The following is a 115,343-nucleotide window of genomic DNA, read 5'->3' as shown; positions in this document are numbered from 1 at the left end:
GGTCATGCCTTTCCAGATCACCGAGATCAGCACCACCGGCCCGAACGCGGCGCCAAAGCCGGCCCAGGCGTAGCTGACCAGACCCAGCACGCGGTTTTCGGGATTCGCCGCCAAGGCGATCGCGATCAGCGCAACCAGCAGCACCATGGCCCGGCCTACCCACACCAGCTCTGTCTGGGACGCGCTTTTGCGCAGAAAGGCTTTGTAGAAGTCTTCGGTCAGCGCACTTGAACAGACCAGCAACTGACAGCTCAGCGTGCTCATGACCGCCGCAAGAATCGCCGACAGCAGCACACCGGCGATCCACGGATTGAACAGGATCTTGGCCAGCTCGATGAAGACGCGCTCGTGGTTTTCAGTCACGGGCCCTGCCACCTCCGGATGCGCCGAAAAGTACGCGATGCCGAAGAAACCCACGGCAACGGTGCCACCCAGACAGAGGATCATCCAGGTCATGGAAATACGGCGGGCCTTGGCAATCGACCTGACCGAGTCAGCGGCCATGAAACGCGCCAGGATGTGCGGCTGACCGAAGTAGCCCAGGCCCCAGCCCATCAGCGAAATGACGCCGATGAAAGTGGTGTTCTTGAGCATGTCGAAGTTGCTCGGGTCCTGCGCTTCGATGGCCATGAACGTGGTGTCGACGCCACCGGTCGCCAGCAGCACGATGATCGGCGTAAGGATCAGCGCGAAGATCATCAGGGTGGCTTGCACGGTGTCTGTCCAGCTGACGGCCAGGAAGCCGCCGATGAAGGTGTAGGCGATCGTCGCCGCAGCGCCGGCCCACAAGGCGGTTTCGTAGGACATCCCGAACGTGCTTTCGAACAGCCGCGCGCCAGCGACGATGCCGGAGGCGCAGTAGATCGTGAAGAACACCAGAATCACGATGGCGGAAATCACCCGCAGCAGGCCGCTGTTGTCTTCAAAGCGGCTGGAGAAGTAATCCGGGAGGGTCAGCGCATCGCCGTTGTGCTCGGTCTGTACCCGCAGGCGACCGGCGACGAACAGCCAGTTCAGGTAGGCCCCGATGATGAGCCCGATGGCGATCCAGCTTTCCGACAGACCGGACATGTAGATCGCGCCCGGCAAGCCCATGAGCAGCCAGCCGCTCATGTCAGATGCACCGGCTGAAAGCGCCGTGACCACACTGCCGAGGCTGCGCCCGCCGAGAATGTAGTCCGAGAGATTATTGGTGGAGCGGTAGGCCATGAGTCCTATGAGGACCATCGCGGCGATGTAGATCACGAAGGTGATCAAGGTAGGGTTGCTGACACTCATCGGTTAGGTTCCGGCGTTGTTTTTATAGGCGCGAGCAGAGCGACGTTCTCCTGAGGCATCAGGTTCGCAGCAAGGCTGCTCGCGTATGTTGCGGGCTGGCAAAAAGTTCGCCGCTGCACACCGCTTGAATGCACCAAAGCGGCGCATCCTAGAGGACATCCCGGAGCAGGTGCAACCCGAAAAAAGACTTCACTGAGCTTTTTTACAAATTAGATCAAAGTGCCACATATGCCGTGTTTACGGGGAGCCGCCAAATAGAGCCCTGCCCTGCGGGGCACCTCAACGGAGCTGAATCAGGGCGGTTCGGCTCAATACGGGGCACCCGTGAAACACTTTGAAAAAAGCGGTTGCACCCGGTTGCACCCTTGCAGTCGCACAGCTAATCTTGCCGCAGCTAAGCCACATGACCGTGGCTGTCATGAGGATAAGAAATGGCCACCACCACCCTCGGTGTCAAACTCGACGACCCCACCCGTGAGCGATTGAAAGCGGCGGCGCAGTCCATCGACCGGACGCCCCACTGGCTGATCAAGCAGGCGATCTTCAATTATCTGGAGAAGCTCGAGGGCGGTGCGACGCTGAATGAACTCAGTGGACAAGGTGGCAAAGACGCCGACGATCAGGGTGACCTGCCCGCCGAAAATGGCCATCAGGCATTTCTTGAATTCGCCGAAAGCATTCTTCCCCAGTCGGTGTTGCGCGCTGCGATCACCTCGGCCTACCGCCGCCCCGAGCCTGAAGTGGTGCCGATGCTCATCGAGCAGGCGCGCCTCCCTGCGCCGATGGCCGATGCAACGCACAAGCTCGCCGCGTCGATTGCCGAAAAGCTGCGTAACCAGAAGAGCGCCGGCGGGCGCGCCGGCATCGTCCAGGGCCTGCTGCAGGAATTCTCGCTGTCATCCCAGGAGGGCGTGGCACTGATGTGTCTGGCTGAAGCCTTGTTGCGCATCCCCGACAAAGGCACCCGCGACGCGTTGATCCGCGACAAGATCAGCACCGGCAACTGGCACCCGCATCTGGGCAACAGTCCGTCGCTGTTCGTCAACGCCGCCACGTGGGGCCTGCTGCTGACCGGCAAACTGGTCAGCACCCACAACGAGGCCGGCCTGACCTCCTCGCTCAGCCGCATCATCGGCAAGTCCGGCGAACCGATGATTCGCAAGGGCGTGGACATGGCCATGCGCCTGATGGGCGAGCAGTTCGTCACCGGCGAAACCATCGCCGAAGCCCTGGCCAACGCCAGCAAGTTCGAGGCGAAAGGTTTCCGTTATTCCTACGACATGCTCGGCGAAGCAGCGCTGACCGAGCACGACGCGCAGAAATACCTGGCGTCCTACGAGCAGGCCATCCACTCGATCGGCAAAGCTTCCCACGGCCGTGGCATCTATGAAGGGCCGGGCATCTCCATCAAATTGTCCGCCCTGCACCCGCGTTACAGCCGGGCGCAATACGAGCGCGTGATGGACGAGTTGTACCCGCGCCTGCTTTCGCTGACCTTGCTGGCCAAGCAATACGACATCGGCCTGAACATCGATGCCGAAGAAGCCGACCGCCTGGAGCTGTCGCTGGATTTGCTCGAACGCCTGTGCTTCGAACCGCAACTGACCGGCTGGAACGGCATCGGTTTTGTCATTCAGGCGTATCAGAAGCGCTGCCCTTACGTGATCGATTACGTCATCGACCTGGCACGCCGCAGCCGTCATCGCCTGATGATCCGTCTGGTGAAAGGCGCGTACTGGGACAGCGAAATCAAGCGCGCCCAGGTCGAGGGCCTGGAAGGCTACCCGGTCTACACGCGGAAGGTTTACACCGACGTTTCCTACATCGCCTGCGCGCGCAAACTGCTGTCGGTGCCGGAAGTCATCTACCCGCAGTTCGCGACCCACAATGCCCACACGTTGTCGGCGATTTACCACATTGCCGGTCAGAACTATTACCCCGGTCAGTACGAGTTCCAGTGCCTGCACGGCATGGGCGAGCCCTTGTATGAGCAGGTCGTAGGCAAAGTCTCCGACGGCAAGCTGAACCGGCCGTGCCGGGTGTATGCACCGGTCGGCACCCACGAAACGCTGTTGGCGTATCTGGTGCGTCGACTGCTGGAAAACGGCGCCAACACTTCCTTCGTCAACCGCATCGCCGACCAGTCCATATCGATACAGGAACTGGTGGCCGACCCAGTGTCCAGCATCGAGCGCATGGCGACTCAGGAAGGTGGTTTCGGCCTGCCGCACCCGCGCATTCCGTTGCCGCGCGACCTGTACGGCAGCGAACGCGCCAACTCGGCCGGCATCGACATGGCCAACGAACACCGTCTGGCGTCGCTGTCTTCGGCCCTGCTCGCCACGGCGCACAACGACTGGAAGGCCGGCCCGATGCTGGGCAGCCCGGTCAGCGCCGGCACTGAAGCGCCAGTCCTGAACCCGTCCGATCTGCGTGACGTGGTTGGCCACGTGCAGGAAGCGAGTCTGGAAGACGTCGATAACGCCCTGCTCAGCGCCCTCAGCGCCGGCCCGATCTGGCAAGCGACGCCGCCTGCCGAACGAGCCGCGATCCTTGAGCGCGCCGCCGACCTGATGGAAGCCGAGATTCAGCCGTTGATGGGCCTGCTGGCTCGCGAAGCCGGCAAGACCTTCGCCAACGCTATCGCCGAAGTGCGCGAAGCCGTGGATTTCCTGCGCTACTACGCGGTGCAGGCGCGCAATGATTTCAGCAACGACGCTCACCGCCCGTTGGGCCCCGTGGTATGCATCAGCCCGTGGAACTTCCCGCTGGCGATTTTCAGCGGTCAGGTCGCCGCAGCCCTGGCGGCGGGCAATCCGGTACTCGCCAAACCCGCTGAACAGACACCGCTGATTGCCGCGCAGGCCGTCCGCATTCTGCTCGAAGCCGGTATTCCCGAAGGCGTGGTGCAACTGCTGCCAGGCCGGGGTGAAACCGTCGGCGCGCGACTGGTCGGCGATGATCGCGTCAAGGGCGTCATGTTCACCGGCTCTACCGAAGTTGCCCGCTTGCTGCAGCGCAACGTCGCCGGCCGTCTCGATGCCCAGGGCCGGCCGATTCCGCTGATCGCTGAAACCGGTGGCCAGAACGCGATGATCGTCGATTCCTCGGCGCTGACTGAGCAAGTGGTCATCGACGTGGTGTCCTCGGCGTTCGACAGCGCCGGTCAACGCTGCTCAGCGCTGCGCGTGCTGTGCCTGCAGGAAGACTCCGCCGATCGTGTCATCGAGATGCTCAAAGGTGCGATGGCTGAGAGCCGCCTCGGCAACCCGGAACGCCTGTCGGTGGACATCGGTCCGGTGATCGATCAAGAAGCCAAGGCCGGTATCGAGAAACATATTCAGGCCATGCGCGACAAAGGCCGCACTGTGTATCAGGTCGCCATTGCCGACAGCGACGAGATCAAGCGCGGCACCTACGTGATGCCGACGCTGATCGAGCTGGACAGCTTCGACGAGTTGCAACGGGAAATCTTTGGCCCGGTACTGCACGTCGTGCGCTACAAGCGCCGTGAGCTGGACACGTTGATCGCGCAGATCAACGCCTCCGGTTATGGCCTGACACTGGGCGTGCACACGCGCATCGACGAGACCATCGCCAAGGTCATCGACAACGTCAACGCCGGCAACATGTACGTCAACCGCAACATCGTTGGCGCCGTGGTGGGTGTGCAGCCGTTCGGTGGCGAAGGTCTGTCGGGGACCGGTCCGAAAGCCGGTGGACCGCTGTATCTGTACCGTTTGCTGTCGACGCGCCCCGCCGACGCCGTGCAGAAATCCTTCGCCGCCCGCGATGCACAACAGGCGCCGGACACCCGCATGCAAGAGGCGATGCTCAAACCGCTGAATGCGCTCAAAGCCTGGGCAGGCACTCAGCAACTCAGCGGCCTGGAAGCGCTGTGCAGCCAGTTCGCCGAGCAATCCCAAAGCGGCGTGACCCGCACGCTCATGGGCCCCACCGGCGAGCGCAATAGTTACAGCATCCTGCCCCGTGAACACGTGTTGTGCCTGGCCGAGGATGAGACGGATCTGCTGGCGCAACTGGCCGCCGTGATGGCAGTGGGCAGCACGGCGATCGTGCCGGACGTTGAGCCGGCCAAGTCGCTGCGCAACCGTCTGCCGAAGGACGTTCAGTCGCGCATCAAGCTGGTCGCCGACTGGCACAAGGACGAGGTCGCCATTGACGCGGTATTGCACCACGGTGATTCCGATCAGTTGCGCGCCATCTGCGAACAGGTCGCTCAACGCAGCGGCGCTATTGTCGGCGTTCACGGCTTGTCCAAAGGCGAAACCAACATTGCATTGGAGCGCCTGGTGATCGAGCGTGCGCTGAGCGTGAATACCGCAGCAGCGGGCGGTAACGCGAGTTTAATGACGATTGGTTGATGGTTTGATTGGCAATAAAAAAGAGTGCCTAGGCACTCTTTTTTATTTACACCTTGACAGTCACCCATGCACGCGCAGAGCAACATATTTAGACCGGAAAAGTCACCAAAACAATACCCACTCCCGGAGACTCATAACCCTGCCCAGACAGAGGGTCACCTATCCAGTAGCTAAGCTGGACTAAAAGCCCTGCATTCTGCGTTATCACATGATTCGGTATGGTCCATTTAAGAGGGAAAGACAGAGGCGGCGTCAAAATCTCGGAACTCGCATTGGCTTTGGGCCCCTGCGCCTGGAATCGGATACCTTCAGAAGGTAGCAACTCGATGGAATCCAACACCATGGCGGCGCCGGAAGGGTCAGTAAAATCCAACTTCGGGGGGGCTAGATCGGCTCGAACTTGATCATTCCTTACGTCACTCATAATTAATACTCCTGTAAGAATCATAAAAATTCTGCCGCACCAGACAAAAAACTGGTACTTGATTTAGCTTAGCCGACAGCATTTCTTTCGCACATATAAAAAAACACCCAGCCATTTTCAAAATCGCTGAAACTTATGAAAAACAAAGTATTGACCGCCACTATAAGATGCTTGGCTATAAGGTTAATCGCCAATTAATCTAATAAGTTATGCTTCGAGCAGGACCAGACCATGAAATGTCTCTCGACAAACAATGTATTTCAGACGTGGTCTATTGAGCAGATGTTAGGAAAACCTGGATCTGATTATTTCAGGGGGGTCGGCAGGACCGGCTTTGGCCTTTGAAAGGGCTCCGCCGATTCACAACATTGCCATGCGTAGGTAAGGAGATCTTCCGGGCTAGAGCCGGTCCCACGTTGAACTGCCCCTAACTCACCGTTCTGCCCGAGCATCACCCAAATCAATCTTGCTATTCACTTCATATAACCCCTCTTAGACTCGACGGCATTCCCAAGAAAGGTACGCCGCCATGTCCGAGACGCTGCTCAGTTCCCGCAATCTGGCTTTCGAGCTGTATGAAGTGCTGGACGCCGAGGCGCTGACCCAACGCGAGCGTTTCGCAGAGCACAGTCGGGAAACCTTCGATGCGGCGATCAGCACGGCACGCAACGTCGCGGAGAAATACTTCGCGCCCCACAACCGTAAAAACGACGAGAACGAGCCGCGCTATGAGAACGGCGCAGCGGTGCTGATCCCGGAAGTAAAACCCGCCGTGGACGCTTTCCTCGAGGCTGGTTTTCTCAATGCCGCCCGGGACTTCGAAGCCGGTGGCATGCAGCTGCCGACCCTGCTTTCTCAGGCCTGCTTTGCCCACTTCCAGTCCGCCAATGCCTCGACGGCGTCCTACCCCTTCCTGACCATGGGCGCGGCAAATCTGATCGAAAACTTCGGCACCGATGAGCAAAAGCGGCGCTTTTTGCAACCGATGATCGAGGGTCGCTTCTCCGGCACTATGGCTTTGACCGAGCCCCACGCGGGCTCGTCGCTGTCAGACATCCGCACCCGCGCCCAGCCCGCCGCAGACGGCAGCTATCGCCTGCGCGGCAACAAGATCTTTATCTCGGGCGGCGATCATCCGCTCTCCGAAAACATCGTCCACCTGGTCCTCGCCAAACTGCCCGACGCACCAGCGGGCGTTAAAGGCATTTCCCTGTTCATCGTCCCCAAGTTTCTGGTTAACGATGACGGCAGCCTCGGTGAGCGCAACGACGTCCTCCTGGCCGGCCTGTTTCACAAGATGGGCTGGCGCGGCACCACGTCTACCGCGCTGAACTTCGGCGACAACGGCAACTGCGTCGGCTACCTGGTTGGTAAGCCCCATCAAGGCCTCAGCTGCATGTTCCAGATGATGAACGAGGCGCGCATCGGCGTCGGCATGGGCGCAGTCATGCTGGGTTATGCCGGTTATCTGTATTCACTGGAATACGCCCGCGAACGCCCCCAAGGCCGACTGCCTGACAGCAAGTCACCGGACGGCGCGCCGGTGTCGATCATTCAGCACGCCGACGTGAAACGTATGCTGTTGATGCAAAAAGCCTACGTCGAAGGCTCGTTTGACCTGGGTCTGTACGCCGCTCGCCTGTTCGACGACACGCAAACGGGCGAGAGCGAGGAGGTGCGTAAACACGCCCACGAGCTGCTCGACCTGCTGACGCCCATCGTCAAGTCCTGGCCCTCGGAGTTTTGCCTGAAGGCCAACGAACTGGCGATCCAGATTCTCGGCGGCCATGGTTACACCCGGGAGTACCCGGTGGAGCAGTACTACCGCGACAACCGCCTGAACCCGATTCATGAAGGCACCCACGGCATTCAGTCGCTGGACCTGCTGGGCCGGAAACTGGCGCAAAACGGAGGCGCCGGGCTCAAGCAACTGATTCGTTTGATCGCTGATACCTGCGAGCGCGCGCAGGCCCATGAATCGCTGACGGTATTGCGACAACCCTTGGAGCAACTGGTCACCCGCCTGCAAGGGGTCACCCTTGGATTGCTCACCGATCTGGGCCAGGGCAAGGTCAACGCGACACTGGCCAACTCGGCGCTGTACATGAAGGCGTTCGGGCACGCAGTGATTGGCTGGCGCTGGCTGGCGCAGGCGATTCGCGCCCAGGAAGGGTTGGAGAAGAACGACGAAGCCGATAGCGACTTCTACAAGGGCAAGTTGCAGGCCGCCCGGTACTTCCTGACATGGGAAGTACCGGGCTGCCATCATGAACTGGCGATCCTCGAGCGCCGGGATGATGCGTGCCTGACGATGCACGACGCGTGGTTCTGAGTGCCGCGCTCACCTGCTACCAGTCGTGTCCATTTCCGATTTCGACAGGCGCTTTGCGTTTGAACGGGAAGAAGTGATCCTGCAATGCTTCCAGCTGCCGCTGAAACGCGGCGGAGCGAACGGGCAGGTGACTGGGCGGATCGATGCCCAGGTGATAGTAGTCCGGCCGCTGCTCTCGCAACACATCGTTGAACAGCGCCGGGCCCGTCAGCTCGAACACGGTTTTGCGGTACCCCTTCATCGCCTGCGAGGTCAGCAACTCGGTGACCGGCGTGGAACGATCAACCGTGGGAGGGGGCGTCTCGAAAAACCCGGGCTGCGCCTGGTTTCGCAAGGCCAGCTCTTCGCTGAGACGAGCAAGCACAGGGTTTCCCGCATGACTGGCGAACAGGCTATTGCCATAGCCGCGAAAATCCAGCGAGGGCACAGCAACCGCTTTGCCGAGCAGCAAGTCGCCATGGGCCGCCTCAAGATGAACACCGTTGATGGAAGCGGTCAGCACATCATCGGAGTCCATGTAGATGCCTCCGTAGGCGTCGATCAGGGGATAACGGAGGATGTCGGAGGCGGCAGCATAGTTTTTACCTGCACCGCCTCGTGCCTCGCGATACAGCGCCTGATGCCTGCCGCGAAGGAACGCGGCGAAGAAATTCTCATCCTGCAGGTTCGACACCGCCAGCGACGGCGCACGACTTTTCACGCTTGCGCGAATGCGATTCAGCGTTTCCTGACTGTCCACATCCACATGCAAAACAGACTGAAAATCCGGGCTGCGATTTGCGTTTCTGATGAGGTTTTCCATGCGGGCTTCCTCCAGCGGCTGATCGCCCACCCAGATGTAGTGAATCTTTCTCGGTATCGGCTTGAGGTGAGTGGGCATCGTGGGCAGCCGTGGCAGTTCGACCACCTCGACGTTGGCGTGCGGGTTGATAGGCTGGGGTTCATCCAGCACGCTTCGCGACTGCCAGTCTCCATTCTGGTCCAGCCTCAGCCCTCTTGAGTCGGTGCCCGGAAGCTTCCAGGTTTTCGCGTCGTCATCGTAAATGACCCCGCGCTGTCTGCCATCGATCATGATCGAATAACGCCCGCCAGACGTGCTGACGCCGTCGATGGGAATCGCCACCTTGATCGCGGGGGCATCCGGCTGCAGGAAACCACTCTGGGTCGGTGGCAGGACCTCGGGCAGATCAACGATCGAGACGCCCTCAGTGGGGCCCGCCGCCTCTCCCCGGAGGTTTTCGCCACCCGGCTCGATTTTCAGTCGGTTGGCGAAGGGCAGATAAAACCGCTCCACTTCCTCCAGACGTTCCGAATACGCGACGGAGAGTATGTTGCTGGTCGCCCGATAGTTTCCGGTCAGCAGCCCCGCATAATCGGGCCGGGACGACTTAATGACGTCCAGGAACAAACCGGGTCCCGTGATACGGGACACTTCGGCGAGATACCTCTTGGCGTCCGAGGACGAATGTTTGAGGGCCCTCAACGCCTCTTCCCCCAGCTTGAATCTCTGGTGCAACGCTGTCTCCATCGCTCTGAGCACCGGATTATCCCGATGGCTGGCAAAGTGACTGTTTGCAGGGCCGACGTGCATGAGCGTTTCGGAGCTGACTGACCTGCCCACCAGCACATCGGAAGGGCCTGCGGCAAGTGCCTGGCCCTTGAACGACTGGGCCAGGACATCATCGCAATCTATGTAGATGCCCCCGTACTCCCTGATCAGGCGGTACCTGAGCACATCCGCAGCGGCCGCAAGGTTCTGGTTCTGGCCATGACGGAAGTAGGCGTACGGCTCGGCACTTTCCTGTTCGTACAGGGAAAAGCCATCGAAGAACTGCTCGTCCTGGAGGCTCGAAATGGTCATCTGGGGAAAGCTGGAAAATTCAGCCTGCAACTGCTGCTCGGCGGTCAAGCCGTCCACTGTTGCGGAGTAATCGATATCGACATGAAGTGCGAACTTGAGATCCGGACTGGTCCTGATGTTCTGTTTGATCGTTTCGATCAGGTCTGGTCCGGGCAATCCATCGCCTAGCCAGATCTGATGAATCGTACGATCGATGGGCAAAGACTTCGCAGACACGCCTGGCAGCCGCGGAAATGTGTAAACCGTGTCATTCACACCGGCGCGAAGGCGGCCTTTGACGCTCAGATAACGACGCTCGTCCCCCACGCTCCACTTGCCGTTGTTATCCAGCCAAAGCAGCTCCTCAGTGACTTTATGTCTCCAGCACGCGACGTCAGCATCGTAATACACGCCCGTACCTTCCGGCGTATTCATGGCGTAAAACCGATGGACCTGATGACCGGCACTGTCAGTCAGCGTCCTCTGCTCAATGCCGTCCATCGGCACATCGATCTGAACCCGGGGCTGTGCCCGAACGCGCTCGACAGGTGCAGTCACGCCCTGGTCTTTCGTGGAAGCCGCTGTGACGGCATCGCCATAGCTTTCCCCTCCCCGCAGTCCAGGCCTCAGGTCCAGGTCTGAATAGAACCCATTAAGGCGCTTGATATAAGGACCTTTGATGGCCGCATCTTCGGGAGAGAAAATCCGGTACTGCTTGACCGAATCGACCCGCTCGACCCGGTAGATCTTCGAATGAATCCTGGCGAAATAAACGGCCTCGCCTGACGCCGGATCGACGGATTTGTACACGGCGCCGACGTCATCGCGTGTCCAGCTGCCCGAAAGATCAAGGGGCTCGCTGTACTCGAACCGGGTCAGCTCCGCTCGTAAACGTGGGGGCAACGATCGAAGGCCCTCTGGCTCAACACCAAACGCCTTCGCGCTGTCATAACCTGCTTCGTGCTGGGTTTTGCGCAGCAGGCGACTGTGCTCTTCCTGCGCCAGTCGGGCCTCTCGTGCGCTTGCATCTTCGTTGGCTCGCTCGTGCGCCTGCTGCGCAATCTCCTCATCGATCTCCTGCTGTTGTGCAGACGCTGCCGCTTTCTGCTCGGCGCTCCGACTGTCGATCACCTGCCCCACTTCATCTGCCGCACCCGGAACGACTTCGCCTGCACGCTGCGCCGCAGCGGCTGCGTCAATAATCTCCACGGCGCCCTGGGCAATGGCCGGCACCGCATTCAAAACACCGAAGACAAGGCGGCCAACACCGTTTTTTCGTTCTTCATAGGTCTTGCCCTCGATCACCTCGTCTGCCCCTAGCCCCAGAAGCGCGACCGACATCGCCGCCAATGGCAGCCACAGCTCGGGCACGACCATTGCGATGGCTCCCGTGACGCTGATGGCGGTGGACAACCGCTGCGCGAGCACCTCTTTGCGGTAGTCGCTTTGCGTGCGAATACTCAGCGCCGCATCAGAGCGCTGACGATCCTGCAGGCTTTGGCGAAAGTGGGAAAACGGCCAAGGGGAAAGTGCGGCCCCGAGCGCGATCTCCCGATAAGGGGGCCAACTGCCTGTCGCACCGTTCAGCAGGTGCGGAAAGACCGCAAGACCGGCCAGCGTCGTATGGAGACCGCTCAGAAAAAGACCGTCGCTGTCGTCTTCAAGTTTGAAGTGACGCTCCAGGGCCTGCCGTTTGCGGGGGTCTTTACACTGCAGCGCGATCCAGTTCTGTAGCGCTGTGAGATCGTTGAAGCCATGAAAAGGCGACGAGTTGCCGGGGATATAAACCACTAGCCGGCCTGTCTGTTCATCCCTGATCACAATGATGTCGGTCGCTGCATAGCGATACAGAATGAGTTCGCGGAACGTGAACGCATGGGAAAGAGGTGCATCGCGGAATGATTCGAATGTCAGTTGCTCCCAGGCTTGTGACGGATCGAGGCCCAGGGACTTGAGCACCAGCGCTTTGTCCTCCTGGCTCATCGAGCCTTCGGAATGCTGGATGTAGGCTGACTTGAGCAAGGCAGCCTTGAGAAGCAGGTTGTAGTCACCGCCATGCTGTTCCCAGAACGTGTCGAGCGTCCTCTCGTAGTGATCGAGCAATGCGTTATCCCAGACGAAGGCCTTGAACGCCTTGGGGTCGATGGACGTGTGGGTGGAGGCATCAAATCGCTGCGGGGAGGTTCTGCGATAAACGGCCTCATAGGCGAAACAATCCGGAAGGTTCAGAGGCGTGGGCGAGACACGTGCGGGATACCCTCCCTCGCGATACGACTGCACGTGACCCAGATGATCAAACCAGTCGCCGTTACCTGCCTGCTGCCAGTTATGCATCAGCGCGTCGGTCAGCGTGAAGGCGTGAGCGATGTTGGCTCGCTGGGGCGCAGCATCCTGACCATTGAGGTACAGCGTGGTGATCAGCAATTCATCAGGGTCAGTTTCTTCCGGGAAGTGCTGGAGCAGGTAGGCTTGCGCCTGCGTGCGTGCGTAGTCATGGGGCGATTCGTACCGCACGTGCTGCTGACCGAGCCAGTCGCTCAGCAGCGTGGCGTGAGCGTCGACTTCTTTCCCGGGGGCAGGCTCGACGGGCCACCCGTCTTCGTCGCGCGGCACGGGTGGCTTATTCCAGCCACTGTCTTCCCAGTCTTCGCCTCGCTGGCCACCCCAGCCCGAAGGTCGCGAGCTGTCGCGGCTGCGCTCAGGCGCGTCAGCTCTGCGCTGCAGAGCGGTCGTATCCTTTCTGTCTTTCATAACCCGACATCCTGTCAGTGAGTGAGCCCTTAGAGTCCACCGACAGGCACGGCGGGCCGCCATAGATAATTATTGCTTACGAAATGAGCAGGCAGTTCAGGGTTGTTGAGACGGGAAAAAACAATCGACCAACACCCGCCCGGCGCTTCCCAGTCGGGCCGCGTAACCCTGGCGACTGAAAGGCTCTGCGGTTCGCATGTCGAGCAATTTTCGGCCCGGGACCGGACCGGTGACTTCGCGCAGCTGTACTTTCATGAACCGGTAAAACGTCCCGATCACTTGCTCGATGCTGTCGATCTGAAAATAGTGCCCGGGCAAAAAGATAGCCTCGGCCTCGTCCGGACTCGCGGAGAACGGCGCGATGGGTGCCGCGCTCAAGTACTGTTTTTCCGGCAGCACAAACACCACGCTGGTGTCGTCGAAACGGACCGGGGTATTCGTGGCACTGGCATGGGCGCCTGCCTGACTGCTGGCAAAAGTGCGCGCCTGATAGGGATTTTCGCTGAACGAGGTGATGTCGGTATTGACCAGCACATCGCCCACGGTCACCTCGCCAGTGCGAAAAAAGGCCCCCGACGTACCACGCGCCCCACTGCCGCCGCGATACAGTGCGACGTCATTGTTGTACCCCAGCGTGCTGACATCCTCGACGAGCTTTTGTACCAGCGCGACTTGATCGGAATAGATCGCCACGCCGGTTCGCAAAAACTGGTTATACGCATCGTCTTCGTGGGTGTAGTGCTTGATGGAAGAGCCGACGTATTCACCGTCTGCGGTCTTGAACACGCGATGCCTGGCGCCCCACTGATCAAAATGCACGTCTTCACCCTCGGAGTCGGTCGAGACTATTTCCTGTGGCTCCATGCAGAACACTTCCACCACGGCCTTTTGCCGGGCCAGAGCGGCCTCGGAATACAGCTGCTCATCAAACAGGTTGAGCTGCATGAAGCGATCCCAGAATGCCGATTGCACGCTGGAAAAGGGCGTCGCAGGCGGCGAAGTGACCGCCAGGGCGCCGGCGTCCATGGGTGCACCGCCAGCAAGGCCCGGGATCGGAAGCCGTTCCCACCGGCCTTGCCCATCGAACCGAACCGGGCATCTGCCACTGAACGCAAACGGGTTCTGGGGATCGACGATGACCCAGCTGCCCAGGCTTTCATCGAGGCTCAACCGATACGCCTGCCCGTCGATGAACGCCCATGTCTCGCCATTGCCCAGCCGATATGTCCCTTGATAGAGCCCTTGCTCCGAGACCGGCGTCAGCGATTCAAGGGCAACGTTGTTGCTCATGCCGGACAAAGGATCGGTGGCCACGGGAGTCGGCAGGGCATCGGCACCTGCGCTCAGCCCCGTTGGGCTTCGGGGCCTCATGGGTTCCCTGACATCAGCCCCCAGGCGCGACAGCAGCGGCAGGTTCACGAACAGATAAATAGCGCTGGCGATGGCGCCCAAGATACCCCGCCTGCGTTGTTCGGCGTTTTTAGCGTTGACCGCCTGATCGATGCTCAATCCGGTGCTGATCAGGCTCGCGCCCACCACAGCCAATGCCAGCGGCCAACCCAGCGGCGCCAGATTGCCGAACACGGAGAGAAAGGCGTTCAGATACCCCAGCCAGATCTGCTTGCGAAGATCGCTGTTATCGGTCAGCAGGGTGGTGGCGTCAGCGGTCATGTCGTGACGGGCGACATCACGAAGATAGGCGAACGGATCACCCGGAATCGGTGCCGCCCCGCGATTGACGAGTCGATCGACCCCCGCGTTATCGTGGTCGCTCATCAGCAGTTGAGTCACATCGCGCTGAAACGCACCGCGGTGCGTGTCCCAATCGCTCGCCGAATGCAGAAAGCGAGCGCAAATAGCCTCTCGAGTGCCAAGGGAAAGGAACTGCGCCTTCAACCATTCGTACACCTGTTGATGGGTATCGAAGCAGTAGAAAGGGGTTTGCGCACCGCAGACATAGACGATCTGACGGCCACCCTCATCGACAACACGCAAAATGTCCCGAGCCTTGAACGCGCCCAGTTCCAGATGGAACACCGATACCGCTGACGTCGCAGGCGCGGGCTCACGCAGCTGCTCAAGCGTCACAGAGTCACCCCCGGCAGTCAGGACGCTGCGCAGTACGTCGAAATCCGTCGCCGACAACAGACCTCTGCTCAGGCTTTCTCCCGCAGACGCCAAGTAGCGCACCTTGGCAAGTACGCAGAAGTTGTCGCTGTGCTGTGCCCAGAACCGGTCCATCTGGCGCCGGTAGCCCGCACTGAAATCGAGGGCCCAGAAATCGTTGAGCACCTCTGCCGGAAGCATGCGCACTTCATTCTGTTCATTGAAAACGCCATGTTCGGGGCCGTCGGTGTAGAAACCGCCATACACCGCCAGCTCGTCCGGGGCTTGCTGCTCGCTAACGTCGAAACGGCGAATCACCAACTCGGTCATCGTCATCGACTTCACCGCCTTACCAGCATGCTGCCATCCGGTAAAAGACCGTGAACTGCTGCTGGCGGTTGAGAAACGATGCCAATACACCTGATCAGGATCCAGATGCTTACCGGTGTGCCTGAAAATGATGTTCTGCGCAGCGGACCTCGCCAGCGCGTTGAGATCGGGGTAATCGGCGACATAACGGCTCGCCATTTTTTTGAGCTGACGCTCATCCGATTCGGGTAATGGGTGGGCTTGTACGTTCATGGTGATCACTTCTTCTGGATAGAAACAGAAGGTGACCAGAGTCCACGCCAGTGACTGGCATAAATAGGTATTACCGCCGTCATCTGGGAAACGTGTATGCACAGCGGCATGCGAGTGGCAGGCGGGCCCTGCGGCAACATTAGCCCACCCATCTGGAATTACGCTTTGACAGCCATGCAATTCAACAGGTTAAATCCCTTGGCACGCGGACTGCATGGTCAGTTCGCGCCCTCGTTTGTTCGAATTCGTTTCTGGAGTACCGCCCTTGGATGCCACGACCATCAACAGCCTGTTCCTGATCGGCGCGTTGCTGGTGGGTGCAAGTATTCTGGTCAGCTCGCTGTCCTCCCGCCTCGGCATTCCCATTCTGGTGATCATCCTCGCCGTCGGCATGGTGGCGGGCGTCGATGGCGGCGGCATCATCTTCGATAATTACCCAACGGCCTATCTGGTCGGCAACCTGGCGCTGGCGGTCATCCTGCTCGACGGCGGCTTGCGCACGCGGGTGGCGAGCTTCCGGGTTGCACTTTGGCCCGCCTTGTCGCTGGCGACGGTCGGGGTGCTGATCACCACGGGGCTGACCGGCATGGTTGCCGCCTGGCTGTTTGACCTGAACATCATCCAGGGCCTGTTGATCGGCGCCATCGTCGGTTCCACAGACGCCGCCGCCGTGTTCTCGCTGCTGGGCGGCAAAGGCCTCAACGAGCGGGTGACCGCCAGCCTTGAAATCGAATCCGGCAGCAACGACCCGATGGCGGTGTTCCTCACGGTCACGTTGATCGACATGTTGTCCAGCGGACAGACCGGCCTGCACTGGAGCCTGCTGGGCCACCTGATTCAGGAATTCGGCATCGGCGGCATCATCGGGCTGGGCGGCGGCTGGATCATGCTGCAGCTGGTCAACCGGATTAATCTGGCCAACGGCCTGTACCCAATCCTGGTGGTCGCCGGTGGTCTCGTCGTCTTCGCACTGACCAACGCCATCCACGGCAGCGGCTTCCTCGCGGTTTACCTGTGCGGTCTGGTACTGGGCAACAAGCCGATTCGCAGCCGCCACGGCATTCTGCACATGCTCGACGGCATGGCCTGGCTGGCACAGATCGGCATGTTCCTGGTGCTCGGCCTGCTGGTCACGCCCCATGATTTGCTGCCGATCGCGCTGCCGGCGCTGGGCCTAGCGTTGTGGATGATTCTGGTGGCGCGGCCGCTGTCGGTGCTGGCGGGGCTGCTGCCCTTCCGGGTGTTCCACGGTCGCGAAAAAGCCTTTATCGCCTGGGTAGGCTTGCGCGGCGCGGTACCGATCATTCTGGCGGTGTTCCCGCTGATGGCCGGCCTGCCCCATGCGCAGCTGTACTTCAACCTCGCGTTCTTCATCGTGCTGGTGTCGCTGCTGGTTCAGGGCACGAGCCTGCCGTGGGTGGCGAAATGGCTGAAAGTGACGGTGCCGCCTGATCCGGCGCCGATCTCCCGCGCGGCGCTGGAAGTCCATGTCACCAGCGAGTGGGAGCTGTTCGTGTATCGCCTTGGCGCCGAAAAGTGGTGCATCGGCGCCGCATTGCGCGAGCTGAAAATGCCCGAAGGCACGCGGATCGCAGCGCTGTTCCGTGGTCAGCAACTGCTCCACCCGTCGGGTAGTACGGTGCTGGAAGTCGGCGATCTGCTGTGCGTCATCGGCCACGAACACGACCTTCCTGCACTCGGCAAGCTGTTCAGTCAGGCGCCGCAGCGGGGTCTGGATCTGCGCTTCTTCGGCGACTTCGTTCTCGAGGGAGACGCTGAGCTGGGGGCTGTCGCGGCACTCTATGGCCTGAAACTCGACGGGCTGGATCCGGGGATGCCGCTGAGTCAGTTCATCATTCAGAAGAATCGCGGCGCGCCGATCGTGGGCGACCAGATCGAATGGAATGGAACTATTTGGACGGTTGCGGTTATGGACGGGAACAAGATCCTCAAAGTGGGCGTCAGATTCCCCGAAGGAAGCCGCCCGGGCCCCGGGCTGTTCCTTTAAACTGCCCCCCATTTCTGCTCGCTCGACCCGGTGTCTATGTTCACGCTGCGAAACCTTTTTGCCTCGGCCCTGCTTGGGCTTTGCCTGTCGTCCGTACCGGCGCATGCCGCCGATACGCCTCCCCTGTCCAGCGAGGCCGTCCAGCGCAGTCTGGACAAGATCGCCGACCGCAAGCTGACCGCTGACGACCAGAAAGCGCTGCAGCAGGTGTTGGAACAGACGCTGACGTTTCTGTCCAGCCAGAAGGACAACCAGCAGAAGCTGGAAGACCTGAAAAAGCAGCTTGCCGATGCACCCCGACAGACCACCGAGAACCAGCGCGAGCTGACCAAGCTCAAAGCCAGCAAAGTCATACCGGTCGCGCAGCGTTACGCCAATCTGGACGTGCCGCAGCTTGAGCAAGTACTGAGTCAGCGCAGCGCCCAGCAGGCTGATCTGCAGAAAGCCCTCAATGATGCCAACAGCCTGACCATCACTGCGCAAACCAGACCAGAGCGCGCCCAGGCCGAGATCAGCAGCAGCCAGACGCGCATTCAGGCCATCAACGGCATCCTCAAGTCCGGCAAGGACGGTGGCAAGACCATCAACGCCGACCAGCGCAACGCCTTGAACGCTGAACAGGCCTCGTTGAATGCATTGATTGCCCTGCGTCGTCAGGAGCTCGCCGGCAACAGCCAGTTGCAGGACCTCGGCGGCAGCCAGCGCGACTTGCTCACGGAGAAGGTCAATCGCCAGGATCAGGAAATCCAGGACCTGCAAACGCTGATCAACGAGAAGCGTCGCGCCCAGTCCCAGGAAACCGTGGCGCAGTTGTCCCTCGAAGCGCAGAAAGCAGGCGGCAGCAGCCTGCTGGCGACCGAAAGCGCCGCCAACCTCAAGCTCTCCGACTACCTGCTGCGCGGCACAGACCGCCTCAACGAGCTGACCCAGCAGAACCTGAAAACCAAGACCCAGCTGGATGCCATCACGCAAACCGATCAGGCGCTGGACGAGCAGATCAACGTGTTGAGCGGCAGCCTGCTGCTGTCGAAAATCCTCTACAAACAGAAGCAGTCGCTGCCCAAGCTCAAACTCGACAGCGGCCTGGCTGACGAAATCGCCGACATTCGCCTGTACCAATTCGAGGTCAATCAGCAGCGCGAGCAGATGAGCAGCCCAAGCGCTTACGTCGACACGCTGCTGGCGACGCAGAAGCCGGAAGACGTCACGCCTGCGCTGCGCAAGACGCTGCTTGATCTGGCGACCACGCGCAGCGACCTGCTGGAGCGGCTGAACCGCGAGCTCAGTGCGCTGCTCAACGAATCCATCACCCTGCAGCTCAATCAGAAACAGCTGGTCAGCACGGCCAACAGCCTGCGAGCCACCCTTGATGAGCAGATGTTCTGGATTCCGAGCAACAAGCCGCTGGACCTGGAGTGGTTCGAGCGTATTCAGCCGCGACTCGTCAAACAGGTCACCACCCTGCCCTGGACGTCCAGCGTCAGCGAGCTGTATGACGGGCTGACCCAGCGTCCGCTGATCTTCCTGCCGCTGTTTCTGGTGATCGGCGCGCTGATGTGGAAACGCAAGGCGCTGTACGACAAGCTCAATCGACTGCACGCCGACATCGGCCACTTCAAACGAGACCGGCAGTGGCAGACGCCGCTGGCCATTTTCATCAACGTGCTGCTGGCGATGCCGTTGTCGCTGACCCTGGCGGTGTGTGCGTTCGCGCTGCAGATCGACGCCCGCGGGCAGAACATCAATCTGGGTTCGGCACTGCTGCAAGTGGCGCTGGCCTGGCTGGTGTTCTACACCGCCTACCGGATTCTCGCGCCGGGCGGCGTGGCGCAATTGCACTTCCGCTGGGAAAAACCGCAAGTGGAATTCCTGCGCGGCTGGATCCGTCGTCTGGGTCTTGTGGTGCTGGCGCTGGTGACAGTGGTGGCGGTGGCCGAGCACGAACCTTCAGCGCTGGCCGACGACGTGATCGGCATCGCCGTGGTGCTGACGTGCTACGCCCTGATGACTTGGCTGCTCGCGCGCCTGCTGCTCACCAGCCCGACCCACCACAGCGCTTCACTGTTTCGCCGCGCAGTGGGTCTGGCCTTCACCGCCCTGCCCGTCGCGCTGTTCGTCGCCGTATGCTTTGGCTATTACTACACCGCGCTGAAGCTCAGTGATCGCCTGATCGACACGCTGTACCTGCTGATGCTGTGGCTGGTCATCGAAGCCGCCTTCGTGCGCGGGCTGAGCGTCGCCGCTCGCCGTCTGGCGTACCAGCGCGCGCTGAGCAAACGTCAGGCCGCGAAAGAAGCCGGCGAAGGCGAAACTCTGATCGAAGAGCCGACGCTGGACATCGAGCAGGTCAACCAGCAGTCGCTGCGACTGATTCGTCTGGCACTCATCGCAGGCTTCATCGGCGCGCTCTACTTCGTCTGGGCCGACCTGATTTCGGTGTTCTCGTACCTCGATAACATCACGCTGTACGAATACACCAGCGGTACCGGCGCCAACATCAGCATGGTGCCGATCAGCCTGGGCGACTTGATCGGCGCGCTGGTGATCATCGGCATTACCTTCGTGCTCGCCGGCAACTTGCCGGGCCTACTGGAAGTGTTGGTGCTGTCGAAGCTCAACCTCAAGCAGGGCAGTTCGTACGCGACCACCACATTGCTGTCGTACACCATCGTCGGCGTGGGGTTTGTCTCCACGCTGTCGGCCCTCGGCGTGAGCTGGGACAAGCTGCAATGGCTGGTGGCGGCGCTGTCACTGGGCCTGGGTTTCGGCATGCAGGAGATCTTCGCCAACTTCATCTCCGGGATCATGATCCTGTTCGAACGCCCGGTGCGGATCGGCGACACGATCACCATTGGCGCCCTGTCGGGTACGGTGAGCAAGATCCGCATCCGCGCGACCACGATTACTGACTTCGACCGCAAGGACATCATTGTCCCGAACAAGACGTTCATCACCGGACAACTGATCAACTGGTCGCTGACCGACACCATCACCCGCGTGACGCTGAAGCTGGGCGTGGATTACGGCTCGGATCTGGACCTGGTGCGCAGCCTGCTGCTCAAGGCCGCCCGTGATAATCCGCGGGTCTTGAAAGAGCCCGAACCGATCGTTTACTTCCTCAATTTCGGTGAAAGCACCCTCGACCACGAGCTGCGCATGCATGTGCGTGACTTGGGCGACCGCAATCCAGTGCTCGACGAGATCAACCGGTTCATCAACAAGGAATTCAAGAAGCAGCACATCAATATCTCGTTCCGGCAGATGGAGGTTTACCTCAAGAATATGCAGGGACAGGAGTACAAGATGGTGCCGGTCGAGCCCGAGCAGAAAACCATCACGCCGACCACTGTTGTGTCTCCAGCGCCAAAAGATGCTCCGGAGCCGCCCGAAGTCAGGCTCGACTGACCATGGAAAACCCAGCAGAATGGTCGGACATTCTGCTGGAGGCATCCCTTGAAAGCCCTCGACGAGCTGACTTTCGATAATCGTTTTGCCCGTCTGGGTGATGCGTTTTCCACCACCGTGCTGCCCGAGCCCATCGCCGAACCGCGGCTGGTGGTTGCCAGCGAAGCGGCCCTCGCGTTGCTCGATCTGGACCTCGCTCAGGCAGAACAACCTCTGTTTGCTGAAATTTTCAGCGGTCACAAACTGTGGGCCGAGGCCGATCCGCGGGCGATGGTTTATTCGGGTCATCAATTCGGTTCGTACAACCCGCGCCTGGGTGATGGCCGCGGTTTGCTGCTCGGCGAGGTATATAACGACGCCGGCGAACACTGGGACCTGCACCTGAAGGGCGCCGGACAGACACCGTACTCGCGCATGGGCGATGGTCGTGCTGTATTGCGCTCGTCGATCCGCGAGTTTCTGGCCTCAGAAGCTCTGCATGCCTTGGGCATCCCGACCAGCCGCGCGGGCTGTGTGATCGGCTCCAGCACCCCGGTGTGGCGCGAAACCCAGGAGCGTGCGGCGATGGTGCTGCGATTGGCGCAAAGCCACGTGCGCTTCGGCAGCCTTGAGTACTTCTTCTACACCAAACAGCCGGAACAGCTGAAGCAACTGGCCGATCACGTGCTGTCCCTGCACTACCCCGAGTGCCTGGAACAGCCCGAACCGCACCTGGCGATGTTTCGCGTGATCGTCGAGCGTCAGGCCGAGCTGATTGCCAAATGGCAGGCCTATGGCTTCTGTCATGGCGTGATGAACACCGACAACATGTCGATTCTCGGCATCACCTTCGACTTCGGCCCGTTCGCGTTTCTGGATGACTTCGACCAGCATTTCGTCTGCAACCATTCCGATCACGAAGGGCGCTACTCCTTCAGCAATCAGGTCCCCATCGGCCAGTGGAACCTCAGCGCATTGGCGCAGGCGCTGACGCCCTTCGTCAGCGTCGAGGATTTGCGCGGGGCGCTGGACCTGTTTCTGCCGCTGTATCAGGCGCATTACCTGGACCTGATGCGCCGACGTCTGGGCCTCACAACGGCGGAAGAGGATGACGCTGAGCTGATCGCGCGCTTACTCCAACTGATGCAGAACAGCGGCGTCGACTACACCCTGTTTTTCCGCCAATTGGGGGAGGAGTCAGCCGACGTCGCGGCAGGCACGTTGCGCGACGACTTCGTCGACATGCTCGGCTTCGACGCCTGGGCCGACGCCTACAAAGCCCGCATCGCCCGCGAACCCGAGTCCAGCCAACAGGATCGCCGCACGCGCATGCACGCGGTCAATCCGCTGTACATCCTGCGTAACTACCTGGCCCAACGCGCCATCGAAGCGGCCGAACAAGGCGATGACAGCGAAGTCCGCCGCCTGCATCAGGTGCTGTGCACACCGTTCGATGAGCAGCCTGGAATGGAGGGTTATGCACAGCGTCCTCCGGATTGGGGCAAGCATCTGGAGATCAGTTGCTCGTCGTGAGTGGGGGTGAGTTGAGGTCAGATAAAGACCTCTGCCGGCACGCCGAAACGTTCCGAAATCTTGCGGATCTGCTTGAGGGACAACTGGCGCTCGCCCGAGAGTATTTCGGAAATGACGGACTGATTCCCCACTTCAGGCATGTCGCCTTGGCCAAGGTTGTGCTCGTGCATCAGGTAACGCAGCGTCTCGGAGCCTGAGGCCATAGGCATGGGCCGATGCTCATGGTCATAGGCTTCAATCATTTCGCTGACCAATATGGCGAGACGATTCAGAGGGTGCTGCTCATCCTCTCCGATGATCTCCAACAGTTCGTCGAGCCCGCTGACAAGCAGGTCATATTCAGCTTCCGTTTCAGGCCGAGTCAGCAATGGCGCCAAGTGATGCCAGTGCTCCGCAGCCTGTTTAATGAGCGCGCTCATTGCTCATCCCTCCATTTACCTTTGTCGTATTCACGATGGTCGAACACATGCTTTATGTACAGCCGCTGCGCTGAGTAGTTAACCGACGCAATCAGCCGGATCTTGTTCCCGCCAATATCAAAAACATGAAATCTTCCCACTTTATCTGTAGAGGGCAACACCGCTCTCATCGCACTAAAATCGTTCAGCCTGGATGCTTTGATTAAGCGGTACCAAGCGTCCAGAGCCGTTGCCGATTGTGGCCATCTCTTTTTTGCCTCCCAGATTCGCTTTTCAGTGATGACGTGCATTTCCCTACCGTTGTGCGTGCAATATCCAGCTTAGCGACCCATCCGACCATTACCAACTGCAATGGCCGGAGCATTTTTTATCCTGCTGCCTTCTCATTCCTGGTCGTGGTACCCACTTGCTCAACTTGCGTACCGGAATTCGCAGCCGCTGGCTTTTCAAGCCCGTGCGCCGCCGTAGCTGGCTCAGGTGAACTACGAGGCGCGAACTTCTTCGTGTATGCGATGTTGTTTGGGTCGGCTTTCTTGTCTTTGCTGGTGTCGACGATGCCGGCCAGAATGTCATAGAGGGTCAATTTGCGGTCCGCCGCCTGACGTCCAAAAGCGCCCGGCAGGCTGGGCAGCGTCAGGTCACTCTTGATTCGCGCCTCCAGAATGGCTTGCGCTCCCTTGGGATAACTCACCGCCCTTTCAATCGCGGGCAGCGACTTGAGGTAGCTCAGAGCGTCGTTATAGAACCGGGATGCCTGGCCCGTCCGGGCTTGCTCGATCACTCCCCCGTTTATCGCAACCTTGCGCCAGTCCTCGTCCATCTTCTGCACGCCCTGCCAGGCCGCACGCCGTTCGTTGAGCGTGAAGCTTGCGCTGTCGTCAAAGGCAATCAGGTTCAGTTGTTCGCGGGAGAGATTCTCGAACGGGCTCTTGGCGTTCTTGTCGCCCGCCAGCGTCCGGGTCACGAACGCACTGGCCTCGCGCGCGCGGTCCAGCAATTCAGGGGCGTTTGTCTGGGGCACTTCCATGGCCCGCGTGCCGCTGTTGACTGTGCGGCCTTCGATCAAGAACTCATTGATGCGATTACGCCCGTATTGCCCCAATTCGGCATGGGTCATCCCTGCGTCTCTCTTCTCGGCTCGCGCTGCGCTCTCGTTCAACTGACCCGCCAGTGTCGAAAACGTCGCTTTGTCGGCAGTCGCCGGTGCGGCCTTGTCGACAGCTTTTGGATCGCTGGTCGCGACAGTGCCGAGGGCTTGTGTTTTGTTCGCGACAACCGCTGCAACGGCGGCCTGGATCTGGCTGATCATGGGCGACTTCCTGGCTATGAGATGACAGGAGCCAACACGCATCATCGCCAGTCAGCCCCTCGCGTCGACACTAACGACGGGCAGGCAGGGCGAACAGTTGGGCGAACGGGGGATGCTTTCGGATAATTAGCGCTTGGGGATTCGGCTTAACGCGCGCAGTCAGGGGCTGGGACCAAGGATGAAAGGGGAGTTTGTTGCTTCTTCAGGTTTGAGATTTTGTGAGCGAGGGGTACCCCAGCGAGCGATGAAAAGGTGAGCCAGCTCACACCTCGGATTTGAGGTAGCCAAAGAAGCCAGCCATTTACGACGACCCGGCGATAACGGTGAAAACGTAAAGCTTGATAACCCACCCCGCCGACTCCACCTAATAGTCATCAATCCTACCCAGGTCTCTGTCATGTCCGATTCTCTGCTGATCCCCTGCCCGCATTGCAACGGGCTCAATCGCATCCCTGCCGCGCGGGTGTCCGACCAGCCGAAATGCGGGCGTTGCAAGCAGCCGGTTTTGCTGAGCAAGCCGTTCAACCTGACGCAGGGCGATTACGCCAGTCAGATAAAGGGCGATCTGCCGCTGTTGGTGGACGTCTGGGCCGAGTGGTGCGGGCCGTGCAAATCCTTCGCGCCGACGTTTGAGCAAGCGGCAACTCAGCTAAGCGGTAGGGTTCGCCTGGCGAAGCTGGACAGTGAAGCCAATCAGCAGCTTTCCGCGCAGCTGGGCATTCGCTCGATCCCGAGTTTGATCCTGTTTAAGGACGGTCGTGAAGTTGCCCGGCAGAGCGGCGCGATGCCGTTGCAACAGCTGATGGCCTGGCTGACCAGTCAGGGAATATGAAAGGCGTTTCCTCGGCGATCGAAGTGCGTGACAGCCAGCGCTGTAGGGATGTTCTGAAAGCGCTTCTTTGCCCCGAGTCCGTCGAATTCTGCGTCTAGGCTTCGCCATTCCTATCGGCACCCTGGAGTGGTTAGCAATGACATACGTGGTCAGAGAGGGCGATTCAACGACAACCGGCGGCGTGGTGTTGAGCGCTTCAGGCTCGCACACATGGGAGGAGCGGCGCCTGGCGCGGATGGGCGATCCGGTCTGGTGCGAGGGGTGTGCACAGATCGGCTTCATTGCCCAAGGCAATCCGACCTTCATCGACGAACTCGTCGCCGTGGCGACGCACGGCCAGACGGTGCGCTGCGGCTGCGCGGAAGGCACCCATCGCCTGATCGCCAGCCAGGATCAGCTTCAGGCCGACATGGACGCGACCATCGACATTCCCAAGGACATGGCCGAAAAGGCGCGCAAGCGAGCCAAGCACATGACCCGAGCCCGTCGGGAAAGCCACGCGCCGCTGACCTGAGCCTTCATCTTGCTTCGCATCTCGTCAGTCAGCGATTCCCGGCACCCGTTTCCAGCAAATGATGCAGCTCAATAAACTGCTGAGTCAGCTTATGCCGCGGTTCCAGATGGATCAGCGGCATGTTGGCCTGGTGGGATTCACGCATCTTGATCGAGCTGGTGAGGTAGACCGGCAGCACCGGCAGCCCTTCCGCGATGAGTTCATCAAGGATCTGCTGGGGCAGGCTCGCCCGCGCCTGGAACTGGTTGACGATAATGCCCTCCACCTCCAGATCCTCGTTGTGATCTTCCTTGAGCTCTTCGATTTCTTTCAGCAGCCCGTAAAGCGCCTGACGGGAGAAACTGTCGCAGTCGAACGGAATCAGCACCCGATCCGCCGCGATCAACGCCGACACCGCGTAAAAATTCAGCGCCGGGGGCGTGTCCAGGTAGATACGTTCGTAATCTTCGCTCAGCTCATCCAGCAGTTTGCGGAGCTTGTTGATCTTGTGCTTGGCTTCCAGCTTGGGCTGCAGATCAGCCAGCTCCGCCGTAGCGGTCACCACATGAAGGTTGTCGAAGGGCGTCTCGTAGATGTCGACCTGGTTCTTTTTAGCCCCAGGCCCGGATGACAAGGTCTGCTTGAAGAAATCGGCGATGCCCATGGGAATCTCGTCGCCAGTCAGCCCGGTCAGGTACTGCGTCGAGTTGGCCTGGGCATCAAGATCGATCAACAGCGTCCGATAACCTTCATGAGCACTGACAGCCGCCAGATTGCAGGCGATGCTGGACTTGCCAACACCGCCCTTCTGATTGAACACCACACGCCGCATGTAAGACTCCCTGTTGCTGTCTAGCTGTGAAGGATCGCCTATGACCCGATGAATGGTCCCGAGTCTAGGCAATCGCGATGAGTAGGGCGAGTCTCTCGGAAAAATCTGACGGCAAGCACCCAGCCTGGAACATCAGAAGTCTGGTTGCACCTACAAAATAATGTCAGACGCCACTGCTCTGCCCCTAAGAGTAGTCCTCAGTAAACTCACTATTTGTTTCAACGTTTGCCTCAGTGCGCTGGCATCGAGATAATGCCCGTCACTCGGTGATGGCGCCGCGCCATAGCCGGTGTCATTTCGGCGACTCGAAGCCCGGGAATACAAATTGTCGGCACACCTGGAAGGTAAAGCTTCATGATTCGCGCTTTGTTGCTGTTATGCGTGCTGTTAGTCAGTGGCTGCGCCAGCCATGCGCCGCTGCCTGCGCAAATACCTCACATCAAATTCCCCGTGCAGCTGCAGGTCCAGCGTGAGCAAGCCAGTCAGCGCGAAGAGTGGCTGATGACGATTCAGAAGGAGCGCCACGGCCTGCGCTTCTCGTTGCTGGACACCCTCGGTACTCCCGTGGCGCGTCAGCAGCTTCGCGAAGAGCGCTGGAAGGCAGACAGCCAACTGCCCCCCAACCACGAGGCAAGGGAGCTGTTCGCCGCCGTGCTTTTCGCCCTGACGTCCCTCGAGGAAGTGCGCTTTGACTACCCTGGCGTGCAGCTGCGTCCCTATGGTCGCAGCCTGGACGATCGCTGGTTTGTCGATTACGCCTCCGCGGGTGTGTTCCGGATCAGCATGGAGAGCGGCGAACTGAAATACGTGGTCACTCCACTCCAGGGCAAGGTGAGCAAATGACGGCGTTGCCCTGCACTCTGGACCATCTGCAATAACGCCTTCGGCTTCTACACCGTGCCTCGGTTCAGCCCGCCTTGCGCGTCACCAGCTCGACAAACGCCTTGGCCATGGGCGACTTCTGGTCCTTGCGTTGCACCAGCCACACCGCTGACGTCGCCTGGGCATCCAGCAGCGTCCGGTACACCACCCCCTCGATGCGCATGCGTTGATAGGACGCCGGCAGCACCGTCACGCCCAGTCCGGCTGCCACCAGACCAATGATGGTCATCGCCTCGCCCGCCTCCTGGGTGAACAACGGGCTGAAACCCGCCTCCCGCGCCAGATCCAGCAACTGCGCGTAGAGCCCGCTGCCGTAGCTGCGCGGGAAGAACACAAACGGCTCACTGGCCAGTTCCCGCAAATGCATGCCGCGCTCCGAACCTTCTGCCAGCGGATGGTCCGAGCGCAGGACGGCCACCAACGGTTCGTGCAGCAGCTCCACGGCGACCAACGACTCTGGCAACGGCAGTGGTCGCATGATGCCCACTTGCATCGACTCGTTCTCGAGCCGCTCAGCGACTTCCCGACTGCTCATTTCCTGAAGTGCCAGGTGCACCGCCGGATAGCGCTGGCGAAACGCGAAAATGGCCTGCGGGATGCTTGAGGTGAACGGCGCGGATGCCGTGAAGCCGATTTTCAGTTCGCCCAGCTCTCCCAACTGCGCGCGCCGAGCGACGTCCGAGGCCTTCTCGACCTGCGCCAGCACCAGACGGGCTTCATCGAGGAACAACCGGCCCGCCTCGCTCAGTTCCACCCGGCGATTGGTCCGCTCAAACAGACGCGCGCCGAGCTCTTGCTCCAGGGCCTGAATCTGCTGGCTCAACGGCGGTTGAGAGATGCCAAGCGCCTGAGCAGCGCGGCCAAAATGCAGCTCTTCAGCGACAGCGATGAAGTAACGCAGGTGTCGTAATTCCATGGTTATTCCATTAGGTCGTTAAACCTATCAAACAGGTCGAACAATATATTGGAAGCGATCGTTAGCCGGCTATATTCTTTTGCCACTGCTCCCCGCTCTCCCGCCTGAGGTCACCCGTGAATACTGCTGCATCCCCCGCCGCGCCTGCCGAGTTCGCCACTGCGGCCATTCCGTTGGGCGATACCTACGTCGAAAAGGACACGCCCGCTTTCATTCGCACGGTGCTGGCGCTGTTCTCTGGCGGTTTCGCGACGTTTGCACTGTTGTACTGCGTGCAACCGATGATGCCGGTGCTGTCGCGGGACTTCTCCATCAACGCCGCCCAGAGCAGCATGATTCTGTCGGTGTCCACGGCGATGCTGGCGATCGGATTGCTCATCACCGGCCCCATTTCCGACCGCCTCGGGCGCAAGTCGGTCATGGTGTTCTCGCTGTTCTCGGCTGCCCTTTTCACTATTGCCAGCGCACTGATGCCCACTTGGGAGGGCGTGCTGATCACGCGGGCGTTCGTGGGTTTGTCGTTGAGCGGCCTTGCCGCCGTTGCCATGACCTATCTCAGCGAAGAGATCCACCCGCAGCACATCGGCCTGGCGATGGGTCTGTACATCGGTGGCAACGCCATCGGCGGCATGAGTGGCCGGGTGATCACCGGGGTGTTGAGCGATTACGTCAGCTGGCACACGGCACTGTTGATCATGGGCATCATCGCGCTGGGCGCAGCCGGTGTGTTCTGGAAAATCCTGCCACCGTCGCGCAATTTCCGCGCACGACCGCTCAATGGCCGCAGCCTGCTGGAAGGCTTCGTCCTGCAGTTCCGTGATGCCGGGCTGCCGTGGCTGTTTCTAGAAGGCTTCCTGCTGATGGGCGCGTTCGTGACGCTGTTCAACTACATCGGCTACCGCTTGCTGGCAGACCCATACAACCTGAGCCAGGCCGTGGTCGGGCTGTTTTCGGTGGTGTACCTGTCCGGCATCTACAGCTCGGCGAAGATCGGCGCACTGGCCGATCAACTGGGCCGGCGCAACGTCTTGTGGGCCGTGATCGTGCTGATGCTCGTCGGCGTGGCGCTGACCCTGTTCACCCCGCTGCTGGTGGTGATCGTCGGCGTGCTGATGTTCACCTTCGGCTTCTTCGGCGCCCACTCCGTCGCCAGCAGCTGGATCGGCCGCCGCGCCATCAAAGCCAAAGGCCAGGCATCCTCGTTGTACCTGTTCAGCTACTACGTAGGCTCCAGCGTTGCCGGCACCGGCGGCGGCGTGTTCTGGCACTACGCCGGCTGGAACGGCATCGGCGCCTTCATCGGCACGCTCCTGCTGATCGCCCTCGCCGTGGCGCTGAAACTGGCGAAAGTGAAACCGCTCGCGGTGAATGTGCAGGTTTGAAGGGTGTATGCGTTTTCGCAAATCGCGGCATCGTTTCACATCTTTCGCGTCTACCTCGCCTGACAGCAAAGCGTGAATAGTTGATTCACGCTTTGCTGCTATGATTAGATCTTTCAAACATAAGGGCCTTAGGGCTTTTTTCCAGACTGGAACCACAAAGGGAATTCGCCCCGATCATGCGAGACGGCTTAGCCAGATCCTTGGTGTTATGGCCTTTGCACGAAACGCTAATGACTTAGATATACCCGGTTTCAGGTTGCATCCTCTGAGGGGTGACCTGACCGGATTTTGGTCTGTATCAGTGAGCGGAAACTGGCGAATTATTTTTAGATTTATCGAGAACGACATCGAATTGGTCGACTATCTCGACTACCACTGACAGGAGTCACTGGCATGAGAATGCATAATCCTCCGCACCCTGGTGAAATCATCCAAGAGATGCTTCCGGAGATGAATATTAAAATTGCCGAAATGGCAAGGCGGCTTCACTACTCTCGCGAGATGTTGTCACGGGTCATCAATTGCCGTGCGCCGGTCAGCCCGGATCTGGCCGTCCGACTGGAACGCGCCGGTCTGAGCACTGCACGAATGTGGCTGGCATTACAGATGAGCCACGACCTCTGGCAGGCCGAGCACCGGGAGCAGCCGCCCATAACGCCGTTGTATATCGCACCGACGATCACTGCAGCCTGAACCCCACACAAAAACGCCCGGCATGTGCCGGGCGTTTTCATAGCTGCAAAGCGCTTACTGGTGATACTTCGCCGACATTTCGTGCACCGCTTCGATGAAGGCGCCGGCATTGGCCGGGTTGACTTCGGGGGTGATGCCGTGGCCAAGGTTGAAGACGTGGCCGGTGCCGCTGCCGTAGCTGGCGAGGATGTTCGAGACTTCCTGGCGGATGGCGTTCGGGTTGGCGTAGAGCACAGTCGGGTCCATGTTGCCTTGCAGCGCGACCTTGCTGCCGACGCGGCGGCGGGCTTCGCCGATGTCGCAGGTCCAGTCCAGGCCCAGCGCATCGGCGCCGGCGTCGGCGATGCTTTCCAGCCACATGCCGCCGCCTTTGGTGAACAGGATGACCGGCACTTTGCGCCCGTCGTGCTCACGGATCAGGCCGTTGACGATCTTGCGCATGTAAGCCAGTGAGAATTCCTGATACGCCGCGGCCGAAAGGCTCCCGCCCCAGCTGTCGAAGATCTGCACCGCCTGGGCGCCTGCCAGAATCTGGCCGTTCAGGTACGCCGTCACCGACTGCGCGAGCTTGTCGAGCAGCAAGTGCATGGCGTGGGGGTTGTCGTAGAGCATGGCCTTGGATTTGCGGAAGTCCTTGGACGAGCCGCCTTCGACCATATACGTCGCCAGGGTCCACGGGCTGCCGGCGAACCCGATCAGCGGCACACGGCCGTTGAGCTCGCGGCGAATGGTGCTGACCGCGTCCATGACGTAGCCGAGGTCTTTCTGCGCGTCAGGGATCGGCAACGCTTCGATGTCAGCCAGGGTGGTGACGGTTTTGCGGAAGCGCGGACCTTCGCCGGTTTCGAAGTACAGGCCCAGGCCCATGGCATCGGGAACGGTGAGAATGTCGGAGAACAGAATGGCGGCGTCGAGCGGATAGCGCTCAAGGGGCTGCAGGGTAACTTCACAGGCGAACGCCGGGTTCATGCACAAGCTCATGAAGTCTCCGGCCTTGGCGCGACTGGCGCGGTACTCCGGGAGGTAGCGGCCGGCCTGGCGCATCATCCATACAGGCGTGACGTCAACAGGCTGCTTGAGCAGGGCGCGAAGGAAACGGTCGTTCTTCAGGGCAGTCATGTCGGCATCCGGAAAAAAAGTGCGGGCATTTTCTCAGACACCAACATAAAAGGCACGGTCGGTGCCGTGCCTTTTATTTATCGGGGCGATTTGTCGCATCAATGCAGCGGCGAGCTTCAAGCGGCAAGCTTCAAGTAAAAGCAGATCAGCGTCTGCCATTAGCTTGTGGCTTGGCGCTTACCGCTTACCGCTTGTAGCTTGTAGCTTGTAGCTTGTAGCTTGCGTCAATCAGACGCCCAGATAATCCAGAATCCCTTCAGCCGCGTTGCGGCCTTCAAAGATCGCCGTCACCACCAGATCAGACCCGCGCACCATGTCGCCGCCGGCGAAGATCTTCGGGTTGCTGGTCTGGTGCTTGAACTGGCCCTGCTCCGGCGCCACAACACGGCCCTGGCTGTCGACCTGGATACCCTGCGGATCGAACCACAATGCCGGGCTTGGCCGGAAGCCGAAGGCAATGACCACGGCATCCGCCGGGATGATCTCTTCGGAACCCGGAATCGGCTCCGGGCTGCGACGACCTCGCGCATCCGGCTCGCCCAGGCGCGTTTCGACGACTTTCACGCCTTCGACCCGATCCTCGCCCACGATGGCGATGGGCTGACGGTTGTACAGGAACCTTACGCCCTCTTCCTTGGCGTTCTTCACTTCCTTGCGCGAGCCCGGCATGTTTTCTTCGTCGCGACGATAGGCGCAGGTCACTGACTTGGCGCCCTGGCGGATCGACGTGCGGTTGCAGTCCATCGCCGTGTCACCGCCGCCCAGTACCACGACTTTCTTGCCCTTCATGTCGACGAAATCTTCCGGCGACTTTTCAAAGCCCATGTTGCGGTTGACGTTGGCGATCAGGAAATCCAGCGCGTCGTGCACGCCCGGCAAGTCTTCACCGGGGAAGCCACCCTTCATGTACGTGTACGTGCCCATGCCCATGAACACCGCGTCGTACTCTTCCAGCAACTGCTCGACGGTGATGTCCTTGCCGATCTCAGTGTTGAGGCGGAACTCGATGCCCATGCCGGTGAACACTTCGCGGCGATTGCTCAGCACGCTCTTCTCGAGCTTGAACTCGGGAATACCGAAGGTCAGCAGACCGCCGATTTCCGGGTTCTTGTCGAACACCACCGGCTTCACGCCGCCACGCACCAGAACGTCAGCGCAACCAAGACCCGCAGGCCCTGCGCCAATGATTGCCACGCGCTTGCCGTTGGGCACAACGCGGGACATGTCCGGGCGCCAGCCCATGGCGAAGGCCGTATCGGTGATGTACTTCTCGACCGAACCAATGGTCACCGCGCCGAAGCCGTCGTTGAGGGTGCACGCGCCCTCGCACAGACGATCCTGCGGGCACACACGGCCGCAAACTTCCGGCAGGGTGTTGGTCTGGTGCGACAGCTCGGCGGCCGCGAGGATGTTGCCCTCGGAGACCAGCTTCAGCCAGTTGGGAATGAAGTTATGCACAGGGCATTTCCATTCACAGTACGGGTTGCCGCAACCCAGGCAACGGTGCGCCTGATCGGCGGACTGCTGAGGCTTGAAAGGTTCGTAGATCTCCACGAACTCTTTCTTGCGCTGACGCAGCAGTTTCTTCTTCGGATCTTTACGCCCGACTTCGATGAACTGGAAGTCGTTACTGAGACGTTCAGCCATGGTGTTAGAACTCCTGACTACAGCCCCAAGCGCCACGCTTGGAGCTGCAAGAAAATCATGTTCGCAGGCACTCGCGCGCTGCCGTTAACTTGCGGCTTGAAGCTTGCCGCTCGCAGCTGCTGTTATTGCGGATTCGCGCGGGTGCTGGACAACAGCGACTTCAAGTTGGCGGCCTTCGGCTTCACCAGCCAGAAGCGGCGCAGGTAGTCGTCCAGGTTTTCCCAGAGATTGCGGCCCCATTCACTGTCGGTTTCGGTCACGTATTCGGCCAGCACGCGCTCCAGATGGCTGCGATAGGCTTCCATCGCTTCGCCGCTGATGCGCTGGATCTCGACCAGTTCGTGGTTGACCCGGTCAACGAAGGTGTTGTCCTGGTCGAGCACGTAGGCGAAGCCGCCGGTCATGCCTGAGCCGAAGTTGTAGCCGGTCTTGCCCAGCACGCAGACGAAACCGCCGGTCATGTATTCGCAGCAGTGATCGCCCGTGCCTTCCACAACGGTGTGAGCGCCGGAGTTACGCACCGCGAAACGCTCACCTGCCGTGCCCGCCGCGAACAGCTTGCCGCCGGTAGCGCCGTACAGGCAGGTGTTACCGATGATGGCGCTGTCCTGGGTCTTGAACGGGCTGCCTTTCGGCGGCACGATCACCAGCTTGCCAGCGGTCATGCCTTTGCCGACGTAGTCGTTGGCGTCGCCTTCCAGGTACATGTTCAGACCGCCTGCGTTCCACACGCCAAAGCTCTGACCGGCCGTGCCCTTGAAGCGGAAAGTCACCGGCGCGTCGTTCATGCCCTGGTTGCAGTGGAGCTTGGCGATTTCGCCGGAAATCCGCGCACCGATGGAGCGGTCGCAGTTGCAGATATCCAGTTCGTAGTCGCCGCCGCTCTTGGCCTGAATGGCAGAGATCGCCAGTTCCACCATCTTCTCGGCCAGCAGGCCTTTGTCGAACGGCGGGTTGCGATCAACCTGGCTGAACTGCGGTTTGTCGGCCGGAATGTGGTCGCTGCCCAGCAGGGGCGTCAGGTCCAGATGCTGCTGCTTGGCGGTTTCACCCGGCAGGATGTCCAGCAGGTCGGTACGCCCGATCAGCTCTTCCAGCGAACGAACGCCCAGCTTCGCCAGCCACTCGCGGGTTTCTTCAGCCACGTAGGTGAAGAAGTTGATCACCATGTCGACGGTGCCGATGTAGTGGTCCTTGCGCAGCTTGTCGTTCTGGGTCGCGACGCCGGTGGCGCAGTTGTTCAGGTGGCAGATGCGCAGGTATTTGCAGCCCAGCGCGATCATTGGCGCCGTACCAAAGCCGAAGCTTTCGGCGCCAAGGATGGCTGCCTTGATCACATCCAGGCCGGTTTTCAGGCCGCCGTCCGTCTGTACCCGGACCTTGCCGCGCAGGTCGTTGCCGCGCAGGGTCTGGTGGGTCTCGGCCAGGCCGATTTCCCATGGCGAGCCCGCGTATTTGATCGACGACAGCGGCGACGCACCAGTGCCGCCGTCATAGCCGGAAATGGTGATCAGGTCGGCGTAGGCCTTGGCCACACCGGCCGCAATCGTGCCCACGCCTGCTTCAGCCACCAGCTTGACCGAGACCAGCGCGGCCGGATTGACCTGCTTGAGGTCAAAGATCAGCTGCGACAAGTCTTCGATGGAGTAGATGTCGTGGTGCGGCGGCGGCGAAATCAGCGTCACGCCCGGCACTGCGTAACGCAGCTTGGCGATCAGGCCGTTGACCTTGCCGCCCGGCAATTGACCACCCTCGCCCGGCTTGGCGCCCTGGGCGACTTTGATCTGCAGCACGTCGGCGTTGACCAGGTACTCAGGCGTTACGCCAAAACGGCCGGTCGCGATCTGTTTGATCTTGGAGCTGCGGATGGTGCCATAGCGCGCCGGATCTTCGCCGCCCTCACCGGAGTTGGAGCGCGCGCCCAGACGGTTCATCGCCTCGGCCAGCGCTTCGTGGGCTTCCGGCGACAGCGCGCCCAGCGAGATACCCGCCGAGTCGAAGCGCTTCAAAATGGCTTCAAGCGGTTCGATTTCATCGATGCCCAGCGGCGTGTCGAGCTCTCTGACCTTGAGCAGGTCACGGATCATCGACACCGGACGGTTGTCCACCAGCGCTGTGTATTCCTTGAATTTAGCGTAATCACCCTGCTGAACGGCGGCTTGCAGCGTCGCCACCACATCAGGGTTATAGGCGTGGTATTCGCCACCGTAGACAAACTTCAGCAGCCCGCCCTGCTGGATCGGCTTGCGCGCGCTCCAGGCTTCGAAGGCCAGAGCTTTCTGCTCGGCTTCGATATCGACGAAACGCGCGCCCTTGATGCGGCTCGGCACGCCACGGAAGCTCAGGTCACAGACTTCTTCCGAGAGGCCAATGGCTTCGAAAAGCTGCGCGCCACGGTACGAAGCGACGGTCGAGATGCCCATCTTCGACAGAATCTTCAGCAGGCCTTTGGTAATGCCTTTGCGGTAGTTCTTGAAGACTTCGTACAGATCGCCCAGCACTTCGCCGGTACGGATCAGGTCGCCCAGCACTTCGTACGCCAGGAACGGATAGACCGCCGAGGCGCCGAAGCCGATCAGCACGGCGAAATGGTGCGGGTCGCGTGCTGTTGCGGTCTCGACCAGGATGTTGCTGTCGCAGCGCAGGCCTTTTTCGGTCAAACGGTGATGCACCGCACCGGTGGCCAGCGACGCGTGAATCGGCAGTTTGCCCGGCGCGATATGGCGGTCGCTCAAGACGATCTGGGTCTTGCCCGAACGCACGGCCTCTTCAGCCTGATCGGCGATGTTGCGCACGGCCGCTTCCAGGCCCATGGCTTCGTCGTAGTTCAGGTCGATGATCTGACGATCAAAGCCCGGACGATCCAGGGTCATCAGCGAGCGCCACTTGGCCGGGGAAATGACCGGCGAGCTGAGGATCACGCGAGACGCGTGCTCCGGCGACTCCTGGAAAATGTTGCGCTCGGCACCGAGGCAGACTTCCAGCGACATGACGATGGCTTCGCGCAGCGGGTCGATCGGCGGGTTGGTGACCTGCGCGAACTGCTGACGGAAATAGTCGTACGGCGTACGGACACGACGCGACAAGACCGCCATCGGCGTGTCATCGCCCATGGAGCCGACCGCTTCCTGACCCTGCTCACCCAGTGGGCGCAGGATCTGATCACGCTCTTCGAACGTGACCTGGAACATCTTCATGTACTGCTTGAGCTGATCCGGGTTGTAGAACGCCGAACCGTGGTCGTGGTCTTCCAGCGTCGCCTGAATACGCAGGGCGTTTTTGCGCAGCCACTGCTTGTACGGATGGCGCGACTTCAGACGGCTGTCGATGGCATCGGTATCGAGGATCTGCCCGGTTTCGGTGTCCACGGCGAAGATCTGGCCCGGACCGACACGGCCCTTGGCGATAACGTCTTCCGGCTTGTAGTTCCACACGCCGATTTCCGACGCGAGGGTGATGTAGCCGTTCTTGGTGGTGACCCAGCGCGCAGGGCGCAGGCCGTTACGGTCCAGCAGGCAGACCGCGTGGCGACCTTCGGTCATGACGATGCCGGCCGGGCCGTCCCACGGTTCCATGTGCATGGAGTTGAATTCGTAGAACGCGCGCAGATCCGGGTCCATGGTTTCGACGTTCTGCCACGCCGGCGGCACGAGCATGCGCACACCACGGAACAGGTCGATGCCACCGGTCACCATCAGCTCGAGCATGTTGTCCATGCTCGAAGAGTCCGAGCCCACGCGGTTGACCAGCGGGCCCAGCTCGTCGAGGTCCATCAGGTCGTTGGTGAACTTGGTGCGACGGGCCTGGGCCCAGTTGCGGTTACCGGTGATGGTGTTGATCTCGCCATTGTGCGCGAGGAAGCGGAACGGCTGTGCCAGCGGCCATTTCGGCAGGGTGTTGGTCGAGAAGCGCTGGTGGAACACGCAGATCGCGGTTTGCAGGCGTTCGTCGTTGAGGTCCGGGAAGAATGCCGTGAGGTCACGCGGCATCATCAGACCTTTGTAGATGATGGTCTTGTGGGAAAAGCTGCAGATGTAGTGGTCAGTGTCGGCGGCGTTGGCCACCGAGGAGCGACGACGTGCGCAGAACAGCTTGATTGCGAATTCCTGATCGCTCAGGCCTTCGCCGCCGATGAACACCTGCTCGATCTTCGGCAGACGCTCAAGGGCCAGACGACCCAGGACGCTGGTGTCGATCGGCACCTGGCGCCAGCCGATCAGGGTCAGGCCGGCCGCCAGGATTTCACGGTTCATGTTTTCGCGGGCCGCTTCGGCCCTGGCGTCGTCCTGATTGAGGAAGACCATGCCAGCGCAATACTGACGCGGCAGGTCAACGCCGAAATGCTCGGTGGCCACTGCACGCAGGAAGGTGTCAGGTTTTTGCATCAACAGCCCGCAACCGTCACCGGTCTTGCCGTCGGCGTTGATACCACCACGGTGGGTCATGCAGGTCAGGGCTTCGATAGCCGTCTGCAACAGGTGATGACTGGGCTCGCCTTGCATATGGGCGATCAGGCCGAAACCACAGTTATCCTTGAATTCTTCTGGATGGTACAGACCTGCTTTCATAGACACATTCTCACCAGGCTGCCCCTTAACGAGGCAAATTTCTTTTCAATTCAACCATTTACCATCCACGCCGAACGTATGCCGGCTTTGCGGGAGCAAAAGGGAGGTCATTGTACACAGCGACACAAGTCCTCACAAATTTGACGACGAAGTGTCGCAAATTTATGTCGCATTCATGAAAGGTTTTATATCGATTCTCGTGCTAGCCAGAGCTTCTTTTGCGAGTCTGACCAATGAGAGCCCGAAGATCAATGCGCGTCTGAGACGCAGACACCGCAAGGCGCGCTGCTCGTTGGCAGCACGCTCATGCGTGATATCGGGAGGGCCAAGCGAGGGACCTGGATAAGGTCCCTGCGTCATCAGCGGGCGGCGGCGAGTTCCTGTTGGATACTGCCGACAGTACGAGGCCAAGGTTTACCAGCCTGAACCTTCTCTGGCAAGGCCTTGATAGCGGTCAGTGCCGCATTGCGGTCTGCGAAGCTGCCGTACGTCACCACGAACAGAGGCTTGCCCTGCAGGGTTTTCTTGAAGTAACGGTACTCGGCGCCCTGCTCCTTCACGTAGCTCTGAGCGGTGGCTTCGGAGCTGGTGCCGAGGATCTGCACCACGTAATGCGTCGGTGCCTGACCCGCATACCAGCCGCTGCCCGCCGCGCCAGACGCTGCAGCTGCCGGCTTGGCCGCCGGTGCCGGGGCAGGTTTGGCGGTGGCCACCTGGGTCGGCGCCGGCGCAGGTTTCGCGGCAGGGGCCGGAGCGGGCGTCGGCTTGGCGGCCGGGGCCGGACGCGTTGCCGGGACCGGCTGCTGCGCCACGGTCGGCGCAGGACTTGCCGTCGCGCCCACCGGTGGCGCAGTAGTGGTCACGGTCGGCGGCTGCAGCGATTGATTAGCCGCAGGACCGCCATCTTCGCCATCACCCTCGCCCGAGCCCGCAGCTTCAGCCAGCGGCGCGCGGGTCGCAGGCTGCGAGCCATTCATGGGCAGCGGCATCGGTTGCGAATTACCGGCGAACTCGATGGCCGGGCCACCGTTGTTCGATTGTTGCGCAGGCGCCTGGCCCTGACCCAGAGGCAGTTGAGCCTGAGAGTTGGCTGGCGCCGTGGCAGGAGCGTTGCTGCGGCCTGGAATCAGCCACGCCGCGAGAACGGCCGCGACAACAACCCCACCCAAAGCCAACACGTGTTTCTTAGGCATTTTGAACCCCATACTTGGACGCTTGACCGCAGAGCGGCTGGCAATCATGGCTTCGATCATCGAATCGCGCGCGACCTGGTTGATCGCGCCTGGCCATCCACCGGACTGCTCGTGGATATCAGTGATCTGCGCGGCGCTGAACAACTCAACACCCTGCCCTGCGCCTTCGAGACGCTGAGCCAGATACTCACGGGTTTCTTCTTCGGTATACGGCGCCAGCTCGATAACGTGGAAGCGTTCTTCCTCGGTACCGCTCTCGGCGCACAGCTGATCCAGGCGATCAATGATCGAAGCCTCGCCGAACAGGAAGACATGCGGACGCCCTTCCGGGGTGCCTGCTGCCAATCCCAACAACGCTTCGAGTGCGGATTCGCCCAGTTGTTCGGCATCGTCCACCAGGATGTAGACTTCCTGGCCGGTCAGCGCCAACTGCACGACTTGCGCCAGGATCGGACGCATTTCCGCTTGAGCAACGTTCAGCGCCTGAGCAACCTGGCGCAACACGCCCGTCGCATCACCGGCGCCGCGCGCCGACACCACAACGCTCTGCACCGACTGCTTGTTGGTGCTCGCCACCAGGGCCTGACGCAACAGCGTTTTGCCGCTGCCCTGAGGCCCGGTCACGACCAGCAGCAGCTGGCTGTAGCGCGCGAGGTGATGCAGTTGGCCCAGCACGGGCTTGCGCTGTGCGGGGAAGAACTTGAAGCCGGGAACCCGCGTTGCAAAGGGGTCATGACTCAACTGGTAATGACCGAGGAAGGCCTCATCGGCGTGCAAACTAGTCATGGATTTCTCATTAACCTCTAAGCTGATCCACCAAGGCGCGGTAGTCCGCGACCAGTGTGGCCTGTAGTACTTCTTGTGGATATTCGTCAGTTACCACTGCTTCACCGATGCGACGCAACAGCACCAGGCGCAGACGACCGTCAATGACCTTTTTGTCCACCGCCATGTGCTCGAGGAAGTGCTCGGGCGTCATGTCTTGCGGCGGAACCACCGGCAAGCCGGCGCGCTGAAAAATACGGATGCCGCGGTCACGTTCCTGCGCGCTGATCCAGCCCAGACGCGCCGACATTTCCAGCGCCATCACCGTGCCTGCCGCCACCGCCTCGCCGTGCAGCCACACGCCGTAACCCATGTGGGTTTCGATGGCATGGCCGAAGGTGTGGCCGAGGTTCAGCGTGGCGCGCACGCCGGACTCGCGCTCATCGGCGCCAACGACAGCCGCCTTGGCAGCGCACGAGCGCTCGATTGCCCTCGTCAGTGTGACCTGATCCAGCCCGCGCAGCTTGTCCATGTTCTCTTCGAGCCACGTCAGGAACGGTTCGTCACAGATCAAACCGTATTTGATGACCTCGGCAAGACCGGCGGACAGTTCGCGTTCAGGCAGGGTGTTCAGCGACAACGTGTCGATCAGCACCGCATTGGGCTGATAGAAAGCACCCACCATGTTTTTGCCCAGCGGGTGATTGATGCCGGTTTTGCCGCCGACCGAAGAATCGACCTGGGAGAGCAGTGTGGTCGGCACTTGAATGAATTCGACGCCGCGCTGGTAACAGGCAGCCGCAAAGCCGGCCATATCACCGATAACGCCTCCGCCCAGCGCAATCACCGTGGTGCGGCGGTCGTGGCGTGCGGTGAGCAACGCGTCGAAGATGGTTTGCAGGGTTTCCCAGTTCTTGAAGGCTTCACCGTCGGGAAGCACGATCGGCAAGACGCTGTAACCGGCGAGGGATCGGGTGAGGCGTTCCATGTAGAGCGGCGCAACGGTGGCGTTGGAGACGATCGCCACCTGTTTACCGGCAATGTACGGCTTGAGCAACTCGGGCTGATCCAGCAAGCCTTCGCCGATATGGATCGGGTAGCTGCGTTCGCCAAGCTCGACCTTGAGTGTCTGCATGTGTCCCCACGCTGTTAACAATTGGTTGCCTGTGCACGTCTTGAAAAACGCCAACACCGGCTATGGCGCAAGGCCATGTAGCGACCCCACTTTTTATGGTCGCCGAGGATAGCGCATTTCCGTCTGCGCTTTAACGGGGAGGAAGCTCGGCCAGCAGAGCGAGGATGTCGATAACCACCATTCGCGGGGGCCGCTCATCGGTTTCGATGATGACATCGGCGATCTCGCGGTACAGCGGATCGCGGATGGCCAGCAGTTCGCGCAGCACCCGGGCCGGGTCAGCCGTGCGCAACAATGGGCGATTGCGATCCCGCGAGGTCCGGCCCACCTGCTGCTCAACGGAAGCGTGCAAATACACCACGCGACCACCGGCATGCAGGGCGCGGCGATTTTCTTCGCGCATGACTGCGCCTCCGCCGGTGGCCACGACTACGCCATCCAGTGCGGAGAGCTCGGCGATCATCGCCTGTTCACGATCACGAAAACCCGCCTCGCCTTCCTTGTCGAAGATCCAGGGAATATTGGCGCCCGTTCGCAGCTCGATTTCCTTGTCGGAATCCTTGAACGGCAGTCGAAGCTCTTTGGCCAGCAAGCGGCCGATGGTGCTTTTACCAGCCCCCATCGGCCCCACAAGAATTAAATTTCGCACAGAATCAACGACTCACAGCAATCGCCTGGTTGTTCATGATACGCGGAGTGAGAAACACCAACAGCTCGGATTTTGACTCCGAAACCACATCGCGCCGGAAAAGGCGGCCAACATACGGCACATCGCCTAAAAATGGCACCTTGTCGACGACTTTACTCTGCGTATTCGAGAACACGCCACCAATTACGATGGTCTCGCCATCGGCCACCAGCACCTTGGCGTTGACTTCGTTTTTCTTGATCGGTGGCACACCCAGCACCGTGTTCACGTAGTCAGGCTCATCTTTCGTGACCTTGACCTCCATGATGATGCGGTTGTCAGGCGTGATCTGCGGGGTCACTTCCAGGGACAGCGACGCCTCTTTGAACGACACCGACGTCGCGCCGCTGGAACTGGCCTCCTGATACGGCACTTCCGTACCTTTCAGGATTTTCGCGGTTTCCTTGTCCGAGGTAACGACCTTGGGCTGCGAGACCACTTCGCCGTTGCCGCTCTTCTCCATCGCCGTCAGTTCGAGATCGAGAATCGTGTTGTTAGTCAGGAAGCCCAGGCCGATCGACGAAGTGGCGTCGGTTACGCCCATGTCGACGTAAGGGCCATTGGTTGCCGAGGCGCCTGTCACCGTGCCACTGCCGCCGGTGGTGAAATTGCCCTTGCTGCTCGAACCACCCCAGCGCACGCCCAGAGACTTGTCGTAATCGACGTTGGCCTCGACGATGCGCGCCTCGATCATCACTTGGCGCACCGGAATGTCCAGTTGCGAAACGATGCGGCGCAGCTCGTCCAGACGGTCCTGGGTCTGGTAGGCAATGATGTTGTTGGTGCGCTCATCGACCGTAATCGAACCGCGCTCATCGGTCTTCGATTCAGCGCTGGTGACCGACTGGAACAGCTTGGCGATATCGGCGGCCTTGGCGTAGTTCACCTGCAGCAACTCGCGACGCAGTGGGGCCAACTCGGAAATCTGCTTCAGGGACTCCAGCTCTTGACGCTCCCGCGCGGCGATCTCGTCGGCCGGACCGACCAGCAATACGTTGCCGATCTTGCGCTTGTCCAGGCCTTTGGTCTTGAGCACCAGATCCAGCGCCTGATCCCACGGTACGTTTTGCAGGCGAAGGGTGATGCCGCCCTGAACGGTGTCGCTGGCCACCAGATTGAGGTTGGTGAAATCAGCGATCAGTTGCAGCACCGAACGCACGTCGATGTCCTGGAAATTCAGCGACAGCTTCTCGCCGGTGTAGACCAGTTTTTCCGAATTGCGGCGCTCCTGATCTTCGTTGGTCAGGGGACGCACGCTGATGGTCAGCTTGTTATCGGTCTGGTAGGCGGAGTAGTCGAACGCGCCGGACGGCTCGATGGAAATACTGGCCTTGTCACCCGTGGCGCTGGAATTGACGAACTGCACCGGGGTCGCGAAATCCTTGACGTCCAGACGTACGCGCAGGGGTTCAGGCAACTGGGTTTTGGCGAAGTCGACGCGGATCTTGCCGCCCTGCTCCTGAATGTCCGGGGCAATGCCGGTGTCGCTCAGCTCGATGATGACGTTGCCTTCACCCAACTCGCCGCGCTGGAAGTCGACGTTTTTCACCGACCGTGGGCCTGGCGCGTACGAGCGGGCAACAGGTTTTGCCGATTGCGCGGCCGGCACACTCACTCGCGCCGCGCCCATGGCAGTACTTGGCTGCGAGCCCTGGGCCGCAGCAGCGCCCTGGCCCACGACGACGAACAGGTTGTTACCGTCGACACGCGAGCTATAGGGCGCGAGCGTGGTGAGGTTGATGATCACCCGCGTGCGGTCCTTGGCTTCGACGACCACAACGCTGTGGGCGTTGCCTGAACCCAGGTCACGGCTTTTGATCGCCAGTTGGCTGGTCACCCCAGGCAGGTCCAGCGCGATTCGTGCCGGCTGCTCGGTGGTGTAGCCGCGCGGCGCCGCCACCGGACCGTCGAAGGACAGTTTCAGTTCGACTCGATCCCCCGGCAATGCGGCGACATCCAGCGTCTTGAGGTTAGCCGCCTGGACAACCGGTGAAAGCATCGCCATCCCTAGCGACAGGCCGATAATCGAAAGAATCCTGTTCATGTTCACATTCCACCACTGTGCAGATCCGAAGGTGCTTCGCTTGCTTGCCGTCTTCATGAGCGTTCCTTGAGGGAAATACTGAGCGGTCGCTCAAGCCACGCGCCCTCTCCATCCGGAACGATTTCCATCACTTGCACCGCCGAGTCGGTGATCGCCGTGATCCGGCCATCGTTACGCCCCAGGTAATCGCCCACTTTCACCCGATGCACGCCCCCCGCTCCGCGAAGCAGCGCGAACGTGCCGGTTTCATTGCTCAACGTGCCGACCATTTCGAAGGAGTCGATGTTGAAGCCTTCGAGGAACTGCTTCACCCGCGTCGGATCAGGCTGCACCAGGTGCGAGCCCTTCGGACGGTTAACCAGATCGATCTTGATCGGCGGCTGAAACGGACTGCGCAAACTCGCCGCCGCATAGGTAAAGGCCTCATACGGCCGGAACTTGGGCATCGGCTCGATGGTGCCCACCGGCCGTGCGCGCACCTCGGCCATGAACTGCTTGAGATCGTCAAATTCGTTCGAGCTGTCGCAACCCGCCAGCCCCATCAGCGTGACGCCGACGCACAACCAACGCACCGCGCTCATTTCGCTGGCCCTTTCGTGTCAACGTTCTGAAGACCTTTGTCGTTATACCGGTAGGTCTTGGCAAGGATGCTCATGCGCAGCTTTCCGGGGGTCTTGGCGTCCAGCGGTTTGATCTCGAAGTCATGCAGCGTCACGATTCGTGGCAGGCTGGCGACGCCACTGGCGAAGGTCGCGAGATCGTGATAACTGCCTGTCACGGTAATCTGGATCGGCAATTCAATATAAAACTGCTGAGCCTCTTCAGGGAGCAGCTTGATCTCCTCGAACTCCAGGCCGCTGCCCAGACCGGTGCGGGTGATGTCTTCAAGCAGGCCGGGGACTTCAGTGTCGCTGGGCAACTGCCGCAGCAAGGCGCCGAAGGTGTTTTCCATCTCCACCATCTGGCTCTTGTAGGCCGCGAGGTTGGCAGCCTGGTAGGCCTTGGTCGCGAACTGCTCTTTCAGCGCCGTCTCTTCGCCACGGGCCTGATCGAGCTGAGTCTGCATGTCCTGGATATAGAAGAAGTACCCACCGGCCAGCACCAGCGCCAGCAACAGCGCGCCGGCAATGGTCTTGACCGCAGCAGGCCATGAACCCAGGTTATTGATGTCCAGGTCGTTAAGGTCGATCTTTTTGAGGCTATCGAGCCAATCATTCATGCTCATGGCTTGACCCCCTCAACGGCTGGCTGCGTCTGGCGCACCGTCAACTGAAAGGTGTTGGTCTGATCCACGCCACCCGCCGCAGTGTTCGCCTTGACCTCGGTCAGACTCGGCGACTCCAGCCAGTCAGAGGCATCCAGATTCCGCAGCAGGTCCGACACCCGGTTATTGGATTCGGCAGCGCCGGAAATGCTGATCATCTGGCCGGTCATCTTCACGTCGTTGAAATAGACGCCATCGGGGAGGGTACGAGCCATCTGATCGAAGATGCGCCCGATGATCGGCCGGTTGCCCTGCAGGTCCTGAATAATCTTCATCCGCTCCAGCAATTGTTTGCGACGCGCCTTGAGCTCACTGATCTCTTTGATGCGCGCGTCGAGCTGGACGATTTCGGTCCTGACGAATTGATTGCGGGCGTTCTGATGGGCGATGGCACTGCTCAAATATTGATCAGCCAAAAGAATGGCGCCGATGCCCAGCACCAGCACACCGGCCAGCGCCAGAATGAAGCGCTTCTTGCGCTCCTCGCGCTGCTGCTCACGCCAGGGAAGTAAGTTGATCCGTGCCATCAGTCGAAGCTCCTCAGGGCCAGACCGCACGCGATCATCAGTGCAGGCGCATCGCTGGCGAGCGCGCCGGCGTTGACCTTGACGCTCAGCGCCATGTCAGCAAAGGGGTTTGCCACCAGCGTTGGCGTGCCCAGGCGTTCCTGGATCAGCCGATCAAGACCGGAAATAGAGGCGGTGCCGCCGGCCAGCATGATGTAATCAACGCGGTTGTACTGGCCGGCTGCGAAGAAAAACTGCAGCGAACGGGACACCTGCTGCACCACGGCGTCTTTGAACGGCTGCAGGACTTCCATGACGTAGTCGTCGGGGAGCCCGCCCTGCTTTTTCGCAAGCCCGGCCTCGCTGACGGACAAACCATAACGGCGCTGGATTTCTTCGGTGAGCTGGCGACCGCCAAATAATTGTTCGCGGGTATAAATGATGCGGCCGTTGTGCAGCACGCTGAGGGTGGTCATGGTCGCGCCGATGTCGATGACGGCGACCGTCAACTGCTCGTGGTCCTGGCCCAGTTGCGCAGACAACAGACCGAACGAGCGCTCCAAGGCATAGGCTTCGACATCAACGACGCGAGCGGTCAGCCCGGCCAGTGCCAGCGCGGCTTCGCGCACTTCTACGTTTTCCTTGCGGCAAGCGGCCAGCAATACTTCGACGCGTTCGGGATTACGCGTCGAGTAGCCTTGGACTTCGAAATCGATGGCGACTTCTTCCAGCGGATAGGGAATGTACTGGTCGGCCTCGATCTTGAGCTGGTTTTCCATCTCGTCGTCGGAAAGGCCTGCGTCCATCTCGATGGTCTTGGTAATAACAGCCGAACCTGCAACGGCAACCGCCGCGATTTTGACGTTACTCTTGGCTTTTACCAGCAGGCGCGTCAAAGCACTGCCGACACCTTCGAGCTCCGCGATGTTCTTTTCGACCACTGCGTTGGCCGGCAGCGGTTCGACCGCATAAGACTCGACCTTGTAACGGTTGCCGGACCGACTTAGCTCCAAGAGCTTGACCGAGGTGGAGCTAATATCGATCCCTAGAAGGGTGTTGGCCTTCTTACTGAAGAGTTCGAACACAACCGATTCCCTATGCGTTTCCGTCACTTACGGATGATTTCTAGTCCAGTGCCACTGTCGGCTGACTTGACAGTAGCGCAAATAACGCTCGACGACGAAAAATGCTTATAATGCCCAGCGTTTTTTTCGTGTAGCGAAGCTTCAAGGCGTGTTCATTTGTAAATGCCTGCGTCTAACTCATTCTTTTTTCTGGAAATCCAAAAGCCTTGATACGCCTGCTGAAGTTTGTCTGGTGGTCCATCGTCGCGGTCGTCTGCGGGCTGGTGCTCGGCCTGAGCGGCGCCTTCCTCTACTTGGCCCCGAACCTGCCCTCGGTCGATGCGCTGCGCAATATCCAGCTGCAGATCCCCCTGCGAGTGTTCAGCAGCGACGGCAAGCTGATTGCAGAGTTCGGCGAAATGCGCCGCTCTCCCATCCGTTTCGCCGACATTCCCCCCAATTTCATTCACGCCTTGCTGTCTGCCGAAGACGATAACTTCGAGAACCACTACGGCGTGGACCCGAGCAGCCTGATGCGCGCGGCCAGCCAATTGGTCAAGAGCGGTCACATTCAGTCCGGCGGCTCGACCATCACCATGCAGGTCGCGAAAAACTATTTCCTGACCAGCGAGCGCAGTTTTTCGCGCAAAACCACCGAGATTCTCTTGGCCTTGCAAATCGAGCGCCAACTTACCAAGGACGAGATTCTCGAGCTGTACGTCAACAAGATCTATCTGGGTAACCGGGCTTACGGCATCGAGGCCGCAGCGCAGGTTTACTACGGCAAATCCATCCGCGATCTGAGCGTTGCGCAGATGGCAATGATTGCCGGTCTGCCCAAGGCGCCGTCACGATTCAACCCACTGGCCAACCCGGTGCGCGCCAAAGAGCGCCGCGACTGGATTCTGGGCCGCATGTTCAAGCTGGGGAAAATCGACCAGAACACCTACCAGACCGCCCTTGTCGAGCCGATCAACGCCAGCTACCACGTTCAGAGCCCTGAAGTGAACGCGCCGTATATCGCTGAAATGGCGCGCGCCGAAATGGTGGGTCGTTATGGCAGCGCAGCCTACACAGAAGGCTTCCGGGTCACCACTACCGTGCCGAGCGGCTTGCAGGAAGACGCCAACAAGGCGGTGCAGGACGGCCTGATCGAATACGACCAGCGCCATGGCTATCGCGGGCCTGAGAGCCGATTCCCCGGCCTGACCCGCGAGGGCTGGGTGCAGGAACTGAGCAAACAGCGTCCGATCAGCGGTCTGGAGCCGGCCATCGTCACCCAGGTCGACAAGACCGGCATTCGCGTACTGACCCGCAGCGGCGAGAACGAAGAAACTGTCGCCTGGGACAGCATGAAGTGGGCCAAGGCGTTCCTGAACACCAACAGCGTTGGTGCCAATCCCAAGCAGCCTGGCGATGTGGCCCATGTCGGCGATCTGGTGCGTTTGCAGCGTCAGCCGGACTACTCGCTCAAGTTCAGCCAGCTTCCGGTGGCGCAGAGCGCGCTGGTTTCGCTGGATCCGCAGAACGGCGCGATTCGCGCGCTGGTCGGCGGTTTCGCGTTCGAGCAGAGCAACTACAACCGGGCAATGCAGGCCAAGCGTCAGCCGGGCTCCAGCTTCAAACCGTTCCTGTACTCGGCAGCGCTGGATAACGGCTACACCGCCGCCAGCCTGGTCAACGACGCGCCGATCGTGTTCGTCGACGAAACCATCGACAAGGTCTGGCGCCCGAAGAACGACACGGGCACCTTCCTCGGTCCGATTCGGCTGCGCGAGGCGTTGTACAAGTCGCGTAACCTCGTGTCGATCCGCCTGCTGCAAAGCCTGGGCGTGAACACGGCCATCAACTACATCACGCGCTTTGGCTTCAACAAACAGGACTTGCCGCCCAACCTTTCCCTGGCCCTGGGCACAGCCACCCTGACGCCGATGGAAATCGTCGGCGGCTGGAGTGCGTTTGCCAACGGCGGCTACAAGATCAGCCCGTACCTCATCCAGAAGATTGAGGACCGTGAAGGCAAAACCCTGTTCGTCGCCAACCCGCCGACGGTGCCCGCCAATGACCCGAATCCGAAAGCGGTCAGCGAAGCGGCCATCAGCAGCGCATCGACCTACGCAGCGCCAGACACGCCACCGCTGACTGCCAACGTTGTGCCGAACGCACTGGATACTTCGGGCGCAGCGCCGGCCCCTGTGGTCGCGGAGCGGATTGTTGACGGTCGTACGGTTTACATCCTCAACAGCATGCTGCAGGACGTGATCAAGCGCGGCACCGGTCGCCGCGCCCTGGCCATGAACCGTCCGGACATCGCAGGCAAAACCGGTACCACCAACGAATCGAAAGATGCGTGGTTCACGGGATACAACGCTGACTACGTGACCACGGTCTGGACCGGTTTCGATCAGCCTGAAAGCCTCGGTCGTCATGAGTTCGGCGGCACGGTCGCGCTGCCGATCTGGATGAAGTACATGAGCGCCGCGCTGAAGGACAAGCCGCCACACGTTCAGGCAGAACCGGACGGCATCCTTAGCCTGCGCATCGATCCGGTCAGTGGCCGCTCTGCGACGCCGAGCACGCCGGGTGCGTTCTTCGAGCTGTTCAAGAGCGAAGACACGCCGCCTAGCGTGAACGAACTCGGCGGCAGCCCACCCCCAGGCAGCCCGCTGCCAGCGGACGAATCGGCGCCGATCGATCTGTTCTAGGGGAGCAGCCGCAAGCCTCAAGCGGCAAGCTCCAAGTAAAAGCAGCGGCGATCAGTTGCACTGCTGGTAGCCTCCAGCCATAAAAAAAACCCAGCACATGGCTGGGTTTTTTTATGGGCGCTGCTATCAGCCGTTGAACACTTCGTCCACGCTCTTCAGCGGGTAGTGCTTTGGATACGGCAGGGTCGCGACACCGCTCTCGATGGCTGCCTTGGCAACTGCATCGGAGATCAAGCCCAACAGGCGTGCGTCCATTGGTTTCGGGATGATGTACTCACGACCGAATTCCAGGGCGATGCCGCCGTAGGCGTCGCAGACTTCCTGAGGCACCGGCAGCTTGGCCAGTTCGCGCAGGGCGTTGGCCGCTGCGATCTTCATCTCTTCGTTGATACGCTTGGCGCGAACGTCCAGTGCGCCACGGAAGATGAACGGGAAGCCCAGCACGTTGTTGACCTGGTTCGGGTAGTCCGAACGGCCGGTCGCCATGATCACGTCGTTGCGGGTGGCGTGAGCCAGTTCCGGCGAGATTTCCGGATCCGGGTTCGAGCAGGCGAACACGATCGGATTGGCCGCCATCGACTTCAGGCCTTCAGCGCTCAGCAGGTTCGGACCGGACAGACCGACGAACACGTCAGCGCCTTCCAGAGCATCGGCCAAGGTGCGCTTGTCGGTGGTGTGAGCGAACTGGGCCTTGTACTGGTTCAGATCGGTACGTCCGTCGTGAACCACGCCGCTACGGTCGATCATGAAAATGTTTTCGATCTTCGCGCCCATGCTCACCAGCAACTTCATGCAGGAGATGGCCGCAGCGCCAGCGCCCAGGCAGACGATCTTCGCCGTTTCCAGGGTTTTGCCAGCGATTTCCAGCGCGTTGATCATGCCGGCGGCGGTAACGATCGCGGTGCCGTGCTGGTCATCGTGGAAAACCGGAATGTCGCATTGCTCGATCAGCGCCTTTTCGATTTCGAAGCACTCAGGTGCCTTGATGTCTTCCAGGTTGATGCCGCCGAAGGTGATGGAGATGCGTCGCACGGTGTCGATGAAGGCCTGCGGGCTTTCCGAATCGACTTCGATATCGAACACGTCGATACCGGCAAAGCGCTTGAACAGCACACCCTTGCCTTCCATGACCGGCTTGGAGGCGAGAGGCCCGAGGTTACCCAGACCCAGAATCGCGGTGCCATCAGAGATCACCGCTACCAGGTTGCCTTTGCCGGTGTACTTGTAGGCAAGTTCCGGATCGCGACCGATTTCGCGGACCGGCTCAGCCACACCCGGGCTGTAGGCCAGCGACAGATCGCGAGCGGTTGCAGTGGCTTTGGTGAGCTCGACGCTGAGTTTCCCGGGACGGGGATGAGCGTGATATTCGAGAGCGGCAGTTTTCAAATCTGACATGGGGGCATTCCGCTTTTTTGCTGTTGGACAGACGGACCGCCGAGCATACGCAAGTCATAAAGTCCTAACAAGACTGGCGGGTCACCTGTGTCAAGAGGCCGCATCTACGACTTTCAGCGTAGAGACGCAGAACACAAGGCCTCCAGCGACGACAATCCTGTAAAAAACTGTCTACAATTTACTTGCTTACTGTATCCAACATTGCAGGATGAGTGATCGGCATCATCCAGCGAGGCTGACCTGATTTAAGCCCGCCCCTGCGCGAACGATCGACCACCCAGCCACGGGCTTCGATTCGCTGACCTTTCGACCGCTGCAGCGCGGCAGTGTCGAACTGGCCGAGCAGCCTGGGCGCAATGCGCAGCACCAGCGCATCGCCGAATTCGATCCACAGACCGCCGCCGTTGCGCTGCACGCTGGTCACGCGCCCAGTGACCAGCGCAAACCCGCCCGTGCTGATCTGCTCGACCGGCTGAACCGGCGAGTTGCGCCACAGGCCCCGTCCGGCCTGGCGTGCTGACTTCTCTGCGGCCTGCTGGCAGCTCACCAGTGCAACGTTAGGGGAGACTGCGACGAGATAGCCTAGGCCTTCCGCCAGCAGTTGCGCCTCGAGATTGGCGCCATCGCGGCCATAGACGTTGGCAAGGGTGCGTCCGTAGTGATCGGTCGGCTCTTCACCGACGCGCAGCCTGACCTGCCCGTCACTGGCATCCACCAATGCCTGCAAACGACGCTTGGCCGCTTCGGCAAACGGTTGGGCGGACTGGCCCTTTTTGCCGGTTTCTGGTGTATTCAGGCCAATCATGCGAACGCTGCGACCATCGCTCAGGCGCACCGTGTCGCCATCGACCACTCGCTGCACCTGAAGCACAGGCAGAGACGGCGGCGCAGGGCACAAGGCCTGGGCCGACGAAAACCAAATCGCAGACATAAAAAAGGCGCCCGCGAGGGACGCCTTTTTAAGCAGCCTGGAGAAACGCATCGGCGACTCCAGAACGGCCAACCTTACTCTGCAGCAGCAGGAGCTTTGGTAGGACCGAACGCACCGAAACGCGACTTGAACTTGTCGACACGACCGCCGACGTCCAGAGTTTTTTGCTTGCCGGTGTAGAACGGGTGGCACTCGTTGCACACGTCCAGGCTCAGAGGCTTGGCCAGTGTGGAACGGGTTTTGATGACATTGCCGCAGCTGCAGGTTGCGTCAATGGCTTCGTAAACTGGATGGATATCAGCTTTCATGGGTATTTCCTCAGGCTATCGTGCCGCCACCCAACACTATTGTTGAATACCGCACGGAATTAGGCCGCGCATATTAACAGACAACGCCAATCACGCAAGGGAACGTTCACGCCGGTCGTCTGCTAAGATCGCGCCCTTCGTCATACTCCGTAACAGGATATCCCCCGCGTGCCCGACGCCATCTTGCGCCTCGCCCTGCCCTCGCCGCTGCGTCGCCTGTTCGACTACCTTGCCCCCGCAGGTGTGGCGCGCAGTACCTTGCAGCCAGGGATGCGCCTGCGCGTGCCGTTCGGCCGTCGGGAAATGATCGGCGTGCTGGTGGAAGTCGTCGATTACAGCGACGTGCCGGCCGACAAGCTCAAGCCGGCCATTGCCGTGCTGGATGCCGAAGCGCCGCTGCCGCCTGCATTATTCAAGCTGTGCCTGTGGACGGCCCAGTATTACCAGCACAGCCTGGGCGACACGTTCAGCTGGGCGTTGCCGGTGTTGCTGCGCCAGGGGGAACCTGCGGAAGCGCGGCAGGAGCGGTTCTGGCACGCAGCCCCGGACGCCAGTGTCGATGACCCGCGCATCGCCCGGGCGCCGAAACAAAAGGAAGCGCTGCGCACCCTGGCCCAGCATCCCCACGGCGTGGCTCATCAGTTGCTGAGCAAGTTGATGCTCAACCGGGACAGCCTGAACTTGCTGCTCGCCAAAGGACTGGTGACCGTCGAGGTGCGCGGTCATGGCCCGGTCGAGCGGCACGAGCACTGGCTGGCGCAGCCGGAACTGCCGCTCAACACCGAGCAACGGGCGGCCTATGAGGCCATCCGTTCGGGGTTCGGCATCTTTCACGCCTCACTGCTGGCGGGGGTCACCGGCAGTGGCAAGACCGAGGTTTATCTGCAGCTCATCCGCGAGACGCTGGAAGCGGGCAAGCAGGCGCTGGTGCTGATTCCGGAGATCAACCTTGGCCCGCAGACCCTCGCGCGCTTCGAGCAGCGTTTCAACGCGCGCATCGCGCTGCTGCATTCGGCGGTCAACGATCGCGATCGGCTGGACGCCTGGCTGGCAGCACGCGATGGCGAAGCCGACATCATCATCGGCACCCGTTCGGCGCTGTTCACCCCCATGAAAAACCCCGGGCTGATCATCATCGACGAGGAGCACGACGGCTCCTATAAACAGCAGGAAGGCCTGCGCTATCACGCCCGGGACCTGGCGCTGGTGAGGGCGCATCAGGAGGACATCCCGATTGTGCTCGGCTCGGCGACGCCTTCGCTCGAAAGCCTGCACAACGCCCACACCGGTCGGTACGCGCTCCTGCGCCTGAATCAGCGCGCAGGCGGTGCGCAGCAACCTCGCTTCCTGCGGCTGGATGTGAAAAGTCGTCCCCTCGACAGCGGCATCTCGGGCCCCATGCAGCAAGCCATCGCCCAGACCCTGGCGGCGGGCCAGCAAGTGCTGGTGTTCCTCAATCGCCGCGGGTTTGCCCCTACTCTGCTGTGTCACGACTGCGGCTGGTTGTCGGAATGCCCCCGTTGCGACGCGCGCATGACTGTTCACCAGCGCTCGGGTGAGCTGCGGTGTCACCACTGCGGCCATGTCGAGCGCGTCCCACGCAATTGCCCGGCATGCGGCAAGGTTGATCTGCGCCCGGTGGGTGCAGGGACCGAACGTGCCGAGGAGCGGCTGGCGATTCTGTTCCCCGACTATCCGGTCCTGCGCGTCGATCGCGACAGCACTTCGCGCAAGGACGCGATGAATCAGCTGTTCGCGACCATCCAGAAAGGCCAGCCGTGCATTCTGGTGGGCACCCAGATGCTCGCCAAAGGGCATCACTTCCCGCGTGTGACGCTGGTGTCGATTCTCGACGCCGATGGCGGGCTGTTCTCCGGTGACTTCCGCGCCAGCGAGCGCATGGCGCAATTGATTGTGCAGGTCGCAGGCAGGGCCGGGCGCGCCGAAGAGCCGGGCAAGGTGATCATCCAGACTCACCTGGCCGACCATCCTTTATTGATTCAACTCACCGAGCAGGGTTATTTCGCCTTTGCCGAGCAGGCGCTGAGCGAACGTCGCGCCGCCGGGCTGCCGCCGTTTTCACACCTGGCGCTGTTGCGCGCAGAAGCGCACAAGCCGGGTCAGGCCGAAGGGTTTCTTGACGAAGCCTGCACCGAAGCCGAGCGGTTATTGAAGGACATGGCGCTGGGCGGCATCGAGCTGCTGGGTCCGGTTCCGGCACCGATGGAACGACGCGCCGGACGCTATCGCGCTCAGTTGCTGGTCCAGGCCAACGCCCGCGCGCCACTGCACAAGCTGCTCGCGACCTGGCTGCTGACGCTGGAAAACATGCCGAGCGGGCGCCAGGTCAGATGGTCGCTGGACGTGGACCCGGTGGACCTTTATTGATTCGCATCGATTGACCGCGCATCCAGCGCGGTTGGCAAGGCGGCTCCGGCCACGGATAATGCCCAGTTTTTCCACCCGCGCATCCAGGCGCGGCCGCGCTTGCGGTCGAAAGAGAGCACCATGAAAGACACCATCCGCCAGCTGATTCAACAAGCTCTGAGCCAACTCGTCACCGATGGCGTCTTGCCGGAAGGGCTGACGCCGGCGATTCAGGTGGAGAACGCCAAGGACAAGAAAAACGGCGACTTCGCCAGCAATATCGCCATGATGCTGGCCAAGCCTGCCGGCTTGAAACCTCGCGATCTGGCCGAGAAAATCGTCGCCGCGCTGCCCGCCGACGAGCAGATCACCCAGGTCGACATCGCCGGCCCCGGCTTCCTCAATTTTTTCCAGAACACCCAGGCCTTGGCCTCGCGCCTCGACGAAGCGCTGGCCGACGCGACCCTGTCCGTGCGCAAGAACGGCCCTGCTCAACGCGTTGTGGTCGACCTGTCCGCGCCGAACCTGGCCAAAGAGATGCACGTCGGCCACTTGCGCTCGACCATCATTGGCGACGGCGTGGCCAGCGTCCTTGAGTTCCTTGGCGACACCGTGATCCGTCAGAACCACGTGGGCGACTGGGGCACCCAGTTCGGCATGCTGCTGGCCTATCTCCAGGAAACCCCGGCGACCAGCGACGAGCTGGCTGACCTCGAAAACTTCTACCGCGCTGCAAAGGGCCGTTTTGACGAGTCGGAAGAATTCGCCGAGCGCGCTCGGGGGCTGGTGGTCAAGCTCCAAGCAGGCGACGCCGAGTGCCTGAGCCTGTGGACGCGCTTCAAAGACATCTCCCTGTCTCACTGCCAGGAAGTGTACGAACGTCTGAACGTCAAACTCACGCCGAAGGACGTCATGGGCGAAAGCGCCTATAACGACGACCTCGCCAATGTCGTCGCCGACCTGAAGAAAGCCGGCCTGCTGGTTGAGAGCAACGGCGCGCAGTGCGTGTTTCTTGAAGAATTCAAAACCGCTGAAGGCACGCCGCTGCCGGTGATCGTGCAAAAGGCCGGTGGCGGTTATCTGTATGCCACCACCGACCTCGCCGCCATTCGCTACCGCAGCAACGTGCTGAAAGCCGATCGCGCGCTGTATTTCGTCGATCAGCGTCAGGCCCTGCACTTCCAGCAGGTCTTCGAAGTGGCGCGCCGCGCAGGCTTCGTCACCAACGGCATGCAGATGGAGCACATGGGCTTCGGCACCATGAACGGCGCCGATGGCCGTCCGTTCAAGACCCGCGACGGCGGCACGGTCAAGCTGGTCGACCTGCTCGACGAAGCCGAAGAACGCGCCTACACGCTGGTGAAAGAGAAAAACCCGGACGTCGCCGAAGACGAGTTGCGCTCGATCGCCAAGGCCGTGGGCATCAGCGCGGTGAAATACGCGGACTTGTCCAAGCATCGCGCCAGCGACTACAGCTTCAACTTCGACCAGATGCTCAGCTTCGAAGGCAACACCGCGCCTTACCTGCTGTACGCCTACACCCGTGTGGCCGGCGTATTCCGCAAGCTCGAAGAAAAGGGCGAAACCTTCGACGCGAGCCAAGGCCAAATCATCCTGGACGCACCTCAGGAGCAAGACCTGGCCGCGCGTCTGGCGCAGTTCGGCGAGACCGTCAACACTGTCGCCGACAAGGGCACGCCCCATGTGCTCTGCGCCTATGTGTACGACCTCGCCGGTCTGTTCTCCAGTTTCTACGAGAACTGCCCGATCCTGGCGGCAGAAAGCCCTGAGCAACAGCAAAGCCGTCTGCGCCTCGCCGCCCTGACCGGTCGCACCCTCAAGCAAGGCCTGCAGTTGCTGGGTCTGGACACTCTGGAGCGTATGTAAGTTGGCCGTTAAAAAGAAACCTGCTCCCAAGCGCGGCGCCAGCCGGTATCAGGCACCCGCAAAGACGCCGATTCCGGGTTGGGTGTGGATGGCGATCGGCCTGACCGTCGGCGCTTTCGTTGTTTTTCTGATGAAGCTCGAACCCGGCAGTGGCGACGATATCAAGCGCGTCAAGGCTGAAGCCAAGGCCGCGAAGATCGCCGAAGCGAACAAGACGCCGCCCAGCCCGACCGCGCCCGTGAAGCCGAAGTACGACTTCTACACGCTGTTGCCTGAGTCGGAAGTCATCGTGCCGAATGAAGCGGTGCCAGAGAAGACGCCACCGGTCGTTGCGCCAAGCACGCCGGTTACGCCTGAAGTGGCCGCGAAGATCGACACGGCTCGTGCCCAGGCGGCACTCAGCGGTCTGACGCCACCGCCAGCGCCTCCGGTGGCCAAGCCGGCGGCCGTGACGACGTTCTTCCTGCAAGCGGGCTCGTTCCGCAAACAGGCCGACGCCGAAAAAGTGCGCGCGCAGATTATTCTGCTGGGGCAAACCTCGACCGTGGAGTCGGGGACGGTGAAGGATGAAACCTGGTACCGCGTGCTGGTCGGCCCGTTCAGCAACCGCGAACAGCTGACCATCGCGCAGAAGCAACTGGCGGGCGGCGGCTTCAGCAACCTGCTCCTGCAACAGCGCCAGGCTCGCTAGGGCACTGTCGCCCACCGCAGGACCAACGATCGGTCCCGCTCCACGCGGGCACGATCAGTTGTAGGAGTGAGCTTGCTCGCGATGACATTGGCACATCCAACATAATGGGTGCCTGATTCACCGCAATCGCGAGCAAGCTCACTCCTACACAAACTTGAAGCAACCTGACGCAACGCCATTCATCCCTCAACCCACTCAACGGTTGAAATACCCGCCCCCACCCCCATATGAGTTTCCATCAGGGCATTTTCGCCCCGCAGCGTGGAGACTCTCCCCTTGACCACCATCGTTTCAGTGCGCCGCCAAGGCAAAGTCGTCATGGCCGGTGACGGCCAGGTTTCCCTGGGCAATACCGTCATGAAAGGCAACGCCAAGAAAGTCCGGCGCCTTTACCACGGCCAGGTCATCGCCGGTTTCGCAGGCGCCACCGCTGACGCCTTCACCCTGTTCGAGCGCTTCGAAGCCCAACTGGAAAAGCACCAGGGTCACCTCATTCGCGCCGCCGTAGAGCTGGCGAAAGAATGGCGTACCGACCGTTCCCTGAGTCGCCTTGAAGCCATGCTGGCCGTTGCCAACAAAGACGCCTCGCTGATCATTACCGGTAACGGCGACGTGGTTGAGCCCGAAGATGGCCTGATCGCCATGGGCTCCGGCGGTGCCTTTGCCCAGGCCGCGGCCCGCGCGCTGCTGCTGAAGACCGAACTCTCTGCCCGTGAAATCGCCGAAACCGCCTTGCACATTGCCGGCGACATCTGCGTCTTCACTAACCACAACATCACCATTGAGGAGCAGGACCTCGCCGAGTAAGCCTGAGGTAATGGCCGCCATTCATCGCGGCCTGCCCGACTTGCACTCTGCCGAGGACCGTTGAAAACCATGTCCATGACTCCCCGTGAAATCGTCCACGAACTCAATCGCCATATCATCGGCCAGGACGATGCCAAGCGCGCCGTCGCCATCGCCCTGCGTAACCGCTGGCGCCGGATGCAGCTGCCTGAAGAGCTGCGCGTCGAAGTCACCCCCAAGAACATTCTGATGATCGGCCCGACCGGCGTCGGTAAAACCGAGATCGCCCGTCGTCTGGCCAAGCTCGCCAACGCGCCTTTCATCAAAGTCGAAGCGACCAAGTTCACCGAAGTCGGCTACGTGGGTCGCGATGTCGAGTCGATCATCCGTGATCTGGCCGACGCGGCGATGAAGCTGCTGCGTGAACAGGAGATCACCAAGGTCCGCCACCGCGCTGAAGACGCCGCCGAAGAGCGCATTCTCGACGCCCTGCTGCCACCGGCGCGCGCGGGCTTCAACGAAGACGCGACATCGGGCAGTGATTCCAACACCCGTCAGCTGTTTCGCAAGCGCCTGCGCGAAGGTCAGCTGGACGACAAGGAAATCGAGATCGAGGTCGCGGAAATGGGCGGCGTCGATATTTCCGCGCCGCCGGGCATGGAAGAGATGACCAACCAGCTGCAGAGCCTGTTTGCCAACATGGGCAAGGGCAAGAAGAAAAGCCGCAAGCTGAAAGTCAAAGACGCGATGAAGATGGTTCGCGATGAAGAAGCGGGCCGTCTGGTCAACGACGAAGAGCTGAAAGTGCAAGCGCTGGAAGCGGTCGAGCAGCACGGCATTGTGTTCATCGACGAGATCGACAAAGTGGCCAAACGCGGCAATGTCGGCGGCGCCGATGTGTCACGCGAAGGCGTTCAGCGCGACCTGCTGCCGCTGATCGAAGGCTGCACCGTCAACACCAAGCTGGGCATGGTCAAGACCGATCACATCCTGTTCATCGCGTCCGGCGCGTTCCACCTGAGCAAGCCGAGCGATCTGGTGCCTGAACTGCAGGGTCGTCTGCCGATTCGCGTCGAGCTCAAAGCGCTGAGCCCGCAGGATTTCGAACGCATCCTGACCGAACCCCATGCCTCGCTGACCGAGCAATACCGCGAGCTGTTGAAGACCGAAGGCCTGAACATTGCGTTCCTGCCGGATGGCATCAAGCGTCTGGCCGAGATCGCCTGGCAGGTCAACGAGAAGACCGAGAACATCGGTGCGCGTCGCTTGCATACGCTGCTTGAGCGGTTGCTGGAAGAGGTTTCTTTCAGTGCCGGTGATCTGGCGGGTGCGCAGGATGGCGGGACGATTCAGATCGACGCTGAGTACGTGAACAGCCACTTGGGTGAGCTGGCGGAAGACGAAGATCTGTCGCGCTATATCCTTTAAAGCAGCTGCAAGCGGTTAGCTTCAAGCGGCAAGCGGATTTCACTGGCTGCACGAATCTGCTTCGCTTGGAGCTTGTAGCTTGTAGCTTGTAGCTTGTAGCTTGTAGCTTGTAGCTGAGATTACCTCTATGACCCGCATGCCCACCGCTGTCCAGCTGCACAAAGCATCGAAAGTCCTCAGCCTGAAATACGGGCCGGACGAGGAATACCGCCTGCCGGCGGAATTTCTGCGTGTGCACTCGCCTTCGGCGGAGGTGCAGGGCCATGGGAACCCGATTTTGCAGTTCGGCAAGCTGGGCGTCGGGCTTACCAAAGTGGAACCCGCCGGCCAGTACGCGCTGAAGCTGACCTTTGACGACGGTCATGACAGCGGTTTGTTTACTTGGGAATACCTGGAGCAACTGGCGCAACGCCAGGCGCAACTGTGGGAGGAGTACCTGGCCGAGCTCAAGGCCGCCGGCAAATCCCGCGACCCTTCCGAGCAAGTCATCAAGCTGATGCTCTAGCCGTCGTTCCAGACGTCAGGCGGTCAGCACCTTGTCCAGCTGCCGTTCAACTTCCGACTGAATCGAACCGCTCATGGCGGAGAGGAAGAAGTTGAGATCGATGTTCACCCGCACCCATTCATCTTCGACCGCGACAGTGCCCTTGGCGCCCTTGCCTTCCAGGGCCACGGTGTCGCCTGTCCACTCGTGCTCGATGCCGTACTTGTCGGACAGTTTCTGCAGCATGATCTCAGCCTTCTCGCGGGCCTTTTCCTTTCCCAGCGTGTGCTGGCGTTCCACGGTAATTCTGGCCACTGACGGGCTCCTGCTTCGGCTTAAATCGTCGACGCACTATACCAGCGGCCCGAAGCGAAGAAACTGTTGGCCGTGCGCCTTGTCAAGACAAAGCCAGCCCCGACGATTAGAATGGCGCCACTTTATTCCGGTGACAGCGATATGAATGATCCGCGCAAAGGCAGCGATGCCGAACCCATCACCCACTTCGGTTACAAAAACGTACCGGAAAGCCAGAAGGCCGAGAAAGTCGCCGAGGTATTTCACTCCGTCGCGGCCAAATATGACCTGATGAACGACGTACTGTCCGGCGGCATGCATCGCCTCTGGAAGCGCTTCACCATCGAACTGTCCGGCGTTCGCAGCGGCAACCGCGTGCTCGACATCGCAGGCGGCACCGGTGATCTGGCGAAGAAGTTCTCCCATCTTGTCGGCCCGACCGGTGAGGTCGTACTGGCTGACATCAATGCATCGATGCTCAAGGTCGGTCGTGACCGCCTGCTGGATCGCGGGGTGGCCGGCAACATCAAGTTCGTCCAGGCCGACGCTGAAAAGCTGCCGTTCCCTGACAACCACTTCGACTGCGTGACCATCGCCTTCGGCCTGCGCAACGTGACGCACAAGGAAGACGCCATCCGCTCCATGCTGCGCGTGCTCAAGCCGGGTGGTCGTTTGCTGGTGCTGGAATTCTCCAAGCCCACCAGCAAAGTCATGTCCAAGATCTACGACGCCTACTCGTTCGCTTTCATGCCGCTGGCCGGCAAGCTGATCACCAACGATTCGGAAAGCTACCGCTATCTGGCAGAGTCGATCCGCATGCACCCTGATCAGGAAACCCTGAAGTCAATGATGGTCCAGGCCGGTTTCGACCGCGTGACCTACCACAACATGACCTCCGGCATCGTCGCGCTGCACCGGGGCATCAAACCCTGATGCTGATCAACGGCTTGCTCGCCAGTACCGAACACGGCATCAACCGCGTGCTGCGCATGGACAGCACCGCCTTGCCGCGCCTTGACCGGCTGAGCGGCAAGGTCATCGCGATCGAGTGCACCAGCCCGACGTTTCATCTGCACGTGCTGCCCAGCGACGACGGCCTGATGCTGGCGGCGAACTGGGAAGGCGGTGCTGATGTGGCTCTGCGGGCGCCCGCTGCGAGCCTGATGCGCCTGGCGATGAGCAAAGACAAAAATGCCGTGCTGCACAGCCCGGAAGTCGAGCTGGAGGGCGAAAGCGCCGTGCTGCTTGAGCTGGTGGGCGTGCTGCAGGACCTGGACCTCGATTGGGAGTACGAGCTGCAACGCTGGCTCGGCCCTGTCGCGGCGCCCCTGATCGGCGGGCACCTGCGCAACAGCGCGCGCTGGACCCGCGACAGCGCGGCCAGCCTCAGCCACAACCTGGCCGAATACCTGGCCGAAGAATCCCGCACGCTGGTCGGCAAACGCGAGGCCGAAGCCCGCTTCGCCGAACTGGATCAGACCAAACAAGACCTGGAACGCCTCGAAGCCCGCTTCGAGCGTCTGGCCCACTCCCTCACATCCAGCGATAACGCATGAGCCTGCTTGCCGTCCGCCGCCTGTTTCGCATCCAGCGTGTCGTAATCCGTTACCGCCTCGATGACCTGTTGTTCGCCCTGCCCTTGCCGTGGTGGCTGCTGGCTGTGCGCTTCGTGCTGCCATGGCGCTGGTTGCCGCGGCGCAAGAACGAACTGAGCCGTGGTGCCCGTCTGCGACTGGCGTTGCAGGACCTGGGGCCGATTTTCATCAAGTTCGGGCAGTTGCTGTCCACCCGGCGGGATCTGCTGCCTGAAGACGTGGCCGACGAGCTGATGATGCTGCAGGACCGCGTGCCGCCGTTCGACTCCGCCAAAGCCGTGGCGCTGATCGAGTCGCAGCTGGGCGCGAAGATCAGCGAAGTGTTCAGCCGTTTCGATGTGGCCCCGCTCGCCTCTGCTTCTGTCGCTCAAGTCCACGCCGCGCGCCTGAAGACTGGCGAGGAAGTGGTGGTAAAGGTCGTACGGCCAGGCTTGAAGCCGATCATCGGTTCCGATCTTGCGTGGCTGTTCATTCTGGCAAAGATTGCCGAGCGGGTTTCCGCAGACGCCCGCCTGCTGCACCCGGTGGACGTGGTCGCCGATTACGAAAAAACCATCTACGACGAGCTCGACCTGCTGCGCGAGGCGGCCAACTCCAGCCAGCTGCGCCGCAACTTCGAGGGCTCGCCCATGCTCTACGTGCCGCAGGTCTACTGGGACTGGTGCCGGCCGAAGGTGTTGGTCATGGAGCGCATTTACGGCGTGCAAGTGACCGATCTGGCGACCCTCGCCGATCAGCGCACCGACATGAAGAAGCTGGCGGAGCGCGGCGTCGAGCTGTTCTTCACCCAGGTTTTTCGTGACAGCTTTTTCCACGCTGACATGCACCCCGGCAATATTTTCGTCAGCACGGTCACGCCGTGGGATCCCCAGTACATCGCCATCGACTGCGGAATTGTGGGCAGTCTGACCCCTGAGGATCAGGACTACCTGGCGCGCAACCTGTTTGCCTTCTTCAAGCGCGATTACCGCCGTGTGGCTCAGCTGCACATCGATTCGGGCTGGGTGCCGGCCGAGACCAAGCTGAATGAATTCGAAGCGGCCATCCGTACGGTGTGCGAACCGATATTCGAGAAGCCCCTGAAAGACATTTCCTTTGGCCAGGTACTGATGCGCCTGTTCCAGACCGCTCGCCGCTTCAACATGGAAGTGCAGCCGCAACTGGTGCTGCTGCAAAAGACGCTCCTCAATATCGAAGGCCTCGGCCGTCAGCTGTACCCGGAGCTGGATCTCTGGGCGACTGCGCAGCCGTTCCTCGAACGCTGGATGCGCGAGCGCGTCAGCCCGAAAATCCTGCTGGGCAACCTGCAGTCCCAGGTTGAACAGATTCCGCATCTGGCCAACATGACCCGGGATTTGCTCGAGCGCCTGTCGCAGCCCCATCGCCACGATCCGCCCCCGCCCTACCGGCGCGATGGCGATCATTGGGCCCTTCGGCTGCTCGGCGCGGGCCTGCTGGCCGGCGGCGTGCTGCTGGCAATCACCCATACCCAGACCGGCGCAGCGCTGAACACCCTGAGTGCCTGGCCTGCCTTGCTGATGCTGGCGGCAGGCGTCTATCTGGTCGTTCGCCGATAGCCATCGGGGCAAGCCGCTGGCACACTAACCCTCCCCTGGAACGGCCGGAGCCGATGATGAAAGACTGGCTGGACGAGATTAAGTGGGACAAGGACGGCCTGGTGCCCGCCATCGCACAGGACCACAAGACCGGTCGCGTGCTGATGATGGCGTGGATGAACCGTGAAGCCTTGAGCCTGACTGCCAGCGAACAGCGCGCTATCTATTGGTCACGTTCGCGTGGCAAGTTGTGGCGAAAGGGCGAAGAATCGGGCCACGTGCAGAAGCTTCATGAGCTGCGTCTGGACTGCGATGCCGACGTCATTATCCTGATGGTCGAGCAAATCGGCGGCATCGCTTGCCATACCGGCCGCGAGAGCTGCTTCTACCGCGTCTACGATGATGCCGGCTGGAAGACCGTGGACCCGGTACTCAAAGACCCGGAAGCCATTTACCAAGCAGGACACTGAACATGACTGATACCTTGTCACGCCTTGCCGAGGTGCTCGAATCACGCAAGGGCGCGGCTGCCGACTCGTCATACGTCGCCAGCCTGTATCACAAGGGACTGAACAAGATTCTGGAGAAGGTCGGCGAAGAGTCGGTCGAAACCATAATCGCTGCCAAGGACGCTGCCATCAGCGGTGACTGCAGTGATGTCGTCTACGAAACCGCCGACTTGTGGTTCCACAGCATGGTGATGCTTGCCCAGTTGGGCCAACACCCGCAAGCCGTGCTCGATGAGCTGGACCGCCGTTTCGGCCTGTCCGGCCACGCCGAGAAAGCATCTCGCTCGGCGGAATAAACACAGGGGCTGCGGCCCGAAATTTCTTGTGAGGAACGCGTTATGGGCATTTTTGACTGGAAACACTGGATCGTCATTCTTGTGGTTGTCGTGCTGGTCTTCGGCACCAAGAAACTCAAGAACCTGGGGACTGACGTGGGTGAGTCGATCAAGGGCTTTCGCAAGGCCATGAATGACGACGACAAACATCCGGAAGAGCCAACCGTGCAGCCGCCGGTTCAGCCACAGCCAACCGCGCAGCCTGTCCCTCCGACTCAGCCGCTGCACCAGCCGCACACCATCGACGCTCAGGCGCAACGAGTCGAAGACCCCCTCCGCAAAGACTAGGTCGTGACGCATGTTTGGTATCAGCTTTTCTGAACTGCTGCTGGTCGGCCTCGTTGCCCTGCTGGTCCTGGGGCCCGAGCGTCTGCCGGGCGCAGCACGGACGGCCGGGCTCTGGATCGGCCGCCTGAAACGCAGCTTCAATGCGATCAAACAGGAAGTTGAGCGCGAAATCGGCGCTGACGAGATTCGGCGTCAGCTGCACAACGAGCATATCCTTTCGCTGGAAGAGGAAGCTCGCAAGATCATGCAGCCACAGCAACCGCCTGCAGCGCCTGTAGCCCCCGCGACACCGGCACCGGCTGAACCCGCTGCCGAGACGCCGATTCCACCGGCTCCGGCCTCTACAGCGCCGGTCATGGGTGCGGCCTCACCGGCCCAGAGCGCCGACATTGGCCCGGCCGCTCCGGCGGAAAGCGCGTCGGTTACGCCGCCGCCCGTTCATGTCGAGCCTGCTGCGCCTGCACCTTCGCCTGTCGGGCCGGATTCTGCACCCGCACCTGCGCCGGTCATCACCCATGCGACCGCGGTGCAAAGTGCGCCTTCTGCCAACGATTCGTCACTGCCACCACGAGCCCCATGAGCGAAATCCCGGAAAACGACCAGCAAATGCCGCTGGTCTCGCACCTGACAGAACTGCGCTCTCGCCTGCTGCGCTGCGTGCTGGCGATCTTCGTGATCTTCGGCGCGCTGTTCTACTTCACCCAGAAGATCTACACCTTCGTTTCAGCCCCGCTGCGCAAGTTTCTGCCTGACGGCGCCACGATGATCGCGACCGATGTGGCCTCGCCGTTCATCACGCCGTTCAAGCTGACGATGATGGTGGCGCTGTTTCTGGCGATGCCGGTGATTCTGTATCAGATCTGGGGCTTCATTGCGCCAGGTTTGTACAAGCACGAAAAGCGCGTGGCAGTGCCGCTGCTGATCTCCAGCATCATCCTGTTCTACGCCGGGATGGCGTTTGCCTACTTCCTGGTCTTCCCGCTGATCTTCCACTTCTTCGCCAGCGTCACGCCGGAAGGCGTGTCGATGATGACGGACATCGCCAGTTACCTGGACTTCGTGATGACGCTGTTCCTGGCATTCGGGGTCGCGTTCGAGATTCCGGTGGCGGTTGTACTGCTGGTGTGGATCGGCATCGTCGACGTCAAATACCTGAAGAAGATTCGCCCGTACGTGGTGATTGGCTGCTTCGTGGTCGGCATGATCCTCACCCCGCCGGACATCTTTTCCCAGACCCTTCTGGCTGTGCCGATGTGGCTGCTGTTTGAAATCGGCGTGCTGTGCAGTTCGATGATCACCAAGCGCGGCGATCATGAAGACGACGAGAAAGCCGAAGACGAACAGAGCCAACCGCCAGCGACCCAGCCGTGAACCTGCTGTTGCTTGAGGACGCCGACTTCATCGCGGCGGATCGGGTCGTGCTGCGTGATCGGCGCCTCAAGCACATGCAGGAAGTGCATCGCAGCGAAGTCGGCGACAGCCTGCGGGTCGGTCGAGTGAACGGCTTGCTGGGCAGTGCGCAATTGCTGCGTCTGGAAACTCGTGAAGCCGAGCTTTCGGTGAGCTTCGAGCACGCCCCGCCGGCCAAACTCCCCCTGACGCTGATCCTCGCCCTGCCGCGCCCGAAAATGCTGCGTCGGGTGTTTCAGACCGTGGCGACGATGGGTGTCCCCCGAGTCATCCTGGTCAACAGTTACCGCGTCGAAAAAAGCTTCTGGCAGACGCCCTTTCTGGAGCCGGCTGCCATTCACGAGCAGTTGATTCTCGGACTGGAGCAGGCCCGGGACAGCGTGCTGCCTGAGATCGTCATCGAGAAGCGCTTCAAGCCGTTCGTTGAGGACCGCCTTCCCGCTGTGGTTGAAGGGACGCTTGGATTGGTCGGCCATCCGGGTGATTTCCCCGCCTGCCCACGCGCGGTCGAGCAGCCCGTCACCCTGGCCATCGGCCCCGAAGGCGGCTGGATTCCCTACGAAGTTGATTTGCTGCAGGCCTCGGGGCTGAATCCAGTCCAGTTGGGTGCGCGGATCCTGCGCGTTGAAACCGCCGTGACCGCGCTACTCGCCCGATTGTTCTAGAACATGGCGACACCGATTCCCCCACAGACATAGAACCTGTGGGAGCGAGCTTGCTCGCGAAGGCTCAGTTTCAGTCACCCGAGAACGTTACTGACTGTCCCGGCCTCGTCCTGAGCACGCTCAGTCCCACACACGGCCCATGTCTGCTGCTCCGCCGCGCGGTGTCAGAACGGCGGGCAATGTCCTTGCCCCCCCCGAGCTACCTCCCGTCCTCATCAAGCACTTCAGTTTGCCGCGCGACAGCCGATGCACAAGCGTCTATAAAAAAATTCGCAGGAATCATCATGTCTCGCTGGTTTACCCAACGCCTTGGAAATATGAGCGTCCGTCTCAAACTGGGTGTCGGTTTCGGCCTTGTGCTGTTGCTGACGCTACTTATCACGGCGACGGGCTGGTCCAGCGTGAAGGCGGTGATCGAGCGTGGCGACAAGCTGGGGATGATCTCGCAGATCAGTGAGCGGACGATGGATCTGCGCACGGCAGGCATGGTGTATGAAGCTCAATACACCGCTGAAGCCGCGACGGCGGTCATGACCGCGCTGGACAAGCTCGACGCTGACCTGAAAACCGGCCAGAGCATGGTCAAAGGCATCGGCGATCTCAAACTGATGGACGCTCAGGCTCAGGCCGCCAGCGAATACCGCCGTGCCTTTGGCGACATGACCAAAGCGATCCAGACCCGCGAAGCCAGCCGAACCAACTTGGGCGCGTCCGCCGACGCCGCTGTCGATACCGTCAACAAGATCGAACAGGCGTTGCTGCAGCACGACAACATCCTGCAATTCAACAGCGCGGTGGATGTCAGCAAACAGATCCAGCAGGCACGCTTCCAGGTGCGCGGTTACACCTTCAGTGGCAAACCGGATTTCGAAAAGAACGCCACCGCCGCCATCGACGAAGCCATCGTCGGGGTCAACACGCTGGCCGGCGACGTTTCCTCCCAGTACATCCCGCAGCTGCAAAAGGCCAACCTGGCGCTCAAAGGCTATCGCGACGCTGTCGGCCAATACCGTGAAGCGCAACTGGTCAGCGTTCAGTCCCTCGCCAAGATGACCGAGCTGGGGCAACAGCTGCTGGACGCCAGCGAACAACTCAACATTTCGCAAAACGCCAAACGCGAGGCAGACACCCGTCAGGCCCAATCGACCCTTGGCATTGCCACGATAGTGGCCCTGATCCTTGGTGTTTTCGCCGCCTGGGTCATCACCCGCCAAATCACGGTGCCGCTGGGGCAGACGCTTGTTGCAGTCGAGCGCGTGGCGTCCGGTGATCTGACCCACAACTTGAGCGTCGACCGGCGCGACGAGCTTGGCCAGTTGCAGGGCAGCATCCAGCGCATGACGGTGGAGCTGCGCCAATTGATCGGCGGCATCGGCGAAGGCGTGACCCAGATCGCCAGCGCTGCCGAAGAGCTGTCGGCGGTCACTGAGCAGACCAGTGCCGGGGTCAACAGCCAGAAGGTCGAGACCGATCAGGTAGCGACGGCGATGCACGAGATGACCGCCACGGTGCAGGAAGTGGCGCGTAACGCCGAAGAAGCGTCCGAGGCCGCCGTAGCCGCTGACCTCCAGGCGCGTGAGGGCGACAAGGTCGTCAACGAGGCCATCGCGCAGATCGAGCTCCTCGCGACCGAGGTCGGTCACTCCACCGAGGCGATGGCCGAACTCAAGCGCGAGAGCGACAAGATCGGCAGCGTCCTCGACGTGATCAAGTCCGTTGCGCAACAAACCAACCTCCTTGCCCTGAACGCGGCCATCGAGGCCGCCCGGGCGGGTGAGGCCGGTCGCGGATTCGCTGTGGTCGCAGACGAAGTGCGCAGCCTCGCGCAACGCACGCAAAAGTCCACGGAAGAGATCGAAGAGCTGATTTCCGGCTTGCAGAACGGCACCCGACAAGTCGCGACAATCATGGACAACAGCCGCGAACTGACGGTCAGCAGCGTCGAACTGACCCGCCGCGCTGGCACTTCACTGGAAAACATCACCCGGACCGTGTCTGCGATTCAATCCATGAACCAGCAGATCGCCGCGGCCGCCGAGGAGCAAAGCGCTACGGCCGAAGAGATCAACCGCAGCGTGCTCAACGTACGCGATGTGTCGGAACAGACCTCCGCCGCCAGCGAGGAAACCGCAGCGTCGAGCGTCGAGCTGGCGCGACTGGGCAGCCATCTGCAAGGGCTGGTGAGTCGCTTCCGGATCTGATCCGCTTGCCCGGTTCGCACCCGCATCAGCCACCGGCCTGCCGGCAAAGCCTCCAATAGGGGCGGAATCTGTGACACGCGTCACCCCTTCCCGCCCCTCGGAAATCTCCTACGACCTGATCAGGTCACGCCTCCGCCTCCCCTGCCGATGCGCGTTTATCGCCCATCCGCAGGAGACGCATCATGTTGCAACGCATCAACCGGGCGCTGGCCAACACCAGCGTCAAACTCAAACTCTCGCTGGGCTTTGGCCTGGTTCTGCTTCTGACCCTGGCCATTACCCTGACCGGGTGGCATGGGCTCGACACGATGATCGAGCGCTCGGAGTCACTGACCTCCATCGCTCAGCTCAACGCGATGACCAAGGACCTGCGCGCCGAGCGCATCGTCTTTCGGGTCGAAAACACTGCTGACAGCGCCTCGCGCGTCGTTGCCCGCATCAATGAAATCGAAGCGCATCTGGTGGTGCTGCGCGACGATGCTCCTCCCGCCGACATCCTCAAGCTGCTCAACAGCCAAAGCGACACGGTCAGGGCGCTCGAAGCCACCTTTGCCGATCTGACCACGCTGTTGAGTGCGCGAGCCGACTCGCGTGCGCAGCTGGCGGTTCTCTCGGACGAGGCGATCAAGTCCATCGGCCAGGTGGAAAGCGAGGTCTTGAAAGCCGTCAGCCAAGAGCAGGACAGCAGCGAGCGCCTCGGTGAGTTCACCAACATCCAGCAATTGCGCGAGCAAGTGCAGAACGCCCGTTACGAAGTTCAGGCGTACGTGTTCAGCGGTAAAGAGTCCTATGAAATTGCCGCCATTACCGCCATCGAAGAAGCGCTGAAGGAGGTCGAGCAGATCGCCAGCGATCAAGCCGATGGCAACGTCAGTGAATTGCTCACGGCGCGTAAGACACTGCTCAAGTACCGCGAGCACATGGGCCAGTTCAAAGACCTGCAGGTCAAGGTTGAAGCGGCCCAGGAGTCCATGGAGGCGCTGAGCGAGAGCCTGCTCACCTCGACCGGCGAGATCACTGCGCTGCAAGGCCAGCGGCGTGATGCCGAAGCCACTCAGTCGCGGCAGACGCTCAGTGGCGTGGCCGGGCTGGCGATGCTCCTTGGCCTGCTCGCGGCGTGGCTGATCACCCAGCAGATCATCGCGCCGCTACGGCTGACCTTGAGTGCGGCGGCGCGCATCGCCAACGGTGATCTCAGTCAGGACCTGGAGCTCGGCCGCCGCGACGAGATGGGCATGCTTCAGCGCAGCATGCAGGAGATGACCCTGAGCCTGCGCAAGCTCATCAGTGGCATCAGCGACGGCGTGACCCAGATCGCCAGCGCGGCCGAGCAACTGTCCGCTGTCACGGCGCAGACCAGCGTGGGCGTCAACAGCCAGAAAGACGAAACGGACTGCGTCGCGACGGCGATGAACCAGATGACCTCGACCGTGATGGAAGTGGCCCGCAATGCCGAAGAAGCCAGCGAGGCGGCGCGGCACGCTGATCAGCAGGCGCGGGACGGCGACAAGGTGGTCAACGACGCCATCGCGCAGATCGAGCGCCTGGCGCTGGAGGTGAATAATTCCACCGAAGCCATGGGCAAGCTGAAGCTGGAAAGCGACAAGATCGGCGGTGTCCTCGACGTCATCAAGTCAGTGTCGCAGCAGACCAATCTGCTGGCCTTGAACGCCGCGATCGAAGCCGCCCGGGCAGGGGAAGCGGGACGCGGTTTTGCGGTCGTTGCCGATGAGGTTCGAGGCCTGGCCCAGCGCACCCAGGAATCCACCGAGGAAATCGAAGTGCTTATCGCAGCGCTGCAAAGCGGCACCCAGCAAGTGGTGATGACCCTCGATGCCAGCCGAACCCTCACCGACAGCAGCGTGGAGTTGAGTCGCCAGGCCGGCAGCGCGTTGGGACACATCACACGGACGGTGTCGACGATTCAGACGATGAACCAGCAGATCGCCGCGGCGGGCGAGGAACAGAGCAGCGTGGCGGAGCAGATCAACCGCAGTGTGCTGAACGTTCGGGATGTGTCCGAGCAAACCGCAGCGTCCAGCGAGGAGACGGCCGCGTCGAGCATCGAACTGGCGCGGCTGGGTGTGCAGCTGCAGGAGATGGTCGGGAAGTTTCGGGTGAGTTAAAGCGAAACCGGCTGCGACGTCGAGTTGTAGGACCGGCCTTAGCCGGGAAGGCGTGTGCATTCACATCGCAGAATTAATAGCATACGCGCAGGCCTCTTCCCGGCTAAAGCCGGTCCTACTACACAAGGGCCCGGCCCAAACAAAAACGCCGCCGAAGATCACTCTTCGGCGGCGTTTTATTCAGCGTATGAATCAGGCGTTGACGAGGGTCGCGTCATTCACATGGGTCGCTGGCTGCAAAGGCAGCAGCGGCGCATGGGGATCGGCTTCCACCGACGCGCGCCAGGCATTGAGCCAAGCGGAATTGCCTTCGCTCCAGACCAGTTCGTGCAACCGAGCCAGCGCAACCGGATCACTGAGCAATTGCAGGCGTTCGTGGTTGTTCAGCAGCTCAGGGCCACCCTTGATCGCGTGACGCACACGCTCGACACGCATCCACTCGATCGGCTCGGCCTCGCGATGGCGAGAAGTCGCCAGCGCGCAGGCCAAGGCGTTCTGCTGTGGATCGACCACGGCGCGAACAAAGCCGTCGTTCAGCGCATGCCAACGGTTCTCGTGGGTGTACTTGTCAGTGGACACCAGCTCTTGCGGCGGCGTGTGCTCTTCCGGGATCAGGAACAGCTTGGTGTCGCGCGCTTTCAGGCCCAGATTCGTGCGGCTGGAAATCACCGACACCGGGATAGACAGCATCAACGAACCCACGATCGGCACCAGCCACCACAGGAAGCTCGGGTTCAGCCAGGCCACCAGCAGCGCCCAGCAGAAGCCCAGCAGCGTCTGCGGCCCGTGACGTTTGACCGCTTCGCTCCACGGCGTCGAGTCATCATCACGCTGCGGCGAGTTCCACGTCGCAGCCCAGCCCAGGAACGCGGCCAGTACGAAGCGGGTGTGGAAGATCATGCGCACCGGCGCCAGCAGCATGGAAAACAGCATTTCCAGCAGCATCGACAGGGTGACCTTGATGCGGCCACCAAAACCGGTTGCGCCCTTGGCCCAGATCAGGATCACGCTGAGCAGTTTCGGCAGGAACAACAGCACGACGGTCGTGGAGAACAACGCAACGGCTTTTTCCGGGTGCCACTGTGGCCACAACGGATACAGCTGGCGCGGTTCCATGAAGTACGTCGGTTCCATCAGCGTGTTCACCGCCAGCAGCGCGGTCGACAGCACCAGGAAGAAGAACCATAACGGAGCCGACAGATAGGACATCACGCCGGTCAGGAACACCGCACGGTGCACCGGGTGCATGCCTTTCACCAGGAACAGGCGGAAGTTCATCAGGTTACCGTGGCACCAGCGACGGTCACGCTTGAGCTCATCCAGCAGGTTCGGCGGCAGCTCTTCGTAACTGCCCGGCAGGTCGTAGGCAATCCACACGCCCCAGCCCGCACGGCGCATGAGCGCAGCTTCGACGAAGTCGTGGGACAGAATAGCGCCGGCAAAAGCACCCTTCCCCGGCAGCGGCGCGAGGGCGCAGTGCTCGATGAACGGTTTCATGCGGATGATCGCGTTATGACCCCAGTAGTGGGATTCACCCAACTGCCAGAAGTGCAGGCCGGCGGTGAACAACGGGCCGTACACCCGGGTCGCGAACTGCTGCATGCGTGCATACAGCGTGTCCATGCCCGAGGCACGCGGCGCGGTCTGGATGATACCGGCGTCCGGCGTCGCTTCCATCAAACGCACGAGGCTGGTAAGGCATTCGCCGCTCATGACCGAGTCAGCGTCAAGCACGACCATGTAGCGGTATTCACCGCCCCAGCGACGGCAGAAGTCATCTAGGTTACCGCTCTTGCGCTTAACGCGACGGCGGCGACGACGATAGAAGATCTTGCCGAAACCACCGGTTTCACGGCACACGTCCAGCCAGGCTTGTTGCTCGGCCACACAAATGTCGGTTTCGTTGGAGTCGCTGAGAATGAAGAAGTCAAAGCGGTCCAGATCGCCTGTGGCTTTGACCGATTCGAACGTCGCCCGCAGACCGGCGAATACGCGAGGCACGTCTTCGTTGCAGATCGGCATCACGAGTGCAGTGCGCGCGCCCGCTTCGATCGGCTCATTGCCCGCGCTTGCACCGGAAATACGGTACTTGTCGTGGCCAGTGAGCAGTTCGAGGAAGCCCATCAGCGCGGTCCAGAAACCGGCCGACACCCAGCAGAACAGAATCCCGAACAACAGAAGGATGCTGGTCTGCAGCGCATACGGCATGACCTGAACAGCGGTCTGCCACAGGGTTTGATGACTGATTTCGTCGAATGAAACCAGTGACCAGCCCTGATACGGCAGGATGCCCTTCATGTAGAAGCCGGCGACGATGGTCTGGCCCAGCATGAGGATCAACAGAATGTAGCGACGGATTGAACCGACGGTACGCCAGCGCGCCTTCGGCAGATCGCGTGGCAGATCGTCCTTGGGCGGAGGCGGATTGCTCTTGCCGGTCAGTCGACGCCAGCCGCGGTGCAGGATGTTGGTCCGCCATGGCTCCGGCACAACTTTGGTCCGACGAATCGGCGGCGTGGCTTTCAGGACAACGCGGCCACTGGCGTCGACACTCAGCATCTCGGCTTCGTGCAGCTCATCAGCGGTCGTCAGGGTCAGGCGACGACCCACCGAGGCCTGGGAGGCCTCGGCAGGGTCAGCGACGGTTTGCGCCGAAAGGCGTTCGTGCAGCTCAGCGAACGAGGTGCAGCTGGCAAGTTCTGCCCGCTGCGCGTCGGTCATCGGCAGATGCGCCAGGTACTCGCTGAGAGACTCATTCAAAGGCTCTGGCACCGCGTGTGAATTACTCATCGGCTGGCAACTGGTAGCTCCAGGTTTCGGTCAGGATTTGTTGAATCATGGCCGGCCCCTGTTGGGTGGATGCAGCCTCTACCGCTGGCTGCGGGGTCTCTTTCATGCCTTTGTTGGCCTTGGCAGCGTCGCCCAGTGCGGCTTCAGGCTTGGACGCCTCATCCGACTTGGCTTCGGCTACCTTGGTAGCTTCGGCCGACTTGGCGGCATCTTTGCTGTCGGCTTTAGGGCCTTTAGCGTCCTTCATGTCTTTCGCGTCTTTCGCATCGCCGGCCTTCAAGGCATCGGTCTTAACGAGTTCAGCTTTCTCGTCCTTCGGTGCAGCAACCACTGGCGCCGCAGCAACAGCAGCCTTGGCGGCCGGCTTCTTGTCCGACTTGTCGGCAGTGATGACCGCTGGCTCCTTGCCCGGCTCGGCAGGGGTTTCGCGCAGCAGGTAAGCACGCATCTCAACCGCCTTGCCCGGATCCTTGACCTTCAGGCGAAGCGTCAGACGCCAGCCTTTGGTCACCGGGTTGTAGCGCAGGTTGTTCTCGACCAGATCGGTGTTGTCATCGGTGATGACCTGACTGCGGATCGACGGATCTTCGCCCAGCTTGGCGAGGGTCGGGCCAACGAAATCCACGAGGTAGGCAACGCTGCCGTCCGGTTGACGAATCAGGTTCGACTGCTTCACGTCACCCGTCGAGCGCAGGGTCTGCTTGACCCAGCCCAGATCTGGCGAGTGAATGGCATCCTCATCCATGGTCCAGTGCAGACGGTAGTTGAAGTCAATCGACTGACCCGGCTCTGGCTGGGTTTCCGGCTTCCAGAACGCAACGATGTTGTCGTTGGTTTCGTCAGCAGTAGGGATCTCGACCAGGTCAACGGTGCCCTTGCCCCAATCGCCCTTCGGCTCGATCCAGGCGCTTGGACGTTTGTCGTAGCGGTCATCCAGATCTTCGTAATGGCTGAAGTTGCGGCCACGTTGCAGCAGACCGAAGCCGCGCGGGTTCTCTACGGAGAAGCTGCTGACCGAGAGGTGTTTAGGGTTGTTCAGCGGGCGCCAGATCCACTCGCCATTGGCTGCCTGGATCGACAGACCGCTGGAGTCGTGCAGCTCGCGACGGTAATTCAGGACTTTCGACGGCTGATTGGCGCCGAACAGGTACATGCTGGTCAGCGGCGCAACGCCCAATTTGCCGACCTTGTCACGCAAGTACATGCGCGACTGGACATCAACCAGTGTGTTGGTGCCCGGACGCAGGGTCAGCTTGTAAGCGCCGGTGGCGCGAGGGGAGTCGAGCAAGGCGAAGATGACCAGATGGTTGTCATCCGGGCTTGGCTTCTCGATCCAGAATTCGGTGAAGCGAGGGAATTCCTCACCTGATGGCATGGCCGTGTCGATCGCCATCCCGCGCGCAGACAAGCCGTAAACCTGACCTTTACCGATGACGCGGAAGTAGCTCGCGCCCAGCATGGTCATGATTTCGTCTTGCTTGTCGTCTTTGTTGATCGGGTAGGTGACGCGGAAACCGGCGTAGCCCAGGTTCTCGGTCGACTTGGGATCGAACTTCACGTCACCGAAATCGAAACGAGTCGGGTCGTACTTGATCTCGTTGACGGAGTTGGCGGTGACTTCGTTGATTTTGACCGGGGTGTCGAAGTGCATGCCCTGGTGGTAGAACGACACCTTGAACGGGGTCTTGTCATTCGCCCATTCGGCTTTGTCTTGCAGGAAGCGGATCTTTTGATAGTCCGCGAACTTCATGTCGCGGAATTCGGCCGGAAGATTGCTCTTCGGCGCGGTGAATTTCTGTCCGGCCAGATCTTTGGCCTTTGTCGCCACGTCGTCTAGATCGAACGCCCAGAGCTGACTGGCGCCGAACAGACAAAACAAAGCCGACCCTGCCAGCAGCGCGCTGCGCAAGCGCCCGCCCGGGTTCTTTGGTGCATTACATGGACTAACAATCACGAGCAACCCTCGCCGAAAACAGATGAAGAAACCAACGGCCAGCTATCAAATGCCGGGTTGGCGAGCACTGTTCCGACTCCAAAAGGGGCCAATGATTCCCCAAGCGGTGCCGGACCAGTCTGCGTTTTACCGATTTAACGGGCTTTGGCCCGTCCTTGTAGCGCGCGATTATCCAGTAGCTCGCGTTACAACGCATCAGGGGACGCAAACTATTTATTGCGTTTGAAGCCAGTAAATCCGGGGCCATCAAAAAGACCGGGGCGCTCAGGTTTCAAGCAAAAATGTCACAGGGCCATCATTGATCAGGTGCACCTGCATATCTGCACCAAACTGGCCCGTTTCCACCGTCTCGTGGGAGCTTTTGGCCTTCGTCACCAAATAGCCAAACAGCTCGGCGCCGAGGGCCGGGGGTGCAGCTTTTGAAAAGCTCGGCCGCATCCCGCTTTTGGTATCTGCCGCCAGTGTGAACTGAGAGACCAGCAGTAAGCCGCCATTAACGTCGATTAACGAAAGATTCATCTTCCCGTCGGCGTCACTGAATACCCGATAGTTAAGCAGCTTGTGCAACATCTTGTCGGCGCTGGCCGGCGTGTCTTGAGGCTCGATGCCAATCAGGACCATTAAACCTTGATCAATCGCACCAATGGTCTGGCCGGCAACGTCGACGCGCGCCTGGGAAACGCGCTGAAGCAAGGCCTTCATTTATGCCTCTTCCGGCGGCAGATCCAGCAAACGGCGCGCCACTTCTGACGCCGCCCGCACCAGCGCATCGGTGATGCCTGGCTCGGACGCCGAGTGACCGGCTTCGCGGATGACCTGCAGTTCACTGTTCGGCCACGCCTGGTGCAGCTCCCAGGCGTTGTCCAGCGTGCAGATCATGTCGTAGCGGCCATGGACGATGATGCCCGGCAGATGGGCGATTTTCGGCATGTCGCGAATCAGCTGGTTTTCTTCGAGGAACGCACCATTGGTGAAGTAATGGCATTCGATGCGCGCAATGGACAAGGCGCGATGGGGTTCGGTGAAGCGATCGACCACCTGCGGGTTCGGACGCAATGTGGCGGTGCGCCCTTCCCATGTCGACCACGCCTTGGCGGCGTGCATCTGGGCGATCTGATCATTGCCGGTGAGGCGTTTGTGGAATGCGGCGAGCACGTCGTGGCGCTCGTCCGGCGGGATCGGCGCCATGTAGTCCTGCCAGTAATCCGGGAACAGCCGGCTCGCGCCTTCCTGGTAGAACCACTTGATGTCCTGGGGCCGGCTCAAAAAGATGCCGCGCAAGATCAAAGCATGGACCCGATCCGGGTGCTTCTGCGCGTATGCGAGGGAGAGCGTCGAACCCCACGAGCCACCGAACACCACCCATTTGTCGATGCCCAGGTGGGTGCGGATGCGTTCGAGGTCATCGACCAGGTGCCAGGTGGTGTTGTTTTCCAGGCTGGCATGTGGCGTTGAACGACCGCAGCCGCGCTGATCGAAGGTGATGATGCGATAGAGATTAGGATCGAAATAACGGCGGCTCTGTGCATCGCATCCCGAACCCGGCCCCCCGTGAATGAATATGACGGGCAGGCCGTCCGGCGAGCCGCTTTCATCGACATACAGTACATGCGGCTCTTCCACCGCCAGATCGTGCCGGGCGTAAGGTTTGATCTGCGGGTACAAAGTCTGCATAGGTGCTCCAAAAGTCCAGTTCAGGGGCTGCGGTCTATCTGCCGTTGGGCATCATAAACCTGAATCGGCGAATGAACATGCCCGCCTCATTCCGGCCAACTGTTATCCCCTGTTTCACAGGCACATGCCCGCTGACAGCAAAACATGAGCAAGATCAACGCCAGAGTGGAACGATCAATGCAAGGCGTCTCCAGATACGGGGGAATGCGCCAGAGAATTGCCTTCGATGTGCAATGACGGCGAACCGGGGTAGCTTGTTCGAGTCGAACCGAGGGTTGTGCAACCGCGTATTTTCCGTCCGACCGGGAGGAAATAACCAATGACACGCCCTACAGTCAACCCACCCATTTAATCGTCAAACCAACTTGAGGTCGTACCCGATGTCTCCGGAACCCAACGTTCGTGACGCTGAAGTGGCAGCCTTCCGAGAAGCTGTGCTGAACAAACTCGAGTATGCCGTCGGTAAAGACCCCGACCATGCCTTCGACCATGACTGGTTCATGGCCATCGCGCTGGCGACTCGCGACAAAATGGCCGAGCGCTGGATGAACCACACGCGCTACGTCTATCGGCAGGAAAAAAAGCGTGTCTATTACCTCTCCCTCGAGTTCCTGATCGGCCGTCTGATGTTCGACAGCCTGAGTAACCTGGGCATCCTCGAAACCGCGCGCGAAGCGTTGAAAGGCCTGAACGTCGACTTGGAGCAGATTCGCTCGCTGGAGCCTGACGCTGCACTGGGCAACGGCGGCCTCGGTCGTCTGGCCGCCTGCTTCATGGAAAGCATGTCGACCCTCGGCATTGCGGGCCATGGCTACGGCATTCGTTACGAGCACGGCCTCTTCCGTCAGGCCATCGTCGATGGCTGGCAGCAGGAGCAGACCGAGAACTGGCTGGACTTTGGTAACCCCTGGGAATTCGAACGCCCTGAAGTGATTTACCAGATCGGCTTTGGCGGCAGCGTGCAGCCTCTGCTTGATGCAGCCGGCGCACCTGTGCTGGACGCCTCGGGCGAAACCCGTCAGGTCTGGACCGCAGGCGAAACCGTTCGGGCGATTGCTTACGACACGCCGGTCGTGGGCTGGCGCGGCAAAGCGGTGAACACGCTGCGCCTGTGGCGTGCGCGCGCCGTGGAAGACCTGCATCTGGAACGCTTCAACGCCGGCGACCACGTCGGTGCGGTGGCGGAAGTGGTGCGGGCCGAAAGTATTTCCCGTGTGCTGTATCCAAACGACAGCACCGAAGCGGGCCAGGAACTGCGCCTGCGTCAGGAATTCTTCTTCGTCTCGGCGTCGTTGCAGGATTTGCTGCGCCGCCACAAGAACATGGGCTACAGCATCGGCAGCCTGCCGGAACACGTTGCCATCCAGATGAACGACACGCACCCGTCGATCGCCGTGGCGGAGCTGATGCGCGTCCTGATCGACCTGCACGACGTGGAATGGGATGAAGCCTGGCGCATCACCGTCGGCACCCTGGCGTACACCAACCACACGCTGCTGCCTGAAGCGCTGGAAACCTGGTCGGTCGGCCTGATGGAGCGCATGTTGCCGCGCCACATGCAGATCATTTACATGATCAACGCCCAGCACATCGACAAGGTCCGCCTGGACTTCAAAGACGATCCTGGCCTGTTCGACCTGTTGCGCGCCGTCTCGCTGATCGAAGAAGACAACGGCCGTCGCGTGCGCATGGGTAACCTGGCGTTCCTTGGATCGCACAGTGTGAACGGTGTGTCGGCGCTGCACACGCAGCTGATGCGCAAGACCGTTTTCGCTCATCTGCACAAGCTGCACCCGGACCGTATCAACAACAAAACCAACGGCATCACCTTCCGCCGCTGGCTGTTCCAGTCCAACCCGCAACTCACTTCCATGCTGGTCAACGAGCTCGGCGAGCAGGTACTCGACAACCACGAGACCGCGCTGCTGAAACTGGAGCCGCTGGCTGAAGACCCTCGATTCCAGCAGGAATTTGCCGCTCAACGCCTGCAAAGCAAACAGGCTCTGGCCACGATCATTCAGGACCGCCTGGGCATCGTGATTAACCCTGAGGCGATGTTTGACGTGCAGGTCAAACGCATCCACGAGTACAAGCGTCAGCTGCTGAACCTGTTCCACACCGTGGCGCTGTATCAGGCCATGCGTGCCGACCCGAGCACCGATTGGGTGCCGCGCGTGAAGATCTTCGGCGGCAAGGCGGCGGCCAGTTATCACTCGGCCAAGCTGATCATCAAGCTGACCAACGACATCGCGCGCACGGTCAACAATGACCCGACGTTGCGCGGCCGTTTGAAAGTGGTGTTCATGCCCAACTACAACGTCAGCCTGGCGGAAAGCATCATTCCGGCAGCGGATCTGTCGGAGCAGATTTCCACGGCAGGCCTGGAAGCGTCCGGCACCAGCAACATGAAGTTCGGCCTCAACGGCGCGCTGACCATCGGTACCCTCGACGGCGCCAACGTGGAGATGAGCGAGCAGGTCGGTCTGGAGCACATGTTCATCTTCGGCATGACCTCGCAGGAAGTCGAAGCACGCAAGCATGCCGGTGAGTTCAACGCGCATCAGGACATCGCAGCGTCCGGGCGTTTGAATGACGTGCTGCAAGCGATCCGGGGCGGGGTGTTCTCGCCGGATGATCCGTATCGCTACGCCGGGCTGATCGATCAGTTGATCAACTACGACCGCTTCTTCGTGTGCGCTGACTTCGAGTCGTACTGGCACGCCCAGGCCAAGGTCGAAGCGCGCTGGCACGATTCGAAAGAATGGTGGCGTTCGGCGGTGCTCAACACTGCGCGCATGGGCTGGTTCTCTTCGGACCGGACCATCCGCGAGTACGCGACCGAAATCTGGAACGCGCTGGATTAAGGGCGTGTGAGGTGATTGTCTCAGCCGAGACGATCACCTCGATGTGACCGCTCGCTCTCGCAGCAAGTACAAATCCTGTGGGAGCTTGCTCGCGAAGACTTACTTTCATTCACCAGAAACGCCTGGCCGGGGACAGATTAATTTACGGTGAAGCGTTGTAAATAAATCAGTCCCCTTCCACCCCGCTTCCACCCCGGCCACACCGCTCGGTTTCGAGGCAGATGCAAATCCTGTGGGAGCGAGCTTGCTCGCGAAGACTTACTTTCATTCACCAGAAACGCTTGGGCGGGGACAGATTAATTTACGGTGAAGCGTTGTAAATAAATCAGTCCCCTTCCACCAGTAAATAAATCAGTCCCCTTCCACCGGTCCCCTTCCTCCGCACTTCCACCGCAGTCCTTTTCCACTTGGCTCCCCTCCCCGACACAAAATGTTTCCCCTTTCCTGACGCCCGATATACTTTTCGCCATCGCCGTTGATCGGCTGAAAAGGGATGTCGTCGCGTGCAATGGATTCTTCTGCTGGCCGGTCTGGTGATCGGAGCGCTTCTTGATGGGTCGCTGTTGGGCGGCGCGGTCGGGGCGGTCATTGGCCTGGCGGCGGGCTTGAGCTTCCGGCTGAGTGCATTGACGCGGGAAACCGCCGTGCAGAAAGCCGAACTTGCCAAGACCCGGCAGGACCTCGACGCCGTACAACAACGCCTCAGCCAGCTGGATTCCGCCGCCGCCCAGTTGCCGGACGCACCCGTGTCCGCGCCGTTGAATGTTCAGCCCATCGCAGACGATGGCCCGGAGCTGCTGTGGGATCTACCGGACCTCGAGCCGGCCGCCTCGGACGTTGGCGATTCGGAATGGAGTCGCCCTGCACCGGCGCCATCACCCACAGCCCCGAGCTACGCGCCCGCTGCTGCATCCGCCTCCCTGCCCGCTTCAACCCAGCCCGCCCCTGCCGAGCAAAACCTGTTCGACAGCGCCTTCATGCGCGCAAAAAACTGGCTGCTGGGTGGTAACACCGTGCTGCGGGTCGGCGTGGTGTTGCTGTTTCTCGGTCTGGCGTTTCTGCTGCGCTACGCCACCGAAGGCATGGTCGTCCCGATCGAAGCCCGTTATGCCGGTGTCGCGGGGGCAGCCTTGACGCTGCTGGGGTTGGGTTGGGGGCTGCGGCATCGCAATGAATCCTTCGCGCTGATGCTGCAGGGGACGGGCGTCGCGGTGCTGTACCTGACCGTGTTCGCCGCCATGAAAGTCCACACCTTGCTGGCGCCGGGGATGGCATTCAGCCTGCTGGTGGCGGTCACCGTGTTTTCGGCCATTCTCGCCGTCACGCAAAACTCTCTGGCCCTCGCCTGCGTCGCCGCTCTGGGCGGATTTGCCGCGCCGCTGCTGACATCCTCCGGCGACGGCAGTCACGTCGCGCTGTTCAGTTATTTCGCCCTGCTCAACGCCGGCATTGTCGCCATCGCGTGGTTCAAGGCCTGGCGCCCGCTGAACCTGATCGGCTTCATCGGCACGTTCGGCATCGGCTTCGCCTGGGGCATGGGCGCGTACACGCCCGAGCTGTTCTGGAGCACGGAACCCTTCCTGATCCTGTTCTTCCTGATGTACTTGGCCATCGGCCTGCTGTTCGCCCGGCGCACGCTGCAAGAACACGCCGCCGGGCCCGACGACAGCCGGGAAGCCACCCTGCGCGGGTCCTCGCGTCAGACCCACTACGTCGACGGCAGCCTGTTGTTCGGCACACCCATCGTCGGCTTCGGCCTGCAGTACGCGCTCGTTCAACACATCGAATTCGGCGCTGCGTTGAGCGCACTGGCGCTGGGCTTGCTGTACATGGGCATCGCTCGGTTCCTGGCCGGGCGCGCACCGGGTCGGGCGTTGCTGCTGGTCGAAACGTGCCTGTCGCTGGGCGTTGTCTTCGGCACGCTGGCGATTCCCCTTGGCCTCAGCGCGCAATGGACGACCGTCGCCTGGGTGGTCGAAGGCGCGGCGGTGTTCTGGCTCGGTATGCGCCAGAACCGCGTGCTGGCTCGAGGTTTCGGGCTGCTGTTGCAACTGGGCGCGGGGATGGCGTTTCTGGGCGTGGTCGGGCGCTGGTATGTGCCGACGTTCAATCAGGGGGATTTCTGGACCCCCTTGATCATCGCACTCGCTGGTCTGGTCAGCGCGTTCTCCGTGGAGCGCATCGGGACTTTGCGTCTGTCGCTAAGCAAGCGTGTATTGCAACCTGCGTTGCTGATGTGGGGAACGCTTTGGTGGTCCGTAGCGCTGTTCATCATGACTGACTACGTAGCAGGCCCGAACGTGTTCTCGACGTTGCTGGTGCTGGGCGCCGTTAGCGTTGGGCTGTGGACCATGGCAGCCCTGCGCCTGAACTGGACGGGGATCGCACAGCTGACGACGCTGCTGACGCCGATGAGCGCTGTGTTGCTCGTGCTGATGAGTTTCAACGCCTATTACAACCCTGCCGCCGATTGGGGCTGGCTGGGCTGGCTCGCGGTGATTGCGGTTCACCTGTGGTCCTTGAAGAAGCTCGACAAATTGCTGCTCCCGCGCCTGCGCAGTGGGGCCCATATGATCGGCTGCTGGCTGATCATCAGCGTTTTCTCGCTGCAACTTCGTTACGGAATGCTGGTGTTGTCGGAGGCGTACAACGCCTGGCGCTGGCTGGGCTGGGCGTTGCTGCCGAGCCTGTACTTGCTGGCGATGAGGGCTTCCCGCACGTGGCTCTGGCCCGTCAACGCCTATCCGCGTGAATACCGTGTCTGGGCCGCCGCGCCGCTGGCGGCATTGATGCTCGCCTGGTTCTGGCTGGCGAACGGGTTCAGCGAAGGCGCTGCCGACCCCCTGCCCTATCTTCCATTGCTGAACCCGCTGGAACTGGGCCTGTTGATCACGCTGACCGGCATCGTCAGCTGGACCCGCCAGCAACTTCCGCAATTGGGCGTCAGCGAGGGGCGTGCTCAGAAAGCGGCGCTGGTCATTGCCGGCGCATCGCTGTTCGCTCTGATCACCGCCATGGTGCTGCGCACGGCCCATCACTGGGCCGGCGTGGCCTGGCACCCCGACGCGCTGTTTGAATCGATGCGTGTGCAGGCCGGGCTTTCCATCGTCTGGACGCTGACCGCGCTGGCGCTGATGATCGGCGGCCATCTGCGCGCGCGTCGGGACCTGTGGATTGCCGGCGCCGCACTGATCGGGGTCGTCGTGGCCAAACTGTTCTTCGTCGAGCTGAGCAATCGTGGCGGTCTGGAGCGGATCATTTCCTTTATCGGCGTTGGCGTTCTGTTGCTGGTGGTGGGATATTTCGCCCCCCTGCCGCCCCGGCATCCGGCTCGAAGCGAGGGTCTGACCGACGCCGACGCGGCGGACCGGGCATCGAAATGAAGCGCGTAAGGAGTGTTCAGTTGAGTCGTCAGTTCGTCATCAAGGCCGCCCTGCTTGCCCCGTTGCTGGGCTCGCTGCTGTGCGCGGCCCCGCTCAGCCAGGCGGAGGATCTGCCGGATGATTTCACCACCCACGCGCCGCTGACCGTCAGCGGCGAAGGGCCCTGGTATCGGCTGGAATTGCCCCTCGGCGTGCAGTTGAACGCGCGCCAGAGCACTCTCAACGATGTGCGCGTTTTCAACGCAGACGGCCAGGCCCAGCCCTACGCAATCACCCAAAGCCCGCCCCAGCGTGCAGCCGACGCAAGCCCGGTCTCGGTGAAGTGGTTCCCGCTGTACAACAGTGATGCCGCGAAAGACGCCGAGCCGAAAATCCGCGTCGAGCGAACGCCGAACGGCACGCTGGTGGAGGTGCAGCCCCAGGGTGAGATCGAGGCGGGCGAAGAGATTCTGCGCGGCTGGTTGCTCGACACCAGCGCGATCAACGCGCCGCTGGATCAATTGATCCTGGACTGGAGCAGCGAGCGCGACGGCTTTCAGCGGTTCAGCATCGAGGCCAGCGACGACCTCCAGCACTGGCAGCGCTGGGGCGAGGGTCAGGTCGCGAGGCTGTCATTTGCTGAAGAGTTGGTTGAGCAGCGCGTCGTCAATCTGCCGGGGCGCAGCGCCCGCTATCTGCGTCTGCTGTGGAAATCGCCCCTGTCCGCGCCGACGCTGAACGCCGTGCAACTGATCAGCACGCAGCCCGGCGTGCTGCCGTTGAGCTGGTCGCCGGCCATCAATGGCCGCGTCGAAAAACCTGGCGTGTATGTGTGGCAACTGCCGGTGGCCCTGCCGCTGGAACGCATGCGGATCGACATCGCGCAACCCAACAGCCTCGCGCCTGCCACGCTCTATGGGCGTCGTGACAGCAACGCAGCGTGGGAGTTGATCGACAACGGCCTGCTTTATCGGCTCAGCCAGAACGGTCAGGACGTTGTGCAGGACGAAATGGAGCTGCCCGGCAATGTCGTGCAGCAGCTTAAACTTGAGGTCGATGACCGCGGCGGCGGCCTGGGCAATGACGCGCCGACGCTGAGCTTTGCCGTGCGCGCCACGCAACTGGTGTTCCTCGGTCGCGGCGCGCCGCCTTACAGCCTGGCCGTCGGCAACGCCACGGTGAAAAGCGCGGCGTTGCCACTGGCGACGCTGATTCCCGGTGTCAGCCCGGAGAAGCTGGCAGCACTGGGCAGCGCGTCCATGGCCGCGACACCTGTGGCGCCGGTTGCTCCGGCAGCGCCCGTGGAGGCCAGTGGTCCCGACATGAAGCGCATCGGTCTGTGGGCCGTGCTGATACTCGGGGTGATTTTTCTGGCATGGATGGCGCTTGGCACACTGCGCGGGTCGCGTAGCAAGTAACGCGCAAAACAACGCGCCAAATTATAAGTGTCGGGGTGATGACGCTGAATCGTCCCGGCATCGAAAAAATTGCAGACGATGCCCGCCAATTCGTCACCCCGATCGCGTTACGCTTAACGTACAACCGATGCGACTGGGTACGGCGATCCCTTGTGGGACCGGCTTCAGCCGGGAAGGCGTCGGTCGTCACGCTGCAAGATTTTTGGTGTTCACACTGGCCTCTTCCCGGCTAAAGCCGGTCCCACCAGGATGTAGCCCGTGAACTGAATCACTACCTACCCGGTCTGACAGGCAGTATTAAATTTCCGCTCACGCTAGACTGTGCGCGTTTTTATCCCCCATTTCGGAGCTCTCCATGTCCCGCGTTACCTTGAGTCGTTATCTGATCGAGCAGACCCGCACCAACAACACCCCTGCCGATCTGCGCTTTCTGATTGAAGTCGTGGCGCGTGCGTGCAAGGAGATCAGCCACGCGGTATCCAAAGGCGCCCTGGGCGGCGTGCTTGGCAGCATGGGCACTGAGAACGTGCAGGGTGAAGTGCAGAAGAAACTGGACGTGATGTCCAACGAGATTCTGCTCGAAGCCAACGAATGGGGTGGTCACCTGGCGGGCATGGCGTCCGAAGAAATGGACAACGCCTACCAGATCCCCGGCAAATACCCGAAAGGCGCCTACCTGCTGGTGTTCGACCCACTGGACGGCTCGTCCAACATCGACATCAACGCGCCGGTCGGCACGATCTTCTCGGTGCTGCGTTGCCCGAACGAGTACCTGAGCCAGAACGAAGCGCTGAACGAGAAGGCGTTTCTGCAGCCTGGCACTCAGCAAGTCGCCGCCGGTTACGCCATCTATGGCCCGCAGACCATGCTGGTGCTGACCCTGGGTGACGGCGTCAAAGGCTTCACCCTGGACCGTGAGATGGGCAGCTTTGTCCTCAGCCACGAAGACATCAAGATCCTGGAGTCCACTCAGGAATTCGCGGTCAACATGTCCAATCAGCGTCACTGGGAAGCCCCGGTCAAGCGCTACGTCGAAGAGCTGCTGGCGGGCGAAGACGGCCCGCTGAAAAAGAACTACAACATGCGTTGGGTCGCGGCGATGGTGGGCGACGTCCACCGCATCCTGACCCGTGGCGGTCTGTTCATGTACCCGCGCGATTCCCGCGAGCCTTCCAAGCCGGGCAAGCTGCGCCTGATGTACGAAGCCAACCCGATGTCGTTCCTGGTTGAACAAGCCGGCGGCGCGTCGACCGACGGCCATCAGCGCATCCTCGACATTCAGCCCGAAGGCCTGCACCAGCGTGTTGCTGTGTTCCTGGGTTCGAAAGAAGAAGTGGAACGCGCAACGGCGTATCACAAGGAATAAGGTTCTGAATGGCCGCCTTTGGCGGCCATTTTTCTGAGAGCTGCAGCCGCTTGTGTGGGAGCGCCACCTCGGTCATTCCCACAGGCTTTGTGTTTGCCGCGCGAACGAGCGGTTGCCCGAACGAGCAGGAAATCCTCTCCCTTCGGAAGCCGTCCTCCCCTTTTTTCTTCTAAGCTTGCGGCATCAGGTCGGCGCTGCGACGCTGCTCTCTCCCTCGATTCAGGAGTTCATCTCATGTCTTTGCGCACTCTCGCGGTGTTGTCGTTCTGCGTATTGCTGGCGGCCTGCAGCAAAGTGACTCAGGAAAATTATTCGAAAATCTCGGCCGGCATGGCTAAGGCGCAGGTCGAGCAATTGCTCGGCAGTCCAACCGAGTGCTCCGGCGCGTTGGGGATGTCCAGCTGCACGTGGGGCGATGCGAAGACGTTCATCAGCGTCCAGTACGCCGCCGACAAGGTCGTACTGTTCTCAGCGCAGGGGCTTGAATGAATATTCGTCAGGCACTGAAGCTCGGCGCCGTGGCGATAGCGGCAGTTTGGCTGGCTGGCTGTGCGGTCAAGCCTGAAAGCGAATCCATGGCGCCGAAGACGGTTGATCATGTCGATCTCAAGCGTTATCAAGGCACCTGGTACGAGGTGGCGCGGCTGCCGATGTTCTTCCAGCGCAACTGTGCGCAGTCCGAAGCGCACTACACGCTGAAGGCTGACGGGAACATTGCCGTCACCAACCGTTGCCGCACCCTCGAGGGCAAGTGGGAGCAGGCAACCGGGACCGCTTCACCGCAGATTCAGGGCAAGACCGATAAGCTGTGGGTCGTGTTCGATAACTGGTTCTCGAACCTCTTCCCGGGCGTGGCGAAGGGCGATTACTGGGTGCTGTACGTGAGCCCCGACTACACAGTGGCGCTGGTGGGCAGCCCGAGCCGCAAGTTCCTGTGGCTGCTGTCGCGCACGCCTCACGTGCCGGATGGGGTGCGCAACGACCTGCTGATGAAAGCGCAGCAACAGGGTTACGACACGACCAAGCTGATCTGGCGGGTAGCGGACTCGAAAGTAGGCAAGGCTGCGGACTGACTCAGCCCAGCAACTCCCGCAACACCTGAGCGAACGCACGGCTGCTCTGCCCTTCATCGGCATGGTGGCCGTCGCGGATCACCCAGCGGCCATTGACCATCACATCCCTGATCTGACGATCACTTCCGGCGAACAGCCAGCGATTGAGAATGGCATCGCCGGACGCCGTCGCGAGATACGGATCGTTGCCGTCGAGCACCAGCCAGTCTGCACGCTTGCCCACCTCCAACGCGCCCACCGGTTGCCCCATCGCCTGCGCACCGCCCACCAGCGCCGCGTCGTACAGCGTACGTCCGACCATCGGCTGATCCGGCCGGTACAGACGATTACGACGCTGATCGCGGAGACGTTGGCCGTATTCCAGCCAGCGCAACTCTTCGACCACGCTCAGCGACACATGGCTGTCGGAACCAATGCCCCAACGCCCGCCTTGTGCGATGTAATCCACCGCCGGGAATATCCCGTCGCCCAGATTTGCCTCTGTGGTCAGGCACAGCCCCGCGACCGCATGACTTTGCGCCATCAACGCCACTTCGTCCGGCTTGGCATGGGTCGCATGAACCAGGCACCAGCGCGCGTCGACATCGACGTTTTCATACAGCCACTGCAACGGCCGGCGACCGCTCCAGTCCAGGCAATCGTCGACTTCCTTTTGCTGCTCGGCAATATGGATGTGGATGGGGCAATGAGGGTCGCTGGCGGCAGTTACGTCGCTGATCTGCTGCGGCGTCACGGCGCGCAACGAGTGAAAGCACAGCCCCAGCGCCTGGGCGGGTTCCGCGGCGATGACGGGCTTCAGGCGGGACTGCAGATCCAGGTAACTGTCGTTGCTGTTGATGAACCGGCGCTGGCCCTCGTTCGGCGTCAGGCCGCCAAAACCAGAGTGGCTGTAGAGCACCGGCAGCAGGGTCATGCCGATGCCGACCGAACTCGCGGCCTGACTGACCTGCAGCGCCAGCTCGGCAGGGTCGGCGTAGGGCTTGCCGCTGGTGTCCTGATGGACGTAGTGAAACTCCGCGACCGAGGTAAAACCGCCCTTGAGCATCTCGATGTACAGCTGCCGCGCGATGACGCCGAGCTGCTGCGGGCTGATCTGCCCGACGAGGCGATACATCAGGTCGCGCCAGGTCCAGAAACTGTCATTGGGATTGCCGGCCACTTCTGCCAGACCGGCCATGGCGCGCTGAAAAGCGTGGGAGTGCAGGTTGGGCATGCCCGGCACGACCGGCCCGTTGAGCCACTCGGCGTCACCACGTTCGGCGTCGGTCTGCACGTGGCTCAGCAGGCCATCGGCACCGACCTCGAAACGTACGTTGCTGGCCCAGCCGGTGGGCAACAACGCGCGTTCGGCAAAGAAAACGGACATGACTCGGCACCCCTCGCGTGAAATTGTCTATACATATACAGACGTTTACATGGCCGGTAAACTGCGCCGCGCTTGTCGGCACACGTGTTAATGGTTAGCGTGGACGCTGTAACCTCTCTCGCCTGAATAACGCCATAACAAGGATTTCTCCGTGCCGACTCCGCCTGCCAATTTGCCGCTGGCTTCCCAGATGGGTGACAGTCCGGCGCCGCTGTACGCCAGGGTGAAGCACATGATCACCCAGCAGATTCAGAACGGCACCTGGCCGCCGCACCACCGCGTGCCGTCCGAGAGCGAACTGGTGACGCAACTGGGCTTCAGCCGCATGACGATCAATCGCGCCCTGCGCGAGATGACCGCCGAAGGGATGTTGGTGCGCATGCAAGGCGTCGGTACGTTCGTCGCCGAGCCCAAGACTCAATCCGCGCTGTTCGAAGTGCATAACATTGCCGATGAGATCGCCGCTCGCGGACATGTCCACACCTGCCAGGTCATCATTCTCACCGAAGAAGCCGCCGGTTCCGAACGCGCGCTGGCGCTCGACATGCGTGAAGGCCAGCGCGTGTTTCACTCGCTGATCGTGCATTTCGAAAACGATATTCCCGTGCAAATCGAAGACCGCTTCGTCAACGCCCTCGTCGCGCCGGACTACCTGCAGCAGGACTTCACCCAACAAACGCCCTACGCCTACCTTTCCCAGGTCGCGCCGCTGACCGAAGGCGAGCATGTGGTCGAGGCGATTCTCGCCGAACCCGACGAGTGTAAATTGCTGCAGATCGAAAAGGGCGAACCGTGCCTACTGGTGCGTCGGCGCACCTGGTCCGGCCGCCAGCCGGTGACTGCTGCCCGCCTGATTCATCCCGGCTCACGCCACCGCCTAGAAGGACGCTTCAGCAAATGACTCAACTGACTGTTCTGCGCGCTGCGGACTACCCGCGAATGCCTTGGAAAAACGGCGGCGGCAGCACCGAGGAAATCACCCGCGATGCCGGCGAAGGCATGGAAGGTTTCGGCTGGCGGCTGTCGATTGCCGACATCGCCGAGTCGGGCGGCTTTTCGGTGTTCGCTGGCTATCAGCGCATCATCACCGTGCTGCAAGGTGCAGGCATGACGCTGACTATCGATGGGAAGGACAGCGAGCCACTGCTGCCGTCCGATCCGTTCGCGTTCAGCGGCGACAGCGCGGTGTCGTGCACGCTGCTCGACGGCCCGATCCGCGACTTCAACCTGATCTATTCGCCAGCCCGTTACCGCGCGCGCCTGCAGTGGATCGACGTGATGCAGCCCCAGCGGTTTTTCAGTTCGGCTGACGTGTTCGTGGTGTTCAGCACCGCCGAGCAGATGGCCGCCAATATCGGCGAGCACCCCCCGCAAATGCTCGAAAAACATGACTGCTTACAATTGGAGAACGCCCCGGGCGCGCTCGTGGAAGCGGTGCTCTACGCCCCGCGCCCCAGCCGCGTGTGCGTGATCGAGCTGTCGCGCGTCTGAGTCCAGCCGTCCCTGTGTTAGATTGCGTTTTTTTCGCCAGCACAAGGACGACCATGACGATGCTCAACGACAATAAAGAAAGCCCACGAGCCCTCGCCATTCTTGCCAGTTTCCTTGCATCGGAGTCGGCAGGCGGCCTTGTGCTGATGGGCGCCGCCCTCGCCGCGATCATCGTCGCCAACTCCCCCCTCGCCCCCTCGTATTTCGCCGCACTGCACAGTGTCTGGGGCGGGTTGTCGATCGAGCTGTGGATCAACGACGGGCTGATGGCGATCTTCTTTCTGATGGTCGGCCTGGAAATCAAACGCGAAGTATTGGCCGGCGGTCTCGCCAGTTGGGGTCAGCGTGCGCTGCCCGGTTTCGCGGCAGCGGGCGGCATGCTGGTGCCGGCGCTGATCTACATCGGCGTCAACATGGGCAACGCCGAAACCATGAGCGGCTGGGCGATCCCGGCGGCCACTGACATCGCCTTCGCCCTTGGCGTGCTGTCGTTGCTGGGCAAGCGGGTGCCGACGTCGCTGAAGGTGTTTCTGGCCGCGCTGGCGATTCTCGATGACCTGGGCGCCGTCACCATCATCGCGCTGTTCTACAGCACCGGCCTGAACATGCCGATGCTGGGCGCCTCCTTCGCGACGCTGGCCGTGTTGGTGATCATGAACCGCATGGGCGTGCAGCGATTACTGCCGTACCTGCTGCTCGGTCTGTTGCTGTGGTTCTTTGTGCTGCAGTCAGGTGTGCATGCAACGTTGGCGGGTGTAGCCCTGGCGCTGTGCATTCCGCTGGGCACGCGCAAAGAAGAAGCCCGCTCGCCGCTGCTGTTTCTTGAAGAGAAAATGCACTACTGGGTGGCGTTCGCGGTGGTGCCGATTTTCGGATTTGCCAATGCGGGCGTGTCCCTGTCGGGCATTACTCTCGGCAATCTGGTCGACCCGGTGCCGCTGGGTGTGGCGCTGGGGCTGTTTGTCGGCAAGCAGATCGGCGTGTTTCTCGCTGCGGTGCTGGCGATCCGGTCCGGACTGGCGACACTGCCGGAAGGCAGCAACTGGCCCCAGCTGTATGGCGTGGCCCTGCTCTGCGGCATCGGGTTCACCATGAGTCTGTTCATCGGCAACCTGGCCTTCCCGGGCGCAGCGCATCTGATCGATGAAGTGAAAGTGGGCGTGTTGCTGGGCTCGATCGCGTCGGCGCTGGCCGGGGTGTGGCTGTTGCGCAGCAAGCTGGCACAGCGCTGATTGAGTCCAGACACAACGGTATCGCGCCGCAGACACTGGCCCTGTAGGAGTGAGTTTGCTCAAGAAGATGGCAGTACATCAGCAGGAGATTTTGCGGATGTATCAACCGCTTCGCGAGCAAGCTCGCTCCCACAGGTCAGTGGCTCCGTAAATAACTCTTCTGTTACCCCAGTCATGCACTGAGCTGGGGCGTTCGCACCGAAAAGTAACAATTCCCTTCTTTTCACCTTCCTTGAATCCGTAAGCCTTCGCACGGCTGAAACCTTGGCAAGCGCGCAGCAATGCGGGCCGAAGGGGTTTCTGCACCTGCAAAAGCAACGTTGGCCTCTTGGTTGCATATGCTTGTATGTACAAGTAAGCATGAGTCGATAAAAGCTGTTCCCAGCCGGTTCGGATTACAACGGCAGCACTCATGCAGAACCTTATTCCCACGTTCGTCACGGACTCCCGCGTCCAGGCCGGATCGATCATCGAGGACTGTTAAGTGACTACTGACCACAACACCCCTGCTCAGCAATGGACCAAACGCCGCGATGTGGAAATCCGCGCAGCCCGTGGCACGCAACTGACCGCCAAGAGCTGGATGACCGAGGCGCCGTTGCGGATGTTGATGAACAACCTCGACCCGGAAGTCGCCGAGAACCCGAACGAACTGGTGGTCTACGGCGGTATCGGTCGAGCAGCGCGCAACTGGGAGTGCTACGACAAGATCGTCGAGAGCCTGACGAACCTGAACGACGACGAAACCCTGCTGGTGCAGTCCGGCAAACCGGTCGGCGTGTTCAAGACCCACAGCAACGCGCCCCGCGTGCTGATCGCCAACTCCAACCTGGTGCCGCACTGGGCGAGCTGGGAGCACTTCAACGAACTGGATGCAAAAGGCCTGGCGATGTACGGCCAGATGACCGCCGGCAGCTGGATCTACATCGGTAGCCAAGGCATCGTCCAAGGCACCTACGAAACCTTCGTCGAAGCAGGTCGCCAGCATTACGACGGCAACCTGAAGGGCCGTTGGGTACTGACCGCAGGCCTGGGCGGCATGGGCGGCGCGCAGCCACTCGCGGCAGGGATGGCGGGCGCCTGCTCGCTGAACATCGAATGCCAGCAGAGCCGCATCGATTTCCGCCTGAAAACCCGTTACGTCGATGAGCAAGCCACGGACCTCGACGACGCCCTTGCCCGCATCGCCAAGTACACCGCCGAAGGCAAGGCGATCTCCATCGCCCTGTGCGGTAACGCTGCCGAGATCCTCCCGGAAATGGTCCGCCGTGGCGTGCGCCCGGACATGGTCACCGACCAGACCAGCGCCCACGACCCGCTCAACGGCTACCTGCCCAAAGGCTGGACATGGGAGCAGTACCGCGAGCGCGCCGCCACCGAGCCTGCCGCCGTGGTCAAGGCCGCCAAGCAATCCATGGCCGAGCACGTCGAAGCCATGCTGGCGTTCCAGAAAATGGGCGTGCCGACGTTCGATTACGGCAACAACATCCGTCAGATGTCCAAGGAAGTTGGCGTGACCAACGCGTTCGATTTCCCCGGTTTCGTGCCCGCTTACATTCGTCCGCTGTTCTGCCGTGGCGTCGGTCCGTTCCGCTGGGCCGCGCTGTCGGGCAATCCTGAAGACATCTACAAAACCGACGCCAAAGTCAAAGAGCTGATCCCGGACGATGCGCACCTGCACAACTGGCTGAACATGGCCCGTGAGCGCATCAGCTTCCAGGGTCTGCCGGCACGTATCTGCTGGGTCGGCCTGGGTCAGCGCGCCAAGCTGGGCCTGGCCTTCAACGAAATGGTCCGCAGCGGCGAGCTGTCGGCGCCGGTGGTGATCGGCCGTGATCACCTGGACTCCGGCTCCGTCGCCAGCCCGAACCGCGAGACCGAATCAATGCAGGACGGCTCCGACGCCGTGTCCGACTGGCCGCTGCTCAACGCGCTGCTCAATACCGCGAGCGGCGCGACCTGGGTCTCGCTGCACCACGGCGGCGGCGTCGGCATGGGCTTCTCGCAGCACTCGGGCATGGTCATCGTCTGCGACGGCACCGACGAAGCTGCCGAACGCATCGCCCGCGTCCTGCACAACGACCCGGCCACCGGCGTGATGCGTCATGCCGATGCCGGGTATCAGATTGCGATCGACTGCGCCAAAGAGCAGGGCCTGAACCTGCCGATGATCTGATACTTCAGTGGCCATCGCGCTGAACCCTGTGGGAGCGAGCTTGTTCGCGAATGGTGAGGCCCAGACGCAGGTGATGCTGCGGATGTACCGGCCCCTTCGCGAGCAAGCTCGCCCCCACAGATCCGCGCAGAAATGTGCCTGACGACTAGCGCTTCCAGAACTGTTTCGGGGATGTTTGAGATGGCTGTTCCAGATGATCGTGCTGCACCTGCTTCCGTGATCGAGCGGCGTTCAATCGATTACATCCCTGATGCCGAACGACACGGCCGTCTGTTCAGTCAGTTCACCCTCTGGCTGGGCGCCAACCTGCAAATCACAGCGATTGTCACCGGGGCGCTGGCCGTGGTGCTGGGCGGCGATGTGTTCTGGTCGCTGATCGGGCTGTTCATCGGGCAACTCATCGGCGGTGGCGTGATGGCACTCCATGCAGCACAAGGCCCGAAGCTCGGTCTGCCGCAGATGATTTCCAGTCGGGTGCAGTTCGGCGTTTATGGCGCGGTGATTCCGCTGGTGCTGGTGTGCCTGATGTACATCGGTTTTTCCGCCAGCGGCTCGCTGCTCGCGGGCCAGGCGGTGGCACAACTGATCAACGTGCCGGACTGGCAGGGCGTGGTGATCTTCGCGGCGGCCATCGTGGTACTGACCATTCTGGGCTACCGGGTCATCCACCTGATCGGCCGGGTCGCCAGCCTCATTGGCGTGATCGCGTTCGTTTACCTGTTCGCCGCACTGCTGGCGGGCAACGACGTCGGCGCGCTGTTGGGCAATAAGCACTTCTCGCTGAGCAGCTTCCTGCTGGCGATTTCCCTGTCGGCGTCCTGGCAGATCGCCTTTGGCCCTTACGTCGCGGACTACTCGCGCTATCTGCCGCGTAGCACCTCAGCCGGCAAAACATTCTGGGCGGTAGGTCTGGGGTCGGTGATCGGCGCGCAGGCGTCGATGGTGTTCGGCGTGTTCGCGGCGGCGCTGGCCGGTAAAAACTTCGCCCATCACGAGGTCTCGTTCATCGTCGGCCTCGGCGGGACCGGCGCGGTCGCGGCAGCGCTGTATTTCAGCATCGCGTTCGGCAAGGTGACCATCACTACGCTCAACGCCTACGGCAGCTTCATGTCCATCGCCACCATCGTCAGCGGCTTCCGTGGCAATCGGCACATCTCCAGCGCGCTGCGGCTGACGTACATCTTCGCCATGGTCGGGATCGCGACGGCCCTGGCGCTGCTGGGCAAGGACTCGTTCCTCAAGGACTTCTCGGCCTTCATCCTGTTTCTGCTGGCATTCTTCACGCCGTGGAGCGCGATCAATCTGGTGGATTTCTATTGCATCACCAAAGAGCGCTACGACATTCCGGCGCTCTCGGACCCGAACGGTCGCTACGGTCGCTGGAACGGGATGGGCATCGGGATTTACGTGCTGGGCGTGCTGATTCAGATGCCGTTCATCTCCACGCATTTCTACACCGGGCCACTGGTGGCGAGCCTCGATGACACCGACATCTCGTGGATCATCGGCCTCATCGTGCCGGCTGTGCTGTACTACGGGGCGGCGAAGAGGTGGCCGGGCAACGTGGCCGATCGCTTGATCCTGCCGACGGATTCGGGGGCACCTCAGGCAAGTCGCGCCGCTGCCCCTGCGCACGTGGCGGTGAACTGACCGTTCGTCCTGCACGTCTGTTGCAGGAGGCATGCTGGAGAGAGAAGCGGGACGAGGCCGCCAAGTGCCTCTCCCCTTGGCTGGAAGCCATCTGTTTTCGTTACTGCCGTCATCCACTACAAGACCGGAGCGTCACTCAATGAACACGAAAAAGGCCCTGCTATTCACGTTGCTCACCGCGGGCGTGCTCGCCAGTGGCGCCAGTCAGGCGGCGGGATGGTGCGAGTCCGGCAAGCCGGTGAAATTCGCCGGCCTGAACTGGGAAAGCGCAATGCTGCTGACCGATGTGCTGCAAGTGGTGCTGAACAAAGGTTATGGCTGCGAAGTGGACAGCCTGCCGGGCAACTCCATCACCATGGAAAACGCCCTGAGCACCAATGATATTCAAGTGTTTGCCGAAGAGTGGGTCGGCCGTAGCGAAGTCTGGAACAAGGCTGAAGCCGCCGGCAAAGTGGTCGGCGTCGGTTCGCCGGTCAAGGGTGCGGTGGAAGGCTGGTACGTGCCGCGCTACGTGATCGAAGGCGACGCCAAGCGCAAGCTGGAAGCCAAGGCACCGGACCTCAAGTCCATCGCCGATCTGGGCAAATACGCAGCCCTGTTCAAGGACGCCGAAGAGCCGGAAAAAGGCCGTTTCTATAACTGCCCGGCCGGCTGGACCTGCGAGCTGGAAAACAGCGAAATGCTGAAGAGCTATGGCCTGGAAAGCAAATACACCAACTTCCGCCCAGGCACCGGCCCGGCGCTGGATGCGGCGATTCTGTCCAGCTACAAGCGTGGCGAGCCGATCCTGGCGTACTACTGGTCGCCGACCCCGCTGATGGGCCAGGTGGACATGGTGCGTCTGGACGAGAAAGCCGGCGTGAACAAGACCATCGAGATCAAGGTCGGCCTGTCCAAGGCGTTCCACGAACAGGCGCCTGAACTGGTGTCGGTGATGGAGAAGGTCAACATCCCGATCGACCTGCTCAACCAGAATCTGGCGCGCATGACCAAAGAGCGCATCGAGTCGCCGAAGCTGGCGAAAATCTTCCTCAAGGAGCACCCGGAAGTCTGGCATCAGTGGGTGAGCGAGGATGCGGCGAAGAAGGTGGATGCCTCTCTCTGACAGGCACCGCTGTCTGTAGGAGCGTGGCTTGTCCCGCGAGCGGCCGGGAACCGGTCGTAGATAAGCCGAACGCGGTATGTCAGACACACCGCAGCGTTTGATTTTGCTGCCGCTTCGCGACAGATCGCGGGACAAGCCACGCTCCTACATGAACCAGGCCGCCACTCTAAACATCGAGATAACGATATGTTCCCCGAAAGCTTCACGTTCTCCATCGCCGACTGGGTCAATGACTGGGTCGACAAGCTGGTCACCAACTACGGCGACGTGTTCCGGCACATCTCCGACACGCTGCTGTGGGCCATCGTCAAGCTCGAAGGCCTGCTGCGCGTTGCGCCGTGGTGGCTGCTGCTGGCCATCGTCGGCCTGATCGCCTGGCACGCGACCCGCAAGATCACCACCACGGTGGTCATCGTCGGCCTGCTGTTTCTGGTCGGTGCCGTTGGCCTGTGGGACAAGCTGATGCAAACCCTGGCGCTGATGCTGGTCGCCACGCTGATCTCGGTGATTATCGGCATACCGCTCGGCATTCTGTCGGCGCGCAGCAATCGCCTGCGCTCGATACTGATGCCGCTGCTGGACATCATGCAGACCATGCCCAGCTTCGTGTACCTGATTCCGGTGCTGATGCTGTTCGGTCTGGGCAAGGTCCCGGCGATCTTCGCCACGGTCATCTACGCCGCGCCGCCGCTGATTCGCCTGACCGATCTGGGCATTCGTCAGGTCGATGGCGAGGTCATGGAAGCGATCAACGCCTTCGGCGCCAACCGCTGGCAGCAACTGTTCGGCGTGCAACTGCCGCTGGCCCTGCCAAGCATCATGGCCGGGATCAACCAGACCACGATGATGGCGCTGTCGATGGTGGTGATCGCCTCGATGATCGGTGCTCGCGGGCTGGGCGAAGACGTGCTGGTCGGCATTCAGACCCTCAACGTCGGACGCGGCCTGGAAGCGGGCCTGGCCATCGTCATTCTGGCGGTCGTGATCGACCGTATTACGCAGGCCTACGGCCGTCCACGGCATGAGGCGAACAAATGAGCGTCGAGACTATCAATCCAGCGAGCTCGGGCAATCCACTGAGCACGGGCGTTCCAGAGAACACGGGCGGCAAAATCGTCGTCAAGAACGTGTACAAGATCTTCGGCAACCGCGCCAAGGATGCATTGGCCATGGTCCAGAACAACCAGAGCAAGGATCAGGTCCTGGCGCAGACCGGCTGTGTGGTCGGCGTGAACGACCTGTCGCTGTCTATCTCCAGCGGCGAGATTTTCGTGATCATGGGCCTGTCGGGCTCCGGCAAATCGACCCTGGTGCGCCACTTCAACCGCCTGATCGACCCCACCAGCGGCGAGATTCTGGTCGATGGCGAAAACATCCTGACCTACGACATGGAAGCGCTGCGCAACTTCCGTCGGCACAAGATCAGCATGGTGTTCCAGAGCTTCGGCCTGCTGCCGCACAAGACCGTGATCGACAACGTCGCCTACGGCCTGACCATTCGTGGCGAGAGCAAAACGCAATGCGCCGAGCGCGCGCAGCACTGGATCACCACGGTGGGCCTGAAGGGCTACGAGAAAAAGTACCCCCATCAGCTCTCCGGCGGCATGCGTCAGCGTGTCGGCCTGGCACGGGCGCTGGCGGCCGACACCGACATTATCCTGATGGACGAAGCGTTCAGCGCACTCGATCCGCTGATCCGCGCCGAGATGCAGGATCAGTTACTGGAGCTGCAATCGAACCTGAAGAAAACCATCGTTTTCATCACCCACGACCTCGACGAAGCCGTGCGCATCGGCAACCGCATTGCGATTCTCAAGGACGGTCAGTTGATCCAGGTCGGGACACCGAAAGAAATCCTCTACTCGCCTGCCGACGATTACGTCGATCGCTTCGTGCAGCGGCGCGTGGCGACTCTCTAAGGACGCTGCGGTCATGTCGCGAGCAGAACAGATCATCATTGGCGAAGGCCCGCTCAGTTGGCGGGACGTGACCGCTGTTGCCCGCCATGGCGCAACGCTGTCGTTGTCCGAAGGCGCGTGGGCGCGGATCGACAATGCCCAGGCGATCGTGCAGCGCATCGTTGCCAGCGGCGAGCGCGCCTATGGCGTGAACACCGGCCTCGGCGCGCTGTGCAATGTGTCGCTGGCGGGTGAGCAACTCGGCCGGCTGTCGCGCAACACGCTGCTCAGCCATGCCTGCGGCGTCGGCCCGGCGTTGCCAGACGAGCAGACCCGCGCGATCACCTGCGCCGCGATCATCAATTACAGCCAGGGCAAGTCCGGAATTCACCGCCAAGTGGTCGAGGCCTTGCTCGCCTTGCTCAATCGACGCATCACCCCGCAAGTGCCGTCCCAGCGGTCGGTGGGTTACCTCACTCATATGGCGCACATCGGCGTCGCGCTGTTGGGCGTCGGTCAGGTCAGTTATCGCGGGCAGTTGATGTCGGCCTTGCAGGCGCTGAGCGAAGAAGGCCTGTCGCCGGTGGAACTGGGTGCGAAAGACGGTCTGTGTCTGGTCAACGGCACGCCGTGCATGACCGGCCTCAGTTGCCTGGCGATTGCCGACGTGAATCGCCTGATGCAGTGGGCCGATGTCATCAGCGCCATGACCTTCGAGGGCCTTCGCGGCCAGCTCGACGCCTTCGACGAAACCATCATCGCCCTCAAGCCGCACCCCGGCATGCAACAGGTGGGCAAAAACCTGCGCGGTCTGCTCGCCGGCAGCGAGGTGCTCGCCAACAGTCAGGGCATCCGCACCCAGGACGCCTTGAGCATCCGCTCTATCCCCCAGGTCCACGGCGCTACGCGCGACCAGTTGGCCCATGCGACCCGGCAGATCGAGATCGAGCTCAACTCTGCCACCGACAACCCGCTGCTGCTGGGCACGCCCGACGCGTATCGCGTGGTCTCCCAGGCCAACCCCCACGGCCAGTCCGTGGCGATGGCCGCTGATCTGCTGGCGATTGCCATGGCCGAACTGGGCTCGATTGCCGAGCGGCGGCTCGACCGGCTGATCAACCCGACAGTCAGCGGGCTTACGGCGTTTCTGGTCAGCCAGCCGGGGGTCAATTCCGGGATGATGATCACCCAATACGTCGCCGCCTCGCTGTGCGCGGAAAACCGCCAGCTGGCACAACCGGCGGTCATCGATAACTACGTGACGTCCGGCCTGCAGGAGGATCATCTGAGCATGGGCACCAGCGCCGCCTTGAAGCTGCACAAGGTGCTGGAGAACGTGACGCAGATCCTCGCCATCGAGTATTTGCTGGCCGCCCAGGCGTTCGAGTTTTTCAAGGGCCCGCGCTTTGGCGTCGGCACCGAGGCGGCTTGGCGTTTGCTGCGCGAACGCGTGCCGGCCTACGACGAAGACCGCTGGCTGGCCCCGGACATTGCCAGCAGCGTGACGCTGCTGAGGAACGAAGAGTCATTGGAAACCGTATTCCAGCGCTGCCGCGACTACGCGGCAGGCGCTAATCCCGACACCGACAACAACGGTCGCAGCGCAAGCGCCCCCCGCGCGGGACAGGCAGGAGCCGGTTCAGCGCAGACGACCGATACCCATTCAGGAGTAGCAGCATCGTGACCGACACCCAACAGGCGACCCCGCTGAATCTGATCCCTGGCCAGTTGAGCCTCGCCCAGCTGCGCGCGATTTATCAGCGACCCGTCACGCTGACCCTCGACGCCAGCGCCCATCGGCAGATCGAAGACAGCGTGGCCTGCGTCGAGCAGATCCTCGCCGAAAACCGCACCGCCTACGGCATCAACACCGGTTTCGGCCTGCTGGCCTCGACGCGCATCGCCAGCGCCGACCTCGAAAATCTGCAGCGCTCGCTGGTGCTGTCCCACGCCGCCGGCGTTGGCGGGCCGATCAGCGATGAGCTGGTGCGCCTGATCATGGTGCTCAAGGTCAACAGCCTGAGCCGGGGCTTCTCCGGGATTCGCCGTCAGGTCATCGACGCACTGATCGCCCTGATCAACGCCGAGGTTTATCCGCACATCCCGCTCAAGGGTTCGGTGGGCGCGTCCGGCGACCTCGCGCCATTGGCGCACATGTCGCTGGTGCTGCTGGGCGAAGGCAAGGCACGCCACAAGGGCGAATGGCTGAACGCCGTGGAAGCTCTGGCGATTGCCGGGCTCACGCCGCTGACGCTGGCGGCCAAAGAAGGCCTGGCGCTGCTCAACGGCACCCAAGTGTCGACGGCGTACGCGCTGCGCGGCCTGTTCGAAGCCGAAGACCTGTTCGCCGGTGCCCTGAGCTGCGGCGCGCTGACCGTTGAAGCCGTGCTCGGCTCCCGCGCGCCGTTCGATGCACGCATTCATGCGGCTCGCGGTCAGCGCGGCCAGATCGATTCGGCTGCGGCCTATCGCGAGCTGCTCGGCGATGGGAGTCAGGTCTCCGACTCCCATCGCGACTGCGACAAGGTTCAGGACCCCTACTCCCTGCGCTGCCAGCCCCAAGTCATGGGCGCTTGCCTGACCCAACTGCGTCAGGCCGCCGAAGTGCTGGCGATCGAATCCAACGCAGTGTCGGACAACCCGCTGGTGTTCGCAGCCGAAGGTGAAGTCATTTCCGGCGGTAACTTCCACGCCGAACCGGTTGCCATGGCTGCCGACAACATCGCCCTGGCCATCGCTGAAATCGGCTCGCTGAGCGAACGCCGCATCTCGCTGATGATGGACAAGCACATGTCGCAGCTGCCGCCGTTCCTGGTGGCCAACGGCGGCGTGAACTCCGGTTTCATGATTGCCCAGGTCACGGCTGCAGCGCTGGCGAGTGAAAACAAGGCCCTGTCCCACCCGCACAGCGTTGACAGCCTGCCGACGTCTGCCAACCAGGAAGACCACGTGTCGATGGCGCCTGCCGCCGGCAAGCGGTTATGGGAAATGGCGGAGAACACTCGCGGCGTGCTGGCTGTAGAATGGCTGGCTGCGTGTCAGGGTCTGGACTTGCGCAACGGTCTGAAGACCTCTGAAAAACTGGAAATCGCCCGCACCACGCTGCGTGGCAAAGTCCCGTTCTATGAGAAGGACCGCTTCTTCGCCCCTGATATCGAGGCCGCCATCGAGCTGCTGGCTTCCAACTGCCTGAGCGACCTGGTTTCTGCTGACCTGCTGCCGAGTTTTTGATCGGGACAGGCCAGGATGGCCTGTCGTTGAAATGAGTGTGGGGGGATCGCCCCCCTGCAACCGCTCATTTCGCAGCAAAAAGTAAGACTAGGAACGTGTGAAATGACATCGCAAAACGCTACAGATCTTAAACGCGGGCTCAGCGCGCGTCACATACGCTTCATGGCGCTGGGCTCGGCCATTGGCACCGGGTTGTTCTACGGTTCCGCGTCGGCGATCAAGCTGGCTGGCCCCGCCGTGCTGCTGGTGTACATCATCGCCGGCGCTGCCGTTTATATGGTCATGCGCGCCCTCGGCGAGATGGCCGTGCGCAACCCGGTGTCCGGCTCGTTCGGCGAGTACGCCACCACGTACCTGGGCCCCCTCGCCGGGTTTGTCCTTGGCTGGACCTACGCGTTCGAGATGGTCATCGTCTGTCTGGCCGATGTCACTGCGTTCGGCATCTACATGGGCTTCTGGTTTCCCGAGGTGCCCCGGTGGATCTGGGTACTCGGCATCGTCTTTCTGATCGGCGCGCTGAACCTGTGCAGCGTCAAGGTGTTCGGTGAAACGGAGTTCTGGCTGTCGCTGCTCAAGGTCGGCGCGATCATCGCGATGATCCTCGCGGGCTTCGGCATCATGCTGTTCGGCATCGGTTCGGTGTCGGGCGGCGGCGTCAGCAGCGTGAGCAATCTGTGGGCCTACGGCGGCTTCATGCCCAACGGCATCAGCGGCCTCGTCGCCTCGCTGGCGGTCGTGATGTTCGCTTTCGGCGGCATCGAAATCATCGGCATCACTGCCGGTGAAGCACGCAACCCGGAGCGGGTGATACCGCGCGCAATTAATGCGGTCCCGCTGCGAATTCTGCTGTTTTACGTGCTCACGCTCTTCGTCTTGATGTCGCTGTACCCGTGGCAGCAGATCGGCAGCCAGGGCAGCCCGTTCGTCCAGATCTTCGATCACCTGGGGATTTCCTCCGCCGCCACCGTCCTCAACATCGTGGTCATCACTGCAGCCGTTTCGGCGATCAACAGCGACATCTTCGGTGCCGGACGCATGATGTACGGTTTGGCCATACAGGGTCAGGCGCCCAAGGGTTTTGCTCAGCTGTCTGCTCAGGGCGTGCCGTGGATGACGGTGCTGGTGATGGGCGTCGCGCTGCTCTGCGGCGTCGTGCTGAATTACCTGATTCCCGAAAACGTGTTCCTGCTGATCGCCTCGATTGCGACCTTCGCGACGGTCTGGGTGTGGCTGATGATTCTGGTCACGCAGATCGCCATGCGCCGCTCCATGAGCGCAGAAGAAGTCGCCCAGCTGAAATTCCCGGTGCCGTTCTGGCCCGTGGCGCCGATTGTTGCCACCTTGTTCATGGTGTTTGTGTTTGGCGTGCTGGGTTATTTCCCGGACAGCCAGGCCGCGCTGGTGGTGGGGGCGGTGTGGATCGGGTTGCTGGTGGTTGCGTACTGGATCTGGGTGAAGCCGAAGCAAAACCTGATCAAGGCCACATCAAACAGCTGAGGCAAAACGTGTAGGCGCCGGCTTGCAGGCGAACGTGTTGAATCAGGACAGGTTGCTTTGAATGACGCAGCCGGTTCGCCAGCAAGCCGGCTCCTGCGGTCCGTGTCTGAGGCAGGATCTATTTGTTCTCTGGAGGTACTGATGAAAACGCTCTGGCACCACTGTCACGCAGCAACCATGGCGAACGGCACGTACTCGATCATCGAGGACGCCGCCATCGTGACCGATGCAGCGCAGATCGTCTGGATCGGTCCTCTCCGAGACCTGCCGGACCCGGGCGACGTCAAGCGCGTCGACCTGAACGGCGCGTGGGTGACGCCCGGCCTGATCGATTGCCATACCCACACGGTGTTCGGCGGTAACCGCAGCGGTGAATTCGAGCAGCGTTTGCAGGGCGTGAGCTACGCCGAGATCGCCGCAGCGGGTGGCGGCATCGCCAGCACCGTGCGCGCTACCCGGGCCGCCAGTGAAGAAGAACTCTACGCCAGCGCCGAACGTCGTCTGCTTCATCTGCTCAGGGATGGCGTGACCACGATCGAGATGAAATCCGGCTACGGCCTGGACCTCGCCAGCGAACGCAAAATCCTGCGGGTCATTCGCCAACTGGGCGAAAACCTACCGGTCACCGTGCGCAGCACTTGCCTCGCCGCCCATGCCCTGCCCCCGGAATACAAAGACCGCGCCGATGACTACATCGCCCACATCTGCAGCGAGATACTGCCGGCGCTGGCGGCGGAAAATCTGGTGGATGCCGTCGATGCGTTCTGCGAATACCTGGCCTTCTCGCCGGCACAGGTCGAACAGGTGTTCATCACCGCCGGCCAGTTGGGGCTGCCAGTCAAGCTGCACGCCGAGCAGTTGTCCTCGCTGCACGGCTCGAGTCTGGCGGCGCGTTATCAGGCGCTGTCGGCTGACCATCTGGAGTTCATGACCGAAGAAGACGCCATTGCGATGGCGGCCTCAGGCACGGTCGCCGTCTTGCTGCCGGGGGCGTTCTACTTCCTGCGCGAAACTCAGTTGCCGCCAATGGATGCCCTGCGCAAACACGGAGTGAAGATCGCCATTTCCACCGATCTCAATCCGGGCACGTCGCCGGGCCTGTCGCTGCGGCTGATGCTCAACATGGCCTGCACGCTGTTCCGTATGACGCCGGAAGAAGCCCTGGCCGGCGCAACCATCCACGCCGCTCAAGCGCTGGGCATGGCGGGGACCCATGGTTCGCTGGAGGTGGGCAAGACGGCGGATTTCGTCGCCTGGCACATCGAACGGCCTGCCGACCTCGCCTACTGGCTGGGCGGCGATCTGGACAAACGCGTCGTGCGTTATGGCGTGGAACGCACTCTCTAATCAGGGGAATACTGTGGACAAGGTTCTGAGTTTCACTCGCGGTCGCGTACCGCTGCTGATCAGCATGCCGCACCCGGGGCTGCACCTGACGCCCGTTGTGCGTGACGGTCTGGTGGATGAGGCCGTGAGCCTGCCGGACACCGACTGGCATATTCCGCGCCTGTACGACTTTGCGTCTGATCTGGGGGCCAGCGTGCTGTCGGCGGAATATTCGCGCTTCGTCATCGACCTCAATCGCCCCTCCGACGACACGCCGTTGTACGCCGGCGCGACCACCGGGTTGTTCCCCTCGACGCTGTTCGAGGGGGATCCGCTGTTCAGGGAGGGTTTGGCGCCGAGTAAGGAGGAACGCGCGAGCTATCTGGAGAATATCTGGACGCCGTATCACGACACGCTGCGCAGCGAGCTCAAACGCCTGCGCGCCGAGTTCGGCTACGCACTGCTGTTCGATGCGCATTCCATTCGTGGGCACATCCCGCACTTGTTCGATGGTCGACTGCCCGACTTCAACCTGGGCACGTTCAACGGCGCGAGCTGTGATGAAGCGCTGGCCCAGCGTCTGGACACCGCATGCGCTGCCGCGAAGCTTTACAGCCATGTGCTGAATGGGCGCTTCAAGGGCGGCCATATCACCCGCCACTACGGCGATCCGGCCAACCATATCCACGCGGTGCAACTGGAACTGGCGCAGAGCACCTACATGGACGAGTTCGTGCCCTTCCACTACCGCCCGGATCTGGCGGAGCCGACGCAAGTGGTGTTGAAAGGCTTGCTGGAAGAAATGATCGCCTGGGGACGGGAGAAGTACGGGAAGTAACCGGATGATGGTGCCCACGCAGAGCATGGGCACCATCATCAATGTACGCGTGGCGTTAGTAGGACCGGCTTCAGCCGGGAAGAGGCAAGTCTGAGCGCCATCAATTCCTGGTCATCAGCGTTACTTCTTCAACAACCGCAACCCGTTGGCCACCACCAACAGACTCACGCCCATGTCAGCGAACACCGCCATCCACATGGTCGCCATGCCGGCGAAGGTCACCGCCAGAAAGATCAGCTTGATCACCAACGCCAGCGCGATGTTCTGCTTGAGCACCGCCGCCGTGTCCCGCGACAGGCGAATGAAGGTCGGGATCTTGCGCAGATCATCATCCATCAGCGCCACGTCGGCGGTTTCGATGGCGGTGTCCGTGCCAGCCGCCGCCATGGCGAAACCGATCTCCGCCCGGGCCAGCGCCGGCGCATCGTTGATGCCGTCGCCGACCATGCCCACGCGATGGTTCTGCGCATACAGGGCTTCGATGGCTTGCAGCTTGTCGGTCGGCATCAGATTGCCCTGGGCCTGATCGATGCCCACCTGAGCGGCGATGGCCTTGGCCGTGTGCGGGTTGTCACCCGTCAGCATCATCGTCTTCACGCCCAGCGCATGCAGCTGCTCAATGGCCTCGCGGCTGCTGTCCTTGACCGTGTCGGCCACCGCAAACAACGCCAACGGGCCGGAGGCATCGAACAGCAGCACCACGGTTTTTCCCTGGCTTTCCAGCGCTTCAAGTTGCGCTTCCAGCTCCGGCGAGCAATACCCGGCGTCATGCACCAGACGGTGGTTGCCCAAATGGTACAAACGCCCTTGCACTTCGCCCTTCACGCCAAGCCCTGCGAGCGCCTCGAACGCTTCAACCGGCAACCGAGCGCCTTCCTGCGCCGCCTTGGCAATGGCTTGAGAAACGGGGTGATCCGAGCGGCCCGCCAGACTCGCCGAGATCGCCAGCGCCTGTTCGCCCAATGACGCATCGAGCAACACGTAATCGGTCTGCACCGGCTTGCCGTGGGTGATGGTGCCGGTCTTGTCGAGGGCCAGATAATCGAACTTGTGCCCCATCTCCAGGTACACGCCGCCCTTGATCAGAATGCCTTTGCGCGCCGCCGCTGCCAGACCGCTGACAATCGTCACTGGCGTGGAAATCACCAGCGCACACGGGCACGCGACCACCAGCAACACGAGCGCGCGGTAGATCCAGTCAAACCACACCGCCCCCATGAACAGCGGCGGGATGATCGCAATCGCCAGCGCCAGCGCGAACACGGCGGGCGTGTAGATTTTGGAAAAGCTGTCAACGAAACGCTGAGTCGGCGCGCGCGCACCTTGGGCCGCCTCGACGGCGTGGATGATCCGCGCCAACGTCGAGTTGCTGGCGGCGGCGGTCACTTTGTATTCCAGCGAACCGGCCTGGTTAATGGTGCCGGCGAAGACCTTGTCGCCCACAGTTTTCTCGACCGGCAGGCTTTCGCCCGTGATCGGCGCCTGATCGATGCTCGACTGGCCGGCAACCACTTCACCGTCCAGCCCGATGCGCTCGCCCGGCTTGACCCGGACGACGCTGCCCAACGCAATATCATTGACCTCAAGCTCAAGCCACTCGCCGTTCTGCTGTACGGTGGCGGTTTCCGGCGTCAGCTGCATCAGGCCGCCGATTGCGTTGCGGGCACGGTCCAGCGACTTGGCTTCAATCAGCTCGGCGACGGTGAACAGAAACATCACCATCGCCGCTTCCGGCCACTGCCCGATCAGCACTGCACCGGTAACGGCAATGCTCATCAGCGCGTTTATATTCAGGTTGAAGTTTTTCAGGGCGATCCAGCCCTTTTTGTACGTGGTCAGGCCGCCGCTGAAAATGGCGATCAGCGCGACGATGGCGACCACCCAGGTGGGCGCGACGTTGGTGAAATGGATGACTTCCGCCGTCAACGCAGCGACGCCCGACAACGCCAGCGGCCACCACGGTTTGTTGGCGGGCGGCAGCGACGCGGTTTCCTTGTCGGCGCCCTCCTCGATCAAGTCCGCCTGCATGCCCAGCGCGCCAATGGCGTCGCGGATGGGATCAGTGGACGGCAGCTCATGCCACACGCCCAGCACCCGGTTGATCAGATTGAATTCAAGCTTCTGAATACCCTTCATCTTGCCGAGCTTGTTCTGGATCAGCGTCTGCTCGGTGGGGCAGTCCATGGCTTCGATGCGGAAGCTGCTGAGCTGACCGTCGGCGTCTGACGCGCCATCGATGGTCACGACGGACGGTGCGCTTTGGTGGGAGCAGCACGCGTGGGCAGCGTGGTCGTGTTTGTGCACGGGCGTGAGTTTGGCTTGCCCGTGGTCATGACCGGCGTGATCGTGATCGGCGTGGTCATGGGCGGAATGGTCATGCCCAGCGTGCTCGTGCTCGGCATGTTCGGGCGCGTCGTGAGCGGGTTTGTGCGAGGAAGATTTGTGTACAGAGTCACTCATGGATTGAGTCTCTAAATGTGCGTGTTGCCAAGTGAACACCCTGTAGCCACTATAGGGTCAAGCGTCCTATTGAGGTCTTGCGCATGAATCCTTCATTTAAAATCGGCGAACTGGCGAAACTGACGGACTGCCCGGTGGAAACCATCCGCTATTACGAGCGCGAAGAACTGCTCAGTGAGCCTGCACGCAGCGACGGCAACTATCGGCTGTACACCCAAGAGCACGTCGAGCGCCTGACCTTCATCCGCAACTGCCGCAGCCTGGACATGACGCTCGACGAGATCCGCAGCCTGCTGGCGCTGCGCGACAGTCCGCAAGACCAGTGCGAGAACGTCAACGCGCTGATCGACGAACACATCCAGCACGTGAACGCCCGCGTCGCGAGCCTGCAAGCGTTGCAGGAGCAACTGGTCGACCTGCGCCAACGCTGCAGCGAAGGCGCGCCGGATCACTGCGGGATTCTGGATCGACTGGAAATCAGCGGGAGTGTCGTGGCTGCCGATGTCGAACACTCTCACGTAGGGCGCAGCCACGGGCATTGAACGGCTTGTGGTATGGCATACGACGCCTTCCCGGCTAAAGCCGGTCCTACGATGGATGGGCGTAGGAGCGCGCTTGCCCGCGAATGCAGTGTGTCAGGCAATGTCGAGGCGCAGGCAAATCGCAATCGCGGGCAAGCGCGCTCCTGCAGGTCCAGCGAATGGCTTCGGATCAGCGCTTAAACAGCCACTGGCGCCTTGATGCTCGGATCCGCGTTATAACCCACGATCTCGAAATCTTCGAATCGATAGTCATAGATGCTTTCAGGGCGACGCTTGATGCTCAGCTGCGGCAGCTGTCGCGGGGTGCGGGTGAGCTGCGTCGCGATCTGCTCCTTGTGGTTGGAGTAAGCGTGAGTGTCGCCCAGGCTGACGATGATCTCGTGGGGGATCAGGTCGCATTGCTGAGCCAGCATATGGGTCAGCAGCGCCAGCGCGGCGATGTTGTACGGCAGGCCGAGGAAGACGTCGGAACTGCGGATGTACAACTGCATCGACAGCTTGCCGTCGGCCACGAAGGCCTGGTACAGCAAATGGCACACCGCAAGCGCTTGGCGCCCGGCCTTGACGTTCTCCTGTGGCGACAGCTTCTCGTCTGGCAGGTATTCGGTATTCCAGCCGTGAAACAGAATGCGGCGGCTGTTCGGGTTGTTCTTCAGGCAGTCGACCATGTAATCGATCTGGTTGATCTTGCCGCCGTCCTTGGTCGGCCAGCCAGTCCACTGCGCGCCGTACACCGGGCCCAGATCGCCGTCTTCAGTGGCCCACTCGTCCCAGATGGTCACGCCGTTTTCGTTGAGCCATTTGGTGTTGGTGTTGCCACTGAGCATCCAGATCAGCTCGTTGGCGATGCTTTTGAAGTGCAGCTTTTTGGTGGTCAGCAGCGGGAAGCCATCGGCCAGGTTGTGGCGAATCTGCCGACCGAACACGGCCGTGGTGCCGGTCCCGGTGCGGTCGCCCTTGCGGGTGCCGTTGTTGATGACGTCCTGCAGCAGTTCAAGGTATTGCTTCATGACCAGAGGCCCTCTGTTTCGGTGAATCCGCCGAACCCATAAGGCCCGGCGCTCAGCAGATGAACCCGGCGCGTCACACCGCAGCGTTGTTGGCAGCGGGCGCGCGGTGGTAAGCCAGCCAGATCAGCACCAGGCCGCCGATGATCATCGGCAGGCTGAGGATCTGCCCCATGGTGACCCAGCCCCAGGCCAGATAACCGAGCTGGGCATCCGGCACGCGGACGAACTCCACCACGAAGCGGAAGATGCCGTAGAACAACGCGAACATGCCGGAAACGGCCATGGTCGGACGCGGCTTGCGGGAGAAAAAGTAGAGAATGACGAACAAGGCCACGCCTTCCAGCGCGAACTGGTAGAGCTGTGACGGGTGGCGCGGCAGCTGCGCAGGGTCGGTGGGGAACACCATGGCCCAGGGCAGATCAGTCGGCTTGCCCCACAGTTCGGCGTTGATGAAGTTGCCAATGCGCCCGGCACCCAGACCAATCGGCACCATGGGCGCGATGAAGTCCATGAGCTGGAAGAACGACTTGCCGTTGCGCTTGCCGAACCAGTACGTCGCGATCATCACGCCGATGAAGCCGCCGTGGAACGCCATGCCGCCCTTCCACACTTCAAAGATCAGCAGCGGGTTGGCGATGTAGTTGGGCAGATCGTAGAACAGCACGTAGCCCAGCCGTCCACCGACGATGACGCCCATGGCGACCCAGAAAATCATGTCCGAGAGCTTTTCTTTGGTCCACGTCGGGTCAAAGCGATTCAAGCGACGGGATGCCAGGTACCAGGCACTGCCGATACCGACCAGATACATCAGGCCGTACCAATGGATTTGCAGCGGACCGATGGCCACGGCTACCGGGTCAATCTGCGGGTAAGGCAGCATTGCGACTCCTTGAAATAGAAGCGCTCATTGAGCGACGAAGCAGAACTATGCGGCGGCGGCAGCAGGTCGTGCCACCCAATAATGATGAAATCTGGTGTAAGAGCGACCGCGATGAAAGCCTCGCACGCCGACGATGCCGCTCTCACTAGCACGGACATCTCTCAAAAACAGTGCGGCATGTTACCGGACCGCGCCGATCCGCTCTAGCAGCGTGCGATGGATGTCGGCGTGCGGGGTGGGTAAAGTGGCGCAAAAAGGAGTCATCCATGTGCCTCATCGTCTTCGCCTGGCCGCCGACGCACTCTCAGCCGCTGATTCTGGCGGCCAATCGTGACGAGTTCTACGCCCGTCCTACTCTGCCGCTGGCCCAGTGGGAAGAGGCGCCGCAGGTGTATGCCGGGCGCGATCTAGAAGCGGGTGGGACGTGGCTGGGTATCAATGCTGGCGGACGATTCGCAGCGCTTACCAACATCCGCGAGCCGGGCAAGCCGCCTGGCCGTCGTTCGCGGGGCGAATTGGTTGCTCGTTTTTTGACCAGCGATGTGTCCATAGATGAGTACCTGAGTGAGATCGCAGCGAGATCAACGGAATACGGCGGGTTCAATCTGCTGGTGGGTGATCGTCAGCAGTTGCACTTCCTCAACGGCAACGATTCGGCACCCCGCTGCTTGGAAGCAGGCGTTTACGGTGTGTCCAACGCCGGGCTCGACACGCCATGGCCTAAGCTGGTGAAAGCCAAAGCCGCGCTGTCCGAACAGCTGAACAATCCTGATCCCGACGCGTTGTTTGGCTTTCTCAGCGATCACGCGCCTGCGCCGGACGCTGAACTGCCAAGCACAGGCGTTGGGCTTGCGACGGAGAAATTGCTGTCGAGCGTGTTCATCGCCAGCCCCAATTACGGCACGCGGGCGAGCACGGTGTTGCGGGTGAATGCGGATGGCAGCCGGCGGCTGATCGAGCGTAGCTTTGGGCCGTATGGCGGGAGATTGGGTGAGGTGGACCTGCAGATTTGACTCCACCTCTTCCCGGCTGAAGCCGGTCCCACTAAGAGCAGCGCAGCGCCAGCCCTTAGTGCCCCTTCACAGACCCCGGATTGATCATCCGCGACAGGCCCAGATTCCTCAGCGCCAGCTGCAGCGAGCTGCTGATGACTTGCGGGTTATCGTTCTTCATCAGTTGGGCCAACAGGTCCTTGGCCATGCTCAGGTTGATCTGACGCAGCATCCACTTCACTTTCGGCAAGTTGGTGGCGTTCATCGACAGGCTGTCGAAGCCCATCGCCATCAGCAGCACCGCCGCCGCAGGATCACCGGCCATTTCGCCGCAGATGCTCACCGGCTTGCCTTCGGCGTGGGCATCGCGCACCACGCTCTGCAGGGCCTGGAGCACCGCCGGGTGCAGGTAGTCGTACAAATCCGCCACCCGCGGGTTGTTGCGGTCGACCGCCAGCAAATACTGGGTCAGGTCGTTGGAGCCGACAGACAGGAAATCCACCTGACGCGCCAGCTCACGGGTCTGATAGACCGCTGCCGGCACTTCAATCATCACGCCCACTGGCGGCATCGGCACGTCGGTGCCTTCATCGCGCACTTCGCCCCATGCCCGGTGGATCAGGTGCAGCGCTTCTTCGGTCTCGTGGGTGCCGGAGATCATCGGCAGCAGAATCCGCAGGTTGTTCAGACCTTCGCTCGCTTTGAGCATGGCGCGGGTCTGCACCAAGAAGATTTCCGGGTGGTCCAGCGTGACGCGAATGCCGCGCCAGCCGAGGAACGGGTTGTCTTCCTTGATCGGAAAGTACGACAGCGACTTGTCGCCGCCGATGTCCAGCGTTCGCATCGTCACCGGTAACGGGTGAAACGCCGCCAATTGCTCACGGTAGATGGCGAGCTGTTCCTTTTCGCTGGGGAACCGCTGCTGAATCATGAACGGGACTTCGGTGCGGTACAGGCCGACGCCTTCCGCGCCTCGCTGTTGCGCGCGAGCAACGTCTGCCAGCAGACCGGTGTTGACCCACAGCGGCATGCGATGGCCGTCGAGGGTTACGCAGGGCAATTCACGCAGCGCGTCGAGGCCTTGGGAGAGCTGGCGCTCCTCTTCGACGACGACGGAATACTGTTTGATCAGGATCTCGGACGGGTTGGTGAAGACTTCGCCGTGGTAGCCGTCGACGATCAACTGGATGCCGTCGACTTTCGAGTACGGCAGGTCCACCACCCCCATGACCGTGGGAATGCCCATGGCCCGGGCCAGAATAGCGACGTGGGAGTTACCCGAGCCGAGTACCGAAATCAGGCCTACCAACTTGCCTTCCGGCACCTCGCCGAGCATGGCGGGCGACAGCTCTTCGCTGACCAGGATGGTGTTGTCGGGGTAGACCAGTGTTTGCTGGCGCGCTTCCTGAAGGTAGGCGAGCAGGCGGCGACCGAGGTCTTTGACGTCCGATGCACGCTCACGCAGGTAGGCGTCGTCCATCAGCTCGAAGCGTTTGACGTGCTCGTTGACCACCGAACGCAACGCGCCCTGGGCCCACTGGCCGGTCTTGATGACGTTGGTGACTTCGCTGCCCAGCGACGCATCGTCGAGCATCATCAGGTACACATCGAACAACGCGCGCTCTTCTGGGCGCAATTGTGTGGCCAACTTCGCCGAAAGGGTGCGCATGTCATTGCGCACGCCTTCAAGGGCGGTCTGGAACAGTTTGAGTTCGGCGGTGATGTCAGTGACGGTTTTGTCCGGCACGACTTCGAGGTCGGCCGGCGGCAGCATGACCAGCGCGGTACCGACGGCGGCTCCCGGCGAACCTGGCACTCCGACGAATCGGGCTTCCTGAATGCCCTTGCCCTGCCGACCGAGCCCGCGAATGGAGCCGGTGGCTTCTGCGTGGGCGATAACGCCGGCGAGCTGCGCGCTCATCGTCACAAGGAAGGCTTCTTCGCCCTCGTCGAACTGACGTCGCTCCTTTTGCTGGATGACCAGGACGCCCACTACCCTGCGGTGGTGGATGATCGGCGCACCGAGAAACGAGGCGTAGCGTTCTTCGCCGGTTTCGGCGAAGTAGCGATAACGAGGGTGATCGGCGGCGTTTTCGAGGTTCAGCGGTTCTTCACGCGTACCCACCAGACCCACGAGGCCCTCGTTCGGGGCCATGCTCACCTTGCCGATCGAGCGCTTGTTCAGGCCTTCGGTGGCCATCAGCACGAAGCGGTTCGCTTCAGGATCGAGCAGATAGACCGAGCAGACCTGGCTGCTCATGGCCTCTTTTACGCGCAATACAATAATGCCCAACGCCGCCTTGAGATCCTTGGCGGAGTTAACTTCCTGGACGATCTTGCGCAGCGTATTGAGCATGGCTCGGGGTCGAACTCCGTGTCAGTCGCGCGCCAACAGGCGCGGGGCAAGCTCTTTGAGTGCGCGGCGATATACCTCGCGCTTGAATGTCACCACCTGGCCCAGCGGGTACCAATAACTGACCCAACGCCAGCCATCGAACTCCGGTTTGCCGGTCAAATCCATCCGCACCCGCTGCTCGTTGGAGATCAGGCGCAGGAGAAACCATTTTTGCTTCTGGCCGATGCACAGCGGCTGGCTGTGGGTACGGACCAATCGTTGCGGCAGACGATAGCGCAACCAACCCCGGGTGCAGGCAAGAATTTCAACATCATGCCGTTCCAGCCCGACTTCTTCATTCAATTCACGGTAAAGCGCGTCTTCCGGGGTCTCCTGAGGGTTGATACCCCCCTGCGGAAACTGCCAGGCGTCTTGATTGATGCGCCGAGCCCATAAGACCTGGCCAGCATCATTTGTCAGAATTATCCCGACATTAGGGCGAAAACCATCGGGGTCGATCACGGCCACAACCTCGCAAACGCATGTCGCCGCATTGTTCCACAAAGATCGTGAAGGCAGCAACGAGGCTGCGACAGCTTATCGTGACAACTGCATTAATAGATGCGATCTCTCGGGCAAACCTCGTATTCTTGTGCTCTTTTTTCTGATATTTCAGCGAGTAAAGCCCATGCGTCTGGCCCTCTTCGACCTCGACAACACCCTCCTCGGCGGCGACAGCGACCACGCCTGGGGCGATTACCTGTGCGAGCGCGGCATCCTGGATGGTGCTGCGTACAAGGCACGCAACGACGCTTTCTATCAGGACTATCTGGCCAGCACGCTAAACCTGACCGACTACCTGAATTTCAGCCTGGAAATCCTCGGGCGCACTGACATGGCGCAGCTCGACGAATGGCACCGGGAATTCATGCGCGACTGCATCGAACCCCTGATCCTGCCGAAGGCCATGGCCCTCATCGCCAAACACCGCGACGCGGGCGACAAGCTGGTGGTGATCACGGCGACCAACCGTTTCGTGACCGCGCCAATCGTGGCCCGGCTGGGTATCGACACGTTGCTGGCAACCGAATGCGAGGTCGTCGACGGTCGCTACACCGGGCGCACCACTGACGTGCCGTGCTTCCGCGAAGGCAAAGTCACCCGTCTGAATCGCTGGATCGAAGAAAACGGCTTCAACCTGGACGACAGCTGGTTCTACAGTGATTCGATGAACGATTTGCCACTGCTGGAGCAGGTGGCCAATCCGGTCGCAGTCGATCCTGATGAAAAGCTGCGCGCCGAAGCCACCCGTCGCGGCTGGCCGGTGATTTCACTGCGCGGTTGAAAAGCCTTCGCGAGCAAGCTCGCTCCCACTGTTCTTTGTCGGCAGGTTGAGCTGCGGTGCCGCCAGCTTTGATGACCGGGGGTTAAACCGGTTTGGCGCCCATCAGACCGGCGATCGCCACGAAGCAAACGACACTGAAGATGGCCAGGGCCAGGGTGAAGCGGGAATTGCCCACGATCACCGGCCGGCGCAGGCGGTTCACCCGCACCGCCAGCCAGGCCCAGCTCAAGGCGCCGAAGAGATACAGCACGCTCGCCGCCAGCAGCCAGGTCTGTCCCAGCGGCCAACCGGCGTAGTGGACCAGCCACCAGCCGCTGATCGGCAGGGTTAACAGGCACACGCCCATCAGCACCCAGACAAATGCCCACGGCCGTTGCATGGCGCGGTTCTGCACCGTCGCATCGCTGGCCCGACGGCCACGCACGATCCACACGAGCAACCCGAGCGCGCAGATGAACAGCAGCACCGTGCTGACGACATGCAGAATTTTCAGTGCAGCGAAGTGTTCCATTGTGTTCGTGTCCCTGTGTCTGGCGGTGCTTGAAGATTAGCAGCCGGTTGCATGCCGCTGCCGCTGTTGATCCTGTAGGTCCGGGCATGAGCCGCTGAAGTCAGCAGTGTCAGTCTTCGGAGCTCACCCCAAAAACAGCTTGTACGCCGGATTCCTGGTTTCGTCCCAGTACGGGTAACCGATCTCCGCCAGCGCCTGCGGCACCAGATGCCGTTCATCTTCCGGCACCACCAATCCCGCCACCACTCGGCCATCCGCCGCACCGTGGTTGCGGTAGTGGAACATTGAAATATTCCATTTCCCGCCGAGCTTGTTCAGGAAGTTGAACAGCGCACCCGGCCGCTCGGGGAATTCAAAGCGCAGTACCACTTCATCGCTGACCCGCTCCGAATGCCCGCCGACCATGTGCCGTAAATGCAGCTTGGCCAGTTCGTTGTCGGTCAGGTCCAGCACCGGAAAACCCTGTTCCGTCAGGCTCGCGATCAGGGCTTTGCGGGGATCCGTGTCGGGGTGGGTCTGCACGCCGACGAAGATGTGCGCCTCGCGGTCGGTGTGGTAGCGGTAGTTGAATTCGGTGATCTGCCGCTTGCCGATGGCCTCGCAGAAGGCCTTGAAGCTGCCC

General features: G+C 61.2%; 86 protein-coding genes and 1 pseudogene (1 of these 87 running past the window's edge). 51 read left to right on the top strand and 36 right to left on the bottom strand.

Annotated elements, in window-relative coordinates; genetic code table 11:
* On the bottom strand, window positions 1-1,278 hold the 5' portion of the coding sequence (putP, locus tag SLW75_RS25805) for a sodium/proline symporter PutP (protein ID WP_065986581.1). Its footprint begins 207 nt before the window's first position; the window shows 1,278 of its 1,485 coding nt (coding positions 1-1,278); it begins with the start codon at window positions 1,276-1,278; its stop codon lies beyond the left edge, outside the window.
* A gap of 431 nt (window positions 1,279-1,709) precedes the next feature.
* On the opposite strand from putP, the gene putA reads away from it, so the two are divergent.
* Together putA and SLW75_RS25795 are read left to right on the top strand one after the other, a co-directional pair.
* Window positions 1,710-5,663, top strand: coding sequence for a trifunctional transcriptional regulator/proline dehydrogenase/L-glutamate gamma-semialdehyde dehydrogenase (putA, locus tag SLW75_RS25800; RefSeq protein WP_410935787.1), 3,954 nt, complete (start codon window positions 1,710-1,712; stop codon window positions 5,661-5,663).
* A 953-nt stretch (window positions 5,664-6,616) separates the two neighbouring features.
* Window positions 6,617-8,419 (top strand): acyl-CoA dehydrogenase, encoded by a 1,803-nt coding sequence (locus SLW75_RS25795; protein WP_410935786.1) that lies wholly within the window; start codon window positions 6,617-6,619, stop codon window positions 8,417-8,419.
* Between the two features lie 16 nt (window positions 8,420-8,435).
* On the opposite strand, the gene SLW75_RS25790 is transcribed toward SLW75_RS25795, so the two are convergent.
* Together SLW75_RS25790 and SLW75_RS25785 are read right to left on the bottom strand one after the other, a co-directional pair.
* On the bottom strand, window positions 8,436-13,010 hold the full coding sequence (locus SLW75_RS25790) for a dermonecrotic toxin domain-containing protein (RefSeq protein ID WP_410935785.1): 4,575 nt from the start codon (window positions 13,008-13,010) through the stop codon (window positions 8,436-8,438).
* A gap of 96 nt (window positions 13,011-13,106) precedes the next feature.
* The gene (locus SLW75_RS25785) at window positions 13,107-15,698 is read right to left on the bottom strand and encodes a dermonecrotic toxin domain-containing protein (RefSeq protein ID WP_410935784.1); all 2,592 of its coding nucleotides are present in this window, start codon (window positions 15,696-15,698) and stop codon (window positions 13,107-13,109) included.
* A 265-nt stretch (window positions 15,699-15,963) separates the two neighbouring features.
* On the opposite strand from SLW75_RS25785, the gene SLW75_RS25780 reads away from it, so the two are divergent.
* Genes SLW75_RS25780 through selO form a run of 3 tightly spaced genes read left to right on the top strand, consistent with a single transcriptional unit; the run spans window position 15,964 to window position 22,623 of the window.
* Window positions 15,964-17,706 carry a potassium/proton antiporter gene (locus SLW75_RS25780; protein WP_065986589.1) on the top strand — a complete coding sequence of 581 codons (1,743 nt, stop codon included), beginning with the start codon at window positions 15,964-15,966 and terminating at the stop codon, window positions 17,704-17,706.
* Window positions 17,707-17,742: 36 nt separating this feature from the next.
* Window positions 17,743-21,111, top strand: a complete 3,369-nt coding sequence (gene mscK, locus SLW75_RS25775; protein ID WP_410935783.1) for a mechanosensitive channel MscK — start codon at window positions 17,743-17,745, stop codon at window positions 21,109-21,111.
* A gap of 48 nt (window positions 21,112-21,159) precedes the next feature.
* Window positions 21,160-22,623 carry a protein adenylyltransferase SelO gene (gene selO / locus SLW75_RS25770; protein WP_410935782.1) on the top strand — a complete coding sequence of 488 codons (1,464 nt, stop codon included), beginning with the start codon at window positions 21,160-21,162 and terminating at the stop codon, window positions 22,621-22,623.
* A 17-nt stretch (window positions 22,624-22,640) separates the two neighbouring features.
* Here selO and SLW75_RS25765 read toward each other — a convergent pair whose 3' ends face one another.
* The 3 genes from SLW75_RS25765 to SLW75_RS25755 form a co-directional block, all read right to left on the bottom strand.
* Window positions 22,641-23,042 (bottom strand): type II toxin-antitoxin system HigA family antitoxin, encoded by a 402-nt coding sequence (locus SLW75_RS25765; protein WP_065986595.1) that lies wholly within the window; start codon window positions 23,040-23,042, stop codon window positions 22,641-22,643.
* Window positions 23,039-23,332, bottom strand: coding sequence for a type II toxin-antitoxin system HigB family toxin (locus SLW75_RS25760; protein WP_410935781.1), 294 nt, complete (start codon window positions 23,330-23,332; stop codon window positions 23,039-23,041). Before SLW75_RS25760 ends, SLW75_RS25765 begins: the two co-directional genes overlap by 4 nt.
* A gap of 77 nt (window positions 23,333-23,409) precedes the next feature.
* On the bottom strand, window positions 23,410-24,351 hold the full coding sequence (locus tag SLW75_RS25755; RefSeq protein ID WP_410935780.1) for a hypothetical protein: 942 nt from the start codon (window positions 24,349-24,351) through the stop codon (window positions 23,410-23,412).
* A gap of 397 nt (window positions 24,352-24,748) precedes the next feature.
* Here SLW75_RS25755 and trxC point away from each other — a divergent pair, with 397 nt between their 5' ends.
* Both trxC and SLW75_RS25745 read left to right on the top strand, forming a co-directional pair.
* Window positions 24,749-25,183, top strand: coding sequence for a thioredoxin TrxC (trxC, locus tag SLW75_RS25750; RefSeq protein ID WP_369318338.1), 435 nt, complete (start codon window positions 24,749-24,751; stop codon window positions 25,181-25,183).
* Window positions 25,184-25,319: 136 nt separating this feature from the next.
* Window positions 25,320-25,697, top strand: coding sequence for a PAAR domain-containing protein (locus SLW75_RS25745; RefSeq protein WP_065986603.1), 378 nt, complete (start codon window positions 25,320-25,322; stop codon window positions 25,695-25,697).
* A 28-nt stretch (window positions 25,698-25,725) separates the two neighbouring features.
* Here SLW75_RS25745 and SLW75_RS25740 read toward each other — a convergent pair whose 3' ends face one another.
* Window positions 25,726-26,508, bottom strand: a complete 783-nt coding sequence (locus SLW75_RS25740; protein WP_065986605.1) for a ParA family protein — start codon at window positions 26,506-26,508, stop codon at window positions 25,726-25,728.
* A gap of 354 nt (window positions 26,509-26,862) precedes the next feature.
* Here SLW75_RS25740 and SLW75_RS25735 point away from each other — a divergent pair, with 354 nt between their 5' ends.
* Window positions 26,863-27,351 (top strand): DUF3261 domain-containing protein, encoded by a 489-nt coding sequence (locus SLW75_RS25735; RefSeq protein WP_065986606.1) that lies wholly within the window; start codon window positions 26,863-26,865, stop codon window positions 27,349-27,351.
* A 64-nt stretch (window positions 27,352-27,415) separates the two neighbouring features.
* On the opposite strand, the gene SLW75_RS25730 is transcribed toward SLW75_RS25735, so the two are convergent.
* Complete coding sequence (locus tag SLW75_RS25730) at window positions 27,416-28,306, bottom strand: LysR substrate-binding domain-containing protein (protein WP_410935779.1); 891 nt, start codon at window positions 28,304-28,306, stop codon at window positions 27,416-27,418.
* 116 nt (window positions 28,307-28,422) lie between these two features.
* Between SLW75_RS25730 and SLW75_RS25725 the strand changes: the two genes are divergently transcribed.
* From SLW75_RS25725 to SLW75_RS25715, 3 genes are all read left to right on the top strand, one after another.
* On the top strand, window positions 28,423-29,688 hold the full coding sequence (locus tag SLW75_RS25725; protein ID WP_410935778.1) for an MFS transporter: 1,266 nt from the start codon (window positions 28,423-28,425) through the stop codon (window positions 29,686-29,688).
* Between the two features lie 100 nt (window positions 29,689-29,788).
* Window positions 29,789-30,067 (top strand): type II toxin-antitoxin system RelE/ParE family toxin, encoded by a 279-nt coding sequence (locus SLW75_RS25720; RefSeq protein WP_083233002.1) that lies wholly within the window; start codon window positions 29,789-29,791, stop codon window positions 30,065-30,067.
* A gap of 14 nt (window positions 30,068-30,081) precedes the next feature.
* The gene (locus SLW75_RS25715) at window positions 30,082-30,381 is read left to right on the top strand and encodes a HigA family addiction module antitoxin (protein ID WP_410928129.1); all 300 of its coding nucleotides are present in this window, start codon (window positions 30,082-30,084) and stop codon (window positions 30,379-30,381) included.
* A gap of 54 nt (window positions 30,382-30,435) precedes the next feature.
* On the opposite strand, the gene hemE is transcribed toward SLW75_RS25715, so the two are convergent.
* The 11 genes from hemE to SLW75_RS25660 form a co-directional block, all read right to left on the bottom strand.
* A complete protein-coding gene (gene hemE / locus SLW75_RS25710; protein ID WP_192130922.1) occupies window positions 30,436-31,500 on the bottom strand; it encodes a uroporphyrinogen decarboxylase in 1,065 nt (354 codons plus the stop codon).
* Window positions 31,501-31,728: 228 nt separating this feature from the next.
* The gene (locus SLW75_RS25705; RefSeq protein ID WP_065986613.1) at window positions 31,729-33,147 is read right to left on the bottom strand and encodes an FAD-dependent oxidoreductase; all 1,419 of its coding nucleotides are present in this window, start codon (window positions 33,145-33,147) and stop codon (window positions 31,729-31,731) included.
* Window positions 33,148-33,269: 122 nt separating this feature from the next.
* Window positions 33,270-37,715 (bottom strand): glutamate synthase large subunit, encoded by a 4,446-nt coding sequence (gene gltB / locus SLW75_RS25700; RefSeq protein WP_410935777.1) that lies wholly within the window; start codon window positions 37,713-37,715, stop codon window positions 33,270-33,272.
* 359 nt (window positions 37,716-38,074) lie between these two features.
* The gene (locus tag SLW75_RS25695; protein WP_065986616.1) at window positions 38,075-39,694 is read right to left on the bottom strand and encodes an SPOR domain-containing protein; all 1,620 of its coding nucleotides are present in this window, start codon (window positions 39,692-39,694) and stop codon (window positions 38,075-38,077) included.
* A gap of 10 nt (window positions 39,695-39,704) precedes the next feature.
* The gene (gene aroB / locus SLW75_RS25690) at window positions 39,705-40,808 is read right to left on the bottom strand and encodes a 3-dehydroquinate synthase (RefSeq protein WP_410935776.1); all 1,104 of its coding nucleotides are present in this window, start codon (window positions 40,806-40,808) and stop codon (window positions 39,705-39,707) included.
* 130 nt (window positions 40,809-40,938) lie between these two features.
* Window positions 40,939-41,457, bottom strand: a complete 519-nt coding sequence (aroK, locus tag SLW75_RS25685; RefSeq protein ID WP_065986620.1) for a shikimate kinase AroK — start codon at window positions 41,455-41,457, stop codon at window positions 40,939-40,941.
* A gap of 4 nt (window positions 41,458-41,461) precedes the next feature.
* Complete coding sequence (gene pilQ, locus SLW75_RS25680; RefSeq protein ID WP_065986738.1) at window positions 41,462-43,540, bottom strand: type IV pilus secretin PilQ; 2,079 nt, start codon at window positions 43,538-43,540, stop codon at window positions 41,462-41,464.
* A gap of 53 nt (window positions 43,541-43,593) precedes the next feature.
* Window positions 43,594-44,121, bottom strand: a complete 528-nt coding sequence (locus tag SLW75_RS25675) for a pilus assembly protein PilP (RefSeq protein ID WP_192130912.1) — start codon at window positions 44,119-44,121, stop codon at window positions 43,594-43,596.
* The gene (gene pilO, locus SLW75_RS25670) at window positions 44,118-44,765 is read right to left on the bottom strand and encodes a type 4a pilus biogenesis protein PilO (RefSeq protein WP_296314724.1); all 648 of its coding nucleotides are present in this window, start codon (window positions 44,763-44,765) and stop codon (window positions 44,118-44,120) included. The genes SLW75_RS25675 and pilO overlap by 4 nt, the downstream gene beginning before the upstream one ends.
* Window positions 44,762-45,331: a PilN domain-containing protein gene (locus SLW75_RS25665; protein ID WP_192130910.1), complete on the bottom strand. Its 570-nt coding sequence runs from the start codon at window positions 45,329-45,331 to the stop codon at window positions 44,762-44,764. The genes pilO and SLW75_RS25665 overlap by 4 nt, the downstream gene beginning before the upstream one ends.
* Window positions 45,331-46,395: a pilus assembly protein PilM gene (locus tag SLW75_RS25660; RefSeq protein ID WP_065986628.1), complete on the bottom strand. Its 1,065-nt coding sequence runs from the start codon at window positions 46,393-46,395 to the stop codon at window positions 45,331-45,333. The genes SLW75_RS25665 and SLW75_RS25660 overlap by 1 nt, the downstream gene beginning before the upstream one ends.
* Before the next feature lie 209 nt (window positions 46,396-46,604).
* On the opposite strand from SLW75_RS25660, the gene SLW75_RS25655 reads away from it, so the two are divergent.
* The gene (locus SLW75_RS25655) at window positions 46,605-49,079 is read left to right on the top strand and encodes a penicillin-binding protein 1A (RefSeq protein WP_410935795.1); all 2,475 of its coding nucleotides are present in this window, start codon (window positions 46,605-46,607) and stop codon (window positions 49,077-49,079) included.
* Between the two features lie 126 nt (window positions 49,080-49,205).
* On the opposite strand, the gene SLW75_RS25650 is transcribed toward SLW75_RS25655, so the two are convergent.
* The 3 genes from SLW75_RS25650 to rpmE all read right to left on the bottom strand — a co-directional run bounded on the left by SLW75_RS25650 (window position 49,206) and on the right by rpmE (window position 51,713).
* Entirely contained in the window at window positions 49,206-50,474 is a 1,269-nt protein-coding gene (locus SLW75_RS25650) for a malic enzyme-like NAD(P)-binding protein (RefSeq protein ID WP_065986631.1), read from the bottom strand.
* Between the two features lie 178 nt (window positions 50,475-50,652).
* Window positions 50,653-51,456: a thermonuclease family protein gene (locus SLW75_RS25645; RefSeq protein WP_410935775.1), complete on the bottom strand. Its 804-nt coding sequence runs from the start codon at window positions 51,454-51,456 to the stop codon at window positions 50,653-50,655.
* A gap of 23 nt (window positions 51,457-51,479) precedes the next feature.
* On the bottom strand, window positions 51,480-51,713 hold the full coding sequence (gene rpmE / locus SLW75_RS25640; protein WP_065986634.1) for a 50S ribosomal protein L31: 234 nt from the start codon (window positions 51,711-51,713) through the stop codon (window positions 51,480-51,482).
* 168 nt (window positions 51,714-51,881) lie between these two features.
* Here rpmE and SLW75_RS25635 point away from each other — a divergent pair, with 168 nt between their 5' ends.
* On the top strand, window positions 51,882-54,101 hold the full coding sequence (locus SLW75_RS25635; protein WP_410935774.1) for a primosomal protein N': 2,220 nt from the start codon (window positions 51,882-51,884) through the stop codon (window positions 54,099-54,101).
* Here the strand turns inward: SLW75_RS25635 and SLW75_RS25630 are convergent.
* Window positions 54,095-54,223, bottom strand: a complete 129-nt coding sequence (locus SLW75_RS25630; RefSeq protein ID WP_274605108.1) for a hypothetical protein — start codon at window positions 54,221-54,223, stop codon at window positions 54,095-54,097. The two genes, SLW75_RS25635 and SLW75_RS25630, sit on opposite strands and share 7 nt — an antisense overlap.
* On the opposite strand from SLW75_RS25630, the gene argS reads away from it, so the two are divergent.
* The 5 genes from argS to SLW75_RS25605 all read left to right on the top strand — a co-directional run bounded on the left by argS (window position 54,222) and on the right by SLW75_RS25605 (window position 59,377).
* Window positions 54,222-55,967: an arginine--tRNA ligase gene (gene argS, locus SLW75_RS25625; RefSeq protein WP_296310018.1), complete on the top strand. Its 1,746-nt coding sequence runs from the start codon at window positions 54,222-54,224 to the stop codon at window positions 55,965-55,967. The two genes, SLW75_RS25630 and argS, sit on opposite strands and share 2 nt — an antisense overlap.
* Window position 55,968: 1 nt before the next feature.
* Window positions 55,969-56,658 (top strand): SPOR domain-containing protein, encoded by a 690-nt coding sequence (locus SLW75_RS25620; RefSeq protein WP_065986637.1) that lies wholly within the window; start codon window positions 55,969-55,971, stop codon window positions 56,656-56,658.
* Between the two features lie 276 nt (window positions 56,659-56,934).
* Window positions 56,935-57,465 (top strand): ATP-dependent protease subunit HslV, encoded by a 531-nt coding sequence (hslV, locus tag SLW75_RS25615; RefSeq protein ID WP_065986638.1) that lies wholly within the window; start codon window positions 56,935-56,937, stop codon window positions 57,463-57,465.
* Between the two features lie 69 nt (window positions 57,466-57,534).
* Window positions 57,535-58,872 (top strand): HslU--HslV peptidase ATPase subunit, encoded by a 1,338-nt coding sequence (gene hslU, locus SLW75_RS25610; protein WP_065986640.1) that lies wholly within the window; start codon window positions 57,535-57,537, stop codon window positions 58,870-58,872.
* Between the two features lie 127 nt (window positions 58,873-58,999).
* Window positions 59,000-59,377, top strand: coding sequence for a gamma-butyrobetaine hydroxylase-like domain-containing protein (locus SLW75_RS25605; protein ID WP_192130901.1), 378 nt, complete (start codon window positions 59,000-59,002; stop codon window positions 59,375-59,377).
* A 15-nt stretch (window positions 59,378-59,392) separates the two neighbouring features.
* On the opposite strand, the gene SLW75_RS25600 is transcribed toward SLW75_RS25605, so the two are convergent.
* The gene (locus SLW75_RS25600) at window positions 59,393-59,671 is read right to left on the bottom strand and encodes a polyhydroxyalkanoic acid system family protein (protein ID WP_065986644.1); all 279 of its coding nucleotides are present in this window, start codon (window positions 59,669-59,671) and stop codon (window positions 59,393-59,395) included.
* Window positions 59,672-59,812: 141 nt separating this feature from the next.
* On the opposite strand from SLW75_RS25600, the gene ubiE reads away from it, so the two are divergent.
* From ubiE to SLW75_RS25545, 11 genes are all read left to right on the top strand, one after another.
* Window positions 59,813-60,583, top strand: a complete 771-nt coding sequence (ubiE, locus tag SLW75_RS25595) for a bifunctional demethylmenaquinone methyltransferase/2-methoxy-6-polyprenyl-1,4-benzoquinol methylase UbiE (RefSeq protein ID WP_065986646.1) — start codon at window positions 59,813-59,815, stop codon at window positions 60,581-60,583.
* The gene (locus SLW75_RS25590) at window positions 60,583-61,206 is read left to right on the top strand and encodes an SCP2 domain-containing protein (protein WP_410935773.1); all 624 of its coding nucleotides are present in this window, start codon (window positions 60,583-60,585) and stop codon (window positions 61,204-61,206) included. Before ubiE ends, SLW75_RS25590 begins: the two co-directional genes overlap by 1 nt.
* The gene (gene ubiB, locus SLW75_RS25585; protein ID WP_410935772.1) at window positions 61,203-62,822 is read left to right on the top strand and encodes a ubiquinone biosynthesis regulatory protein kinase UbiB; all 1,620 of its coding nucleotides are present in this window, start codon (window positions 61,203-61,205) and stop codon (window positions 62,820-62,822) included. The genes SLW75_RS25590 and ubiB overlap by 4 nt, the downstream gene beginning before the upstream one ends.
* Window positions 62,823-62,878: 56 nt before the next feature.
* The gene (gene hisI / locus SLW75_RS25580; RefSeq protein ID WP_065986652.1) at window positions 62,879-63,271 is read left to right on the top strand and encodes a phosphoribosyl-AMP cyclohydrolase; all 393 of its coding nucleotides are present in this window, start codon (window positions 62,879-62,881) and stop codon (window positions 63,269-63,271) included.
* A gap of 2 nt (window positions 63,272-63,273) precedes the next feature.
* Entirely contained in the window at window positions 63,274-63,606 is a 333-nt protein-coding gene (locus tag SLW75_RS25575) for a phosphoribosyl-ATP diphosphatase (protein WP_065986654.1), read from the top strand.
* Between the two features lie 42 nt (window positions 63,607-63,648).
* Complete coding sequence (locus SLW75_RS25570; RefSeq protein ID WP_065986662.1) at window positions 63,649-63,933, top strand: twin-arginine translocase TatA/TatE family subunit; 285 nt, start codon at window positions 63,649-63,651, stop codon at window positions 63,931-63,933.
* Between the two features lie 10 nt (window positions 63,934-63,943).
* Window positions 63,944-64,513 (top strand): Sec-independent protein translocase protein TatB, encoded by a 570-nt coding sequence (gene tatB / locus SLW75_RS25565; RefSeq protein ID WP_410928139.1) that lies wholly within the window; start codon window positions 63,944-63,946, stop codon window positions 64,511-64,513.
* Window positions 64,510-65,304 (top strand): twin-arginine translocase subunit TatC, encoded by a 795-nt coding sequence (gene tatC, locus SLW75_RS25560; protein ID WP_065986665.1) that lies wholly within the window; start codon window positions 64,510-64,512, stop codon window positions 65,302-65,304. The genes tatB and tatC overlap by 4 nt, the downstream gene beginning before the upstream one ends.
* A complete protein-coding gene (locus SLW75_RS25555) occupies window positions 65,301-66,008 on the top strand; it encodes a 16S rRNA (uracil(1498)-N(3))-methyltransferase (protein ID WP_192130892.1) in 708 nt (235 codons plus the stop codon). The genes tatC and SLW75_RS25555 overlap by 4 nt, the downstream gene beginning before the upstream one ends.
* Window positions 66,009-66,292: 284 nt before the next feature.
* The gene (locus tag SLW75_RS25550) at window positions 66,293-68,209 is read left to right on the top strand and encodes a methyl-accepting chemotaxis protein (protein ID WP_410935771.1); all 1,917 of its coding nucleotides are present in this window, start codon (window positions 66,293-66,295) and stop codon (window positions 68,207-68,209) included.
* Between the two features lie 182 nt (window positions 68,210-68,391).
* Window positions 68,392-70,335 (top strand): methyl-accepting chemotaxis protein, encoded by a 1,944-nt coding sequence (locus SLW75_RS25545; protein WP_410935770.1) that lies wholly within the window; start codon window positions 68,392-68,394, stop codon window positions 70,333-70,335.
* 192 nt (window positions 70,336-70,527) lie between these two features.
* Here SLW75_RS25545 and mdoH read toward each other — a convergent pair whose 3' ends face one another.
* The 4 genes from mdoH to pip form a co-directional block, all read right to left on the bottom strand.
* Window positions 70,528-73,125 carry a glucans biosynthesis glucosyltransferase MdoH gene (gene mdoH / locus SLW75_RS25540; RefSeq protein ID WP_065986668.1) on the bottom strand — a complete coding sequence of 866 codons (2,598 nt, stop codon included), beginning with the start codon at window positions 73,123-73,125 and terminating at the stop codon, window positions 70,528-70,530.
* Window positions 73,118-75,079: a glucan biosynthesis protein gene (locus SLW75_RS25535; protein ID WP_410935769.1), complete on the bottom strand. Its 1,962-nt coding sequence runs from the start codon at window positions 75,077-75,079 to the stop codon at window positions 73,118-73,120. The genes mdoH and SLW75_RS25535 overlap by 8 nt, the downstream gene beginning before the upstream one ends.
* Window positions 75,080-75,343: 264 nt before the next feature.
* Entirely contained in the window at window positions 75,344-75,781 is a 438-nt protein-coding gene (gene dtd, locus SLW75_RS25530; protein ID WP_065986671.1) for a D-aminoacyl-tRNA deacylase, read from the bottom strand.
* The gene (gene pip / locus SLW75_RS25525) at window positions 75,782-76,753 is read right to left on the bottom strand and encodes a prolyl aminopeptidase (protein ID WP_065986673.1); all 972 of its coding nucleotides are present in this window, start codon (window positions 76,751-76,753) and stop codon (window positions 75,782-75,784) included.
* Window positions 76,754-77,133: 380 nt separating this feature from the next.
* Between pip and SLW75_RS25520 the strand changes: the two genes are divergently transcribed.
* The 6 genes from SLW75_RS25520 (at window position 77,134) to SLW75_RS25495 (ending at window position 86,836) form a co-directional block, all read left to right on the top strand.
* A complete protein-coding gene (locus SLW75_RS25520; protein WP_296310921.1) occupies window positions 77,134-79,617 on the top strand; it encodes a glycogen/starch/alpha-glucan phosphorylase in 2,484 nt (827 codons plus the stop codon).
* Between the two features lie 503 nt (window positions 79,618-80,120).
* Window positions 80,121-83,000 carry a DUF2339 domain-containing protein gene (locus tag SLW75_RS25515; RefSeq protein ID WP_410935768.1) on the top strand — a complete coding sequence of 960 codons (2,880 nt, stop codon included), beginning with the start codon at window positions 80,121-80,123 and terminating at the stop codon, window positions 82,998-83,000.
* Complete coding sequence (locus SLW75_RS25510) at window positions 82,997-84,397, top strand: DUF3999 domain-containing protein (protein WP_410928145.1); 1,401 nt, start codon at window positions 82,997-82,999, stop codon at window positions 84,395-84,397. The genes SLW75_RS25515 and SLW75_RS25510 overlap by 4 nt, the downstream gene beginning before the upstream one ends.
* A gap of 355 nt (window positions 84,398-84,752) precedes the next feature.
* A complete protein-coding gene (locus SLW75_RS25505) occupies window positions 84,753-85,763 on the top strand; it encodes a class 1 fructose-bisphosphatase (protein ID WP_410935767.1) in 1,011 nt (336 codons plus the stop codon).
* Window positions 85,764-85,997: 234 nt separating this feature from the next.
* A complete protein-coding gene (gene bamE, locus SLW75_RS25500) occupies window positions 85,998-86,252 on the top strand; it encodes an outer membrane protein assembly factor BamE (RefSeq protein WP_192130878.1) in 255 nt (84 codons plus the stop codon).
* Window positions 86,249-86,836, top strand: a complete 588-nt coding sequence (locus SLW75_RS25495) for a lipocalin family protein (protein ID WP_065986689.1) — start codon at window positions 86,249-86,251, stop codon at window positions 86,834-86,836. The genes bamE and SLW75_RS25495 overlap by 4 nt, the downstream gene beginning before the upstream one ends.
* A 1-nt stretch (window position 86,837) precedes the next feature.
* On the opposite strand, the gene SLW75_RS25490 is transcribed toward SLW75_RS25495, so the two are convergent.
* Complete coding sequence (locus SLW75_RS25490; RefSeq protein WP_410935766.1) at window positions 86,838-88,202, bottom strand: formimidoylglutamate deiminase; 1,365 nt, start codon at window positions 88,200-88,202, stop codon at window positions 86,838-86,840.
* A gap of 190 nt (window positions 88,203-88,392) precedes the next feature.
* On the opposite strand from SLW75_RS25490, the gene hutC reads away from it, so the two are divergent.
* The 13 genes from hutC (at window position 88,393) to hutG (ending at window position 104,646) form a co-directional block, all read left to right on the top strand.
* A complete protein-coding gene (gene hutC / locus SLW75_RS25485; RefSeq protein WP_167355769.1) occupies window positions 88,393-89,103 on the top strand; it encodes a histidine utilization repressor in 711 nt (236 codons plus the stop codon).
* Window positions 89,100-89,693: a HutD family protein gene (locus SLW75_RS25480; RefSeq protein WP_296312198.1), complete on the top strand. Its 594-nt coding sequence runs from the start codon at window positions 89,100-89,102 to the stop codon at window positions 89,691-89,693. The genes hutC and SLW75_RS25480 overlap by 4 nt, the downstream gene beginning before the upstream one ends.
* Window positions 89,694-89,752: 59 nt before the next feature.
* The gene (gene nhaA, locus SLW75_RS25475; RefSeq protein ID WP_410935794.1) at window positions 89,753-90,925 is read left to right on the top strand and encodes a Na+/H+ antiporter NhaA; all 1,173 of its coding nucleotides are present in this window, start codon (window positions 89,753-89,755) and stop codon (window positions 90,923-90,925) included.
* A 484-nt stretch (window positions 90,926-91,409) separates the two neighbouring features.
* Window positions 91,410-93,101: a urocanate hydratase gene (gene hutU, locus SLW75_RS25470; RefSeq protein WP_410935765.1), complete on the top strand. Its 1,692-nt coding sequence runs from the start codon at window positions 91,410-91,412 to the stop codon at window positions 93,099-93,101.
* 180 nt (window positions 93,102-93,281) lie between these two features.
* The gene (locus tag SLW75_RS25465) at window positions 93,282-94,751 is read left to right on the top strand and encodes a purine-cytosine permease family protein (RefSeq protein ID WP_369318315.1); all 1,470 of its coding nucleotides are present in this window, start codon (window positions 93,282-93,284) and stop codon (window positions 94,749-94,751) included.
* Between the two features lie 139 nt (window positions 94,752-94,890).
* Entirely contained in the window at window positions 94,891-95,856 is a 966-nt protein-coding gene (locus SLW75_RS25460; protein ID WP_410935764.1) for an ABC transporter substrate-binding protein, read from the top strand.
* A 186-nt stretch (window positions 95,857-96,042) separates the two neighbouring features.
* Window positions 96,043-96,894 (top strand): ABC transporter permease, encoded by an 852-nt coding sequence (locus SLW75_RS25455; protein ID WP_192130864.1) that lies wholly within the window; start codon window positions 96,043-96,045, stop codon window positions 96,892-96,894.
* Window positions 96,891-97,775 carry a glycine betaine/L-proline ABC transporter ATP-binding protein gene (locus tag SLW75_RS25450; RefSeq protein WP_065986706.1) on the top strand — a complete coding sequence of 295 codons (885 nt, stop codon included), beginning with the start codon at window positions 96,891-96,893 and terminating at the stop codon, window positions 97,773-97,775. Before SLW75_RS25455 ends, SLW75_RS25450 begins: the two co-directional genes overlap by 4 nt.
* Before the next feature lie 13 nt (window positions 97,776-97,788).
* The gene (gene hutH / locus SLW75_RS25445; protein ID WP_410935763.1) at window positions 97,789-99,438 is read left to right on the top strand and encodes an HAL/PAL/TAL family ammonia-lyase; all 1,650 of its coding nucleotides are present in this window, start codon (window positions 97,789-97,791) and stop codon (window positions 99,436-99,438) included.
* On the top strand, window positions 99,435-100,985 hold the full coding sequence (gene hutH / locus SLW75_RS25440) for a histidine ammonia-lyase (RefSeq protein ID WP_410935762.1): 1,551 nt from the start codon (window positions 99,435-99,437) through the stop codon (window positions 100,983-100,985). Before hutH (SLW75_RS25445) ends, hutH (SLW75_RS25440) begins: the two co-directional genes overlap by 4 nt.
* Window positions 100,986-101,087: 102 nt before the next feature.
* A complete protein-coding gene (locus tag SLW75_RS25435) occupies window positions 101,088-102,482 on the top strand; it encodes an amino acid permease (RefSeq protein ID WP_192130859.1) in 1,395 nt (464 codons plus the stop codon).
* A gap of 141 nt (window positions 102,483-102,623) precedes the next feature.
* Window positions 102,624-103,829, top strand: coding sequence for an imidazolonepropionase (gene hutI, locus SLW75_RS25430; protein ID WP_410935761.1), 1,206 nt, complete (start codon window positions 102,624-102,626; stop codon window positions 103,827-103,829).
* Window positions 103,830-103,842: 13 nt separating this feature from the next.
* A complete protein-coding gene (gene hutG, locus SLW75_RS25425; RefSeq protein ID WP_410935760.1) occupies window positions 103,843-104,646 on the top strand; it encodes an N-formylglutamate deformylase in 804 nt (267 codons plus the stop codon).
* A 120-nt stretch (window positions 104,647-104,766) separates the two neighbouring features.
* On the opposite strand, the gene SLW75_RS25420 is transcribed toward hutG, so the two are convergent.
* Window positions 104,767-107,106 (bottom strand): heavy metal translocating P-type ATPase, encoded by a 2,340-nt coding sequence (locus SLW75_RS25420; protein WP_410935759.1) that lies wholly within the window; start codon window positions 107,104-107,106, stop codon window positions 104,767-104,769.
* Between the two features lie 83 nt (window positions 107,107-107,189).
* On the opposite strand from SLW75_RS25420, the gene cadR reads away from it, so the two are divergent.
* A complete protein-coding gene (gene cadR, locus SLW75_RS25415) occupies window positions 107,190-107,648 on the top strand; it encodes a Cd(II)/Pb(II)-responsive transcriptional regulator (RefSeq protein ID WP_410935758.1) in 459 nt (152 codons plus the stop codon).
* Between the two features lie 176 nt (window positions 107,649-107,824).
* Here cadR and SLW75_RS25410 read toward each other — a convergent pair whose 3' ends face one another.
* On the bottom strand, window positions 107,825-108,658 hold the full coding sequence (locus SLW75_RS25410; protein WP_410935757.1) for a thymidylate synthase: 834 nt from the start codon (window positions 108,656-108,658) through the stop codon (window positions 107,825-107,827).
* Between the two features lie 73 nt (window positions 108,659-108,731).
* Entirely contained in the window at window positions 108,732-109,538 is an 807-nt protein-coding gene (gene lgt / locus SLW75_RS25405) for a prolipoprotein diacylglyceryl transferase (RefSeq protein WP_065986720.1), read from the bottom strand.
* Between the two features lie 266 nt (window positions 109,539-109,804).
* On the opposite strand from lgt, the gene SLW75_RS25400 reads away from it, so the two are divergent.
* A complete protein-coding gene (locus tag SLW75_RS25400; RefSeq protein WP_410935756.1) occupies window positions 109,805-110,551 on the top strand; it encodes an NRDE family protein in 747 nt (248 codons plus the stop codon).
* A 55-nt stretch (window positions 110,552-110,606) separates the two neighbouring features.
* Here SLW75_RS25400 and ptsP read toward each other — a convergent pair whose 3' ends face one another.
* Both ptsP and SLW75_RS25390 read right to left on the bottom strand, forming a co-directional pair.
* Complete coding sequence (gene ptsP, locus SLW75_RS25395; protein ID WP_065986723.1) at window positions 110,607-112,886, bottom strand: phosphoenolpyruvate--protein phosphotransferase; 2,280 nt, start codon at window positions 112,884-112,886, stop codon at window positions 110,607-110,609.
* A gap of 21 nt (window positions 112,887-112,907) precedes the next feature.
* A complete protein-coding gene (locus tag SLW75_RS25390) occupies window positions 112,908-113,387 on the bottom strand; it encodes an RNA pyrophosphohydrolase (protein ID WP_062379340.1) in 480 nt (159 codons plus the stop codon).
* Between the two features lie 166 nt (window positions 113,388-113,553).
* Between SLW75_RS25390 and SLW75_RS25385 the strand changes: the two genes are divergently transcribed.
* A complete protein-coding gene (locus SLW75_RS25385) occupies window positions 113,554-114,210 on the top strand; it encodes an HAD family hydrolase (RefSeq protein ID WP_410935755.1) in 657 nt (218 codons plus the stop codon).
* A gap of 82 nt (window positions 114,211-114,292) precedes the next feature.
* Here SLW75_RS25385 and SLW75_RS25380 read toward each other — a convergent pair whose 3' ends face one another.
* Together SLW75_RS25380 and SLW75_RS25375 are read right to left on the bottom strand one after the other, a co-directional pair.
* Entirely contained in the window at window positions 114,293-114,721 is a 429-nt protein-coding gene (locus SLW75_RS25380; RefSeq protein WP_410935754.1) for a DUF2269 family protein, read from the bottom strand.
* Window positions 114,722-114,844: 123 nt separating this feature from the next.
* Window positions 114,845-115,343, bottom strand: a pseudogene (locus SLW75_RS25375) (threonine ammonia-lyase, biosynthetic); the annotation flags it as partial.

Origin of the sequence: Pseudomonas sp. W5-01 (genome assembly GCF_046540435.1) — a bacterium.
Lineage (GTDB): Bacteria > Pseudomonadota > Gammaproteobacteria > Pseudomonadales > Pseudomonadaceae > Aquipseudomonas > Aquipseudomonas graminis_B.
The sequence above is the reverse complement of the archived record's forward strand: the minus strand, read 5'-3'. Positions and strand labels throughout refer to the sequence as shown.

Coding starts and splice junctions, on each gene's coding strand:
- putA (WP_410935787.1), top strand. CDS start 1,710: ATGGCCACCACCACCCTCGGTGTCAAACTCGACGACCCCACCCGTGAG.
- SLW75_RS25795 (WP_410935786.1), top strand. CDS start 6,617: ATGTCCGAGACGCTGCTCAGTTCCCGCAATCTGGCTTTCGAGCTGTAT.
- SLW75_RS25790 (WP_410935785.1), bottom strand. CDS start 13,010: ATGAAAGACAGAAAGGATACGACCGCTCTGCAGCGCAGAGCTGACGCG.
- SLW75_RS25785 (WP_410935784.1), bottom strand. CDS start 15,698: ATGAACGTACAAGCCCACCCATTACCCGAATCGGATGAGCGTCAGCTC.
- mscK (WP_410935783.1), top strand. CDS start 17,743: ATGTTCACGCTGCGAAACCTTTTTGCCTCGGCCCTGCTTGGGCTTTGC.
- SLW75_RS25765 (WP_065986595.1), bottom strand. CDS start 23,042: ATGAGCGCGCTCATTAAACAGGCTGCGGAGCACTGGCATCACTTGGCG.
- SLW75_RS25760 (WP_410935781.1), bottom strand. CDS start 23,332: ATGCACGTCATCACTGAAAAGCGAATCTGGGAGGCAAAAAAGAGATGG.
- SLW75_RS25755 (WP_410935780.1), bottom strand. CDS start 24,351: ATGATCAGCCAGATCCAGGCCGCCGTTGCAGCGGTTGTCGCGAACAAA.
- trxC (WP_369318338.1), top strand. CDS start 24,749: ATGTCCGATTCTCTGCTGATCCCCTGCCCGCATTGCAACGGGCTCAAT.
- SLW75_RS25745 (WP_065986603.1), top strand. CDS start 25,320: ATGACATACGTGGTCAGAGAGGGCGATTCAACGACAACCGGCGGCGTG.
- SLW75_RS25740 (WP_065986605.1), bottom strand. CDS start 26,508: ATGCGGCGTGTGGTGTTCAATCAGAAGGGCGGTGTTGGCAAGTCCAGC.
- SLW75_RS25735 (WP_065986606.1), top strand. CDS start 26,863: ATGATTCGCGCTTTGTTGCTGTTATGCGTGCTGTTAGTCAGTGGCTGC.
- SLW75_RS25730 (WP_410935779.1), bottom strand. CDS start 28,306: ATGGAATTACGACACCTGCGTTACTTCATCGCTGTCGCTGAAGAGCTG.
- SLW75_RS25720 (WP_083233002.1), top strand. CDS start 29,789: ATGATTAGATCTTTCAAACATAAGGGCCTTAGGGCTTTTTTCCAGACT.
- SLW75_RS25715 (WP_410928129.1), top strand. CDS start 30,082: ATGAGAATGCATAATCCTCCGCACCCTGGTGAAATCATCCAAGAGATG.
- hemE (WP_192130922.1), bottom strand. CDS start 31,500: ATGACTGCCCTGAAGAACGACCGTTTCCTTCGCGCCCTGCTCAAGCAG.
- SLW75_RS25705 (WP_065986613.1), bottom strand. CDS start 33,147: ATGGCTGAACGTCTCAGTAACGACTTCCAGTTCATCGAAGTCGGGCGT.
- gltB (WP_410935777.1), bottom strand. CDS start 37,715: ATGAAAGCAGGTCTGTACCATCCAGAAGAATTCAAGGATAACTGTGGT.
- SLW75_RS25695 (WP_065986616.1), bottom strand. CDS start 39,694: ATGACTAGTTTGCACGCCGATGAGGCCTTCCTCGGTCATTACCAGTTG.
- aroB (WP_410935776.1), bottom strand. CDS start 40,808: ATGCAGACACTCAAGGTCGAGCTTGGCGAACGCAGCTACCCGATCCAT.
- pilQ (WP_065986738.1), bottom strand. CDS start 43,540: ATGAACAGGATTCTTTCGATTATCGGCCTGTCGCTAGGGATGGCGATG.
- SLW75_RS25675 (WP_192130912.1), bottom strand. CDS start 44,121: ATGAGCGCGGTGCGTTGGTTGTGCGTCGGCGTCACGCTGATGGGGCTG.
- pilO (WP_296314724.1), bottom strand. CDS start 44,765: ATGAGCATGAATGATTGGCTCGATAGCCTCAAAAAGATCGACCTTAAC.
- SLW75_RS25665 (WP_192130910.1), bottom strand. CDS start 45,331: ATGGCACGGATCAACTTACTTCCCTGGCGTGAGCAGCAGCGCGAGGAG.
- SLW75_RS25650 (WP_065986631.1), bottom strand. CDS start 50,474: ATGTCAGATTTGAAAACTGCCGCTCTCGAATATCACGCTCATCCCCGT.
- SLW75_RS25645 (WP_410935775.1), bottom strand. CDS start 51,456: ATGCGTTTCTCCAGGCTGCTTAAAAAGGCGTCCCTCGCGGGCGCCTTT.
- rpmE (WP_065986634.1), bottom strand. CDS start 51,713: ATGAAAGCTGATATCCATCCAGTTTACGAAGCCATTGACGCAACCTGC.
- argS (WP_296310018.1), top strand. CDS start 54,222: ATGAAAGACACCATCCGCCAGCTGATTCAACAAGCTCTGAGCCAACTC.
- SLW75_RS25630 (WP_274605108.1), bottom strand. CDS start 54,223: ATGGTGCTCTCTTTCGACCGCAAGCGCGGCCGCGCCTGGATGCGCGGG.
- hslU (WP_065986640.1), top strand. CDS start 57,535: ATGTCCATGACTCCCCGTGAAATCGTCCACGAACTCAATCGCCATATC.
- SLW75_RS25605 (WP_192130901.1), top strand. CDS start 59,000: ATGACCCGCATGCCCACCGCTGTCCAGCTGCACAAAGCATCGAAAGTC.
- ubiE (WP_065986646.1), top strand. CDS start 59,813: ATGAATGATCCGCGCAAAGGCAGCGATGCCGAACCCATCACCCACTTC.
- SLW75_RS25590 (WP_410935773.1), top strand. CDS start 60,583: ATGCTGATCAACGGCTTGCTCGCCAGTACCGAACACGGCATCAACCGC.
- ubiB (WP_410935772.1), top strand. CDS start 61,203: ATGAGCCTGCTTGCCGTCCGCCGCCTGTTTCGCATCCAGCGTGTCGTA.
- hisI (WP_065986652.1), top strand. CDS start 62,879: ATGAAAGACTGGCTGGACGAGATTAAGTGGGACAAGGACGGCCTGGTG.
- SLW75_RS25575 (WP_065986654.1), top strand. CDS start 63,274: ATGACTGATACCTTGTCACGCCTTGCCGAGGTGCTCGAATCACGCAAG.
- SLW75_RS25570 (WP_065986662.1), top strand. CDS start 63,649: ATGGGCATTTTTGACTGGAAACACTGGATCGTCATTCTTGTGGTTGTC.
- tatB (WP_410928139.1), top strand. CDS start 63,944: ATGTTTGGTATCAGCTTTTCTGAACTGCTGCTGGTCGGCCTCGTTGCC.
- tatC (WP_065986665.1), top strand. CDS start 64,510: ATGAGCGAAATCCCGGAAAACGACCAGCAAATGCCGCTGGTCTCGCAC.
- SLW75_RS25550 (WP_410935771.1), top strand. CDS start 66,293: ATGTCTCGCTGGTTTACCCAACGCCTTGGAAATATGAGCGTCCGTCTC.
- SLW75_RS25545 (WP_410935770.1), top strand. CDS start 68,392: ATGTTGCAACGCATCAACCGGGCGCTGGCCAACACCAGCGTCAAACTC.
- mdoH (WP_065986668.1), bottom strand. CDS start 73,125: ATGAGTAATTCACACGCGGTGCCAGAGCCTTTGAATGAGTCTCTCAGC.
- dtd (WP_065986671.1), bottom strand. CDS start 75,781: ATGAAGGCCTTGCTTCAGCGCGTTTCCCAGGCGCGCGTCGACGTTGCC.
- pip (WP_065986673.1), bottom strand. CDS start 76,753: ATGCAGACTTTGTACCCGCAGATCAAACCTTACGCCCGGCACGATCTG.
- SLW75_RS25520 (WP_296310921.1), top strand. CDS start 77,134: ATGTCTCCGGAACCCAACGTTCGTGACGCTGAAGTGGCAGCCTTCCGA.
- SLW75_RS25510 (WP_410928145.1), top strand. CDS start 82,997: ATGAAGCGCGTAAGGAGTGTTCAGTTGAGTCGTCAGTTCGTCATCAAG.
- SLW75_RS25505 (WP_410935767.1), top strand. CDS start 84,753: ATGTCCCGCGTTACCTTGAGTCGTTATCTGATCGAGCAGACCCGCACC.
- bamE (WP_192130878.1), top strand. CDS start 85,998: ATGTCTTTGCGCACTCTCGCGGTGTTGTCGTTCTGCGTATTGCTGGCG.
- SLW75_RS25495 (WP_065986689.1), top strand. CDS start 86,249: ATGAATATTCGTCAGGCACTGAAGCTCGGCGCCGTGGCGATAGCGGCA.
- SLW75_RS25490 (WP_410935766.1), bottom strand. CDS start 88,202: ATGTCCGTTTTCTTTGCCGAACGCGCGTTGTTGCCCACCGGCTGGGCC.
- hutC (WP_167355769.1), top strand. CDS start 88,393: ATGGGTGACAGTCCGGCGCCGCTGTACGCCAGGGTGAAGCACATGATC.
- SLW75_RS25480 (WP_296312198.1), top strand. CDS start 89,100: ATGACTCAACTGACTGTTCTGCGCGCTGCGGACTACCCGCGAATGCCT.
- nhaA (WP_410935794.1), top strand. CDS start 89,753: ATGCTCAACGACAATAAAGAAAGCCCACGAGCCCTCGCCATTCTTGCC.
- SLW75_RS25465 (WP_369318315.1), top strand. CDS start 93,282: ATGGCTGTTCCAGATGATCGTGCTGCACCTGCTTCCGTGATCGAGCGG.
- SLW75_RS25460 (WP_410935764.1), top strand. CDS start 94,891: ATGAACACGAAAAAGGCCCTGCTATTCACGTTGCTCACCGCGGGCGTG.
- SLW75_RS25455 (WP_192130864.1), top strand. CDS start 96,043: ATGTTCCCCGAAAGCTTCACGTTCTCCATCGCCGACTGGGTCAATGAC.
- SLW75_RS25450 (WP_065986706.1), top strand. CDS start 96,891: ATGAGCGTCGAGACTATCAATCCAGCGAGCTCGGGCAATCCACTGAGC.
- hutH (WP_410935763.1), top strand. CDS start 97,789: ATGTCGCGAGCAGAACAGATCATCATTGGCGAAGGCCCGCTCAGTTGG.
- SLW75_RS25435 (WP_192130859.1), top strand. CDS start 101,088: ATGACATCGCAAAACGCTACAGATCTTAAACGCGGGCTCAGCGCGCGT.
- hutI (WP_410935761.1), top strand. CDS start 102,624: ATGAAAACGCTCTGGCACCACTGTCACGCAGCAACCATGGCGAACGGC.
- SLW75_RS25420 (WP_410935759.1), bottom strand. CDS start 107,106: ATGAGTGACTCTGTACACAAATCTTCCTCGCACAAACCCGCTCACGAC.
- cadR (WP_410935758.1), top strand. CDS start 107,190: ATGAATCCTTCATTTAAAATCGGCGAACTGGCGAAACTGACGGACTGC.
- SLW75_RS25410 (WP_410935757.1), bottom strand. CDS start 108,658: ATGAAGCAATACCTTGAACTGCTGCAGGACGTCATCAACAACGGCACC.
- lgt (WP_065986720.1), bottom strand. CDS start 109,538: ATGCTGCCTTACCCGCAGATTGACCCGGTAGCCGTGGCCATCGGTCCG.
- SLW75_RS25400 (WP_410935756.1), top strand. CDS start 109,805: ATGTGCCTCATCGTCTTCGCCTGGCCGCCGACGCACTCTCAGCCGCTG.
- ptsP (WP_065986723.1), bottom strand. CDS start 112,886: ATGCTCAATACGCTGCGCAAGATCGTCCAGGAAGTTAACTCCGCCAAG.
- SLW75_RS25385 (WP_410935755.1), top strand. CDS start 113,554: ATGCGTCTGGCCCTCTTCGACCTCGACAACACCCTCCTCGGCGGCGAC.
- SLW75_RS25380 (WP_410935754.1), bottom strand. CDS start 114,721: ATGGAACACTTCGCTGCACTGAAAATTCTGCATGTCGTCAGCACGGTG.